This is a genomic window from Pseudomonas sp. MWU13-2862 (assembly GCF_023242495.1).
GTDB classification, from domain to species: Bacteria; Pseudomonadota; Gammaproteobacteria; order Pseudomonadales; family Pseudomonadaceae; genus Aquipseudomonas; species Aquipseudomonas gingeri_D.
Map to the genome: position 1 here is coordinate 1 of NZ_JALMEZ010000018.1, position 113,148 is coordinate 113,148.

109 protein-coding genes, 1 tRNA gene and 2 pseudogenes are annotated in these 113,148 nt (G+C 59.4%); 37 read left to right on the forward strand and 75 right to left on the reverse strand.

Annotated elements, in window-relative coordinates; translation table 11 throughout:
- Positions 1-299: 299 nt before the first annotated feature.
- The 7 genes from M5C56_RS26950 to M5C56_RS26980 form a co-directional block, all read right to left on the reverse strand.
- Complete coding sequence (locus M5C56_RS26950) at positions 300-1,937, reverse strand: fatty acid--CoA ligase (RefSeq protein ID WP_103499257.1); 1,638 nt, start codon at positions 1,935-1,937, stop codon at positions 300-302.
- Between the two features lie 24 nt (positions 1,938-1,961).
- The gene (locus M5C56_RS26955; RefSeq protein WP_103499256.1) at positions 1,962-3,740 is read right to left on the reverse strand and encodes an acyl-CoA dehydrogenase C-terminal domain-containing protein; all 1,779 of its coding nucleotides are present in this window, start codon (positions 3,738-3,740) and stop codon (positions 1,962-1,964) included.
- Between the two features lie 7 nt (positions 3,741-3,747).
- Positions 3,748-6,285 (reverse strand): MMPL family transporter, encoded by a 2,538-nt coding sequence (locus M5C56_RS26960; RefSeq protein ID WP_103499255.1) that lies wholly within the window; start codon positions 6,283-6,285, stop codon positions 3,748-3,750.
- Between the two features lie 31 nt (positions 6,286-6,316).
- Complete coding sequence (locus M5C56_RS26965) at positions 6,317-7,390, reverse strand: YCF48-related protein (protein WP_103499254.1); 1,074 nt, start codon at positions 7,388-7,390, stop codon at positions 6,317-6,319.
- 141 nt (positions 7,391-7,531) lie between these two features.
- A complete protein-coding gene (locus M5C56_RS26970; RefSeq protein WP_103499253.1) occupies positions 7,532-8,890 on the reverse strand; it encodes a DUF1329 domain-containing protein in 1,359 nt (452 codons plus the stop codon).
- Positions 8,891-8,931: 41 nt separating this feature from the next.
- Complete coding sequence (locus tag M5C56_RS26975; protein WP_103499252.1) at positions 8,932-10,914, reverse strand: DUF1302 domain-containing protein; 1,983 nt, start codon at positions 10,912-10,914, stop codon at positions 8,932-8,934.
- 129 nt (positions 10,915-11,043) lie between these two features.
- The gene (locus M5C56_RS26980; protein ID WP_103499251.1) at positions 11,044-11,610 is read right to left on the reverse strand and encodes an alpha/beta hydrolase; all 567 of its coding nucleotides are present in this window, start codon (positions 11,608-11,610) and stop codon (positions 11,044-11,046) included.
- A gap of 354 nt (positions 11,611-11,964) precedes the next feature.
- On the opposite strand from M5C56_RS26980, the gene M5C56_RS26985 reads away from it, so the two are divergent.
- Complete coding sequence (locus M5C56_RS26985; RefSeq protein ID WP_103499250.1) at positions 11,965-13,011, forward strand: AraC family transcriptional regulator; 1,047 nt, start codon at positions 11,965-11,967, stop codon at positions 13,009-13,011.
- 135 nt (positions 13,012-13,146) lie between these two features.
- Here the strand turns inward: M5C56_RS26985 and M5C56_RS26990 are convergent, their stop codons facing one another.
- The 10 genes and pseudogenes from M5C56_RS26990 to M5C56_RS27035 all read right to left on the reverse strand — a co-directional run bounded on the left by M5C56_RS26990 (position 13,147) and on the right by M5C56_RS27035 (position 20,586).
- Positions 13,147-14,157, reverse strand: a complete 1,011-nt coding sequence (locus tag M5C56_RS26990) for a putative sulfate exporter family transporter (protein ID WP_103499249.1) — start codon at positions 14,155-14,157, stop codon at positions 13,147-13,149.
- Entirely contained in the window at positions 14,154-14,480 is a 327-nt protein-coding gene (locus M5C56_RS26995) for a Rieske 2Fe-2S domain-containing protein (protein WP_103499248.1), read from the reverse strand. The genes M5C56_RS26990 and M5C56_RS26995 overlap by 4 nt, the downstream gene beginning before the upstream one ends.
- Positions 14,477-15,142 carry a DsbA family oxidoreductase gene (locus M5C56_RS27000; protein ID WP_103499247.1) on the reverse strand — a complete coding sequence of 222 codons (666 nt, stop codon included), beginning with the start codon at positions 15,140-15,142 and terminating at the stop codon, positions 14,477-14,479. Before M5C56_RS27000 ends, M5C56_RS26995 begins: the two co-directional genes overlap by 4 nt.
- The gene (locus M5C56_RS27005; protein ID WP_103499246.1) at positions 15,139-16,467 is read right to left on the reverse strand and encodes an MFS transporter; all 1,329 of its coding nucleotides are present in this window, start codon (positions 16,465-16,467) and stop codon (positions 15,139-15,141) included. The genes M5C56_RS27000 and M5C56_RS27005 overlap by 4 nt, the downstream gene beginning before the upstream one ends.
- Before the next feature lie 93 nt (positions 16,468-16,560).
- Positions 16,561-17,613: a 3-keto-5-aminohexanoate cleavage protein gene (locus M5C56_RS27010; protein WP_103499245.1), complete on the reverse strand. Its 1,053-nt coding sequence runs from the start codon at positions 17,611-17,613 to the stop codon at positions 16,561-16,563.
- A gap of 86 nt (positions 17,614-17,699) precedes the next feature.
- Positions 17,700-18,548, reverse strand: a complete 849-nt coding sequence (locus M5C56_RS27015) for a TauD/TfdA family dioxygenase (RefSeq protein ID WP_103499244.1) — start codon at positions 18,546-18,548, stop codon at positions 17,700-17,702.
- A gap of 14 nt (positions 18,549-18,562) precedes the next feature.
- Positions 18,563-19,543, reverse strand: coding sequence for a quinone oxidoreductase (locus M5C56_RS27020; RefSeq protein WP_103499243.1), 981 nt, complete (start codon positions 19,541-19,543; stop codon positions 18,563-18,565).
- Positions 19,544-19,705: 162 nt separating this feature from the next.
- Positions 19,706-19,891: pseudogene (locus M5C56_RS27025) on the reverse strand (Sir2 family NAD-dependent protein deacetylase); the annotation flags it as partial.
- Positions 19,849-20,259 carry a fosfomycin resistance glutathione transferase gene (fos, locus tag M5C56_RS27030; RefSeq protein ID WP_103499242.1) on the reverse strand — a complete coding sequence of 137 codons (411 nt, stop codon included), beginning with the start codon at positions 20,257-20,259 and terminating at the stop codon, positions 19,849-19,851. The pseudogene M5C56_RS27025 and the gene fos, both read right to left, overlap by 43 nt.
- Positions 20,260-20,361: 102 nt before the next feature.
- Complete coding sequence (locus M5C56_RS27035) at positions 20,362-20,586, reverse strand: type II toxin-antitoxin system ParD family antitoxin (protein WP_103499259.1); 225 nt, start codon at positions 20,584-20,586, stop codon at positions 20,362-20,364.
- 460 nt (positions 20,587-21,046) lie between these two features.
- Between M5C56_RS27035 and M5C56_RS27040 the strand changes: the two genes are divergently transcribed.
- Together M5C56_RS27040 and M5C56_RS27045 are read left to right on the forward strand one after the other, a co-directional pair.
- A complete protein-coding gene (locus tag M5C56_RS27040) occupies positions 21,047-21,337 on the forward strand; it encodes a type II toxin-antitoxin system ParD family antitoxin (protein ID WP_103499258.1) in 291 nt (96 codons plus the stop codon).
- A gap of 2 nt (positions 21,338-21,339) precedes the next feature.
- Entirely contained in the window at positions 21,340-21,708 is a 369-nt protein-coding gene (locus M5C56_RS27045) for a type II toxin-antitoxin system RelE/ParE family toxin (protein WP_103499240.1), read from the forward strand.
- A gap of 268 nt (positions 21,709-21,976) precedes the next feature.
- Here M5C56_RS27045 and M5C56_RS27050 read toward each other — a convergent pair whose 3' ends face one another.
- Genes M5C56_RS27050 through M5C56_RS27065 form a run of 4 tightly spaced genes read right to left on the reverse strand, consistent with a single transcriptional unit; the run spans position 21,977 to position 23,778 of the window.
- Positions 21,977-22,132 (reverse strand): hypothetical protein, encoded by a 156-nt coding sequence (locus tag M5C56_RS27050; RefSeq protein ID WP_247263388.1) that lies wholly within the window; start codon positions 22,130-22,132, stop codon positions 21,977-21,979.
- On the reverse strand, positions 22,122-22,385 hold the full coding sequence (locus M5C56_RS27055; RefSeq protein WP_103499239.1) for a hypothetical protein: 264 nt from the start codon (positions 22,383-22,385) through the stop codon (positions 22,122-22,124). Before M5C56_RS27055 ends, M5C56_RS27050 begins: the two co-directional genes overlap by 11 nt.
- A gap of 2 nt (positions 22,386-22,387) precedes the next feature.
- On the reverse strand, positions 22,388-22,960 hold the full coding sequence (locus tag M5C56_RS27060) for a DUF3158 family protein (RefSeq protein WP_247263387.1): 573 nt from the start codon (positions 22,958-22,960) through the stop codon (positions 22,388-22,390).
- Positions 22,957-23,778, reverse strand: a complete 822-nt coding sequence (locus M5C56_RS27065; protein ID WP_103499606.1) for a PFL_4669 family integrating conjugative element protein — start codon at positions 23,776-23,778, stop codon at positions 22,957-22,959. Before M5C56_RS27065 ends, M5C56_RS27060 begins: the two co-directional genes overlap by 4 nt.
- Between M5C56_RS27065 and M5C56_RS27070 the strand changes: the two genes are divergently transcribed.
- A complete protein-coding gene (locus M5C56_RS27070) occupies positions 23,777-23,956 on the forward strand; it encodes a hypothetical protein (RefSeq protein ID WP_103499607.1) in 180 nt (59 codons plus the stop codon). The two genes, M5C56_RS27065 and M5C56_RS27070, sit on opposite strands and share 2 nt — an antisense overlap.
- 375 nt (positions 23,957-24,331) lie before the next feature.
- Here the strand turns inward: M5C56_RS27070 and M5C56_RS27075 are convergent, their stop codons facing one another.
- The 3 genes from M5C56_RS27075 to M5C56_RS27085 form a co-directional block, all read right to left on the reverse strand.
- Positions 24,332-24,541 (reverse strand): hypothetical protein, encoded by a 210-nt coding sequence (locus M5C56_RS27075; RefSeq protein ID WP_247263386.1) that lies wholly within the window; start codon positions 24,539-24,541, stop codon positions 24,332-24,334.
- Positions 24,542-25,087: 546 nt separating this feature from the next.
- Positions 25,088-25,450, reverse strand: coding sequence for a hypothetical protein (locus tag M5C56_RS27080; protein WP_103499609.1), 363 nt, complete (start codon positions 25,448-25,450; stop codon positions 25,088-25,090).
- 693 nt (positions 25,451-26,143) lie between these two features.
- The gene (locus tag M5C56_RS27085) at positions 26,144-26,557 is read right to left on the reverse strand and encodes a hypothetical protein (protein ID WP_103494063.1); all 414 of its coding nucleotides are present in this window, start codon (positions 26,555-26,557) and stop codon (positions 26,144-26,146) included.
- Between the two features lie 743 nt (positions 26,558-27,300).
- On the opposite strand from M5C56_RS27085, the gene M5C56_RS27090 reads away from it, so the two are divergent.
- Positions 27,301-30,309, forward strand: coding sequence for a DUF726 domain-containing protein (locus tag M5C56_RS27090; protein WP_103494064.1), 3,009 nt, complete (start codon positions 27,301-27,303; stop codon positions 30,307-30,309).
- The gene (locus tag M5C56_RS27095) at positions 30,309-32,012 is read left to right on the forward strand and encodes a LeoA/HP0731 family dynamin-like GTPase (protein WP_103494065.1); all 1,704 of its coding nucleotides are present in this window, start codon (positions 30,309-30,311) and stop codon (positions 32,010-32,012) included. The genes M5C56_RS27090 and M5C56_RS27095 overlap by 1 nt, the downstream gene beginning before the upstream one ends.
- Before the next feature lie 608 nt (positions 32,013-32,620).
- Here M5C56_RS27095 and M5C56_RS27100 read toward each other — a convergent pair.
- From M5C56_RS27100 to M5C56_RS27120, 5 genes are all read right to left on the reverse strand, one after another.
- Positions 32,621-33,103 (reverse strand): hypothetical protein, encoded by a 483-nt coding sequence (locus M5C56_RS27100; protein ID WP_103494067.1) that lies wholly within the window; start codon positions 33,101-33,103, stop codon positions 32,621-32,623.
- A 394-nt stretch (positions 33,104-33,497) separates the two neighbouring features.
- A complete protein-coding gene (locus tag M5C56_RS27105) occupies positions 33,498-33,683 on the reverse strand; it encodes a hypothetical protein (RefSeq protein ID WP_103494068.1) in 186 nt (61 codons plus the stop codon).
- Between the two features lie 637 nt (positions 33,684-34,320).
- Positions 34,321-34,551, reverse strand: a complete 231-nt coding sequence (locus tag M5C56_RS27110) for a hypothetical protein (protein WP_103494069.1) — start codon at positions 34,549-34,551, stop codon at positions 34,321-34,323.
- A gap of 51 nt (positions 34,552-34,602) precedes the next feature.
- Positions 34,603-39,726, reverse strand: a complete 5,124-nt coding sequence (locus M5C56_RS27115; protein WP_103494070.1) for a RecQ family ATP-dependent DNA helicase — start codon at positions 39,724-39,726, stop codon at positions 34,603-34,605.
- A gap of 348 nt (positions 39,727-40,074) precedes the next feature.
- Positions 40,075-40,497 carry a hypothetical protein gene (locus tag M5C56_RS27120; RefSeq protein ID WP_247263385.1) on the reverse strand — a complete coding sequence of 141 codons (423 nt, stop codon included), beginning with the start codon at positions 40,495-40,497 and terminating at the stop codon, positions 40,075-40,077.
- A gap of 549 nt (positions 40,498-41,046) precedes the next feature.
- Here M5C56_RS27120 and M5C56_RS27125 point away from each other — a divergent pair.
- Both M5C56_RS27125 and M5C56_RS27130 read left to right on the forward strand, forming a co-directional pair.
- Complete coding sequence (locus tag M5C56_RS27125) at positions 41,047-42,366, forward strand: AAA family ATPase (RefSeq protein ID WP_103496472.1); 1,320 nt, start codon at positions 41,047-41,049, stop codon at positions 42,364-42,366.
- Positions 42,366-43,247, forward strand: a complete 882-nt coding sequence (locus M5C56_RS27130) for a hypothetical protein (protein ID WP_103496471.1) — start codon at positions 42,366-42,368, stop codon at positions 43,245-43,247. Before M5C56_RS27125 ends, M5C56_RS27130 begins: the two co-directional genes overlap by 1 nt.
- 150 nt (positions 43,248-43,397) lie before the next feature.
- Here the strand turns inward: M5C56_RS27130 and M5C56_RS27135 are convergent, their stop codons facing one another.
- The 13 genes from M5C56_RS27135 to thrS all read right to left on the reverse strand — a co-directional run bounded on the left by M5C56_RS27135 (position 43,398) and on the right by thrS (position 53,787).
- Entirely contained in the window at positions 43,398-43,736 is a 339-nt protein-coding gene (locus M5C56_RS27135) for a hypothetical protein (RefSeq protein ID WP_247263384.1), read from the reverse strand.
- Positions 43,697-44,014, reverse strand: a complete 318-nt coding sequence (locus tag M5C56_RS27140; protein WP_103496469.1) for a hypothetical protein — start codon at positions 44,012-44,014, stop codon at positions 43,697-43,699. Before M5C56_RS27140 ends, M5C56_RS27135 begins: the two co-directional genes overlap by 40 nt.
- A 271-nt stretch (positions 44,015-44,285) precedes the next feature.
- Complete coding sequence (locus tag M5C56_RS27145; protein ID WP_103496468.1) at positions 44,286-45,098, reverse strand: hypothetical protein; 813 nt, start codon at positions 45,096-45,098, stop codon at positions 44,286-44,288.
- Positions 45,099-45,520: 422 nt separating this feature from the next.
- Positions 45,521-46,165 (reverse strand): amidase, encoded by a 645-nt coding sequence (locus M5C56_RS27150; protein ID WP_103496473.1) that lies wholly within the window; start codon positions 46,163-46,165, stop codon positions 45,521-45,523.
- Positions 46,166-46,319: 154 nt separating this feature from the next.
- Positions 46,320-46,396, reverse strand: a tRNA-Pro gene (locus M5C56_RS27155).
- 91 nt (positions 46,397-46,487) lie between these two features.
- Positions 46,488-46,844: a MerR family transcriptional regulator gene (locus M5C56_RS27160; protein WP_017128239.1), complete on the reverse strand. Its 357-nt coding sequence runs from the start codon at positions 46,842-46,844 to the stop codon at positions 46,488-46,490.
- Positions 46,825-47,127, reverse strand: coding sequence for an integration host factor subunit alpha (gene ihfA / locus M5C56_RS27165; RefSeq protein ID WP_002553164.1), 303 nt, complete (start codon positions 47,125-47,127; stop codon positions 46,825-46,827). The genes M5C56_RS27160 and ihfA overlap by 20 nt, the downstream gene beginning before the upstream one ends.
- A 3-nt stretch (positions 47,128-47,130) precedes the next feature.
- On the reverse strand, positions 47,131-49,512 hold the full coding sequence (gene pheT / locus M5C56_RS27170) for a phenylalanine--tRNA ligase subunit beta (RefSeq protein WP_103496467.1): 2,382 nt from the start codon (positions 49,510-49,512) through the stop codon (positions 47,131-47,133).
- A gap of 35 nt (positions 49,513-49,547) precedes the next feature.
- Positions 49,548-50,564 carry a phenylalanine--tRNA ligase subunit alpha gene (pheS, locus tag M5C56_RS27175; protein WP_103496466.1) on the reverse strand — a complete coding sequence of 339 codons (1,017 nt, stop codon included), beginning with the start codon at positions 50,562-50,564 and terminating at the stop codon, positions 49,548-49,550.
- A gap of 110 nt (positions 50,565-50,674) precedes the next feature.
- A complete protein-coding gene (gene rplT, locus M5C56_RS27180) occupies positions 50,675-51,031 on the reverse strand; it encodes a 50S ribosomal protein L20 (RefSeq protein ID WP_100940175.1) in 357 nt (118 codons plus the stop codon).
- A 27-nt stretch (positions 51,032-51,058) separates the two neighbouring features.
- The gene (rpmI, locus tag M5C56_RS27185; protein WP_002553160.1) at positions 51,059-51,253 is read right to left on the reverse strand and encodes a 50S ribosomal protein L35; all 195 of its coding nucleotides are present in this window, start codon (positions 51,251-51,253) and stop codon (positions 51,059-51,061) included.
- Between the two features lie 60 nt (positions 51,254-51,313).
- Complete coding sequence (gene infC / locus M5C56_RS27190; RefSeq protein ID WP_177103717.1) at positions 51,314-51,865, reverse strand: translation initiation factor IF-3; 552 nt, start codon at positions 51,863-51,865, stop codon at positions 51,314-51,316.
- Positions 51,865-53,787, reverse strand: a complete 1,923-nt coding sequence (gene thrS / locus M5C56_RS27195; protein ID WP_103496465.1) for a threonine--tRNA ligase — start codon at positions 53,785-53,787, stop codon at positions 51,865-51,867. The genes infC and thrS overlap by 1 nt, the downstream gene beginning before the upstream one ends.
- Positions 53,788-54,162: 375 nt before the next feature.
- Here thrS and M5C56_RS27200 point away from each other — a divergent pair, with 375 nt between their 5' ends.
- Both M5C56_RS27200 and M5C56_RS27205 read left to right on the forward strand, forming a co-directional pair.
- A complete protein-coding gene (locus tag M5C56_RS27200; protein ID WP_103496464.1) occupies positions 54,163-54,462 on the forward strand; it encodes a hypothetical protein in 300 nt (99 codons plus the stop codon).
- Positions 54,463-54,755: 293 nt separating this feature from the next.
- Positions 54,756-54,968 (forward strand): cold-shock protein, encoded by a 213-nt coding sequence (locus M5C56_RS27205; RefSeq protein ID WP_003179963.1) that lies wholly within the window; start codon positions 54,756-54,758, stop codon positions 54,966-54,968.
- Between the two features lie 71 nt (positions 54,969-55,039).
- Here M5C56_RS27205 and M5C56_RS27210 read toward each other — a convergent pair whose 3' ends face one another.
- The 9 genes from M5C56_RS27210 to M5C56_RS27250 form a co-directional block, all read right to left on the reverse strand.
- A complete protein-coding gene (locus tag M5C56_RS27210) occupies positions 55,040-55,366 on the reverse strand; it encodes an I78 family peptidase inhibitor (protein ID WP_103496463.1) in 327 nt (108 codons plus the stop codon).
- Between the two features lie 171 nt (positions 55,367-55,537).
- Entirely contained in the window at positions 55,538-55,843 is a 306-nt protein-coding gene (locus tag M5C56_RS27215; protein WP_103496462.1) for a hypothetical protein, read from the reverse strand.
- Between the two features lie 4 nt (positions 55,844-55,847).
- Complete coding sequence (locus M5C56_RS27220) at positions 55,848-56,876, reverse strand: nucleoside hydrolase (protein WP_103496461.1); 1,029 nt, start codon at positions 56,874-56,876, stop codon at positions 55,848-55,850.
- 28 nt (positions 56,877-56,904) lie between these two features.
- The gene (gene rbsD, locus M5C56_RS27225; protein ID WP_103496460.1) at positions 56,905-57,309 is read right to left on the reverse strand and encodes a D-ribose pyranase; all 405 of its coding nucleotides are present in this window, start codon (positions 57,307-57,309) and stop codon (positions 56,905-56,907) included.
- Complete coding sequence (gene rbsK / locus M5C56_RS27230) at positions 57,306-58,226, reverse strand: ribokinase (protein ID WP_103496459.1); 921 nt, start codon at positions 58,224-58,226, stop codon at positions 57,306-57,308. Before rbsK ends, rbsD begins: the two co-directional genes overlap by 4 nt.
- Positions 58,227-58,249: 23 nt before the next feature.
- Entirely contained in the window at positions 58,250-59,269 is a 1,020-nt protein-coding gene (locus M5C56_RS27235) for a LacI family DNA-binding transcriptional regulator (protein WP_103496458.1), read from the reverse strand.
- A 3-nt stretch (positions 59,270-59,272) separates the two neighbouring features.
- Positions 59,273-60,250, reverse strand: a complete 978-nt coding sequence (locus M5C56_RS27240) for an ABC transporter permease (RefSeq protein ID WP_103496457.1) — start codon at positions 60,248-60,250, stop codon at positions 59,273-59,275.
- Positions 60,247-61,800, reverse strand: a complete 1,554-nt coding sequence (locus tag M5C56_RS27245; RefSeq protein ID WP_103496456.1) for a sugar ABC transporter ATP-binding protein — start codon at positions 61,798-61,800, stop codon at positions 60,247-60,249. Before M5C56_RS27245 ends, M5C56_RS27240 begins: the two co-directional genes overlap by 4 nt.
- 55 nt (positions 61,801-61,855) lie before the next feature.
- Positions 61,856-62,815 (reverse strand): sugar ABC transporter substrate-binding protein, encoded by a 960-nt coding sequence (locus tag M5C56_RS27250; protein WP_103496455.1) that lies wholly within the window; start codon positions 62,813-62,815, stop codon positions 61,856-61,858.
- Between the two features lie 358 nt (positions 62,816-63,173).
- Between M5C56_RS27250 and M5C56_RS27255 the strand changes: the two genes are divergently transcribed.
- Together M5C56_RS27255 and M5C56_RS27260 are read left to right on the forward strand one after the other, a co-directional pair.
- Positions 63,174-63,452 carry a DUF1654 domain-containing protein gene (locus M5C56_RS27255; protein WP_100940163.1) on the forward strand — a complete coding sequence of 93 codons (279 nt, stop codon included), beginning with the start codon at positions 63,174-63,176 and terminating at the stop codon, positions 63,450-63,452.
- A 4-nt stretch (positions 63,453-63,456) separates the two neighbouring features.
- Entirely contained in the window at positions 63,457-64,146 is a 690-nt protein-coding gene (locus tag M5C56_RS27260; RefSeq protein WP_103496454.1) for an endonuclease I family protein, read from the forward strand.
- A gap of 3 nt (positions 64,147-64,149) precedes the next feature.
- Here the strand turns inward: M5C56_RS27260 and M5C56_RS27265 are convergent, their stop codons facing one another.
- Positions 64,150-64,533, reverse strand: coding sequence for a hypothetical protein (locus tag M5C56_RS27265; RefSeq protein ID WP_247263383.1), 384 nt, complete (start codon positions 64,531-64,533; stop codon positions 64,150-64,152).
- Positions 64,534-64,783: 250 nt separating this feature from the next.
- Between M5C56_RS27265 and csrA the strand changes: the two genes are divergently transcribed.
- Positions 64,784-64,975, forward strand: coding sequence for a carbon storage regulator CsrA (gene csrA / locus M5C56_RS27270; protein ID WP_100940160.1), 192 nt, complete (start codon positions 64,784-64,786; stop codon positions 64,973-64,975).
- 90 nt (positions 64,976-65,065) lie between these two features.
- On the opposite strand, the gene bkdR is transcribed toward csrA, so the two are convergent.
- Positions 65,066-65,554: a Bkd operon transcriptional regulator BkdR gene (gene bkdR / locus M5C56_RS27275; protein ID WP_103496452.1), complete on the reverse strand. Its 489-nt coding sequence runs from the start codon at positions 65,552-65,554 to the stop codon at positions 65,066-65,068.
- 195 nt (positions 65,555-65,749) lie between these two features.
- On the opposite strand from bkdR, the gene M5C56_RS27280 reads away from it, so the two are divergent.
- Genes M5C56_RS27280 through lpdA form a run of 4 tightly spaced genes read left to right on the forward strand, consistent with a single transcriptional unit; the run spans position 65,750 to position 70,722 of the window.
- Entirely contained in the window at positions 65,750-66,985 is a 1,236-nt protein-coding gene (locus M5C56_RS27280; protein WP_103496451.1) for a 3-methyl-2-oxobutanoate dehydrogenase (2-methylpropanoyl-transferring) subunit alpha, read from the forward strand.
- 3 nt (positions 66,986-66,988) lie between these two features.
- Complete coding sequence (locus tag M5C56_RS27285; protein ID WP_100940157.1) at positions 66,989-68,044, forward strand: alpha-ketoacid dehydrogenase subunit beta; 1,056 nt, start codon at positions 66,989-66,991, stop codon at positions 68,042-68,044.
- Positions 68,045-69,331 (forward strand): dihydrolipoamide acetyltransferase family protein, encoded by a 1,287-nt coding sequence (locus M5C56_RS27290; RefSeq protein WP_247263382.1) that lies wholly within the window; start codon positions 68,045-68,047, stop codon positions 69,329-69,331. It abuts the gene before it with no gap.
- A 2-nt stretch (positions 69,332-69,333) separates the two neighbouring features.
- Positions 69,334-70,722, forward strand: coding sequence for a dihydrolipoyl dehydrogenase (lpdA, locus tag M5C56_RS27295; protein ID WP_103495562.1), 1,389 nt, complete (start codon positions 69,334-69,336; stop codon positions 70,720-70,722).
- 151 nt (positions 70,723-70,873) lie between these two features.
- Here lpdA and M5C56_RS27300 read toward each other — a convergent pair whose 3' ends face one another.
- Positions 70,874-71,659, reverse strand: a complete 786-nt coding sequence (locus M5C56_RS27300; protein ID WP_103495563.1) for a class II aldolase/adducin family protein — start codon at positions 71,657-71,659, stop codon at positions 70,874-70,876.
- 72 nt (positions 71,660-71,731) lie between these two features.
- The gene (locus M5C56_RS27305; RefSeq protein ID WP_103495564.1) at positions 71,732-72,775 is read right to left on the reverse strand and encodes an ABC transporter substrate-binding protein; all 1,044 of its coding nucleotides are present in this window, start codon (positions 72,773-72,775) and stop codon (positions 71,732-71,734) included.
- Positions 72,776-72,983: 208 nt separating this feature from the next.
- Here M5C56_RS27305 and M5C56_RS27310 point away from each other — a divergent pair, with 208 nt between their 5' ends.
- The 5 genes from M5C56_RS27310 to M5C56_RS27330 all read left to right on the forward strand — a co-directional run bounded on the left by M5C56_RS27310 (position 72,984) and on the right by M5C56_RS27330 (position 79,728).
- Positions 72,984-74,945 carry an FAD-dependent oxidoreductase gene (locus M5C56_RS27310; RefSeq protein ID WP_103495565.1) on the forward strand — a complete coding sequence of 654 codons (1,962 nt, stop codon included), beginning with the start codon at positions 72,984-72,986 and terminating at the stop codon, positions 74,943-74,945.
- A gap of 65 nt (positions 74,946-75,010) precedes the next feature.
- A complete protein-coding gene (locus M5C56_RS27315; protein ID WP_103495566.1) occupies positions 75,011-75,607 on the forward strand; it encodes a cupin domain-containing protein in 597 nt (198 codons plus the stop codon).
- A gap of 17 nt (positions 75,608-75,624) precedes the next feature.
- Positions 75,625-76,725, forward strand: a complete 1,101-nt coding sequence (locus M5C56_RS27320; RefSeq protein WP_103495567.1) for a DNA alkylation repair protein — start codon at positions 75,625-75,627, stop codon at positions 76,723-76,725.
- A gap of 71 nt (positions 76,726-76,796) precedes the next feature.
- Complete coding sequence (locus M5C56_RS27325; protein ID WP_103495568.1) at positions 76,797-78,173, forward strand: uracil-xanthine permease family protein; 1,377 nt, start codon at positions 76,797-76,799, stop codon at positions 78,171-78,173.
- A 202-nt stretch (positions 78,174-78,375) separates the two neighbouring features.
- Positions 78,376-79,728, forward strand: a complete 1,353-nt coding sequence (locus M5C56_RS27330; RefSeq protein ID WP_103495569.1) for an OprD family outer membrane porin — start codon at positions 78,376-78,378, stop codon at positions 79,726-79,728.
- A 186-nt stretch (positions 79,729-79,914) separates the two neighbouring features.
- Here the strand turns inward: M5C56_RS27330 and M5C56_RS27335 are convergent, their stop codons facing one another.
- Both M5C56_RS27335 and M5C56_RS27340 read right to left on the reverse strand, forming a co-directional pair.
- Positions 79,915-80,130 carry a DUF2790 domain-containing protein gene (locus M5C56_RS27335; RefSeq protein WP_103495570.1) on the reverse strand — a complete coding sequence of 72 codons (216 nt, stop codon included), beginning with the start codon at positions 80,128-80,130 and terminating at the stop codon, positions 79,915-79,917.
- A 207-nt stretch (positions 80,131-80,337) separates the two neighbouring features.
- On the reverse strand, positions 80,338-80,757 hold the full coding sequence (locus tag M5C56_RS27340; protein ID WP_247263381.1) for a hypothetical protein: 420 nt from the start codon (positions 80,755-80,757) through the stop codon (positions 80,338-80,340).
- Positions 80,758-80,928: 171 nt separating this feature from the next.
- Between M5C56_RS27340 and M5C56_RS27345 the strand changes: the two genes are divergently transcribed.
- The 3 genes from M5C56_RS27345 (at position 80,929) to M5C56_RS27355 (ending at position 83,802) form a co-directional block, all read left to right on the forward strand.
- Positions 80,929-81,204, forward strand: a complete 276-nt coding sequence (locus tag M5C56_RS27345) for a hypothetical protein (RefSeq protein ID WP_247263380.1) — start codon at positions 80,929-80,931, stop codon at positions 81,202-81,204.
- An 89-nt stretch (positions 81,205-81,293) separates the two neighbouring features.
- Positions 81,294-83,153, forward strand: coding sequence for a DAHL domain-containing protein (locus tag M5C56_RS27350; RefSeq protein WP_103495572.1), 1,860 nt, complete (start codon positions 81,294-81,296; stop codon positions 83,151-83,153).
- A 70-nt stretch (positions 83,154-83,223) separates the two neighbouring features.
- Positions 83,224-83,802 (forward strand): DUF4337 domain-containing protein, encoded by a 579-nt coding sequence (locus M5C56_RS27355; RefSeq protein ID WP_103495573.1) that lies wholly within the window; start codon positions 83,224-83,226, stop codon positions 83,800-83,802.
- Positions 83,803-83,871: 69 nt separating this feature from the next.
- On the opposite strand, the gene M5C56_RS27360 is transcribed toward M5C56_RS27355, so the two are convergent.
- From M5C56_RS27360 to M5C56_RS27395, 8 genes are all read right to left on the reverse strand, one after another.
- Positions 83,872-84,183, reverse strand: a complete 312-nt coding sequence (locus M5C56_RS27360) for a hypothetical protein (RefSeq protein ID WP_103495574.1) — start codon at positions 84,181-84,183, stop codon at positions 83,872-83,874.
- A 333-nt stretch (positions 84,184-84,516) separates the two neighbouring features.
- On the reverse strand, positions 84,517-85,839 hold the full coding sequence (locus M5C56_RS27365) for a nitrate/sulfonate/bicarbonate ABC transporter ATP-binding protein (RefSeq protein WP_103495575.1): 1,323 nt from the start codon (positions 85,837-85,839) through the stop codon (positions 84,517-84,519).
- Positions 85,840-85,853: 14 nt separating this feature from the next.
- Entirely contained in the window at positions 85,854-87,596 is a 1,743-nt protein-coding gene (locus tag M5C56_RS27370; protein ID WP_247263379.1) for an ABC transporter permease subunit, read from the reverse strand.
- 352 nt (positions 87,597-87,948) lie between these two features.
- Positions 87,949-88,713: an ABC transporter permease gene (locus tag M5C56_RS27375; protein WP_103499682.1), complete on the reverse strand. Its 765-nt coding sequence runs from the start codon at positions 88,711-88,713 to the stop codon at positions 87,949-87,951.
- Positions 88,713-89,912: an ABC transporter substrate-binding protein gene (locus tag M5C56_RS27380; protein WP_103499681.1), complete on the reverse strand. Its 1,200-nt coding sequence runs from the start codon at positions 89,910-89,912 to the stop codon at positions 88,713-88,715. The genes M5C56_RS27375 and M5C56_RS27380 overlap by 1 nt, the downstream gene beginning before the upstream one ends.
- Positions 89,899-90,720, reverse strand: coding sequence for an ABC transporter ATP-binding protein (locus tag M5C56_RS27385; protein ID WP_103499680.1), 822 nt, complete (start codon positions 90,718-90,720; stop codon positions 89,899-89,901). The genes M5C56_RS27380 and M5C56_RS27385 overlap by 14 nt, the downstream gene beginning before the upstream one ends.
- On the reverse strand, positions 90,717-91,787 hold the full coding sequence (locus tag M5C56_RS27390) for an acyl-CoA dehydrogenase family protein (protein WP_103499679.1): 1,071 nt from the start codon (positions 91,785-91,787) through the stop codon (positions 90,717-90,719). Before M5C56_RS27390 ends, M5C56_RS27385 begins: the two co-directional genes overlap by 4 nt.
- Positions 91,788-91,836: 49 nt before the next feature.
- Entirely contained in the window at positions 91,837-92,397 is a 561-nt protein-coding gene (locus M5C56_RS27395; protein WP_103499678.1) for a carboxymuconolactone decarboxylase family protein, read from the reverse strand.
- Positions 92,398-92,502: 105 nt separating this feature from the next.
- Here M5C56_RS27395 and M5C56_RS27400 point away from each other — a divergent pair, with 105 nt between their 5' ends.
- Positions 92,503-93,414, forward strand: coding sequence for an AraC family transcriptional regulator (locus M5C56_RS27400; protein WP_103499677.1), 912 nt, complete (start codon positions 92,503-92,505; stop codon positions 93,412-93,414).
- A gap of 56 nt (positions 93,415-93,470) precedes the next feature.
- Here the strand turns inward: M5C56_RS27400 and M5C56_RS27405 are convergent, their stop codons facing one another.
- Together M5C56_RS27405 and M5C56_RS27410 are read right to left on the reverse strand one after the other, a co-directional pair.
- A complete protein-coding gene (locus tag M5C56_RS27405) occupies positions 93,471-93,803 on the reverse strand; it encodes a hypothetical protein (RefSeq protein ID WP_247263378.1) in 333 nt (110 codons plus the stop codon).
- 354 nt (positions 93,804-94,157) lie between these two features.
- Positions 94,158-95,645 carry a hypothetical protein gene (locus M5C56_RS27410; protein WP_103495293.1) on the reverse strand — a complete coding sequence of 496 codons (1,488 nt, stop codon included), beginning with the start codon at positions 95,643-95,645 and terminating at the stop codon, positions 94,158-94,160.
- A 224-nt stretch (positions 95,646-95,869) separates the two neighbouring features.
- Between M5C56_RS27410 and M5C56_RS27415 the strand changes: the two genes are divergently transcribed.
- Positions 95,870-96,574 carry a cyclase family protein gene (locus tag M5C56_RS27415; RefSeq protein WP_103495271.1) on the forward strand — a complete coding sequence of 235 codons (705 nt, stop codon included), beginning with the start codon at positions 95,870-95,872 and terminating at the stop codon, positions 96,572-96,574.
- Between the two features lie 29 nt (positions 96,575-96,603).
- Here M5C56_RS27415 and M5C56_RS27420 read toward each other — a convergent pair whose 3' ends face one another.
- Positions 96,604-97,569 (reverse strand): NAD-dependent epimerase/dehydratase family protein, encoded by a 966-nt coding sequence (locus M5C56_RS27420; protein WP_103495272.1) that lies wholly within the window; start codon positions 97,567-97,569, stop codon positions 96,604-96,606.
- A gap of 95 nt (positions 97,570-97,664) precedes the next feature.
- Here M5C56_RS27420 and M5C56_RS27425 point away from each other — a divergent pair, with 95 nt between their 5' ends.
- Positions 97,665-98,567: a LysR family transcriptional regulator gene (locus tag M5C56_RS27425; RefSeq protein ID WP_103495273.1), complete on the forward strand. Its 903-nt coding sequence runs from the start codon at positions 97,665-97,667 to the stop codon at positions 98,565-98,567.
- A gap of 37 nt (positions 98,568-98,604) precedes the next feature.
- On the opposite strand, the gene dmeF is transcribed toward M5C56_RS27425, so the two are convergent.
- Positions 98,605-99,540: a CDF family Co(II)/Ni(II) efflux transporter DmeF gene (gene dmeF, locus M5C56_RS27430; RefSeq protein WP_103495274.1), complete on the reverse strand. Its 936-nt coding sequence runs from the start codon at positions 99,538-99,540 to the stop codon at positions 98,605-98,607.
- Positions 99,541-99,613: 73 nt separating this feature from the next.
- Between dmeF and M5C56_RS27435 the strand changes: the two genes are divergently transcribed.
- Positions 99,614-99,889 (forward strand): metal/formaldehyde-sensitive transcriptional repressor, encoded by a 276-nt coding sequence (locus tag M5C56_RS27435; protein WP_103495275.1) that lies wholly within the window; start codon positions 99,614-99,616, stop codon positions 99,887-99,889.
- Between the two features lie 105 nt (positions 99,890-99,994).
- Here the strand turns inward: M5C56_RS27435 and M5C56_RS27440 are convergent, their stop codons facing one another.
- The 3 genes from M5C56_RS27440 to M5C56_RS27450 all read right to left on the reverse strand — a co-directional run bounded on the left by M5C56_RS27440 (position 99,995) and on the right by M5C56_RS27450 (position 102,489).
- Positions 99,995-100,489 (reverse strand): hypothetical protein, encoded by a 495-nt coding sequence (locus M5C56_RS27440; RefSeq protein WP_103495276.1) that lies wholly within the window; start codon positions 100,487-100,489, stop codon positions 99,995-99,997.
- 1 nt (position 100,490) lies between these two features.
- Positions 100,491-101,504: a GlxA family transcriptional regulator gene (locus M5C56_RS27445; protein ID WP_247263377.1), complete on the reverse strand. Its 1,014-nt coding sequence runs from the start codon at positions 101,502-101,504 to the stop codon at positions 100,491-100,493.
- Between the two features lie 70 nt (positions 101,505-101,574).
- Positions 101,575-102,489, reverse strand: coding sequence for a LysR family transcriptional regulator (locus M5C56_RS27450; protein ID WP_103495278.1), 915 nt, complete (start codon positions 102,487-102,489; stop codon positions 101,575-101,577).
- 144 nt (positions 102,490-102,633) lie between these two features.
- Between M5C56_RS27450 and M5C56_RS27455 the strand changes: the two genes are divergently transcribed.
- The 3 genes from M5C56_RS27455 (at position 102,634) to M5C56_RS27465 (ending at position 105,421) form a co-directional block, all read left to right on the forward strand.
- Positions 102,634-103,509: an aldo/keto reductase family oxidoreductase gene (locus M5C56_RS27455; protein ID WP_103495279.1), complete on the forward strand. Its 876-nt coding sequence runs from the start codon at positions 102,634-102,636 to the stop codon at positions 103,507-103,509.
- Between the two features lie 143 nt (positions 103,510-103,652).
- Entirely contained in the window at positions 103,653-103,892 is a 240-nt protein-coding gene (locus M5C56_RS27460; RefSeq protein WP_100940111.1) for a hypothetical protein, read from the forward strand.
- Positions 103,893-104,029: 137 nt separating this feature from the next.
- Positions 104,030-105,421, forward strand: coding sequence for a glycerophosphodiester phosphodiesterase family protein (locus M5C56_RS27465; RefSeq protein WP_103495280.1), 1,392 nt, complete (start codon positions 104,030-104,032; stop codon positions 105,419-105,421).
- Between the two features lie 133 nt (positions 105,422-105,554).
- Here M5C56_RS27465 and M5C56_RS27470 read toward each other — a convergent pair whose 3' ends face one another.
- The 3 genes from M5C56_RS27470 to M5C56_RS27480 form a co-directional block, all read right to left on the reverse strand.
- Entirely contained in the window at positions 105,555-106,106 is a 552-nt protein-coding gene (locus M5C56_RS27470) for a cytochrome b (protein WP_103495281.1), read from the reverse strand.
- A gap of 146 nt (positions 106,107-106,252) precedes the next feature.
- Complete coding sequence (locus M5C56_RS27475) at positions 106,253-107,596, reverse strand: ATP-binding protein (RefSeq protein WP_103495282.1); 1,344 nt, start codon at positions 107,594-107,596, stop codon at positions 106,253-106,255.
- On the reverse strand, positions 107,593-108,252 hold the full coding sequence (locus tag M5C56_RS27480) for a response regulator transcription factor (protein WP_103495283.1): 660 nt from the start codon (positions 108,250-108,252) through the stop codon (positions 107,593-107,595). Before M5C56_RS27480 ends, M5C56_RS27475 begins: the two co-directional genes overlap by 4 nt.
- A 197-nt stretch (positions 108,253-108,449) precedes the next feature.
- Between M5C56_RS27480 and M5C56_RS27485 the strand changes: the two genes are divergently transcribed.
- From M5C56_RS27485 to M5C56_RS27505, 5 genes and pseudogenes are all read left to right on the forward strand, one after another.
- A complete protein-coding gene (locus M5C56_RS27485) occupies positions 108,450-108,920 on the forward strand; it encodes a DUF2271 domain-containing protein (RefSeq protein WP_103495284.1) in 471 nt (156 codons plus the stop codon).
- Positions 108,921-108,945: 25 nt separating this feature from the next.
- Positions 108,946-111,126, forward strand: coding sequence for a PepSY domain-containing protein (locus tag M5C56_RS27490; protein WP_103495285.1), 2,181 nt, complete (start codon positions 108,946-108,948; stop codon positions 111,124-111,126).
- Positions 111,116-112,111 (forward strand): FAD:protein FMN transferase, encoded by a 996-nt coding sequence (locus M5C56_RS27495; RefSeq protein ID WP_103495286.1) that lies wholly within the window; start codon positions 111,116-111,118, stop codon positions 112,109-112,111. The genes M5C56_RS27490 and M5C56_RS27495 overlap by 11 nt, the downstream gene beginning before the upstream one ends.
- 54 nt (positions 112,112-112,165) lie before the next feature.
- Positions 112,166-112,624, forward strand: coding sequence for a hypothetical protein (locus M5C56_RS27500; protein ID WP_103495287.1), 459 nt, complete (start codon positions 112,166-112,168; stop codon positions 112,622-112,624).
- A 4-nt stretch (positions 112,625-112,628) separates the two neighbouring features.
- Positions 112,629-112,721, forward strand: a pseudogene (locus M5C56_RS27505) (RidA family protein); the annotation flags it as partial.
- Positions 112,722-113,148: the final 427 nt, after the last annotated feature.

A 113,148-nucleotide genomic window follows, 5' to 3' on the forward strand; every position in this document is an offset into this window, starting at 1 on the left:
TATTTATTTGTGTCAGAAGAGCCGGTCAAAAGCGTTTGAATCGTATAAATGGTCTCAGATCGGTGAGGGCGTTTTGGAACAAGCTATCCCTGCTCGCTATCAGTATGACCTGGTTATCGAGCCCCCCACCGACGACAAAAACCTATGGAGCCGATATTCGTGAGTACAGGGACGGTTGGCGTGGGTGAAGGGCAAACGCCGTTACGGTAGCGCGTAAGGCACGAAAGCCTTGGTCACCGCTACCGTGCCGAACACATTGACTTCGAATGGGCGACGCCCCTCTGCCTTCGATGCGCCCTTCAGCTCAACTCACTTTCCCGGATGCGCTTCTTGTCGATCTTCCCGACGCTGGTCCTCGGAATCTCGGTGACAAACTTGAACTGCTTGGGAATCGCCCACTTATTGATCCGCCCCTGCAGGACAAACGCTTGCAAGTGCATCACCAGCGTCTTGTGGTCGAGATACTGCCCAGGCTCGCACACCACCAGCGCCATCGGCCGTTCGCCCCACTGTTCATCCACAATGCCCACCACCGCGACCGACCTGACCGCCGCATGCTCGCTGATCAGGCTCTCCAGCTCCAGGGAACTGATCCACTCCCCTCCCGTCTTGATGACGTCCTTGATCCGATCCTTGATTTCCACCCCGCCCAAGGCGTCGATAGAGGCCATGTCACCGGTGTGCATCCAGCCATTGCGCCACAACTCGGCGCCCTTTTCCGGTTCCTTCCAGTAACCTTGGGTCAACCAGGGCGCGCGCACCACGATCTCACCCAAGGACTCACCGTCATGAGCGACGTCATTGCCTCTGGCATCGATGATTTTCAGATCGACCATCGGCACCGGTGTCCCGGTCTTGATGCGCAGGGCCAACTGGGTGTGCATGGGTAATGCCAGCGCCTCTTCACGCAGGTAAGTCGTGCACAGCAACGGACAGGTTTCCGACATGCCATAACCACTGTGCACCTCAATCCCCCTGGCGCTTGCTTCGCTGGCAAGGCCCAGGGTCAGGGCACTGCCCCCCAGGAGCATTTTCCAGCCATCCAGGCGGGTCCTGGCCGCTTCCTCGCAGCCCAGGATCATTTGCAGAATGGTCGGCACACAATGGGAAAAGGTGACGTTCTCCTCACGATACAGCCGGACCAGGCTGTTGGGTTCGTAACGGCCGGGGTACACCTGCTTGAGCCCCATCAGGGTGGCGACATACGGCACACCCCAGGCATGCACGTGAAACATCGGCGTGATGGGCATGTACACATCATCGCAACGTAGCAGCGGTAGACTGGAGCCCAGCGTTCCCGCCGCATTCAAGGTGTGCAACACCAGTTGGCGGTGAGTGAAATAGACCCCCTTCGGCTGCCCGGTCGTGCCTGTGGTGTAGAACAGGGTGGCCACCGAGTTTTCGTCAAAGTCAGGGAAGTCGTACTGGTCCGTTGCCTGGGACAACAGCTGCTCATATTCACCCAGCACCGGCAGAGCCGTCTCGGCTGCCGTGTCGTCAGTGAGCTGCAGGTAACCTTTGACCGTACCCAGTTGCCCGTGGATCGGCTCGATCAAGGGCAGAAAATCATCATGCACCAGCACCAGGTCATCCTCGGCGTGGTTCATGGTATAGAGCACCTGATCCGGAGAAAGACGAATGTTCACGGTATGCAGCACCGCGCCGATCATCGGCACGGCAAAGAAACACTCCAGGTAGCGATGGCTGTCCCAATCGAGCAGAGCCACCGTGTCCCCGGCCTTGACCCCGGCAGCCGTCAAGGCATTGGCCAGTCGGCGGATACGCTGGTTGAGCGTCTGGTAGCTGTAGCGCAGTTTGTCGGCATAGACGATCTCCCGCCCAGGCTCGTAGCGAACCCCTGACAGCAGCAATCGCTTGATCAACAAGGGATAGGTATAAGCGCCTTGGGCCGGAGGAATGATTTTTGTCGCCATCATGGTTGAGGTTCCTTTTCCTTTCGATCAGAAGTGCGTTGCGTCCAGCTCGTACAGGCATTCGCTACCGGCCCTGAGCGAAGCGCTCAACGAGTGGATGCGTGGCAGCAGGCGGGCAAAGTAGAAACGTGCGGTGCCCAGTTTGCTGACGTAGAAGTCCTCCTCCGCCTGCTTGCCCTTGGCCGCTCGGGCCATCAGCGCCCACATGTAGGCATAAGCGGTGTAGCCGAACACCTGCAGGTACTCGACCGAGGCGGCACCGATTTCGTTGGGCGTGTTCGTTGCCCGATCCAGCAACCACTCCGTCAGCTCGTCGAGGGTGTCCACGGCGGCGTTCAAAGGCTTGCAGAACTCGCCGAGTCCAGCGCCGGCGTTGGCGGTGAAATGGCGGATTTCAGCGGCGAACAAACGGTAGAGCGCCCCGCCGCTACCGACGATCTTGCGCCCGGCCAGGTCCAGTGACTGGATACCGTTGGTGCCTTCGTAGATCTGCGTGATGCGGACATCGCGAACCAATTGCTCCTGCCCCCATTCGCGGATGTAACCGTGGCCGCCGAAGATCTGCTGGCCATGCAACGTGGTCTCCAGCCCCATGTCGGTGAGAAACGCCTTGGCCACCGGGGTCAGCAACGACACCAGCTCCTGGGCGCGAGAGCGGGTTGCCGGGTCCTCGCTGTACTTGGCGGTATCGAGTTGCAGGGCCACATAGCTGGAAAATGCCCGCCCCCCTTCATTGAAGGCCTTCATGGTCAACAGCATGCGCCGCACATCCGGATGCACGATGATTGGATCGGCGGCCTTGTCGATGGCCTGCGGGCCACTTGGTGCGCGGCTCTGGATGCGCTCTCGGGCATATTCGACAGCGTTCTGGTACGAGCGCTCGCCCAACGCCAGCCCCTGAATCCCCACCCCCAGGCGTTCGTAGTTCATCATGGTGAACATCGCCGCCAGGCCCTTGTTCGGCGCATCGACGATCCAGCCGGCGGCCCCATCAAAGTTCATCACGCAGGTCGCGGACGCCTTGATACCCATCTTGTGCTCAATGGAACCGCAGGACAGGGCGTTTCGCTCGCCCAGCGAACCGTCGGCATTCACTAACACTTTGGGCACCAGGAACAGTGAAATGCCCTTGGGGCCAGCAGGTGCATCCGGCAGCCTGGCCAGCACCAGGTGAATGATGTTTTCAGCCAGATCGTGCTCGCCGCCGGTGATGAAGATCTTGCTGCCGCTGATCCTGTAGCTCCCATCAGCCGAAGGCTCGGCCCGGGTTCGAATCAGGCCCAGATCGGTGCCGGCATGCGCTTCGGTCAGGCACATCGAGCCGGTCCAGACGCCGGCGTACAGGTTCGGCAGGTAACGCTCCTTGAGCGCCTGGCTGGCATGAACATTGATCGACAGGCAGGCACCGGCGGTCAGCATCGGGTATAGACCGAAAGACAGGCTGGCTGAATTGACCATCTCCTCGACCTGGGCCGAAATGGCCTTGGGCATGCCCATGCCGCCGAACTGCGGGTCGCCGCCCACGCCCACCCAACCGCCTTCGGCGAACGCCCGGTACGCCGCGACGAAACCGTCCGGGACGGTCACTTTGCCGCGGCTCCATGTGCAGCCTTGTTCGTCGCCACTGCGGTCCAGCGGCGCAATCACTTCGGCACTGAGCTTGCCGGCCTCTTCGAGGATCGCGACGGCCGTCGCTTCATCGATCACCTCGGCCAGGCCTGGCAGCCGGGCCCATAGCGTGGGCGCCTCGAAGACCTCGTTGAGGACAAAGCGCATATCGCGCAAAGGGGCTCTGTAATCAGACATCGTTGGCTTACTCCGCAATGGCCCGGGCGTGATCCCGGCCTGGATGTTGGCTTGGCGCGGTTTCACCGGTGTGCCCCGCAGGGGCGGCCTCCGGCACGGGATGACGATCAAGCGACTCCCCCCGCAACAGGAAATACGACAGGGCAGGAATCAGAATCAGGGCGCCGAGCATGTTCCACAGGAACATGAAGGTCAGCAGGATGCCCATGTCCGCCTGGAACTTGATCGGCGACCAGGCCCAGCACACCACGCCGGCCGCGAGGGTAATACCCACCAGGCCTACCACTCGGCCGGTAAACGCCACGGCGTTGCGGTAGGCCAGCGCCAGCGGCAGGCCCTGGCGCTGGTAGTGCAACTGCACACTGAGCAGGTACAACGCGTAATCGACACCGATCCCCACCCCCAGCGCAATCACTGGCAGGGTCGCCACCTTCACACCAATGCCCATGACCACCATCAACGCCTCGCAGAGGATCGAGGTCAGCACCAGTGGTAACAGCGCCACCAACGTGGCGCGCCAACTGCGGAAGGTCAGCAGGCAGAACAGCGTCACCGCCGTGTAAACGTAGAGCAACATGGTGCGATTGGCCTCGCGTACCACGATGTTGGTAGCGGCTTCGATACCGGCGGTTCCGGCCGCCAGCAGGAACTGGCGATCCGGGCTGCTGTTGTCCTTGGCAAATTTGTCGGCGATGCCAACCACCGCATCCAGGGTCTGGGCCTTGTGATCCTTGAGAAAGGCAATCACCGGCATCAGCGAGCAATCGGTATTGAACAGTTCCGGGGAGTTGACCGAGGCTTGCTGCGCGGCGTAGTTCAGGACGTCCTGGTTACGCTGGATACTGTTGAGCTTGGGGTTGCCCTCATAGGTTCCAGCCGTGATCTGGCGCACGGCGTTAACCAGCGAAGCCGTTGCCTGCACCCCCGGATACTGCTGCAGCTCCCAGGCCAGGCGGTCGGCGAGGATCAGCGTCTTGTAGCTCAGGCAACCTTCGGCGGGTGTCTTGATCATCACCGCGAACAGGTCGCTGGACAGCGCGTAGTGATGGGTGATGTAGGCGTTGTCACGGTTATAGCGAGAATCGACACGCAACTCCGGCGCCCCACTTTCAAGGTCGCCGACCTTCAGGTGCAGGCTGATCAGGAAGCCGCTGATGCCCATCAGAAGAGCGATCAGGACGGCGCCCCTGGCCCATTTGACCGTGGTGAAACGGTCGAGCCAATCCCACAGTTTGCCAAAGCCCCGATGGCTGTCCGCGCGGTTGTCGATTTTCAGGGCGCGCTCTGCCGCCTTGGCGCCCACACCGACATAGGACAGCGCCACCGGCATCAGTAACAGTGAAGTAAAGATCAGCACCGCCACACCGATGCTGGCGGTGATGGCCAAGTCCTTGATCACCGGTATGTCGATCACCATCAGCACGGCGAAGCCCACGGCGTCGGCCAGCAACGCGGTGACACCGGCAATGAACAGCCGGCGAAAGGTGTAGCGTGCGGCGATCAGCCGGTGGGTGCCACGGGCGATGTCCTGCATGATGCCATTCATCTTCTGCGCCGCGTGGGATACCCCGATAGCGAAGATCAGAAACGGCACCAGCACCGAGTACGGATCGATGGCATAGCCCAGCCAGGCGACGATGCCCAGTTGCCAGATCACCGCGACCAACGAGCAGCCGACCACCAGCAAGGTGCTGCGCACGCAACGGGTGTAGAGGAAAATGATGGCCAGCGAGGTGACCACGGCCAAGCCAAAGAACATCATCACCTGAATCAGACCATCGATCAGGTCACCCATCAGTTTGGCGAAACCGATCACCCGGACTTTGTACGGACCCTTGCCCTCTTCTCCGGCCTTGCGCGCGGCACTGTCGCCGGCGAATTCGATCTTGTCGCGCAGCTGTTCTTCGAGCATCTGCGAGAACGCTTGGTAGTTGATCGGCCGGCCGCCGGCTACCGCCTTGTCCAGCAACGGGACCACCAGCATGCTCGACTTGAAGTCACTGGCCACCAGACTGCCGACAAGTCCGGCGCGAGAGATATTCTGGCGCAACTGTTCGATCTGCTCGGGCTTGCCCTCATAGGTATCGGGCATCACCGGCCCACCCTGGAAACCGTCTTCGGTGACTTCGGTCCAGCGCACCGCCGGACTCCACAAGGATTTCATCCAGGCGCGGTCGACGCCTTCGGCGAGGAACAGTTGGTCATTGACTTGCTTGAGCACGTCCAGGTAAGCGGGGTCGAAAATGTCACCCCGGGTGTTCTCGATCACCACCCGCACCGAGTTGCCCAGGCCGCGCAGCGACTGGCGGTTCTCCAGGAAGTTCTGGATATACGGCTGGCTGCGAGGAATCATGTTCTCGAAGCTGGGACGCAGTTCCAGGCGCGTTGCGCCCATGTAGCCCAGCACCACCGTGGCCAGGGCCATCAGCAGCATGAACAACGGGCGATGATTGAACACCAGCCGTTCCAGGCGATTGCCGGAACGGCGGTCGAAGTCACGCACGTCTCGGATCACCGGCATGGTGTCTTGCTTGATAGTGCCCATGTCTGGGTTCTCGCTCTAAGGGTTCGAGGTCTTATTCTTCGGGCAATGCCTGGACACCACGGTTGCCCACCACCACCAGGACACCATTGACCGCCTGGACGGCGCCGGCCACCGGTAGCGGCACGGGCTCGCGCACCAGGCGCATGTCCGCGCCGCTCCCCTGGCTGAGCAACATCTGCCCGCCCTGGGTGAACAAGCGGTAACGACCACTGGCGTCGACAATGCCGGCGGTGATGCTGATGTGCAGGCCGCTGTCCAGCGGGATCCAACTGAGGCCGCCATCGGTGCTGCGCCACACGTTGCCGCGCAAGCCGTAGGCGAGCACTTCGCCAGGTTTGCCGAGCACACCGAAAAAACTGCCCTGATAGGGCGTCGGCACCGCGGCAAAGCGCTGACGGGTGTCATCCCACTTGAGCAACAGGCCCTGTTCCCCGGCGATATACAGCCCGTCGCCGGTGGACGCGATGGCGTTGAGGTGAAAGCCCTGGGGGTTGTCGGTGCGATCCTGGAACGGGGTCCAGGTCTGGCCACCGTCCTCGGTACGCAGGATCAGGTTGAACACACCGACCACATAGCCGAGGTTGTCGTTGGCGAACCAGACGTCGAGCAAGGGTTTGTCCGCGCCCTGCTCCACCAGCCGCTGGCCCTCGATGGCCAGCAACGGCCATTGTGGGTTACCCGGTTCGGCACGGGCCAATGCCCCATAGTGCTCGACCAGCAAGGCACCGATCTGGCGACCGTCCAGTTGCTTGTGCCAGGTCGCGCCGGCGTCGCTGCTGTGCAAGACCACGCCGTCGTTGCCCACCGCCCAGCCCTGCCGTGCAGACGGGAAGTTCACCGCGCTGAGATCGGCGCTCACCGGCACTGCGGCTTGCTGCCAGTGTTTGCCGGAATCGTCGGAATAGAGAATGTGGCCACGCTGCCCGACCGTAACCAAGCGCAGACCGGCGCGCGCCACGCCCAACAACGGGCTGCTGAGCGCCAGAGGGCTGGCTCGGGCCGGCAGATCCAGCACATCAATGTAGGCGCCCGCCTGGGCCAGGCCCTGCAACAGCACAAACACGGCGCCCAGGGCCAATTGCAGGTATTTTTTATACGAACACATACCGCGTCCTCTTCGAAAAGCTGCGCAGGAACACACAACCGTGCAGTCCGACGTTCAAACTTCGCCGCCCAGACGAACAACCACGCACCAGCCCACTGCCTTGTCAGCAGTGGCCCGGAAGGACGTGTTGTCGTCGTGCGCTTAGCGAATGCCGCTACCGGCCAGCGACTCCGGCGACCACTGCGCCTTGGAGAGCGGCTCGATGTACTTGATACCGCCGTAGGGCCCTACCACACCGTTGATGTTGTAGGAGCCGCCGACCAGGTCATAGATCATGAAGGGCGTGGAGTCCGGGATCTGCTTGTCATAGCTTTGGCTGAGGAACGCAAAGGAGCCACGGTACAACTGACCGCGGGCGTCGTACTCGTCGGAAGCCAGAGCGGTCCAGCTGTCTTCATCCAGGTAGAAGCGACGCTTCTGGTAGATGTGCCGAGCGCCGGCCTTGAGGGTGCCCTCCACCACCCAGACCCGGTGCTTTTCCCAGCGCACATAGTCGGGGGCCAGGTGATTGGCGGTGGTCAGTGACTTGGGGTCCTGGGCGTAGGTCAGCTTGTAGGTGTTGTAGGGCACGATCATTTCCTGCTTGCCCACCAGCTTCCAGTCGTAACGATCCAATGCACCGTTGAACACAAAGACATCGTCATAGGTGCCCGCACCAGCGGTGCCAGGGTTAGGCGTGTCGTAGGCCAGATCCGGCGCCAGCTTGACCCGGCGCTGGCCTGGCAGGTACTGCCAGCCGCGGCGTGGCTGTTGCAACGGGTTGGCGGCGTCCTTGAGCATCACGGCCTCGCCGGCCCGGCGTGCGGGCCCGGTGTAAGACAGCTTCATCTGGTAATACACGTCGGTGCTGCCGATCGGCTTCTCCAGGTTTTCGTAGATCGGATAGGAGATGAACGCTTGCCCGGTGATGGCCAGGCTCGCAACGCCGGCGGAATCGACGTTCCAGGAGTCGTACTTGGAGCTGATGCTGACCCCCTGATAACGCAGCAGGAAGTTCCACATGGCCTCATTGCCCGTCTGTGGAATCGGAAACGGCACGCCGGGCAGCACGTTATCGATGGCCAACCCACCTTCCAGGGACTTGGCCCCAGTGGCATTTTTCACACCGTTATCCAGCACGGCCTTGGGTAGCGTGACGGTACGGTGGGTCGGATAGACATTGATATGGAAGGTCGGGAAACGCTTGGCCAGTTCGGCGCTGGTCGCCGTGAGTTCACCCTTGTACTGATCGACATTCTTGCCATCAATCACCAGCAGCGGCTTTTCATCGGCAAAGGGATCCGGACGCATACTGTCACCGGTCTTGAAACTGGCCGGCGGGGTACTCAGGCCGCCCGAATAGGCGGGTATGGAGCCGTCGGCATTCGCGGCTTTTTCAGCGCCGACCAAGGTCAGGCTGCTGCCCAGTTTGGCGGCCTCCTGAGCCGAAACAGCGGCCTGTGCCTGAGCGGCGACGGCCATGGCCAGTGAAACGGCCAGCAATGTACGCACGAATTTCATCTTGTTGTTCTCCTGCCAGCGTGACTGGGGCCATACGTGAATCAAAAGGTGGTTTTCATCGTCAGATACACGGCGCCACGGTCCGCGGTGGTTGCGCCGCCTCCGGAAAAGGCCGAGTAACCGCCGGCATAACAGGCGTAGTTCTGGTTGCCGCTGAAGGCGTTCGGTGTCGAGCCGTTACCGCTACCGGCAGCGGCCGCGCCGCTACTCACGCCACTGACGTCGCACTTGTCGGTCTTGCCAAAGGAGTCCACGTACTTGAGGTCGACAAAGTATTTGTTGTACACGACGGCACCGAAACCGACGGCATAGTTGCCAGTGTCCTTGGCTCCTCCACCGGACACCGGCGACACACCGGCGATGCCGGCGTTGATGGACAACGGCATGTTCAAGTCGACACCGGGTAACACCTGATACCAGGTCGGGGTGAAGTTGACGGCGATGCCCCAGTTGTCCCGGGTCGGCGCATCGATACCGCGATAGCTGGCCTGGCCCTTGTAGAGCGCCGCATTCTTGCTATCGAGTTTGAGCAGGTTGCTGTAGTACAGCTCGGAGAGCAGGGTCGCCGAATCGAACAGCGACGTTTTGGGCAGGGTCATCAGACCGTTGAGCGTCCAGTGCAACGTGTCACCGGTGGCGCTCATACTGTCGCCGTTGCTCGGTGTGTCATAGATCACCCCCGTCGCGGCCGTGCGCGCCGGCAGCAGGCCCAGGCCAGCCCCCAGACCATTGGGACTGGTGGAGCTGACAATCGCCGGGATACTGGCCAGAGGCATGTTGTGACGGATGCTCAGGTCCGAGCCCACGCTCACACCGTCTATCTCCTTGGACAGGCTCAGGCCGAAGATATGGATGTCGTCGGCATAGGCCAGTTGATAGGTGCTGGTGCTCAACGAGTTGAGAACGTTGACGACCGGGCTCGGCGACGGCCCTTTCGAGGTGATGCCGCGAGCATCGAGCCAGGCCTGGGGCAGGATGTCCGAGGTCTTGCGATAGTAGAGACCCAGCGTACCGTCCAGCCACTTAGGCGACCACTTGGCCATTACCCCCCAGTCGCCCATGTTGCTCGGCGTCAAGTCAGTCCCGCGACGCACATTGGTCAGTCCGTTACACGGCGCCAGGCCGCAGTTCGTCGGGGTGCCCACCGGAGCGTTGGTGTTGCCCAGCAGGAACGACTGCGCACCGGACCCGACCAGATCGGAACCGCCATAGAAAGTCCCGGCTTCCGGCAGGCGGGCGGCATCCCAGTGGAGGAAATACTGGGCGCCGACCGTCAACTCGGGATTGACGGTGAACGACATCGACAGCTGGTTACGCGGAACGAACAGCTCCTTGGCTTCGGTACCGGGCGAGGCCGCCAGCTTCGCCAGGTCCAGACCCGACTGGCCATAGCTCATCGAATGCACCGGGTTGAGCACCGTCTCGCCCCAGAACACGTTGTGCTGACCCGCTTTAACACTCAGCAGGGACTCTTCGCCCACGTCAGTGCTATAGAACACGAAGGCATCCAGGATTTCGCCGGAAGGACCGGTGTAGTAACGCTGGGCGTAGTTGCTAAGGTTCGAACTGCCATTGCCGACGCCCTTGACCCCCGTAGGCCGTGGATCGTTGGCCACCAGGCCGGACGTTGAGCCATTGCCGTTGACGAACGGATTGGCAGTGGAGCCGACATTTTCATAGGCCCGGTCATACCAACTGGCGGTACTGACACGAAAGCCCATGCTGTTCTTGTAGACCACGTCCATCTCGGTCAACAGGTCGACACGATCGGTGACCGTGCTCCCGGCCTTGCGGAAGTTGTAGTCGCCATCGTTGTTGTTCGGCGTGCCCAACATACGCTTGTCGGCGTTTTCGGTGCGCACCCCGTAGTTGTATTTGACCGTGTTATCCAGGCGCGCGCTCCAGTCCGGGTTACCCGTGTCCAGCTCCATCGCCTGGGCCGTCGGCAGGGCCGTGGCCAGAATGGCCGAGGCCAGCAAGGTGTACCGCGAGGGTGCGAACCCGAGACGCTTGTTGTTATGCATTGCGTTGTCTCCGCCATTTTGTAGTTGTTTTAAGCGCAGCCGCCCTCACGCAACCCCTTGTGCCAGAGGCCAACGTTTTTCAGGAATGAGGGCAAATGCCGGTTGGCGTGGGGCCAGCCGGCGCCTGAATTAGCGATCCAGCTCCAGGACCAGGGCTTCGGCCTGCGGCCAGGGGCCAAAACCTGCCGCTGGATTGAGATGACCCACCGCGCCGAAGTTGCGCAGTTCGGCGCCCCAGCCCGCGGCCAGGCCGGTGACGGCCGAGAGGCTGGCCAGGTGATCGTTGCTGCTGGCGGCGACGATCGCCGGGAACGGCAACGGGCCTTGGGGTAGAGGATTCCAACCCTGGCGACGCAGGGTTTCAGAGCAAGGGTAGCCTTGCGGCCAGTCGGCATCGAGATCCGGTGGCGCGACCAGCAAGGCGCCCTTGATCGGGCGGGTGTACTGAGCCGCCCAGTGGGCAACCATCAACACGCCGGCGCTGTGGGCCACCAGGATCACCGGCCCGTCGATCTGCTCCAGTTCGTGCTGGATCGCCCGCACACGCGCCGCGCAGTCGAGCTTGTCGGTTTCCAGCGGCGGCACACTGCGCACCTTGCAGAGCCTGGCGGCCAGCAGCGTTTGCCAATGCTCGGCCACGTGCTCGCGCAGGCCCGGTACGATCAGAACGGTTGCGGCAGTTAGCAGTCTGTCCACTTCAACACCTTCGCTTTCTCGATGACTCGACTGGCTCTATCGCCAGAGGCTTTTTGTAGGACTGACATTAAAGAGCGCCCACCCCTGCCGCTTTTCATTGGACGTCAGGCACTTTTCTTTTGATGACAGATTTCCCGGCGCGGGCGTGCCGCGACCACCGGTCTCAAGACCCGGCGAGCGGGTCGCGGGTTGCCGTAATCATTGAGTGAAGGGCTCGGGCTCCCGTCAGTCGCGGTGATCCGGGACTGAAGGGGGTGCGTTTCATCAACTTTGTTACAACTGTTCAAGTTCCGACGCGCTGGATATAGTCGACAGGCTCGTTTCCATCGCCACCGGCCCAGGAAAGACCTCTGCATGCCAAAGCTTGTTCGCGCCGCCGTCTTGACCAACTACCTGGAGGTCACCCAATACCTGGGCTTCAACCCGCGCGATGTGCTGGCCGGCGTCGGCCTGAGCAAGGCCCAGTTGCAAGCGCCCGAACAGCGTATCGCCATCGATGCCGCCGTGCGCCTGCTGGAAGACTCGGCCGCCGCCAGCGGCTGCCAGAACTTCGGCCTGAGCATGGCGGAATCGCGCCAGCTCTCGGACTTTGGTGTGGTGAGCCTGCTGCTCAGCCACCAACGCACGCTGCGTGAGGCCCTGCAGGTGGTGGTGCATTACCGGCACTTGATGAACGATTCGCTGGCCATCTTTATTGAAGAGGCCGGCAAGATGGTGATCATTCGCGAGGAGGTGGTCACCGAATCGCCGATGCCCTCCCGGCAAGCCATCGAGCTGGCCATCGGCGTGATGTTCCGTCTATGTGCCGCGGTGCTCGGCACCCACTGGCGCCCCTACAGCGTCAACTTCACCCACCAGCCCCCCGATGACCTGCACCTGCATCGTCGTCTGTTCGGCTGCACCCTGGAATTTGGCAGCGAGTTCAATGGCATTGTCTGTTCCAATGCCAGCCTCGACATGACCAATCCCCATGCCGATCCGGCCATGGCCCGTTATGCGCAAAGCTACCTCGACTCGCTGCTCGGCCACGAAGGCCCGTCGATGCTGTTCGAAGTGCGCAAGGCGATCTACCTGTTGTTGCCGATGGGCCGCGCCACCATCGAGCAGATCGCCCAGACCCAGGGCATGAACGTAAGGACCCTGCAACGTCGCCTGAAGGACGACGGCTGCGCCTTCAACGACCTGATCAACGACGTACGCCGCGACCTGGTGCTGCGCTACCTGGATAACCCGAACTACTCGCTGGGACGGATCGCCGACATGCTCGGTTATTCCATGGCGAGCTCCTTCACTCGCTGGTTCATCACCCAGTTCGGCATGCCACCCGCCGCCTGGCGCAGCACGCAAAAGCAGGCTGGCGGCAAACTCTCGAGCGACTCCACGCCGCCCAGAGCCTCCTGAACGCGAGGCAAAAAAAACGGCGACTGCTGGTACAGTCGCCGCGAAAGAACCGGTGTGTGTGACACCGGTCGAGCACCCTGCGACGACGAGGTATCAACGCAGTGCCGCCTGGCCAGCAAGCACCTACAGCCGCGCTTAAAAGCCCCAGTGCAGCAATAGCAGCACCAGCACAGCCAGGAATACCGTCTCTCCCACCATCAACAGAATGGGCTTGATGCCGACAGCGGCCAGTTCCTTGAGCTGAGTTTTCATCCCCAGGGCGCTGATGGACACCACCAGGCTCCAGCGCGACAGCTCATTGACCGCGCCCTGCACCACCGGAACTACCCAGCCAGTACTGTTGAGACAGGCCAGCAGCACAAAACCGACAGCGAACCACGGAAGCAGCGGTGGGCGCTTGCCCGTCGGGTCGGCGCCCTGCATGCGGGTGACCATCGCCCCAGCGACGATCACCGGCACCAGCATGGCCACCCGCATCAGCTTGACCACCGTCGCCGTATCGCCGGTCTCGGTCGACATGCTGTAACCCGCACCGACCACCTGAGCCACATCGTGGATGGTCGCGCCAAGGAACACGCCGGCCAGTTTCGGTGACAGCGACAGCCAATTGGCGATCATCGGGTAGAGGATCATCGCCGTGGTGGACAATGCCGATACCCCGATCACGGTGAACAGCGTGGCACGCTCCTTCTGCGGATGATTGGGCAGCGCCGCCGCCAGGGCCAGCGCCGCCGACGCACCACAGATCGCGGTGGCGCCTCCCGTGAGCAGGCCGAACAAGCGCTGAAAGCCCAGTGCCTTAGCCGCCACCACCGAGACGCCAATCGTCACCACCACCAGAATCACCACCAGGGCCACGGGCTTCCAGCCCAGCGCGGCAATCTGTTCAAGAGTGATACGCATGCCCAGCAGCGCGACCCCCATGCGTAACACGGTGCGTGCGGTGAACTCGATACCGGCCTTACAGGCCCCCTCACCGGCCAGGAAATTCAGCGCCATGCCCAGCAGCAGGGCAAACAACATCACCGGTGCTCCGTAATGCTCGGACAAGAACGACGCCGCCGCCGCAACGATCAGGCTGATCACAAGACCGGGCACCAACTCACGCGTTCGGCTATGCATACGGGTAAAAGCGATGGCGCTCATGGCGCGGTCTCCTCGGAAACGATGACGATAAATGCCTGGCCTTCAATGACTTCGACCGGGTAGTGGGCGACTTTGAGCAGGGTCGAATTAAGCAGGTAGCCACTACGCAGATCGAAGCGCAGGCCATGGGCGCAGCACTGAATCACCCGGCCCTCAAGGCGTCCGCCGCACAGCGAGGCACCCTGATGGGGGCAACTGTCATCGATGGCGAACAGCTCACCGTCGATGTTGAACAGCGCCAGACTTTTCTCCTCAAATTCCACCAGCGCACGACCACCCACCTGCGGGAGTTTTCCGGCAGGCACCGGGACACGCCTGCTCATAGGGTTTGCCACGCGCGCCGGTTTTCCTGAAGGGCTTCGCCCATGACACCCACCAGCACCTCGGCAGGCTGGGCACCGACCGTCGTCAGGCAACCATTGAACTGAAAACTGGGCACACCGCTGGACGCCGCCGCGTCATTGCCTGAAAAGGGACTGGCGTCCCCTTTCAGACAGTCCGCCAATTCGTCCATGTCGTAACCACACGCTTGACCGATGGCGAGCAAGGTCTGCGGGCAACCCAGGTCCTCGCCAAACCGGAAATAGGCGGCGAACAGACGCTCCAGCAACGCGTCGCGTCGAACGCTATCGCCCAGCACGCTGGCACGCGCCAGCAAGCGATGGGCATCGGCGGTATTGGGCATGATGGCGATGCGACTCAGGTCAATGGCCGCCCCCACCGCCATCGCGGCCCGTTGCACCTGGAGCTGACGCAGACTCACCGCTTCGTCACTGCCCAGGCGCTGGCGATAAAACTCGGCGAAGGGTTCGCCCTGCACCGGCAGGTGTGGCAATAACTGCACCCCATGCCACTGCGTGGTGATTTCCACCCCCGGTTGCTGGAGGTGCAACAGGTCCTGCGCACGATCCAGTTGACGTTTGCCGATCAGGCACCAGGGGCAGATGAAATCGAAAAACACATCAATACGTAAATGACTACTCACACCTTCACCCCTGATGTCGCTTCACTTTCCAAATCGTCGGCACGCTCGCCGGCCAGCCGGGCGATATCCTTGTGGTAATGGCACTTGGCATAAAAAAACACCGCCGCCGCCGCGATGCTCACCAGGGGCACCCACTGGAACGCGGCATGTAAGCCGATCACATCAGACAGCTTGCCGGTGATGAACGGCCCGGGCGCCAACCCCAGCAGGTTGTTGGCCAAGGTCAGCGTGGCAAAGGCCGTTCCATGGACCGAATAGTGGGTCAGGTTGGCGACCATCGCCCCGGCCGGGCCCGTGGTACCGGCGGCCATCAGCATGCCCAGGCAGATCAACAGCAGTTGCGCAGGCCCCGCCGACAAGGCGAACGCCGCTGACAGCAGCAGGCAACTGCCCAGGCAGTAAGCAATGGCCAGGGCCACCTTGCGCTCCGGACAGTGGCGACACAGGCGGTCGCTGAGCATGCCGCACAGAATCATCCCTGCGCCGCTGCACAGCACGATGATCGCCGCGACGCCACCGGCCTTGTCCGTGGCCATGGCGTAATACCGATTGAGGTAGCTGGGCATCCACACAATCACAGTGCCGCCGACGAACAGTTGCAGGCCGCTGCCGATATAGGCCGCGATCACCGAGCGGCTGGAACACAGCGTGCTCAGCGGACGCTTGACCGCCGCCGCGGCCTTGTTCACGGCCAGGCTCGCGCGTTGCGGGGCAATGCGCGCTTCGCGGACGATGATCGGGTAAAGCACCGCCAGCAGCAGGCCGAACAACGCCATGCCGGCGAACGACCAGCGCCAGCCCAGCTTGGCTGCGATGGCCCCGCCCAGGGCCATGCCCAATACCGAACCGAACATGCCACCCGCCATGAAGGCACTGGCCAGGGTTGCCCGCAGATGCTTGGGAAACACCGAAATCACCACGGCGATGCCAACGCTGCCGTAGGCCGCCTCGCCGACACCCACCATGAAGCGGGCGATAAACATCTGCGGGTAATCCTGGGCCAAGCCACAGCCCAGGGTCGCCAGGCTCCACAGCAAGGCCATCAGCGCCAGACTCTTGACCCGACCGAAGCGATCCGCCAGCAGCGAGAGAGGGAATGTCAGCAGGCCGACCATCAGGGCGACAACGCCACTGAGCAGGCCGAGCTGACCATCGCTCAGGGCCCACTCCCCCTTGAGCAGGGGGAACACCGCGTTCAGGACCTGGCGCGACATGTAATCGGAAATCAACAAGCCGAACGTCAGTGCAAAAACGATCCAGGCATAGGTGCGCGTAACGCCGACGCCACTGCAGTCGTCATCGGCGGCGATTGGGTGAAAGGCCATGCAGCCTCCTCGAAACTCGGTTTTATTTGTTGTTATCGAGCGTGTTGCAAGGCACTGAACGGAAGGCCCTCGGCCTCCCGTCCAGGCTGCCGGTCAGCCGCGTTGCGGTACACCCTTTTGTCCAGCCTTGCGGTTGGGCGCCATACCGTTGGCCAACAGGGTTTCTTCGATACTCTGGTACTGCACACCGATACGGTAGATCTCACGGGCTTGTTTGCCCGTGGCGATGTCACGCCCCAGTTCATGGGCGATGCGCACGGTCTGCTGGATCTGCTGCACCGAGCTGAAGCGCTGGCCGTGGTGATCGATGATGGTGTCTTCAATGCCCACTCGCGGGTGCATGCCCATGGCCATTGCCATGGTGTTGAACGGCAGCACGTTCTTGAGCAGCGATTCGGAGGTCAAGGTGCAGCCGTCCGGCGCGCGGTGGACAAAGTTGAAGAAGTTGAACGGATTAGGCCCGTCGAAACCACCGCCAATGCCGATCCAGGTCAGGTTCAACGGCCCCATGTAGGCGCCCTTGCGCACCAGACGCTCAAGCGTCTCCATGGCATGCATGCCGGTCAGTTGAAAATGCGGCTGCACACCCGCCGCCATCAGTCGACGCAGGTGCTCCGCGACCCAGGCCGGCCCCGCAGGCACGGTCATCTCGCTGTAGGCCGCCTGATAGGCCGGGTTGGCCAGGGAGGTGCCTTCCAGGTATTCCGGATACAGCAGCTCCATGATGTTCATCTGGGTGGTGTTGATGGCCACCGTGACCTGGTCCGGTTTCGGCGTCAGCTCGGCCAGCATATGACGGGTATCATCAGACAGCCACTTGGCGGCTTCACCATCGCTTTCGGGCGCGAAGGAAATCGAACCGCCGACCTGGATGATCATGTCCGGTACGGCTTCGCGCACGCCGGCGATCAATTCGTTGAACTTGGACAGGCGCTTGGAACCCTTGCCGTCCAGCTCGCGCACATGCAGGTGCAAGACCGTGGCGCCAGCTTCATAACAATCGACCGCCTTCTGCACTTGCTCATCCATGGTCAGCGGGATGTCTTCGGGAAAGTCTTCCGGCATCCACTCCGGGCCATAGGGGGCCACGGTGATGACCACCTTTTCCATGTTTTCCGGGTGCAGGGAATCGTCGAAGAATTGCATGAGTTACTCCTATTATTATGATTGTCCGCCTGCCCGGGGTCATACCGGGCAGGCGTGTCTGCGAGTGCGAATGCAGCGGCGGTCGATCAGAACGTCTTGTCGCCGATAATCCCGGCACGCTCCATCTTGCGATGGCACGGCGGGTAATCCATGACGGCGTAGTGCTGGGTACTGCGGTTGTCCCAGATGGCGATGCTGTTGGGTGTCCAGCGCCAGCGCACCTGATACTCGGGGATATAGGCCTGGCTGATCAGGTAACGCAGCAACTCGCCGGCCCCTGGATTGGCGTCCTGGCCGAAGCGCACCCGCTCAGGGGTGTGGTAGTTGCTGAAGTGGGTGGTAAAGGCGTTGACGAACAACACCTTTTCGCCGGTTTCCGGATGGGTGCGGACCACCGGGTGCTCGGCATCCGGGTACATCGCCTTGAGCGCCAGGCGTTTTTCGATCGGCATGGCCGCGCCGAAGCTGGCTTCGATGCTGTGGCGGGCACGCAGGTCGGCAATCTTCGCCTTCACGTCATCCGGCAAGCGGGCATAGGCCTCCACCATGTTGGCCCACATGGTGTCACCGCCGACCGGCGGACACTCCACACACCGCAGCACACAGCCCATTGGTGGGGCCTCGCGCCAGGTGGCGTCGGTGTGCCAGGCGTTCTCGTAGCGGTCGCTTGGCTGATCCGGGCTCTTGTAGATGCGTACCAGCCCCGGATGATCCGGGTCGCTGCCGGCCACCGGATGATCCTCCAGCTCGCCGAAGCGACGGGCGAAGGCCACATGCTCGGCACGCGTGATGTTCTGGTCACGCAGGAACACCACCCGATGCTTGAGCAACTGGGCACGAATCTCGGCAAACAGCCCCTCGTCATGCAAAGCATCGGCGAGGTTGACACCGATCAGCTGCGCACCGATGTTGCAGGTCAATTGTTCGACTTTCATGGAAGGCGGCCCCCCTAGATGACGAAGATCGATGAACCAGTGGTCTTGCGTGACTCCAGGTCACGATGGGCCTGTACGGCATCCTGCAAAGCATAGTGCTGGTTGATCTCTATCTTGATTCGACCGCTGCCAACGTGGTCGAACAGCTCGCCAGCCAGAGCGGCTTTTTCCGCCGGGTCGGCGATGTAGTCTGCCAGCGCCGGGCGGGTCAGGAACAGCGAGCCCTTCATCGCCAGCAGTACCGGATCGAAGGCCGGGATCGGACCGGATGCCGTGCCGACGCAAACCATCAGGCCGCGACGCTTGAGCGAATCCAGGGAGCCCATGAACGTGTTCTTGCCGACACTGTCGAACACCACGTTGACCCCGACGCCGCCGGTCAATTCACGAACGCGCGGGGCGACGTCTTCATGGCTGTAGTTGATGACATGATCGCAACCATGGGCCCGGGCGACTTCCGCCTTGGCCTCGGTGGACACGGTGCCGATCACGGTCAGGCCAAGCAGCTTGGCCCACTGTGAAACGATCAGGCCCACACCACCGGCGGCGGCATGCAGCAAAATACTGTCGCCGGCCTTGAAGTCGTAGATACGACGCATCAGGTACGACGCCGTCAGGCCGCGCATGGTCATGGCCGCAGCCGTCTCGAAACTGATGGTTTCCGGTAGCTTGATCAGCGGCGCAGCCGAGATCAGTCGTTCGGTGCTGTAGGCCCCCAGGGTGTTGAGAAAACCGGTGTAGGTAACGCGATCCCCCACCTGCACATGGGTGACGCCCTCACCGACGGCCTGCACGACACCCGAAGCTTCAACCCCTATACCGTTGGGCATCGGGATCGGGTAGGTGCCGTTGCGAAAGTAGGTGTCGGCATAGTTCAGACCGACCGCCACATGACGAAGACGAACCTGGCCTGGACCAGGTTCGCCCACTTCGACGTCCTCATAACGAAGGACTTCGGGACCTCCGGTTTCGTGGAAGCGTATGGCTTTGGCCATGTTTTCTTATTCTCCAGTCTGCAATATTGGCGTGCTGCGTCGATTTACGCTGATTGGACTGTAGGACTCCGGCATGCGCACCGCTTCTCATCAGACGACAATGGCTTTTCATTTCATGACAATTTTAGCGGGCAGGTATGCGCTATTCGCAGGGCAGCATGTGAAGGGAGGGTCATTGCGGAACACTTGAGCAGTAGCCAGTACAGCGGGGTCGAAGTTCTCCCACAGACCGGTCAAGGCATCGCGAAATGTCGGGATGCCACTTTCAGCGGAAATGCCTGCGTCGGAAAATGGGCCAGCAGCGGTCAGTCGAAAAACTCCATACCCTCGTAAGGTCGGAGCCGACATTGATCAAGTCGAGAAGTAAGGCTGCCCACGTGCACCTCTAGCCGATGACCATCAGGGTCTGAAAAATAAAATGAGTCACCTTCGCTCGAATTACTTTTCCACTCAACGACGTTAAGTGCTCGCAGGTGCGCGGTTACTTTTTTGAAATCTTCCTGTTCGACCGAAAGCGCGTAATGCGTGTAATCCATATTCTTTTCTGTCTCCCTGCTCTCATCCAGAGACAGACATAGCCAGAGATCGCCCAGAGAAAGATACGCCCCCGCCACCCAGCGTGCGGTCAATCGAAAACCAGGTAAGGACTCATAGAACTCGACGCTCCGAGAGAGGTTCGCAACCGCCAACGTGAGATGATTCAGACCAGTCAACATGAGCCATTATCCAGAAGAAATCTCGGGGGGCACTGAGGATATCAACATCCTTGATTGACTACGTCACATGGATTTCAACCGGTTGCAGCGCACGCCTAGATATCACCAATATCTGGCACGTAGGGACTCGAAGTAATCGCCATCCACAGGAGCAGTGGGAGCCGATTCGGCCCCAGCCAGCAGCAGGCCACGCAAGTGCTGCCGATCCTGATCCTTGCGAATCAGCTCCCGGACATATTCGTTACCGGTGCAGCAACCTCGCTGGCTCACTTGAGCATCGGCAAAGGACTTGAGGGCATCCAGTAGGGAGACGCTCGTGGTGTTCATGGCTTTGTCCATCTTTGCCAAAATCCCCCATTGCCGTACCTCGCCAGTGCAGAAGGATCGCGCGGCCATCCAAGGAGACCTCACTGGAATGGGTGCCATATCCAAAAGGCAATCATGCCGAAGAATAGAGGAATCTCAAGATACAAAGGCGCCTTGCTCCATCGTTTGAGCCCCTGCGGTATCGCGTCAAGTTCTTGCTGGGTGACGAGTCTGCGCCAGATGAACACTCTGGGAAACATGATAACAATGCCGATCAGACCGACAGGAATGGCCTTTGAGGTCCGCTCCCTGCCCTCCATCCATGATCAGGCAGGGCCATTTTCCGTTTTCCATCCATCACCCTGACAAATCTTGCAAGAGGCCCTCCAGCATGAATTCCAGACTCAAACTAGGCATGAGCCAATGCGATGGCATAATATGCCAACATCCGCAGCAGCGTTATTTGTTCCTGGAGCACAACATGGCTACGCGAAATGTCGTTCTCACTGATCACATGGACCAGGTCATCAACGACCTGGTTGTCTCCGGCCGATACCAGAACGCCAGCGAAGTCATGCGCGAAGGGCTTCGTCTGCTGGAGCAGCGTGAAGCTGAAGAACTGGCCAAGCTCGATGCTTTGCGTCATGCCACTTCAGCAGGACTGATGGACCTGGAGCGGGGTCGTTTCATCGAGATTGGCGGTGACCAGTTGGGAGAGCTTCTGGCTGACATCGGCGAACGAGCTGCCCTCACCCCTACCAAGAACCGTTGAGCATGGGGAAGTACCGTCTCTCTCATACGGCCCTCAGTGATATCGAGGATGTTCTAAGGTACTCCCACATACAGTTTGGCTCACATGCCAGGGTCAGGTACCAAGCGCTTATACGCGCAGCAATCGAAGACCTTGCGGAAACGCCAAACAGGGTGGGTAGCAACCCTAGAGATGAACTTTCAGTGGGACTGAGAAGCTTTCATCTGACCTATGTGCGCAACCAAGCTGCAACGGCCACTGGCACCGTACAGAGGCCGCGGCATATCGTTTTCTATAGATTGGCGGATGACCAGATCATTGAGATCGTTCGGATACTGCATGACGCAATGGAAGTCAGGCAGCACCTTACGCTGGAATTGAAGGGTAGTTAGCGGCGCATAGCCATGAAATACCAGCTCAGATCCCCCTATTCACCTTACAGGCCTGCGCGGGAAAGGCTTCCCCGCCGGAGCAAGTGTCCCTGCACGTTCCTGCGCATGTACCTGGAGGTTCAATCCCTTCTGCGCCTGCTACACACCAGAAGATAGGTCAGAGCCACGATACAGCCATCCCCGTCGAAGCCTTCACCAACACCGATTGAAAACTGACCACCCTACCAGGCATCAGGCTCTGTTCTTGGAGAAAGCCTTCAGGACCTCCTCACGCGAGGGTACCTGGGCAGCGGCAAGTGGCGTAGGTGCGACCATAGGCCTTCTCCAGCACGGACTTCCAACCCTTGGCGAACTGATCTTCCGTTTGAAAGGGCTTCGAGAAGGGTTGGCCGTCGATCACGACCGTGAAGCGCTCATTGAGCATGGAAGCACTCTCCTTGTACGAAGCTAGCCAGCGTTTTATCCGCGGCAGAATCGCGCTCAGTGCCCTTGCACCAAACCTCAACACCGGCCCTGTACGCACTTCGACTCTCGTACTCGCCATCGTTTTTCAAAATCAGATTGTCGAAATACACATTCAGCCGAAGCAGCCGGCAAAGCTCATTGTTACCGCTGGAGATCTCCTTGAACTCATGCTTGGTGCCGACGTTGCTCTCCCCCCAAAGACTGCTCGCCATGGTCAGTTCCCCTCCCGGTGATGACTGCCGTCTTGACCCATTCGCTGACGGTAAACCTCATCCGCAGCTTCCACCTTGCAAGCACATAGGAACGCCTGGCGACTGATGCTATGGGTCAGGCTGATCTGCATGTTGATCACGATCCGCTGAAGCTCCAGCGCATAGAGATCGGGCACCAGGTTGATGGGCGTGCGCTCATTGCGGATCAACTCCACCCATAAATCGACGCCCATCTTGCTGCGGTCTACTCGACTCCAACGCAGGAACACCGTGCCCGCCCCAGTGGACTGTCTCGTCAATCGAACGGGCAACAAGGTGAACGGATAACGCCCCGCTTGAGCCAGTACCCCCTGAATGGCCAACTCGACCAGACTGTCCGTCAGTTGACTGCACGCATGCCCGAACTCAACCAGCTCCCCCTTACCCTTAAAAGGCTTTAAAAGCCCTTTAAGGAAGGCTGTGTGTTCCAATGCCTGGAAGGCAGTGTGTTGCAGTGGCTGGAAGGCAATGTGTTTTGCACCATCCCCCGGTGCTGCCGAGTGATCACCAACAAAAGCATCTCCTGAAATACTCATGGCATCACCCTACCAGGCGCTAGGGGTCCATCACTTTTCGCAACCAAACCAGCCCCCAAAAACACCTGGCTCGCCCCCGCATCGTCCCCAACCTCAGCCTCGTCCTCGATCTCGTCTTCAACGACCTCTGGCGGCCTTTCATCGCTCACCCGACACCGAATAATCTGAGGCGCATATTCAGAACGCCGCGTGCCCACCAGCACATCCGCCGGCAACTCCCCAAGCCGCTCCTGGGCTTCACGCGCCACGGCATTGTTGGCGATGAAATCTTCACGCATCGCTCCGGAGAGCCTCGCCTGTTGAGCCAAGCTGAACAGGCTGCGCAACACACGACCACCGGCGTTGATCCAGCGCTCCATGTCCCTACGCCCCATCAATGCGGTGTGGTACGCCAACAGCAAGCGAAGGACGATGTTGTCGTAGTCGATCAGCCGGTACACGGCCAAGAAACCCAACAGGGTATTGATGCTCAGTGGCATCGTGACGGGGTGAACATTGAGGTTGTCACCCACTCGAGCCGACGTGGGCTGCCGCCCCATCAGCTCATTCAGTTGATCCCACATCAGCGCCAACGCCGCCCTCGATTGCTCCAGCTTCTCGCGGATACGGATCATCCAGTAATCGGCATAAGGGTCATCCTGCTCGGCCGCGCGCTTGATCTTGTTCATCAACCTGACAAAACCGTAGAGGCCGATGATGCCCTTCTTCCCTTCACCTGCCGGTCTGCCTTTCCAAATGCGGACCGCGTGGTGAGTGTGAAGCGTCAGCTCCATGGCACTTCGCAATGGACCGAGATTGAGTGGGAATGGATTGGCCATGAAAGGCTCCTGGTACATTGAAGTCGAGACATCAGTGTTATCAGGAACGGGCGAGGCGTCAGTCGAAAAACAGGTTTACGTTGGATTCGTTTTAGCGGGCGAAGGTCGAGAAAAAAAGCTGAAAAAAGGGATGGAGCCAGCGAACCACCTGCTGCCCCTACTGAAAACCTGCTTTTGATTATCCGACCTACAGCGAGCACCCAATTGATTCGCTGCACCGGTCAATTGAGGCACTCGAAGAAGCTGGGATAAACGCGAACTTCGCGCCCAAGCAGCTCAATCCCCCAAGAGGCCGCGGCCCAGTTTTTTTTCAATCGGAAGCTGCGTAAGAGCTCTATAAGGCTTAGCTAGCCTGGCCCAACACCAGACTCTTTTCGCTCCTGCGCCAGTCTCGATGTCGCTTGCAGGCAAGCAGCCGTCGATTGCGACACGCTCTGGCATTTTGCTACCGACTGCTTAGCAACTGCCCTACACTCAGATCAGCTGACGGATCAGCACCCTCTGGAAATAGCCCGGCCCAGTGCCGGGCTTTTCGCATCACCCCCTCGAACTGTCAGTGGCAGGCGACCAGCCAGATATGAGCCGAAAACAGTCCTCGAAAGCCTTTTACGTATTGTTGAAACGCGCTGGAGATACTCCAGAGGCGCAGGATGGCGTCGCGCAAAAAATGGTAGAGCTGGCCAAGGAAATCCCGGGAAAAATGACTCCGAGGAATATTGCCAATGTCGCGCTGAGCCAAAGCCTCAACGCGAACCTCGTCCATAAATGGATTCGAGTGTAAACGCCGAAAACCATGGCGCTGCAACCTGCTTCATTCCCCTGCCCTTGCAACCTATCGGGGCAAGGTTGGAAGCCACGTCGTCGACTATCTGCCTCGAAACCCCACACTCGCGCGGCACCGTCAAAGTGAACTGGCCGACCGAAAGCACTGCTGCCTACGCGACCTTTCTGCGAGACCTGTTGCGATGATCCGCATCGACTCCATCTGGCTCACCACCGAGCAGATGGGCATGCGCGCCGGCACCGACACCGCGCTGGCGCGGGTGGTGTCGGTGGTGGATAGCGACACCACTCACTCTGGCACAGCGATACGATTATGGGCGGGGGGCGTCCATCCCATTGCTTACGGCGCTGGAACAGTCGCTGCCGTTGCCTCGTCAAGGCACCGCAGCAGAGGCGGACGCTGCGGTTGCTTTCCTAATGACCAATAGGTTTATGAACGGCGCCCCCTTGAATATCGACGGCGGCGCCAGACTGGTCTGAGCGGCCCAATCGCCACCTGTGCCAGTTCGATCAAACGAGCGGTTGTCTACGGTGATGCGTGATGGTGTGAGGTCGACCCTTCAAGCAGCGCATCCACCACAGCCTTCGCCATCTCTACAGAGTGAAGCATGCCCCAGAACAGAGACCGTTCCACCGGATTCGTATGCAGGCTGATTTCGTCTCCATTCAGTTCGGCGACTGCGAGCAATTTCGAAACATAGGTCAGCGCGTCCTGGGCTTGGACACCTGGCTGGATGGCAAAAATCGTAGGTTTGAAAGGGTCATCGTAATCGATGGTTTTATAGAGGGTCAGACCGAGGGTATCGAGCAAGCGGGCCGCATCCGGCCGGGTTGGTTTCACAGAACCGTTGGAAACGGGAGGCGGATCGGGGGTGATTTTTTTAACCATGGTAAATCTCCTGGCTCAGTTTGAGAGATCACCACACTCGCTGCGAAACAAGGGTGGCGAACTGTACGCAGGTTCGCAGACCGGTGAGCTAGGACAACCGGCAGGCATAAGCCTCCTGCGCACAGCCCGCCATAACGCGGACATAAAAAAACCGCTGAAGCGGCGCTGTGCGCTAGCTCATCTACCGGGCTGCGAAACCCGTATCGCTGAATTTGCAGCGACCACAGAAATGTAGACCCAGCAGCGAGCGCACACAACATTCTCCCACGACTAAAACACGTAGGAAATATTAGTTTTTCTGGAAGGCCATTTCTCGTCATTACCAGGCGCTGGCGAGCTACGGACGAGTAAGGGAAACCACCCACCAATCCGTCCGAAAACGATGGCATCAACCGGAGTAAAGGGCCCCCCATTCCTGAGCAGTCCGATGACGCCCCTGCAACGGGCTGGCTCCTTGAAGAATACGCCACAGACATTGAGGTGCTCGTAAAAACGGGCGCGCTGGCCGACTGGATGAGGACAGCTTGGGCCGGTTGATGGCCGTACATCAGAAAGCCGAACGGCTCAGGGTCGGTCACAGCACCAGGACGAGGTGCTCGGGGCTCGCGGCATAACCGACGGGAGTAGCGGGCCAACGCCGAGAGCATCTCTGAAACCCGCTCAATGAGCGAGTATTGGGATGTAGCCAAGTGACTACCGATTCTGCCTCAAGGTGATCAGTTCCATACACCTATTCGCCACCTCTGGAATGGCTGCTGCCACCTGGGATAGCACCTGACACATCTGGTGCCCATCTAAAAACGGGAAGACTTCAAGGTTGAGTGCAATTTGCACCTTACGTGCATTACTACCTTCAACAAGCCAGCGCTCAACGGTTCGAGTCATCGCTGCGCCATTGTCTTCTGTCTGCCAGGCCAGCAAGTCAAAAAGTCTGGCCACCAAAAGAAACGGAACCGATTCGGGTATATCGTTGAACAAACGATCAGCCAAATCTGACTCACCAAACTCGGTGACGACTGCTCGTGCTGCCTCGAAGGCCTCTGTGTATTCAGGCTCATGACTCTCTACTGCAATCACATCCAGCGCTTTCACAACAACCTGATGCATAGCAATTCCATGCTTTGTGCCGAGATGTTGATGCTACCAGCCTCAGCGTTACCTGTTGAACAAGCAGCACCAACGTGAGCCCCATGCTCACTGCTCGAGCACCTGGTAGTCCTCAGTACCGAACCGCATCGGAACCTGATCGTCTTACCCCGAAAAGAATGACTCAGCGCAAAAAAATCGGTGCTCGCAACAGGCTCACGCGACCAGTTGGGTAGATTGAGATCACAGGTTCCGAGTCATCTCAGAGGCAAGTGTCACCTCCAATGTAAAACCGCCCCCTTGACTCGACGCTGGATATGCAGATGGTCAGAGCCATGCATAGACAGCTAGCCCGGGTCGATTTTTTTCAACAGAATCGGCCAAAAACAGACGCTTACGGCAAAGCCTTCTCGCCCCCTTACGAACCAAAGCCGTTCCACCACCAGCCCCGAAGCACGCTGACTAGCCACACTCAGTCAAGGCGGCTTCTAGAGCGAGAAGCACGACGCAACATCAAATTGATATGTCAAACACCAAAGATCTGCTTGGCCGTGGGTGAGCGCCGCGCCGACGCGATTGCCCCAATTCTATTAGCTGGCAAAAAGCCACTTCCCAGGATAGGCTTGAGCACTCCGACGAAGTTCACCCCCTACCAGTGAAGGTGGAACATTGCCAGCAGTAAAGGATCCGCTGCTCCAGAGATTGTCTCGGACTGTGCACACCAAGGACGGGCGATGGCTGCCTCAGTGACTTCAGGGGATCGCATGAGCAAATATTTCACGTTCCGCAGCCTGCCGGACCAAGCCCATGCAACCGAAGCCAACGTATTCGTGCATGGTTACAGCGCCGGACATAACGCCGTTGACCGGCAATCAATGATCGAGCGTGTCCCCGACTCCCTCGACCACTTCACCAATATTTTCGCGTTCTGGCCCTCGAGCCACATCGCTCGCCTCAACAACACATCACTCCAACTGGTCAGCGCCTCAGTCCGCACGCACTGGGCAGTAGGCGTCGCCAGCCTAGCCAGCGACCGAGCGATACATTATTCGCGGATCCGCTCACGCGCTGAGGAGATGGGCAAGGTGTTGCTCGACCAGTTGGGCAAATATCTGTGCGATTACCACCCGCACGTTGACACCATCAATTTGATCGGCCATTCGCTTGGCGCACGATTGGTGGTCAGCAGCCTCAGAAGCGGCACCAGCGAGCAGGCTCGGCGCCTTGCCATAAACGATGTACTGCTGATGGCAGCGGCCGTCAGGGTCGATGCTGACGAGGCGAGACAACTGCGCAGCCGGCTGCGCGGTCGACTGATCAACGCCTACTCCAGTTCAGACTGGACGCTACTGATGAACATGGACGAGTCGTGCCTGGGGCGCAACGAAGTTGAACACTTCGAGAATATTCAGATCGCCGATTTCGGTCACTGCGATTACTGGAAAAAGCTGCCCGAGGTGCTAGCCAGCACACAGTTCAAGGTATCGCCCCCAACAACGCAAGCGATGACCTCCCTTGCCGCTCCCGACGCTGCGCCCCCATCACTCTTGCAGCCACTGGACAGGAAGACCATGAAGCTAGAACTCAAAACACCAGGTGACATATATCAGCGGATAAACGATGAGCTGGTGCGCATCGTCAACTCGCTAACAAGCCCTTCAAACGATCCCAATCTGAACCAGGCACAAAACGAGGCACGTACGCTGCTGCTTGAGTACCAGACGCAGTTGAGGACACAACTCTCCGAACTGCAGAGTAATGCAGAATGGAACACCTTCACCATCGCATTCTACGGCGAGACTGGTGCGGGTAAATCGACCATCATCGAGACACTGCGCATACTCCTGAAAGAACGCGGGAAGCAAGCCAGCCAGCAAGCGTTCCGCGACCTACAGATCCGACACGGCCTGAGCGAGGAGCAGTTGCGGCAACTTCAGGAGTCCTTGGAGCAGACCGAGCAACAACTTAGCGAACGGGTTCATGAACTGAACATAACCCTCGAACATCACGACCGGCTGAACAACGATGCGGTGGAGAACATCAGCCGCCTGCAGTCATTTATCACCCAACGCAAGAAGACTGCCTCGCTCTGGCAGAAGTTGCTTGACCTGTTCCGCAAGGTACCGGAAGAAACCGAACTGACCCATGCCGAACAGCACCTGCCAGCGGTGATCGCCGCCCGGGAAGAGGCAACCAGCCCGTTACTCGCCCGGAAAGCCGAGATCGAACGATACAAGATCGATTTAGCGCAACAGTTACAGTCGCGCGAAGACCGCTTGGCGGAACTGCATGCTTTGGCCGATGGAGAGATCATCGGCGACGGCCGTACCGACTTCACCCGCAAGACCCAGCGCTACGACTTCGAGCTCGACGGGCAGCCCTTCGCGCTGCTGGACGTGCCGGGCATCGAAGGTAACGAGGGATTGATTCGTAGCGAGATTGAGAAGGCAGTGCAGACCGCCCACGCAGTGTTCTACGTCACTAACCAGGCCGCCCCCCCCCAGACGGGCGAGGACCAGCGCAAGGGGACGCTCGAGAAAATCAAAGCGCACCTGGGATCGCAGACCGAGGTGTGGACGATATTCAACAAGAAAATCACCAATCCCAAATACTCCCTGACCAACCGCTCGCTAACTTCCGATGATGAGAACGCCAGCCTCAATGGGCTGGAGGAAAAAATGCGCGAGCAACTCGGTGAGCATTATCGCGAAGTATTTCCCCTCACCGCACTGCCCGCGTTTCTTGCCTCCACGGACCACTTCGCACCGCGCTCGCCGAACGCCAATCGCCGCAATAAGATACTCGCCGACTTTGACGTCCAAGAGCTGCTAGAAAAGTCCCGTTTCCATAGTTTCCTACAACTACTCAGCGGCCAGTTGCTCAACGGCGCCAAGGCCAAGATCACTCGCGCCAACTTTCACAAAGCCAACGATGCGCTCGGCCAGACGGTCGGTACGGTCACGCACATCCAGGGCAACTTCATCAAGCTCTCGCAAAAGCTAAGCCTGGACGGCCAGAGCGCCCAGACCCAGTTGAGCGGCAGCTTCAATGCACTCAAACAGCGCCTAGCGGCCCATGGCGAAACACTGATCGACCAATTCGCCAGTGATGTGCGCAACACCCTGTATGGACGGATCAACGACGATATCAGTAACGATGAGTTCAAAGACCAGCTCAAGGATACCCTGGAAGCCCGACAGGAGAGACTGAGCCAGCAACTGCCCAAGGTCATGGGCAAAGAAGTCGAGCATTTCCAGCAGGATGCCGAAGACATCCTCAAGCGCTTCGAGGAACAAGCACGCGAACTGACGAACCTCTACGCCAAGCTCAACAACACCCAGCTCAACGGCAACTTCAATCTCAAACTCAACCTCGACAACGGCCTGAAGGTTAGCAACCTGCTCGCGATACTGGCAGGGGGGGCCTTGCTTTGGTGGAACCCAGCCGGGTGGTTCATAATCGCCATAGGCATATCTGGCCTGCTGCTCGGGACCTACAAAGCAGTGCGAGGCTTCTTTAGTACCGACTATAGGAAGGCACAGCAGCGCAAGGCCACCGACGACAATCTGCGAACTATCACCGCTCAGTTACGCGAATCGCTGCATGACGGCCTCAAGGAAGCACTACCCGAGATGCAACAGAAGATCGACCTGCTCGAACAGGCGCTCGAAGCACCCGGCCTGCAGTCCGCCGCTCTGGTACAACTGCTCGACCATTCGGCCAGACAACTCAACGCCCTCTCCCGTCAAATCGATCACGCAGGAAGCCTGTAATGGAAAAGACCCTGGATGCCTTTAAAAGCCGGCAATCGCAGTCACTCGCACTGCTCGACAAACTGCTGAACTTCCTCGACCAAGGCGAACAAGCTGGTGTTCCCATCGACCCGGCGCTAAACGACAAGCTGCGCACTGCCATCGACAGCGTCGCTGGAGATAAACTCAAGGTGGCGCTGATCGGCGGCTTCTCCGAAGGTAAGACCTCGATAGCCGCTGCCTGGATGGAACGGCTGGACACCGCCAGCATGAAGATTAGTCACCAGGAATCCTCCAACGAGGTGAAACTCTACGAAGTCGACGAAGATTTCGTGCTGATCGACACCCCCGGATTATTCGGCTTCAAGGAGCAGTTCAACACCGACACCCAGGCCTATGAAAAATACAAGGACACCACGAAAAAGTATGTCAGCGAGGCTCATCTCGTGCTCTATGTGATGAACTCGACCAACCCCATCAAGGAAAGCCACAAGGAAGATCTGCAGTGGCTGTTCCGTACCCTTGACCTTTTGCCACGCACGATCTTCGTGCTTAGCCGATTCGACGAAGTAGCCGACGTGGAAGATGAGGAGGACTACCGTGTCAATCTCAAGGTCAAGCGTGAAAACGTGAGTGGCCGCCTGCGCGAAATGGCGGGGCTGAGCGAGCAGGAAGTTGCCGAACTGTCGATTGTCGCCGTGGCCGCTAACCCGTTCGACCTGGGCGTACAGCACTGGCTGGCTAACCTCGAGCAATTCAAGGCTCTATCGCACATCGACACCCTGCAATCAGCCACCTCGCACAAGATCCAGCAGAGCGGTGGTAGCGCCGCATTGGCCAACGAGATGCGGAGCAGTGTGATACGCGACGTACTGAGTAAACAGTTACCGATTGCCATCGAAAACGACGAGAAGGTCACCCAGGAAGTCGTCAAGCTCAGCGACCTCAACGCCCGCCTGAAGCGACAAATGAGCACAACCGAGCGGCAAATCGAGGACGTGCGCATAGCCTTGCGTGACTTCGCCACACGCTATTTCGCCGATCTGATCCTGCAGGCCAAGGGTAGTAGCCTGGAAACTTTCAACGACTTCTTCGAGCGAGAGATCGGCGCAGAAGGCGTTATCTTGGCAACCCGCCTGCAGAACGAATTCAGCCGCCAGACCCAGTCCATCACCCTAGAAGTGAAGAAAATGCAGCTCGGTTTCGATACCGAGGTCGATCATTTCAACACCACACTCACGGCATTGGGCAAGCAAGGTGTCAATCATCTGCTCAAGGGCAACCTGATCAACAACACCACGGTACTGGCCGCCCGTGACGGTATCGTCACCGTAGCCAAAACCGTAGGTATGGATCTGGGCAAACTGCTGAAATTCAAACCTTGGGGCGCGGTGAACTTTGCCAGGGGCGCCAATGGCGTGCTGGCCGTCATCGGAGTGGCCTTCGAGGCCTGGGATAGCTGGGAGCAGTACAAGCGCGAAGAAGCATTCCGCAAAGCCATCGCAGAAATGGTCGATAACTTCGAGCGACAACGCAAGGAGCTACTGGATCTTGTCAATGCAGAGCAATTCAAGGAACAGTTCTTTGGCGACTATCTGGTGTTGAAGAATAGTGTGCTAACGCTTGAACATAGCCTGGCTGAAAGCCATGCGCGGCAACGGAGATTCCAGGATTGGCGCAACACGGCCGAGGCGATCGAGGCTGAGTTCGGCGAGCAGGATTGATGGAACGCTGATATGACCTTCCAGGGTATCTGGAGTTCGTGCAGGGACTCTCAGACGGCCCCAGATCAGTTGCGCCCTGGAAGGCCTCTCACAACAGGCGAAACAGACAAAAAACTGTCCTAGCGAAAAGGGTGCAGTGCGATCACCATCCAATGAATGGTTTAACCATCTGTCTGCGGTTCCAGGCTATCTGGGCTGCCAAGAGGTCTTCGTCCTCAATTTCCGATACATCATCAGAACTCCAAAGAACTTCGAACCAATTACGGGCAGAACAGGCGTCTTTAGAGTCACGAGTGTGAACGCCTACTTCCATCCACTGCGCCTGAGTGCCTTCTACCAATCCCAGACCATTGGTGGACATGTTAGCCGAGTCGATCAACACCTGTTTTCGCCCGACAATCATCTTCGCGTGATGACCGACCGGAATGCTGAATCCGGAGCTTAAGGTTCCCCTCCTCTATCTGCTTCAAAAATACTTAATTATTCTTGGGCTTGTTCCTCCCGCCATAAGGCTGCAGACAATTCACATGGGATGCCTTGACTTCAACGAGAGCAACACTTCAGCCCCGCCCCACCCTATTTATAAAAAACCAGGGCACTCACCTTCATCACAATGCGGCATCAATAATATTGGTAAGCTCATCATTTTCGGCCACTTCGGCAAGCATGTTCACCCTCTCAACTGCCACCATTACAACAAGAGCAAGAACAAACATAACAAAATAGATTGGAGACGATGGTAAAAATGGGATAACAGACCTTTCACTCATTGTCGTAAATCCCAAAATAGAAACAAGACCCGTGACAATCACATGAAAATCACTGCGACCTTTATACAAGGAGCTAATATTTTTTAGCGTCGCCTTATAAATTTTTGCTTCTTCCTTGCTAATCACGCCGCTATCAAAACCCTGCTTAAGCTTCTGAACACCTAGCATCACCATTTTCTCTTGCTCCGCTGTAATGTACGCGGAGTATTTTTTACTTTTCGTCAGGCGCCAATAGAGCCCACGAAAAGTGACTATATTATTTTGAACAAAACCTGTCCTTTCAACCAAGCACTGCTGCTTAAAATTCTCGAAATAGCTCATCAAATGCCCCTATATACTTTAATTGAAAATTCATGCATAGCGCACTCCTACGCAACCCATGAACCTTGAAACCTAGGTTTTTTCGCCAAGACCATGCAGCACACCCATGCACCGCTCAAGTCATTGCGAGGCGTGCTCAAAATTTTCACGCTGCTCCTTCAGATCGTAAGCCCACTTCACTCCGTGGAAAAATTACTTCTTAAACGCTGCACACTCAGCAGAGAATCACTCAAGCAATCAGACGGCGCACCGCCCTCGCCGCACAATACAGATAGAGTCATGTCATGCCACTTACCTTTTGAAAAATGTAAATATTCAAACCTCGCGCCTGGCTGCCTGCCTTCTACATACCGAGTTTTGAAATACTGGAGTTCTCGCCCATACCATTGATGCTCTAAATGACCTTCACGCTCCCGGCGCTCCGAAAGCTCAACAATTTTTTAGGAGTAGCGCTCGTATCTAACGCCTGGGCCTCGAAGAGAGTCCAAAGAAGGGTAAAAACCTCAATAGCCTTCAGCTCCTCAACTGAGAGTTCAGCCAAACCAGGAGCGAAGCGCTCTAATCCGTTCAATTTGTGCATACCCCATCCCTGGAATGGTCACCAGCACTGATACCTGCAATATGGCACAACGCCATACCTGCAAACCATCCCCTCTCGCACCTATTGGCTTATGACAGGTGGAGCCGCGTCTCATCATCTCCCGGCACCAGCCCCACTCAAGAGTCACCTAGATACTCGCTTCACGCAAAGCTCCCTGCCAAATCATCCGTTGATTTGGTTCAGCACACCCCTCTCTTTCGAGACATCTGACGATTGACAAGCTGTAAACAGATCATCCTTGAGCTCACTTAGCTGCCAGAGGCTCAGCGACAGCTCCTTCAATCACTGACCGAGCATTCGACTACACAGATCTCCAAGCTCAATCAGCACCCCTTACCCTTAAAGGCCTTTTAGGGAAGGCTGTGTGTTCCGATGCACGGAAGGCAATCTGTTGCAGCAGCTGGAAGGCTTCGTGTTTGGAGCTCGAACCTGAAGTTATCGGACCAGCACCAGCGGTCAGGGCGTCAATGCCATCAGAAACAGCACAATCGTCAGTCAAGAAACAGGATCTCGACAATTGGTTTGAACCAGCGAGGGTGATAGAACCGAACGTACAATATCGGCAACCGCGGTAGCACAGGAGACTCTGCGTTTGGCACAACTGCCCTTACCCGCGTTACGGAGCAAAATCTCCCAGCCGAGCCCGTGCGCTCGGAATGACTTCCTCCAGCAACTCAAGCGGCACGTCCTGCACAAACAAGGTCACTTCGAACTTGAGTGTCTGATCATTTCTAAACACCTCAAAGACCATATCGCTCCCTTGCCAGCATTCAATTGCCAGGCCGTCGTGCCCTGGAGTGATGCTCGATGCAATTTCAAAACGATATTCAACACCATCAATAACCATGCAGATGTCTCCGTTTCGAATGACCGATTATGCACATACCACTAATCACCTCTAACCTCTCAATCTCGGCACAACGACCTCCCACCGCTCGCATTTATTCATCCCCCTATACTGCTCTTCACTATCATCTGAAAACCGCACCGTGATGGCGGCAACGTCACATTGATCAAGACCGCCTTGTGTTTGAAACGACTTGGCAGTCCGCCCTACCACGGTGCCCTGAGCATCCAACAGTTGATAGCGATCCCCCTCTTTTTTCAACGTAAGCGGATCCCCCTCACGAAGATTCCCAATCGCCAAATGTATTGGGCTACGCAATGCATAACGCCCAGCAAATCCAATGTCGATATCTTTCAGTGTGAGCTGCTGAAAACGCATCTCCAACTCGGCAATTGGCTTGCCGTAAAACTCTCGCTGATCGATCACTCTTGCCAGACTACGGCTGAAAGGATTTCCGTCACCGAACTCACACAGCGTCAGCGTTTGCTCTGCACGCGTCATGCCCACATAGTAGAGCCGTCGCTCATCTGACAGACCATCGGGCTGAACGCTCCACCCGCCGTCCAGCAGTACAACATGACGGAACTCCAGCCCTTTTGCCGAATGCACAGTTCCGAGATAGAGCCCCTCCTTGGGCTGTTGGCGCAACTCACGAGCATAGTCGTACAGCCAATCGACCAGGGCACCACTACCCAGTTGGCAGTCTCCCAGCTCTCCTTGCATTTGCTCAAAAGCCGTCTGGAAAAAACTCGTCCACTCAGCATCATCCTGCAGATTGCTGCTCGACAAGTGCTGCCATGCATCCGCTGCGCACAGGGAGCCTTCAATACCTCGCAGATGGTCGATTACCAGCACGAAACTACGCTGCCGAGTAATTGGCAATGCCGCTTCCTTGTCCGCCGCCAAGAAATAGGGAATATCGTGCTGCTCGCACCAGGCCTGAATCGGCCACAGATAGCGGTGAGTCCGAGCCAGAATCGCACAGCCATTCCAGCCGCCTTGTTCAAGCGCTAACAACCGCCCCAACTCTGCCATGGCGGCCTGGGCCTGCAAATTACCCTGCTCGCGGTCGCGAGGATCGATCAGCACACGTAGCACCCGACCGTTTCGCTGCTCATCCAATTCCTCCCATACCCCGCCGGCAGGTAATTCCTGCCGTGCCCAATTGATACGGATGGGGTTGGCCTCTTTCAGACGCTCAAGATTCTGGCCGATGAGCTGGTTGGCAGCCTCAATGATCCGCGAAGAAGAACGGTAGTTATCGACCAGGAAACTGGTCGACGCAGAATAGTCCTCGCGGAAACGCTCGATATAACGGTTATTGGTGTCGCGCCAGGCATAGATGTTCTGGTCGTCATCCCCCACCGCCATGATGCACAACCGGCCATCCTCTTCCGTGTGACGTCCGGCAAGGGCACTCACCAACCGATATTGAAGACTGTCGATGTCCTGGTATTCGTCTACCAGGATGTAACGGTACCCGCGCAGCAACTGCTCACGCAGGTCGTCTTCCCCTTCCACATTGCGCTTACCCTCCAGCAGCTCCACAGCCTCGCTCAGCACCCGCTTGAGTGTTGGCTCGTCGACCGTGTCGCCTCGCCCAAAGCGGGTGCCGGTCAATCGCATGGCCATGCTGTGATAGGTCAGAACGCTGACTCCGTAGGCGTCAGCCCCGACCAGAGCCAACAACCGTTTGCGGATCTCGTTCGCCGCATGACGGTTGAAGGTCAGTGCCACGATACTGGTCGCCGGCACTCGCCGTACCCGCAACAGGTAGGCAATGCGGTGCACGATCACGCGAGTCTTGCCGGAGCCCGGGCCGGCCAGCACCAGCCGATTGATGTCGTCATCGTCGGCGACGATCAGTTTCTGGGTGGTGTTCAACGACTCGATGATGGACTTCCACGACTCCTCACTGGTCGCCAGCTTGAGCACGTCCTCCCTTCCGACGAAATGGCGCTTGATAAATGCCTGCTTGGAATCGGTGAAATAATCCAGGACCAGACGCAACGCCTCAGCCATTTCCTGCAACGCCACTTCGGCATACTCACGCATCACATGGACCTGGATGCGCTTCTCGCGATAATGCTCGTCGAGCCGCAGGTAGTCTTCCTTGAGGAAGGTCTTGCGCTTGTCCTCCTTCTTGACCTCGATGGTCATGGCCCTGCGCATGACAGTCATGCCGTGATTGAGGGTCAAGATGTCCTGCCGGTGCAGGTAGAGCAGGACATGCTCGATGACTTTCCGACGCCTGATCATTGGAATCGAGTGCGACAGTTCGAGGTCAAACTCGATCACCTTGAGCAACTCGCCGAAACTCGTTTCGACCAGCAGATCCGCACCACGTAATCCCGTGGGTAGCTTACCGATCAAGAGCTCCAGGAATTTGCTGGCCAATACGCGCCGGACCTCACCAAAGCGAACGATCTTCTCCCAGGAATGGCCACCCTTTATGCGCAGCTTCAAGTAGTCACGATTGAGCTGCCTGATCTCGAAACTGCTGCGCTGCTGACCATCGGCATCATGGTCCTGGGCAAGACTGCGTAACAGTCGCAACACGTGCAGAGGAAGTAGCTCCTCCAGCGCGGTGGCGGCCTTGAGCTCGGCGGTCAACGGTGGCAGGTTCAGATCTTGCCAACCGCCCTGATCGGCATCCGGGGCTTGCTCACGCAGGCACCGGAACAGGGCCTGTTCCAACTGCAGGGAGTTTTGCAAACGCTGGTTAGAAGCCCCCGCCACCCCATAGCGCAAGTACAAGGTGATCTGCGAATCGTTGATCAGCAGCCCCATTTTCTCCAGTTGCTTGAGTGCGCTGGCAACCTCCTCCGACTCCAGACCGGTCAACTGCATCAGTTGATCGGTGTTCACTTGCTCATCCGCTCCCGCTGCGTAGAGGTAGCGCAGAATGGTCCGGAACTCCCCCTGTCTCCGCTGTGATAGAGGTTCCTTCAGCAAACGCTTCTCGGCCTCCTCCTCGCTCACATCCAGGCGCGCCGGGAAAACCTGCGTGTGGTTCTCCTCCCGTTTGAGGTAATCGCCGCGTTCCAGCCAGGCGACCGCCGTCACGACCTTGGTTTCGGCATCACGCTCATCCGCGGAGAAGCTGGTTTCAACGTCATCGTCCAACAGGATTTCACCCGCCGTGATGACCAGATTGCCGCCTTTACGTCGATTACTCTCGATACGCAGCTTGCGCAGGATCTGCTGAATATCTCGAATGCTGAGCTTCGAGCGCTCACTCATCCCAAACTGGGTCTCGATATCCTGCGGGTCGTACAACAACACACAGCGTGCGTCAGCCTGATCTCGCCCGGCCCTGCCCGCCTCCTGCAGATAGTTCTCCAGCGACCCCGGAATGTCAGCATGTACAACGAGACGGATATCGGGCTTGTCCACGCCCATACCAAAGGCGTTGGTGGCGACGATGATCCTCAATCGCCCGGCCTTGAAGTCGTCCTGGATATCCGTTTTGGTATTGGGATCAATACCGGCATGAAAGTGCCTGCAAGACCACCCTTGCCCGATCAGAAAGTCCGAAAGCTCCTCAGCATTTTTGCGACTGGAAACAAAGACGACCGCACCGCCCTCCTGTCGGTCCAGATGATCATGCAACAAACTGTCCGTGCGAACCCATTTCTCCGCCCGAGGGCAAGGCAACACGTCGAAGTTCAAGTTCGTCCGCTCATGCCCGCCAGGAAAAACCTTGAACTCGATGCCCAGGCTGTCCTGGAAGTGGCTCTGGATGTCAGCTAACACATCCGGCTTGGCTGTGGCGGTAAAACAGCCTATCTGCGCCAGCCGGCCAGCACCGGTATATTCCCGGATGAATCGGGACACATAGAGATAGTCGGGCCGGAAATCACTCCCCCACTTCGACAGGCAGTGCGCCTCGTCGAAAATCCAGGCACCAATCTGACGCTGGCCGATCGCTCTTCGGAAAGCCTTGTTACGGAACTGCTCGGGCGACACCAGCAGAATGCCGACATCGCCCATCAGAACCTTCTCCAGCACATCAGCACGCTCCGGCATACTCAGCAGGCCATTCAGCGCCGCAGCGCACTGAACGTTGAACTTCAGCAGCCCATCCACCTGGTCTTTCATCAGCGACTGCAACGGCGAAACAATAACGGTCAGGCTGCCGTTACGATGGAAACGATTTAACGCCGGCAACTGATAACACAGCGATTTGCCACCTGCCGTCGCCAGAATGGCCAGCACATGCTGACCCCGCATCCCCGCCAGCACGATGTCGTGCTGCAAGCTCATTCCAGGCTTCTCGTAACGAAAACGGGGAAAATCGAAGTAGCGTTTGAGCTCATGGAGCGGATCATGGGTCGTCTGACAGTACTGACAATCCTCCCGCTCACATGGCACGTCACGCAGCTCAGAGAGCAGTCGATCAACCTGCGGAAACTGATGGCGAACCCAGGGCGCCAACACCGAGTTGCCACCGGACACCCGGAGCCAGGCCAGCGCATAAGCCAACGACCAATGCAGCTCCGCTCGCTGAAGATCCTCACCGAGCAGTTGCTCAAGCCGTGTGCGGCATACCTTCAAGTCTCGCTGCAGCGCCGGATCCGTTTCTTGCAGGAGTTGCGGAAGGAGCGCCTCAAGCTCAGAGATCGACACCGGGGCTTGTCCAGTCAGGGAGGCGAAGAACGCCCCCAGATCATCCTCGAGGCTAGGAGCCAACAACGTCTGATAGCAGAGCAGTTCCTGCCGGTTGACCTCATTCAAATGCGTGAAAGCCTGGCGCTGATCCTGAAAAAGAACCAGCGTCGAACGGCAGTCGGATAGCGGTGAATTGAGGCTTTCGCGGGTCAGTTTGTAATCCTTGATCAACCGATGATAAGGATTCTGTGGAAACGCTAACGGAGACAGACGCAGCGTGTCGATGACCGGAAGCGCATGCAGTGCCAGCTCCGGCGCATGGCTACGCAAAATCGGCAAGTCATGCCCAATGACGTTATGCCCCAGCACGAAGCTTGCCCCGGCAGACAGCGTATCCAACTGCCGTAGAGCCGGAATGGGGCTACCGGATATGCGGAGCTCCAGCTCTTCCCCGATATCAGGACGAAGGCCACCCAGCATAGTGAGACGAGCAGGCTTATCGCCCTTCGGCGGCACGGCTTCAAGGTCGAAGATCAGCCCTTGGAGCTGAGTAAAAAGCGACATCCCGGGCAATCCTTGCATCAAGAGTTATGTCATTTTGATGGCAAATCATCACCCGGCAAGACCGTTAAGTCCACCTCAGTGCGACATTAGTCCTACAGGCTTACCGGATCATTGACAAAGGACTTGAGGACTTCTGGTAAGGAGATATCCATAGCGCCATTCATGACGCTCATGGCTTTGTGTGCTTTTGACAAAACTTGCCAAAGCACTCGCCAACAGCCCAGCCTCGCCAGTACTAAGGAAATATCGGATTACGATGCCGACTACGACGTTATGCGCCAGCACCATGGGCTGTTGCAGTGACACCCCGCCAGCAAACGTAGCGGGGCTGTTTTCTCAGAACCTCAATCAATCCGACGGCTGTTGATCAGTTGAATACGTCCCTTCAAGCAGCGCATCCACCACCGCCCGCGCTACTTCCACCGAATGCAGCATGCCCCAGAACAACGCCCGCTCGACGGGGTTGGTATGCAGGCTGATTTCGTCGCCATTGAGCTCCGCCGTTTCGAGCAGGTTCGAAACGTAGGTCAGTGCATCCTGAGCACTCACACCAGGCTGGATGGCAAACAGCGTGGGCTTGTACGGTGCTTCGGGAATGACAGGCTTGGAGCAAGTGAATGCCAAGGTATCGAGCAAACGGGGCGTGCCTGCCGGAACCGACTCGGGGTCGCTGGATGGGGTATCAGAGTGTTTACGCAGGTACATCGCCCTGTCGGCAGTGCTGAGCGCTTTGTGAACCGGCGGCGGATCGGGGGTTATCTTCTTGGTCATGGAGAGTCTCCTACTTAGGCAAGGGATTCATCCACTCTTGCTGCGACACAAGGGTGGCGAACTGCACGCAGGTTCGCAGACCGGTAAGTAGGAACCGGCAGGGCTAAGCCTCCTGCGCACAGCTCGCCATAACGCGAACACCAAAAAGCCGCTTTCGCGGCGCTGTGCGCCTACTTACGACCGGGCTGCGAAACCCGCATCGCTGAATTTGCAGCGACAGTCGAACTGTAGCCCTGGCGTTCGGCGCACACCATATTCTCCCATGCCTGAAACGCGTGGGAAATATGAGATTTTTTGGCGGGCAATTTCGCTTCAGGCACTGCTGAGCTGCGCCTGAAGCGACGAGGGAAAATAAATCAGTCAGCTTTTCGGGTCGAAAGGCGCACAAAGGTGTCGATAGGATGGCCTTTTGATAGTATATTTTACTGATCCTGCGAACCTAGCCCTGTTTTCGACTAGGTCTCAGTAGGAGTTACCTTTAGGGGCAGTTGAAATGCTCATGAAAGTTTAAATAATTACTTGTCGCAACAATAATGATAGGGAAATCAAATGCACATAACAAAACTAGTAATTGAAAAACTTTTTGGCCGATTTGATTACGCAATAGATATAAACAACCCACAGAATGGCATTACAATCTTAACAGCCCCAAATGGATATGGCAAATCAACAATACTGAAAATCCTCCAGTCCTTTGCCTCGGGAGACTATTATTATTTCATCAGAGAAAAATTTGACAGTATAACTATTTTTTTTGACTCTGCCCCCTCAGTCAAAATATCTCAAGAAGAAGGAGACATTAGAGGGCAGCAAGTAACATTTTCGTGCGGGTTAATGACTACAAAAATTAAGGACCCATTTGAAGAAAATGGTGATGATCGGACTTTTTTCATTGATCGTGCGTTACCTTTTTTGACAAGAACTGGCCCACGATCTTGGCGACACGACAGATCCGGCGAGCACTTGGATAGAATAGACATACTTTCACGTTACGGAGACCATCCGGCGCTTAGGCGAAAATTCAGGAAAGAAGAATGGCTTGAGAACATCAGAAAATCTCTCAAAGTTTTCTCCATCCCCACAAACCGTTTGAAGGTTGCAGATCCAGATGGAGGCGACGGTGACTCTAGTGCATTGATGGTTGCATCAATTGCTAAAGATATTGCCGGTCGCATTCAAGCGGCAATCCGCCACCAATTTGAAGCTGGTAGGCTTAGAGAGACTAGCTTTCCGACGAGACTTATTGACTCCCTATCAAAATCCCACATCCCTGCAAGGGAATCAATTGCCGAATCAATCGACGCGGTTCAAGATTTCGAGAACCGCTTTGCCCGCCTAGGCTTGTTGCCCCACACAGGAACTACTCAACAATTAAGCATTCATGCGCAATTGACTGAGCCATCTACACTAGTCGTTTTAAAGACTTATCTAGACGATATCAGGGATAAATTCTCACTTTTAAACTCGCTAGCGGATAAGCTAGACGTTTTTACCAGCTCGATAAATGAACTTTTTACATTTACGTCTGCGGAAACCTCTGCCGACGAAGGAATTATCATTCGAAGCTCAGACGGAAATAAAGACAAGCTTCAGCTCAATGTACTTTCATCCGGCGAACAGCACCTGATTGTGCTTATTGGGAAGCTTGTATTTAACACCGAACCTGGATCTCTGATATTAATTGATGAGCCAGAAATTTCTTTCCATCCAGAGTGGCAAGAAAAATTCCTGAACATCATTGAAGACATTCGAAAGGTTACAAAATTTACAGCTCTTGTCGCCACTCACTCGCCCATAATGATAGGAGACAGGTGGGAAACTGCTATCGAACTCGCAGAGCTTTATCGTCACGGCGGAGGGGATATTTAATGGCCAGTACGCTAAAAAAATATCAAACCAACCCCAAAAACCTGCTAGAAACAGCCATAGCCTTTTATCGGTCTAAGAAAATCAAAACTGCCGTGGTTGAGGGGACTTGTGATCGACGGTTCCTACAGCAGTGGACCAAATTTGATGCCCCCATAAGATTCGACGGTTTTGACGGCAAGGACCTCGTCTTGAAGGCATATGACGGAGCTCAAACCGGAGCCTTTTTAAAGCATGATTTTCTTTACTTCTTCTCTGATATCGATTTCGACGAGATCACAGGAGAAAATATAGTCGAGCATCCGAAATATATAAATAATGCATATTGCAGCACGACAAAAAAAGTCGAATATAATGATCTAGAGATATTTCTTATTAACACCGCCGCCCTGGAAAAGGTGCTAGTAAATCATGACATTGAAGCCTCTGAGGCCAATGTTATTAGAGACAGACTTGAATCCACTTCAAGATTAGCTGGTTCATTCCGCGCAGCCGATATTTTGGTCACAAAGAAAAATGGGTTACGTAGAAGCATTTTAAATGGCCTAGAGCCATCTGCCTATTTTAATTCAAAAACGATCACTCTTGATAGAGATGCTCTTTTAGATCAGATGCCACGCTGGGCAAACCATCCAAACTATCTGGATGAATTGATCGATGAAGCCGACACTATGGCTTCGTCCGCGGTTTCTCCTTGGTCTCTAAGTAGAGGGCATGACGTAACGGAGTTTTTAGCCTTGCACTTGACTGCAAGGACAAAATATCAAATAGCACGCGAGAGACTTGAACTTATGCTTAGGCTCGCCTGTGAGCTTGATGAATACAAGAACAGCCCTATGGGAAGGAAACTTTTAGCGAGCAAGGAGGATTGCTTCCTTAAATAGCCACATATAAAAATGGCCATTTTAGGCCCGAACTTTATGAGTTTTTGTATATTAAACCTTCTGATCATCAAGACATTATCAGGGATGATCAGAAGGCTACTTATCAACAGCGAACCTAGAACATAAATCACGTTGCAGTCGCGTAGAAAACTAATCAACCGAGACTAAAAACTTCCGAACTCTATCTGATGCCATTTCTAAGGCCATATTTACAACCCGCCCCTTCACTCTTAGGACCAAATCCTCGCCATGAATCGAATATTTTTTCCTAAGAGACTCAGCTATTTTCATGGCCCGAAAACCATAATGGCCAATCAAGTTCGCGAGCGCATCCTCAATATCAGGAGGATCCGCACTGAAATCCAACTTCATTCTGACCATCTCAGAACCGAGTTTAAATTCATTATCTAACCAGGCAATCTGAGCAGCAATTCCTTGATCAATTCTCCCTAGCTCCGGTGGCTGAATTTCACTCTGAGGCTTTTGCATGACGGGTAGTTGTTGCTTCCCCAAGCATGCGCTTTGTAGTCGTCCATTTCCTCAGTGTAACTCCAATAAGCCCTAGCACAGTTCATATCCAGAAGATCAAGCTTTGTTATCAAATGGACCGCATCAATTTTGGCGTTCCTCATCTCTTCCCGCTTTTTTGTGTGGGAGTCCCTAATCCACTGAAATACTCCCCCTACTAGCGCTGCCGTGGTGCCGCTTCCAAGCGCAATCTTTATGACATCCCAAGTCTCGATAACTGTGGTTATTGGCTCAACCATGAACTAAGCAATCCTTTTCATTACGTAGATAACAGCCGCTATGGCGCTCAGGTCCTTCCTATCAAGATACCGTTCGGGACGGATTTGCTTTTTTGCACCAACCTTTCTCTATGACCGACCTTGCCTCGATGCTCTCACATCACATATGCAGCTCAAGAGTCTCAAAAATCGCCTTGTCCAAGGAGAAGCCTCACTCACCTTGCTCATCTCGAAGAAAGGGGATGTATTTATTTACTCTAAACAAATACGTCCTCTTTCCTCTTATTTTCTCCTAAGGAGCCTTTTTATTCATATGGCCAATGACTCTGTCCATCAAGTCCTTGAGAGGCTGAACACGCGCCGCAAGCGCTTCTTTTTCCTGCTTATGCCAGCCGATAAAAACACCTTCGAGGCGGCACTTCCATCTAAATGAGCCATCAAAATTAACGTCCGCCAAAACTTCAAACACCGGACCTCCACTTGTTCCGCTGAAGCTTGGAGGATTTGCGGATTTCATCTTTGTATCAATTACTCGTTTCTTATCAAAGCGAAAGCCAATAGGGTTTGCGATGTGGGATTTAGCGGTAGGCTTTTCAATACGATCAGTGAAGCTCGTTCCATGAGTAACGATTTGGGTCTGGTTGAGTCGTGGATTTAATCCGTTTTTTGACCCCGGATATCCCACTGTGACCCAGAGCCCAATTGGGGAGTACTGACTCTCAAGGTCGTCAAGAGGAACGGCTTTCAGTCGGTCAATCCCAGACTTGATAAACCAAGCCTCGTGCAGAGGCGCGATGGCGATATCGTCCACAAAACATCTAACAAAAGGCATACCATTCAGCAATGCGCCCTTCCCATTGATATTCACGCCGAACTGACGTTTTGGGTCCTGGTCTTCGAAGACATGAGCAGCTGTGACCAGAAAATAAATCCCTCGGCGAACCGCGAAGAAACTAGAGCCTATTAGATCAGCTGCGCCGGTGACTTTGCCGCTCTTACTGATCTGCTCAATGAAGAGCGGAGCCGTGCATTGTCCCCATTTTTTGATCACGTCATCAACATGCTCCAAAAAATTGTCTTCTCTAAAAGGCAGGTAAATTGACATGGCTTTCCTTTTTCAGAATTTTCGTTGGTTACATGGCAAGAACACGAGGGACCTCAGCCAGAGGTGAACGCGAAGAACTGTATAAATATACAGCCTAATCGTTTGACTATTCAATGGGTCACGACGGTTATTGTTGCGGGGAGGGAAGCGCCACTGCTGTAACCCAAACCAGCGGACTAGCCTTTCGATCTTGGTCTTGACGGGGCAAATGCTGCCCTCATTCTTGAGAGCTGCCAATGAGTGCTCAAGCGAACATCAGTTTCCCTGCAGCCACCAAGCCTCTCACGTGCACCGACTGTAGTGGTCTAATGCTTCCGGACACCCATTTAGGCGAGAATGCTCGCCAGGTAGAAGTGGCTGATGGCCAAACAACGCCGTTCCTTTTCCGCTGCTCAGTTTTTCTCACATCTAGAGCAGCATGCTCATCGAACCGAACACTTTTGCCCAGACGGCGCCTTAGGCTGAAGCATACTGGGAAGCGAGAAACCCTGCTTACCAAAGCTCACCAACTCATACCCCACAAAAGGGCATTTCACCTGAGTTGTGCCGTCGTTGGAAGTGACGCTATTGATACCGAGGTAGACCTCATAGTTCTTACCCTTTTCAAAGGTAAAAACACCTGCCTGCTCCGAACACTGCATATAGCTACTGCCGTAGCTACCCGCCTGCAGCGTCTGTAGCACCAGCACAAATGGCTTGCCCGCAGGCACCCGGTACTCGGCCACCATTTCCGAATAGTTGCCTTCAGCCATTCTCGTCGCGCCCAGGTAGTCACTCAGCTTCGGCGCAAAACGCGCAGGCATATCCAACCGCGGTGGTACCACGGGTGACTGCGGATAATTGATTGCCGGCAGATGATCACCATAGAAGCGCCCCGCCTTGGCCAAGCCCTGCTCATTCCCCACACAACCGTCGTACACGCCGCCCCGCACCTCACCATTGGTGATCACGCGAAGTTGGGCAGTGTCAGTACCTGGGGCGGGCTCTAAATAAGGTACCCAGGGCCGAGCGCCGCAGGCAGTGAGCAGCATCAGGCTGGCATACAGCGGAACTTGCTTCAGGAACATGAGATTGCCCCCTCGCATACGACAGAGACGGCATGAAGCTGCGCCAGACAAGCAATGTGCATAGATCCCTCTATAGGTGTTTCAGGTGGGCGGGCTTTAAAAGTGACGCGCATAAAAAAGCCCAACCTCTGAAGATTGGGCTTTTTCAAAAATATGGTCGGGACGGAGTGATTCGAACACTCGACCCCTAGCACCCCATGCTAGTGCGCTACCGGACTGCGCTACGCCCCGACTAGGCGTGAAACTGGGTTTTGCTTCTTGTGGAAGCGAGGAGAAATATACCGCAAGCTTTTGAAATGTCAAAGTATTTTAAAACCTTGAATCACTTCTTCAGCACCACCAGCACATCCTCAAGCTCCGAGATCATCTGGCGGATCAGTTGCTTGTACTGGGTGCTGTCATCCTTGGCCTCATCGCCGGAGAGACGCAGACGCGCCCCGCCGATGGTGAACCCCTGGTCGTACAGCAACGCGCGAATCTGCCGGATCATCAGCACGTCATGGCGCTGATAATACCGGCGATTGCCACCACGCTTGGCGGGGTTGAGTTGAGGAAACTCCTGTTCCCAGTAACGCAGCACGTGCGGTTTTACCGCACACAGCTCACTGACTTCACCAATGGTGAAGTAGCGTTTGCCTGGGATCGGCGGAAGCTCGTCGTTATGACTTGGTTCCAGCATAGGCCTCAACTCGGGCTTTCAACTTCTGCCCTGGACGAAAGGTGACCACACGGCGAGCCGTGATCGGGATTTCTTCTCCCGTTTTTGGATTGCGGCCAGGCCGCTGGCGTTTATCCCGCAAGTCAAAATTGCCGAAACCCGACAGTTTGACCTGCTCGTTGTCTTCGAGAGCGTGTCTGATTTCTTCAAAAAACAGTTCGACCAATTCCTTGGCCTCCCGTTTGTTCAGACCCAGCTCCTCGTAGAGACGTTCCGCCATTTCAGCTTTCGTCAGAGCCCCCATACGTCACTTCCTTAACGTGGCGTTCAACCTGGTTTCGAGCGAGGTGAGGATATTTTGCGTCGTGGAATTCACCTCATCGTCATTAAGAGTGCGCGATGGATGCTGCCAGGTCAAGCCAACTGCAAGGCTTTTTCTATGCGGATCAATGCCTTTACCCTCATAGACGTCAAAGAGCCTGAGCTCTGTGAGCCATTCGCCTGCATTTTCACGGATTACGTCCAGCACGGCACTGGAGGCCACGCCTTTGTCCGCCAGCAACGCCAGGTCACGACGCACTTCAGGAAAGCGCGACAGCTCGCTGAATTTAGGCATTTTTCCCAACGCCACTTCAGCCAATACCAGCTCGAAAACGAAGACCGGACGGTCGAGACCGAGGGTTTTCGACAATTCGGGGTGGATTGCGCCGATGAAACCGACCAGACGCCCTTCCCGCTCGATGCGCGCGGTCTGACCCGGGTGCAATGCAGGGTGTTTGCCCGGCACGAAGGTGAACGAATCCAGCGCACCGGCAAAGCCCAGCAGCGCTTCCACGTCAGCCTTGACGTCGAAGAAGTCGACAGTGTCGCGACCCTGTGCCCAGCCTTCCGGCAGACGGCTGCCGCACACCACGCCAGCCAGCATCGGCTCTTGCTTCAGGCCTTCCAGCTGACCGACAAAACGCAGGCCGCTTTCGAACAGACGCACGCGATCCTGCTGACGGTTCAGGTTGTGCTGCAACGCCTTGACCAGACCTGGCCACAGGGACGAGCGCATGGCCGCCATGTCGTTGGAGATCGGGTTGGCCAACAGCAACGGCTCGACGCCCGGGTTGAACAGTTCGAACTGTTTCGGATCGATGAAGCTGTAGGTGATCGCTTCCTGGTAACCACGGGCCACCAGCAGGCGACGCAGCTCAGGCAGGTCGCTACGGGCTTCAGCCTTGGCTTGTGGCGCCAGGCGGGCTTGTGGGTAACGAACCGGCAGGCGGTTGTAGCCGTACAGGCGCGCCAGTTCTTCGATCAGGTCGACTTCCAGGCTGATATCGAAGCGATGGCTTGGTACTTCTACCTGCCACTGCCCTGCTCCGCTGGCGACAATGCCCAGGCCCAGGCCGGACAACAGGCGCTCGACCTGCGGTGCGTCCATTTCCATGCCCAGCATCTGGGTGATGCGTTCGGCACGCAGGGTCACCGGAGCAATGGAAGGCAGGTGCGCTTCGCTGACGGTTTCGATGATCGGGCCGGCTTCGCCACCGGTGATTTCCAGCAGCAGGCCAGTGGCGCGCTCCATGGCTTCACGGGCCAGTTGCCAGTCCACGCCACGCTCGTAGCGGTGCGAGGCATCGGTGTGCAGGCCATAGGAACGGGCCTTGCCAGCGACGGCGATCTGATCGAAGAACGCGCTTTCAAGGAAGATGTCACGGGTGGTCGCGGTGTTGACGCCGCTGTGCTCGCCCCCCATCACGCCGGCAATCGCCAGGGCACGGGTATGGTCGGCAATCACCAGGGTATCGCTACGCAGGGTGACTTCCTGACCGTCGAGCAGCACCAGCTTCTCGCCCTCTTCAGCCATGCGCACGCGGATGCCGCCATTGATCTCGGAGAGATCGAAAGCGTGCAGCGGCTGGCCCAGCTCGATCATCACGTAGTTGGTGATGTCGACGGCGGCGTCGATGCTGCGTACGTCGGAACGACGCAGGCGCTCAACCATCCACAGTGGCGTCGGCTTCGACAGGTCGACGTTACGGATCACACGGCCCAGGTAACGCGGGCAGGCTGCCGGCGCCAGGACTTCGATCGAACGGACTTCGTCGTGTACAGCAGGTACAGCCGGCACTACCGGACGGACGACCGGAGCGGCATACAGCGCGCCAACTTCACGGGCCAGACCGGCCAGGGACAGGCAGTCGCCACGGTTCGGGGTCAGGTCGACCTCGATGCTGGCATCGTCCAGGCTCAGGTAGACACGAATGTCTTCGCCGACCGGCGCATCGGCCGCCAGCTCCATCAGGCCGTCATTGCCTTCACCGACCTGCAGCTCGGCTTGCGAGCAGAGCATGCCGTTGGACTCGACACCGCGCAGCTTAGCCTTCTTGATCTTGAAGTCGCCGGGCAGTTCAGCACCGATCATCGCGAACGGGATCTTCAAGCCCGGGCGCACATTCGGCGCGCCGCAGACAACCTGGAAGGTCTCCGAACCATTGCTGACCTGGCACACACGCAGCTTGTCGGCATCCGGGTGCTGTTCGGTGCTGAGGACTTCACCGACAACCACACCACTGAACGCACCGGCGGCCGGCGTGACGCTATCGACCTCAAGACCGGCCATGGACAGACGAGCGACCAGCTCGTCGCGGCTCACTTGCGGGCTTACCCAGCCACGCAGCCATTGTTCACTGAATTTCATCCTGCTCTCCTAATAGATTCGTTACGGGTCGCGACCTAGCGAAATTGCGCGAGGAACCGCAAGTCGTTGTCGAAGAACAGGCGCAAGTCGTTCACGCCGTAACGCAGCATGGCCAGGCGTTCAACGCCCATGCCGAAGGCAAAGCCCTGGAACTCTTCCGGGTCGATCCCGGACATGCGCAGCACGTTCGGGTGAACCATGCCGCAGCCCATGACTTCCAGCCAGCCGGTCTGCTTGCAGACGCGGCAGCCTTTACCGCTGCACATCACGCATTCCATGTCGACTTCAGCGGACGGCTCGGTGAACGGGAAGTAGGAAGGACGGAAACGCACCGCCAGTTCCTTCTCGAAGAACACCCGCAGGAACTCTTCGATGGTGCCTTTCAGGTCGGCGAAGTTGATGTCGCGATCAACCAGCAGGCCTTCGACCTGGTGGAACATCGGCGAGTGGGTGATATCCGAGTCGCTACGGTACACACGGCCTGGACAGACGATGCGGATCGGCGGCTTTTTCGATTCCATGGTGCGGACCTGTACCGGCGAGGTATGGGTGCGCAGCAACATGTTGGCATTGAAATAGAAGGTGTCATGCATCGACCGGGCCGGGTGATGGCCTGGGATGTTGAGCGCTTCGAAGTTGTGGTAATCGTCTTCCACCTCGGGACCTTCGGCGATGCCGTAGCCGATGTGGGTGAAAAATTGTTCGACACGTTCCAGAGTCCGGGTAACCGGATGCAAACCACCGGAAGTCTGGCCGCGGCCAGGCAGGGTCACGTCAATGGACTCGGCCGCGAGCTTGGTGGCCAGGTCGGCCTCCTCGAACGACGCCTTGCGCGCATTGAGAACCTCTGTGACACGCTCCTTGGCGACGTTGATCAGCGCACCGACTTGCGGACGCTCTTCTGCTGGCAAGCTGCCCAGGGTCTTCATCACCTGAGTCAATTCACCTTTCTTGCCAAGGTACTGAACCCGGATTTGCTCCAGGGCATTGATATCTTCAGCGCTTTGCACAGCCTCGAGAGCTTGAGAGACCAGCGCGTCCAGGTTTTCCATGTACAGACTCCAGATACGAAATAGGGGAAGAGCTTAAAGGCTCTTCCCCTATTTATGACGTTTGACACCGAGCCCCGCAAAAACGAAACCCGGTGATTGTCGGGGGGTACTTAAGCCAAGGTGGCTTTAGCTTTCTCGACAATCGCAGCAAACACCGCTTTTTCGTTCACAGCCAGATCAGCCAGAACCTTACGGTCGATTTCGATCGACGCTTTTTTCAGGCCAGCGATGAAACGGCTGTAGGACAGACCGTTGATACGCGCACCAGCGTTGATACGAGCGATCCACAGAGCGCGGAACTGACGTTTTTTCTGACGACGGTCGCGGTAGGCGTATTGGCCTGCCTTGATGACCGCTTGCTTGGCAACACGGAATACGCGCGAGCGAGCGCCGTAGTAGCCTTTTGCAAGTTTCAGAATCTTTTTGTGACGCTTACGGGCAATGACGCCACGCTTTACACGAGCCATGAGTTACTTCCTCTATTCAACCAAAAATTAACGAAGGCGCAGCATGCGCTCGACTTTTGCCACGTCAGACGGATGCAGCAAGCTGCTACCGCGCAGTTGACGCTTACGCTTGGTCGACATTTTGGTCAGGATGTGGCTCTTGAAAGCGTGCTTGTGCTTGATGCCGTTAGCAGTTTTCAGAAACCGCTTGGCAGCACCACTTTTAGTTTTCATCTTTGGCATGTTCGGATACTCCGCATTCAGTTGATAAACATAACCGCAAGGCCTGCCGTGCCCTGGTGGTTACTTCTTCTTTTTCGGGGCGATGACCATAATAAGCTGGCGTCCTTCCATCTTAGGATGCTGTTCGACCGAACCGTACTCGAGCAGGTCACCTTCAACCCGCTTGAGGAGTTCCATCCCCAGCTCCTGGTGGGCCATCTCACGACCGCGGAATCTCAAGGAAACCTTGGCCCTGTCCCCATCACTCAGGAAACGTACCAGGTTGCGCAGTTTTACCTGGTAATCCCCTTCCTCCGTCCCTGGACGAAACTTGATTTCTTTAACCTGCACTTGCTTCTGGTTTTTCTTCGCAGCAGCAATTTGCTTTTTCTTTTCGAAAATCGACTTGCCGTAGTCCATCACCCGGCAGACGGGTGGCACTGCATCGGCGGAAATCTCCACCAGATCCAGTTTGGCTTCTTCGGCAATCCGAAGCGCTTCATCAATCGAGACGATGCCAATCTGCTCGCCATCAGCGCCAATTAACCGAACCTCGCGTGCCGAGATATTCTCGTTGATCGGGGCCTTCGGTGCAGCTCGTTTATCTTGTCTCATTTCACGCTTAATAGTAATTACTCCGAATCTGGGCGACCACGCCGGGAAACCGCTTGCGCGAGGAACTCGGCGAACTGGGCGACGGGCATCGAGCCCAGGTCAGCACCTTCACGAGTACGCACAGCGACAGTCTGCATCTCGACTTCCCGATCTCCGATAACCAAAAGATAGGGAACCTTGAGCAAAGTATGCTCGCGGATTTTAAAGCCGATCTTTTCATTTCTCAAGTCGGACTTGGCACGAAATCCGCTTTCGGCCAGAGTTTTTTCGACTTCGAGGGCAAAATCAGCCTGCTTGTCCGTGATATTCATGATCACGGCCTGGGTTGGCGCCAGCCAAGCAGGGAACGCACCCTCGTAGTGTTCGATCAGAATCCCGACGAAACGCTCGAAGGAGCCGAGAATCGCCCGGTGCAGCATGACCGGGTGCTTACGGCTGTTGTCTTCGGACACGTATTCGGCGCCCAAACGGATCGGCAGGTTGAAATCGAGCTGCAGGGTACCACACTGCCACACACGACCGAGACAGTCCTTGAGCGAAAATTCGATTTTCGGACCGTAGAAGGCGCCTTCGCCCGGCTGCAGGTCGTACGGCAGGCCGGCGCTGTCGAGCGCGGCAGCCAGTGCGCTTTCGGCGCGATCCCACAGTTCGTCGGAACCCACGCGCTTTTCAGGGCGGGTGGACAGCTTCATTTCGATGTCTTTGAAGCCGAAGTCGGCGTAGACATCCATGGTCAGCTTGATGAACGCCGCGGATTCAGCCTGCATCTGCTCTTCGGTGCAGAAGATGTGGGCGTCGTCCTGGGTGAAAGCCCGCACGCGCATGATGCCGTGCAGCGCACCCGATGGCTCGTTACGGTGGCAGGCACCGAACTCGGCCAGGCGCATCGGCAGCTCGCGGTAGCTCTTCAGGCCCTGGTTGAACACCTGCACGTGGCACGGGCAGTTCATCGGCTTGATGGCGTAGTCGCGGCTTTCCGACTGGGTGGTGAACATGTTTTCGGCGTAGTTGGCCCAGTGCCCGGATTTCTCCCACAGGGAGCGATCGACCACTTGCGGGGTCTTGATCTCCAGGTAGCCGTTGTCACGCTGCACCTTGCGCATGTACTGCTCGAGCACCTGGTACAGGGTCCAGCCGTTCGGGTGCCAGAACACCATGCCCGGCGCTTCTTCCTGGGTATGGAACAGACCCAGGCGCTTGCCGATCTTGCGATGGTCGCGTTTTTCCGCTTCTTCGATGCGCAGGACGTAAGCAGCCAGTTGCTTCTTGTCGGCCCAGGCCGTGCCATAGACGCGCTGCAGTTGCTCGTTCTTGGCATCACCACGCCAGTAGGCGCCGGACAGCTTGGTCAGTTTGAAGGATTTCAGGAAGCGGGTGTTCGGCACGTGCGGACCACGGCACATGTCGACGTATTCTTCGTGATAGTACAGACCCATGGCCTGTTCATTCGGCATGTCTTCGACCAGGCGCAGCTTGTAGTCTTCGCCGCGCTGGGTGAACACGTCGATGACTTCGGCGCGCGGCGTGACCTTCTTGATCACGTCGTAGTCTTTTTCGATCAGCAACTGCATGCGCTGCTCGATCGCGGCCAGGTCGTCCGGGGTGAACGGACGCTCGTAGGCGATATCGTAGTAAAAGCCTTCATCGATGACCGGACCGATGACCATTTTCGCCGTCGGGTACAGCTGCTTGACCGCATGGCCAACCAGGTGCGCGCAAGAGTGGCGAATGATCTCCAGCCCCTCTTCGTCCTTGGGCGTGATGATTTGCAGGGTCGCGTCGCTGTCGATCAGGTCGCAGGCGTCGACCAGCTTGCCGTTGACCTTGCCGGCCACGGTGGCCTTGGCCAGGCCGGCGCCAATGGAAGCGGCGACCTCGGCTACGGAAACCGGATGATCGAACGAACGTTGACTGCCGTCGGGAAGAGTAATAGTGGGCATGGCGCCTCCTCTCCTAGTGGTGACCCCTACCAAAGGTCACGTGGGTTGGGATGAGCAGCCAGTACGCGATTCGTCCAGCCGTTTAATGAAAAACGCCTGCCGCACAGTGGCAGGAGCCGTAAGGCCAACCGGAAGCGAACCAGAGTGACTGGAGTTCAAAAAAAGGGTTGATGGCTCGGTATCGAGCGCGAGACACGACTGCAATACCAAAAATAACCAAGTCTGGGATGCTAGCACAGATGAACGGTCATCGCCTCGTTCACAAACTGCTAAAGTCGCGGGGTTTTGTGTCAGGGCTGAACTTGCTCCACGCTCTCACCCTCAAATACCTAGAATGCAGCACCGTATCCACCCGTCTCCAAGGAGTACCCGAACATGCGTCTGATCCACCTTTTCGCCTTTGCCGCCCCGCTCGCCCTGCTGTTGCCACTGAGCGCGCAGGCCGCCTGGCCGGCCGGCGCCAAAGCCAGCTACATGAAAGACTGTGTTGGCGCGGCCAGCCAGAGCGTCAACCCGACCGTGGCCAAGCAGCACTGCACCTGCGGCGCCGATGTCATCGAGAAAAAATTCACCTCCGAGGAAATCACTCAGTTGATGAACTCCAAGACCATGCCGCCGGAGGAGCTGCGCAACCGCGCCTTGAAAGAAATCGCCGTCTGCAAGGTGCAGAAGTAACCCGCAGCCACGGGGCTTTTGGGCCTCAAACCGGGTGAAAAACAGCGGAAAAAGTGATTTTTATCAATATTTACGCAGCTTTTATGGGTTTTTTTAGGGGCTGTCGTTTTCAGTGAAAGCCTTTAAAACCGGGGCCTCCAGCCAATAAAACGGCTAAACAAAGGGCAACGGATGGGCAATCCGTTGCTGGGGGGGGCTCCCAAGTCGAACATTTCGACTATGATAGCCCAGTGTGCCCAGTTGGCCTGAGCAGCACAGTACTACTGAAAATATATGTTTCTTGGAGATACACCATGTCTAATCGCCAAACCGGCACCGTAAAATGGTTCAACGATGAAAAAGGCTTCGGCTTCATCACTCCTCAAGGTGGCGGTGACGACCTGTTCGTACACTTCAAAGCTATCGAAAGCGACGGTTTCAAAAGCCTGAAAGAAGGCCAGACCGTTTCCTTCGTGGCTGAGAAAGGCCAAAAGGGTATGCAAGCTGCACAGGTTCGTCCGGAGTAAGTTTCCGCGAACTGAAAAAACCCCGTCCATGCGACGGGGTTTTTTATGGGCGCTACAAAAGCCCGGCAGCCTTAACCGCAGTTGGCGCGAATGATTTTGCCGCTGCTGTCGGTGTTGAGATTCAGACGGTCCGAACGGTACTCCAGGGTCACCATGTCGTTAGGGCCGAGGACCCGTGCGCTCTGCGCGCCGCTACGGGTACGAGCCTGTTGCAGCAGCGCGGCCGTGGCCGTCTGGCCGATGGTGAAATCAGCGCCTTTGGCTTCACAACGATCGTAAGTGATCTGGGCGCCCGAGTCCTTGGCAGACTCTTTAGCCGCGGATGACTCGGAGGTGGAGCAACCCGCCAGTACCGACAGGGCGAACAGCGTCCCCAGGGATGCAAGCTTCCAAGGCATGAAGCCTCCTTCAAATAAAATAAGTAGAGTGCGTGCGACCGCGATTTGCACCATTGGTTGCACGCAAGGTGTCAGATCATCCGATTCCGACAGCCGCCGCTGACAAGTCTGCCTGAGCTGTCGGACGACTTCTGCGGGGAATCGTGACTGAATATGAACGAGCGCTGCCGCTCAGTAGATATCGATGTAATCGAAGGGCGGGTTGGGCCAGTTCTGCTTCAAGGCATTGTACACCTGCATGACCCAGACCTCGTCGGCGGCCGCGACCTTGCCGACGTAGCCGGAGCCCGCCGCCCAGGTTTCCAGGCGGAACAGCAGGTCGTCGATCTGCGCACCGCCGACAACCCCCGAGGAGATATAGGCCATACCCGAGCGCGTTACGCGCAGCTGGGTATGCACCTCGTCACTGGCCGCCGCGAGCATCTGGCGCACGGCGTCCTGGGTCAGGTTGTCAGGGTTGTTCAGATCGATTTGCATGTAGTCACTTAAGGCGTGCCAGACGCTCTGTCAGCAAGTTGAAGAAGCCTTGGGCATCGCCATTCTCGACCCAGAACACGTTCTTGGGCTGTTTCAGGCCGTCGTACCAGTCGACGATGGTCTGGCCGAAGGTCGGGCCTTCACGGCTGTCGATCACCAGGTTGACCTGACGTCCGCTGAACAGCTCGGGTTTGAGCAGGTAGGCGATAACGGTGGCGTCGTGTACCGGGCCGCCAGGAATACCGTAGTGTTCCATGTCGCCCTTGACGTATTCGTTGAGGATATCACTGACCACCTTGCTGGCGTTGTTGTTCAGTGCCGCGATCTGCTTCAGGCGCTCGTCGCTGGTGAGGATCTTGTGGGTCACGTCCAGCGGCAGGTAGGTCAGCTTGACGCCGCTCTTGAGTACCACTTCGGCGGCCTGGGGATCGGCGAACATATTGAATTCGGCGACCGGGGTGATATTGCCGCCGTTGAAGTGCGCACCGCCCATGACCACCACTTCCTTGATGCCCTGGGTGATCTCGGGGTCCTGGATCAAGGCCAGGGCCAGGTTGGTTTCTGGCCCGAGCATGGCCAGGGTGATGCTGTGGGGCTTGGCCGCGCGCAGGGTCTCGATCAGGTAGTTGACCGCGTTGCCCTTGGCCAGGGGCGCCTTGGGTTCATGCACGGCAACCCCGGAGATGCCTTCCTTGCCGTGGATATTCTCGGCATAGATCGGCGTGCGCATCAGCGGCTTGGGCGCACCGGCGTAGACCGGCACGTCTTCGCGCCCTGCCCACTCGCGGGCCAGGCGGGCATTACGCGAGGTCTTGTCCAGGCGCACGTTGCCGGCCACGGTGGTCAGCGCACGGATATGCAGCTCTTCCGGCGAGGCCAGGGCGAACAGCAGTGCCACCACATCATCGGCCCCCGGGTCGGTGTCGATGATCAGGTCGATCTTTTCCGCCGCCTGGGCGCCTGTAGCCGTGAGAAAGGACAAAATCAGCAGACTCCGAAACCAGCGTTGCAAGATCTGAGCATAGCGTTGCATAGCGCACTCCTTGTGCGAGAAAGAACAGTTAGAACGTAACGCCGGCCACCAGCACGACATTGCAGTAAGGCTGGCATTCACCGGTGCGGATCACAGCCCTGGCCTTGCGGTTGAGCACTTTGAATTCTTCATGGCTGAGCAACCGGCGCTGCCCCATGGCGCCCTCGGCGTTCAGCGCGTCGAGGTGTTCCAGCGCCGGTGGACGCTTGAGCAGGATTTCCTCGGCCAGCACATGGCTCTCCACCTGCATTTCGCTGAGTATCGTGCGCAGGGTGCTGACGAAATCGGGGATGCCGTGGGTCAGGGCCAGGTCGATCAGTTCCACACCCGGCGGGACCGGCAGGCCGGCGTCACCGATCACCACCATGTCGCCGTGGCCAAGGGAAGCGATCAGGCGCGACAGGGCAATATTGAGCAAAGGTGTTTTTTTCATGGCGATTTGAAACCTTGTACGTCGGACAAGTGGGGAATGGACGGCTGGGCGCCGGCACGGGTGACCGAGAGCGCCGCCGCGACCTGGCCGAAGCGAATGGCCTCGGCCTCGCTTTGCCCTTGGGCCAGCGCCGCCGCGAAGCCGCCGACAAAGGTGTCGCCGGCCGCCGTGGTATCGAGGGCCTTGACCTTCGGCGCCGGGAAATGCGCAAAGCCCTGGCCGTCGGCGAACAACGAACCCTGGGCACCGAGGGTGACAATCACCTTCCCTGCCCCGGCGGCCATCAGTTGGGTCGCGGCCGCCTGGGCACTCGCCAGGGAGTCCACCGGCAAGCCGCTCAGGGCCGAAGCCTCGCTTTCATTGGGAATCAGGTAGTCGATGGACGCGTACCAATCGGCCGGCAGCGGCGCGCTGGCCGGCGCCGGATTGAGGATCACGATCTTGCCCAGTTCGCGCCCACGCTTGAGCGTGTAGCCGACAGTCTCCATCGGCACTTCCAGCTGGCAGATGATCACATCCGCCTCCTGCAGCACCGCGTCAAACCCCTTGAGCACCTCGGGGGAGAGACAACCGTTGCCCCCGGCGACAATCACAATGGCGTTCTGGCTGTTGTCATCGACAACGATCAGCGCGACGCCACTGGACACACCCTGTGCTACGGTAACGGCCTGACAGTCGATCCCCTCCGCCAACAACGCATCGCGCAGTTGCGGACCATAGGCATCGTCACCCACGCAGCCGATCATCGACACCGTGGCCCCCAACCGCGCGGCCGCCACGGCCTGGTTCGCGCCCTTGCCGCCGGACACCGTGGCGAACGACTGGCCCACCAGGGTCTCCCCGGCCCGCGGCAAGCGCTCGGCACGGGTGACCAGGTCCATATTGAGGCTGCCCACCACCACTACTTTTGCTTGCATACATCAGTACCCATCAATTCGATTCAGCGGTATTGCGCAAACACACCCGGCACCGCGGCCGTCGATTCGCGCAGGACAATACTGGGTGTCACGATCCGCCGGTCAACCGCCAGTAGCGGCGTGGCGATCCGGTTCAAGAGCATTTCGGCCGCCGTTTCCCCCAGTTGGAGAATCGACTGGCCGACCGTGGTCAGCGCCGGGTAGACATAACGGCTCATCTGGATATCGTCGAAACCGATCACCGACAGCTCGCTGGGCACGCGGATATTGCGTTCCGCCGCCGCGCGCAATACACCGATGCCGAGCATGTCGTTGCCGGCGAAGATCGCGCTGGGCCGGTCCTGCTCCAGGAGCACGGCCGCCGCCTGATAACCGCCGGTGCTGGTGAAATCGCTTTCCACCACCCAGCGCTCGGGCACTTGCACGGACGCCTGTTCGAGCGCGCGCCGATAACCGGCCAGACGCATCTGCGCCACGCTGGTATCGGCCGGGCCACCGATAAAGGCAATCGCCCGATGCCCCAGTTCCAGCAGATGCCGGGTCGCGAGATAAGCGCCCTCTTCGTGGTCGATACGCACCAGATCGGCTTCGACCCCGGCAATGCCCCGGTCGACAATGACCATGGGCGTGCGCACCGCCGCCAAGCCGCCGGCAAAGCTGTCATCGCCGCCGGTGGAGGTGACGATCAAACCGTCGACCCGTTTCTCCAGCAGCACCCGCAGGTAGCTGCGCTGCTTGTCCGGGTCGTCATCGGAGTTGCAGAGGATCACGCAGTAGTTGTTGCGCTCGCAGTAATCCTCGATGCCCCGCGCCAGCTCGGCGAAGTACGGGTTGAGACTGTTGGGCACCAGCAGGCCGATGGTCGCGGTGGTCTTGGCTTTCAACGAGCGCGCCACGGCGCTGGGCACATAGTCGAGCTGGGCAATCGCCGCTTCGACCTTGAGCCGCACCTGCTCGCTCACCGGCCGCGTCTTGTTCAGCACATGGGACACCGTGGTGTAGGAGATCCCGGCCAACGCGGCCACATCCTTGATGGTAGCCATGCCTCAGGTCCGCCGACGGGCGCGTTGGCTGCGGTAGGTATCGAGTACCACCGCGATCACGATCACCGCACCGGTGATGATGCGTTTGGTCGGCTCGGTGGCGCCGATCTGCGCCAGCCCCGCCGCCAGCACCGAGATGATCAGTACGCCGAAGAAGGTGCTGATCACCGAACCACGGCCGCCCATCAGGCTGGTGCCGCCGATCACCACGGCGGCGATCACTTGCAGCTCCAGGCCGGAACCGGCATTCGGGTCCGCCGCTTCCAGGCGCGAGATCTGGAACAGCGCGGCGACACCGGCGAGCAGGCCCATCAGGCTGAACACCAGGATCTTGTAGGGCTTGGGATTGATCCCCGCCAGGCGCACGGCTTCCTCGTTGGTGCCGATGCCGATCAGGTAACGGCCGAACACGGTCCGCGTCAGCACCAGCTGGGCAACGACAATCACCAGCAAGGCAATGATGAACGACGGCGAAATACCAAAGGCCACCGGATTCGACAGCCAGGCGAACGAGTCGCCGATATAGGCGGTGCGCGAGCCGGTCATCTGGTAAGCCAGGCCCCGGGCCATTTCCAGCACACCGAGGGACACGATAAACGACGGAATGCGCCAGGCCACGGTGATCGATCCGGTCACGGTACCGGCCAGCGCCGCGCAGCCCATGCCCAGCACGGAAGCCGGCAACACGCCCCAGCCCCAACCGAGGATCGCCACGCTGACCGCCGAAGCCGCCAGGGCCAGGACCGAGCCCACCGACAGGTCGATGCCGCCGATGATCAGCACGAAGGTCATGCCCACCGCCAGCACCATCAGGTCGGGAATCTGGTTGGCCAGGGTGCTGAAGGTGTCATAGGAGAGGAAATGACTGCTCAGGCTGGAAAACAGGATGATCATGGCGAGCAACGCGCCCGCCAGGCCCAGGTAGGTGCCCAGGCCATAGAAGTGACGCGAGGTCTTGCCGGCAGAAGGTGCAGTTTTCATAGGGTATTCCTGGGCGCCGCTTCGTTGAGCAACGCATCACGTTTTTGGTAGCCGGCGAACGCGGCGGCAAGCAACTCATCCTGGGTCCAGCTCTCACGCTCGAAGGTCTCGATCAGGCGTCCGGCCGAGAGCACGCCGATGCGGTCGCAGATCAGCATCAGCTCGCGCAGGTCGCTGGACACCACCACCAGGGCCTTGCCCTGGCGGGTCAGTTCGCCCAACAAGGCGTAGATATCGAACTTGGCACCGACGTCGATCCCGCGGGTCGGTTCATCGAACAGCAGCACCGCGCAGTCGCGCTCCAGCCAACGGCCGATCACCACCTTCTGCTGGTTGCCGCCGGACAGCTCGGACACCAGTTGGTCCGGGCTGGAACTGCGAATGCGCATGGCATCGATCTGACGCCGTGCCAGTGCCGTCTCGTCACGGCCGTTGACCACGCCACCGCTGGAAATCGCCGGCATATTGCCCAGGGCGATATTGGCGCTGATGGATTGCGTCAGCAGCAACCCCTCACCCTTGCGGTCTTCAGTGATCAAAGCGATGCCATGACGCACCGCGTCGACCGGCGAACGAATGTCCGCGACCTGCGCCGAGGCGCCCAGGCCCACCGTGCCGCTGTCGGCGATATCCGCGCCGTAGATCAGCCGCAGCAGCTCGGTACGACCGGCACCGATCAGGCCGGAAATGCCGAAGATCTCACCGGCGCGCACTTCGAAGGAAACGTCGATCACCTTGTCCGCACGGCTCAGGCCCTTGACGGTCAGGGCCGGCGCGCCAATCTTGCGCACGCCCATGTCCATATGTTCGCCCAGCTCGCGGCCGACCATCAGGTTGACCAGTTGCTCGCTGTTGTAATTGGCCATCGGCTCGACGCAGACCAGGTTGCCGTCGCGCAAGACCGCTATGCGCTGGGCGACCCGGGCCAGTTCTTCGAGCCGGTGGGAGATATAGATGATCGCCACGCCACGGGCTTGCAGGCGGGTGATCTGGTCGAACAGCATCTCGACTTCGCGGGCCGTGAGCATCGCGGTCGGCTCGTCGAGAATCAGCACATGGCAATCGCCGATCAGGTTGCGGGCAATTTCCACCATCTGCTGGTGACCGATGCCCAACTCGCCCACCAGGGTGTCCGGGTCGATGGCGTCCAGGCCGACCTGGGCCATGGCTTCAATGGCGGCGCTGCGCAACTGCTTGCGGCTGATCCAGCCACCGTGGCTGGGCAGGTTGTCGAGAAACAGGTTTTCCGCCACGGACAACGTCGGCAGCAGATTGAGTTCCTGCATGACCATGCGGATACCCAGCTCTTCAGCCTGGGTCCGGCTGCCCGGGGTATAGGCGCGACCGTTGAACAGCATCTGCCCGGTGGTCGGTGTGACCAGCCCGCCGATGATCTTCGACAGCGTGCTTTTGCCGGCACCGTTTTCACCGGTCAGCGCCAACACTTCGCCGCGCAGCAACGTCAGGTCGATATTGCTGAGGACAGGTTGCGCATAGGTCTTGCCGATACCGCTGACCGACAGGACAGCGTTCGGAGCGGAAGATGACATAGGGAGTCTCCATGCGCCCGCTCAGGACGAGCGGGCACGTTGAACGGCGAGAGGTTTACTTCTTCAGTACCAGCTCGACCGGGGTTTCGATCACGCCGTCCTTGCTGTCGACTTTTTCGCCCTTGATGATTTTCAGTGCGGTTTCGATGCCGAACACCGCCTGGCGGGCAGCGAACTGGTCGGCGGTGGCGAGCACACGACCGTCCTGGAGCATCGGTTTGATGGCGTTGATATTGTCATAACCCACCACTTGCACCTTGCCGGCCTTGCCCGCCGAACGGACGGCGGAGACCGCGCCCAGGGCCATGCTGTCGTTGCCGGCCAGCAGCGCCTTGAGGTTCGGGTATTCGTTGAGCATCGCCGAGGCCACCGCGTTGCCCTTGTCGATTTCCCAATCGCCGGACTGCACGGAGACGATCTTCATATCCCCGGCTTTCATCGCATCGGTGAAACCGGCGGTACGCATCTGGGCGTTGGTGGTGGTGGACACCCCTTCGATGATGCCGACTTCGTCACCGGCTTTCAGTTGCTTGGCCAGGTACTCGCCGACCAGGCGCGCGCCCTTGCGGTTGTCAGGCCCTACGAACGGGACTTCGATGCCCTTGCTTTTCAGCACGCCAGCGTCGAGCTGGTTGTCGATATTGATGACGACGATCCCGGCATCCTTGGCTTTCTTGATCACCGAGACCATGGCCTTGGAGTCGGCCGGGGCGATCACGATGGCGTTGACCTTGGAGACGATCATCTGGTTGACGATGTCGATCTGCGCAGTGGTGTCGGTTTCGTTCTTGATGCCGTTGGAGATCAGGTCGAAATCGGCGGTGTGGGCTTTCTGGTAATCCTTGGCGCCGTCTTCCATGGTGCGGAAGAACTCGTTGGCGAGGGATTTCATCACCAGGCCGACTTTGGGTTTGGCGGCGGCGTCGGCAGCAAAGGCCTGGGACAGCGGCAGGGTAGCGGAGGCGGCAGCCAGTACGGCGACAGCAAGAAGGCGTCCAGCGAATGGCAACTTCATGGGTTTACTCCGGATCTTATGATTGTTGTGAGCAACGCCAGGAGCGTGACGGGAAATGCGTGTGCACAGCCCTGGAAACGGTTCGCGCAAACGTTTGCGTAATCCAACTATGGGAATATTGCGAGGATTTGTCAACGGTCTGTCACAGCATAGTCGCCCGTCTTACAAACAACGCATCCTCGACGGGGTCGGGCGAGGATTTCCCTGGCGGCGGCCCCCAGCCCCCGCCGTCATACTGCGCATCCCACTGTAAAACCTAATAATTTCTTGATTGGCGTGCACCAAATCGCAAAAAGCGTTGTCAGAAGCACCTCATCATTCCCTGACAGTTGCGAAATGGCTTACAGTTAAATACTGTATGCACGTACAGCTAATTAAGGATTGTTCCGTGGCCAACTCAACTTCCGCCTCCGCAACCCCCAGCACCTACGAACGCATGGGCCTGCGCGTCCAGAAAATCATCAACTCGCCGAACGCGCAAAAAGCCAAGGCCGCCCTGCTCTTTCGGCTGCCGGACGAACCGGTGGACGAATGGGAGCAACTGCTCGAGGAAATTGCCGAGAACGACAACGTCACGCTGGCCTACCGCGACGACGGTGGCGTGCAGATTTTCTGGGTTGTGCCGAAGGAAGACTGAACCAATGATTGTCCGCTTTATCGCTTTGCTGTGTTTTTTCTGTGTTTTACCGGCCCAGGCCGAGGCGCCCCGCACCTTTGCCGAAGCCAAGAAGGTCGCCTGGAAGCTCTACGCGCGGCAGTCCACGGAGTTTTATTGTGGCTGCAAGTACAATGGCAACCGGGTCGATCTCGCGGCCTGCGGGTATGTGCCGCGCAAGAATGCCAAGCGGGCTGAACGCATCGAGTGGGAGCATATTGTCCCGGCCTGGCAGATCGGCCATCAGCGCCAGTGCTGGCAACAGGGCGGACGCAAGAACTGCAGCCAGAACGACGCGACCTACAAGAAGGCCGAGGCCGACCTGCACAACCTGGTGCCGAGCATCGGCGAGGTCAACGGCGACCGCAGCAACTTCAGCTTCGGCTGGTTGCCGGTGCAGAAGGGCCAGTACGGTTCCTGCCTGACCCAGGTCGACTTCAAGGCCAAGAAGGTCATGCCACGCCCGTCGATTCGCGGGATGATCGCGCGGACCTATTTCTACATGAGCAAGCAGTACGGCCTGCGCCTGTCGAGGCAGGACCGTCAGCTGTACGAGGCCTGGAACAAGACCTATCCGGTCCAGGCCTGGGAACGCCAGCGCAACCAGAGCGTGGCCTGCGTCATGGGCCATGGCAACGGCTTTGTCGGGCCGGTGAACCTCAAGGCCTGTGGCTAAGGCTCAGTAGCCCGGCGCCGGCGCAGCGGTATTGGGTGCTGAGCTGTCGGCGGGCGCCTTGTGCTCCACCACCTCGGAATCCATGTTCTGCTTGTCGGCCAGTTGCGCCTTTTTCTGCTCGGCAATTTCCTTGCTCGCGAACGGCCCGGCAATGACCTTGCCGTCATCGAGGATCTTGAACGGATAACCATGCTCGATCAGCCAGGCCGTCCAGTCAGTGAGGGCCTTGGTCTTGTCATCCTTGATCAACAGATCCCAACCGCCGACCACCGGCGGCGCCGCCACGACCACCGGCGAAGCCACTTTCGTCGGCTCGACCTTGTTTCCCGAGCCATCACCACAACCGCCCAGCACCACGAGTGCCATCATCACTGCTATTCTGCGCACAAAGCGTCTCCCGTAATGATCAGTTAATGTGATTTTATCACCTTGCAGCCTGTCTTAACCTCGTTCCACTGGCTGTGGCGGTCTTATCAGGCTGAATTACCGACGATTTTCCGACTCTGGGGAATTAAATAGAATGAAATGACGTCTGTAATGAGCCACCCGTTCGAATGCACTTAGCGGTATTCTGTGTGTAAGACCTAAGCCAGGAATGCCTGAGAAAGGCACCTTAGTAACATTCAAGGAGAAAGACATGCTGATACTCACCCGCAAAGTCGGTGAAAGCATCAACATCGGTGACAACATCACGATCACGATTCTGGGCGTTAGCGGCCAGCAAGTCCGGGTGGGCATCAACGCTCCCAAAGACGTTGCCGTGCACCGTGAAGAGATTTACCAGCGCATCCAGGCCGGCCTGTCTGCCGGAGACAAAGAACCAAAGTAACAAGCCCGCTCCCTCGTCAGCCCTGCCATTGGCCGCGGCTGACGAAAGCTCCCCCCTCTCCTCGCTACTGGCTCAACCTCCCCCGTTTTCTCAACTGCCCAGGATCAGACCGCCCGCCGGCAACGGCAGCGCCGTCTTGTAGCGCACCTGCTTGAGGGCAAAACTGGAGCGGATGTTCGCCACTCCCGGCACCTTGGTCAGAAAATCCATCATGAAGCGCTCCAGCGCCTGGATCGTCGGCACCAGCACGCGGATCAGATAGTCCGGGTCCCCGGCCATCAGGTAGCACTCCATCACTTCCGGCCGATCGGCAATCGCCGCCTCGAAATGCTGCAACGCCTCTTCCACCTGTTTTTCCAGGCTGACATGGATAAACACGTTGACGTGCAGGCCGAGCAATTCCGGATCGAGCAAGGTCACCTGCTCGCGAATCAGCCCCAGTTCCTCCATGGCCTTGACCCGGTTGAAGCAGGGCGTGGGCGACAGGTTGACCGAACGGGCGAGGTCGGCGTTGGTGATGCGGGCATTCTCCTGAAGGCTGTTGAGAATCCCGATATCGGTGCGATCCAGTTTGCGCATGAGATAAAAACACCTGCTTTTTATGGTTATGCAGATTTTTTATCTGCAAATCGTCTTGAGCGCAACGAAACAGAGAGAAATATTCTCCCACGACCGGCCTATGATTGTTGTAGGACAAGATTTCCCTTACCCAGGGGATGACTGCCAGCTCGCGCGCCCACTACAAGAAATTCACAAGATAGAGCGTAGAAAGCCATGAACCCAGCGTACGCACCGCTGCGCCTGCACGTTCCTGAACCCTCAGGCCGTCCGGGTTGCAAGACCGACTTCAGTTACCTGCGCCTGACCGATGCCGGCCAGGTCCGCAAACCCCCTATCGACGTCGAACCCGCCGACACCGCCGATTTGGCCAAAGGCCTGATCCGCGTGCTCGACGACCAGGGCCAGGCCCTTGGCCCCTGGGCCGAAGGCGTGCCGGTGGCGATCCTGCGCCAGGGCATGCGCGCCATGCTCAAGACCCGGATCTTCGACACGCGCATGGTGGTTGCCCAGCGCCAGAAAAAAATGTCGTTCTACATGCAGAGCCTCGGCGAGGAAGCCATCGGCAGCGCCCAGGCCCTGGCTTTGAACCTCGACGACATGTGCTTCCCCACCTACCGCCAGCAGAGCATCCTGATGGCCCGGGACGTACCGCTGGTGGACATGATCTGCCAGCTGCTGTCCAACGAGCGAGATCCGCTCAAGGGCCGGCAACTGCCGATCATGTACTCGGTGCGTGACCATGGTTTCTTCACCATTTCCGGCAACCTGGCCACCCAGTTCGTCCAGGCCGTCGGCTGGGGCATGGCGTCGGCGATCAAGGGCGATACCAAGATTGCTTCCGCCTGGATCGGCGACGGCGCCACCGCCGAGTCGGACTTCCACACCGCCCTGACCTTCGCCCACGTCTACCGCGCCCCGGTAATCCTCAACGTGGTCAACAACCAGTGGGCGATCTCCACCTTCCAGGCCATCGCCGGCGGTGAGGCCACCACCTTCGCCGGGCGTGGCGTGGGCTGCGGCATCGCTTCGCTGCGGGTCGACGGCAACGACTTCATCGCCGTCTACGCCGCTTCCGTCTGGGCCGCCGAACGGGCCCGGCGCAATCTCGGGCCGACCCTGATCGAGTGGGTCACCTACCGCGCCGGCCCACACTCCACCTCCGACGATCCGTCCAAGTACCGTCCCGCCGACGACTGGAGCCACTTCCCCCTGGGCGACCCGATCCTGCGCCTCAAGCAGCATCTGATTGCCATCGGCCAATGGTCCGAGGAAGAACACGCCGCCGTCAGCGCCGAACTGGAAGCCGAGATCATTGCCGCGCAGAAGGAAGCCGAACGCTTCGGCACCCTGGCCGGCGGGCAGATGCCCAGCGCCGCGACCATCTTCGAGGACGTCTACAAGGACATGCCCGAGCACTTGCGCCGGCAGCGTCAGGAATTGGGGTTATAAGCCATGAACGATCACAGCAAACTGCAAACGGAGAACGCCGTGGCCACCAGCACCATGACCATGATCCAGGCCCTGCGCTCGGCCATGGATGTGATGCTCGAGCGCGACGACAACGTGGTGGTGTTCGGCCAGGACGTGGGCTACTTCGGTGGCGTGTTCCGCTGCACCGAAGGCCTGCAGGGCAAGTACGGCACCTCGCGGGTGTTTGACGCGCCGATCTCGGAAAGCGGCATTGTCGGCGTCGCCGTCGGCATGGGCGCCTATGGCCTGCGCCCGGTGGCGGAAATCCAGTTCGCCGACTATTTCTACCCGGCCTCCGACCAGATCGTCTCGGAAGCGGCGCGGATACGCTACCGCTCCGCTGGCGAGTTCACCGTGCCGATGACCTTGCGCATGCCCTGCGGCGGCGGCATCTATGGCGGCCAGACCCACAGCCAGAGCCCGGAAGCGATGTTCACCCAGGTCTGCGGCCTGCGCACGGTGATGCCGTCCAACCCCTATGACGCCAAGGGCCTGCTGATCGCCGCTATCGAGAACGATGACCCGGTGATCTTTCTTGAGCCCAAGCGCCTGTACAACGGTCCGTTCGACGGCCACCACGAGCGTCCGGTAACACCGTGGTCCAAACACCCGGCCAGCGCCGTGCCCGAGGGCTACTACACCGTGCCGCTGGACTGCGCGGCGATTGTCCGTCCTGGCAGCGAAGTGACCATTCTCACCTACGGCACCACCGTCTATGTGGCCCAGGCCGCCGCCGAGGAAACCGGGGTCGACGCCGAAGTCATCGACCTGCGCAGCCTCTGGCCGCTGGACCTGGAAACCATCGTCAATTCCGTGAAGAAAACCCGTCGTTGTGTCGTCGTCCACGAAGCCACCCGCACCTGCGGCTTCGGTGCCGAGCTGATCGCCCTGGTCCAGGAGCATTGCTTCCATTACCTGGAAGCGCCGATCGAGCGCGTCACCGGCTGGGACACGCCTTACCCCCACGCACAGGAATGGGCTTATTTCCCAGGCCCGGTGCGGGTCGGTGCGGCCTTGAAACGGGTCATGGAGGTCTGAATGGGTACTCATATCATCAAGATGCCGGACATTGGCGAAGGCATCGCAGAAGTCGAACTGTCCCAGTGGCACGTGCAGGTCGGTGACCTGGTGGTCGAAGACCAGGTGCTGGCGGATGTCATGACCGACAAGGCCATGGTCGATATTCCCTCGCCGGTCCACGGCAAGGTCATTGCCCTGGGCGGCGTGCCCGGTGAAGTCATGGCGGTCGGCAGCGTGCTGATCAGCATTGAAGTGGAAGGCGCCGGTAATCTGCGCGAAGGCACCGAAGCGCCTGCGCCGAAAGCAGCACCTGTGGCCATCGTGGAAAAGCCGGTTGCCGAAGCTGAAGCGCCGAGCAAGCCCGTCGCCAAACCGGCGCCAACCAGCGCCGCAGCGCCTCGCCCGGCCCCGGTGGCCCGTGCCGCCGATGAACGTCCGCTGGCCTCCCCGGCCGTGCGCAAACGCGCCTGGGATGCCGGAATCGAATTGCGTTTTGTCCACGGCAGCGGCCCGGCCGGGCGCATCCTGCACGACGACCTCGACGCTTACCTGGCTCAATCCGAGCAACCGGCCCCGGCCCCGGCCGTTGCCAGCTATGCCAGGCGCACCGACGAACAGCAGATCCCGGTGATCGGCCTGCGCCGCAAGATCGCCCAGCGCATGCAGGACGCCAAGCGTCGCGCCGCCCACTTCAGCTATGTCGAGGAAGTGGATGTCACCGCCCTCGAAGAGCTGCGCGTCCACCTGAATCACAAGTACGGCGACAGCCGCGGCAAGCTGACCCTGCTGCCGTTCCTGGTGCGGGCGATGGTCGTGGCCCTGCGGGACTTCCCGCAGATCAACGTACGTTATGACGACGAAGCCCAGGTCATCACCCGCCATGGCGCGGTGCATGTCGGGGTCGCCGCGCAGACCGACGGCGGCCTGATGGTGCCGGTGGTGCGCCACGCCGAGAGCCTCAACCTGTGGGGCACCTCGGACGAGATCAACCGCCTGGCCCAGGCGGCCCGGAGCGGCAAGGCCAGTCGCGATGAAATGTCCGGTTCGACCATCACCCTGACCAGCCTCGGGGCGTTGGGCGGGATTGTCAGCACACCGGTGCTGAACCTGCCGGAAGTGGCCATTGTCGGGGTCAACCGCATTGTCGAGCGGCCCGTGGTCATCAAGGGCCAGATCGTCATCCGCAAGATGATGAACCTGTCCAGCTCCTTCGATCACCGGGTGGTCGACGGCATGGACGCGGCCCAATTCATCCAGGCCATTCGCGGCTTGCTCGAACAACCCGCCAGCCTGTTTGTGGAGTGATCATGCAACAGACCCAAAACACCACCCTGTTGATCATCGGCGGCGGCCCCGGCGGTTATGTCGCGGCCATTCGTGCCGGCCAGCTGGGCATTCCCACCGTGCTGGTGGAAGGCCAGGCGCTGGGCGGCACCTGCCTGAACGTCGGCTGCATTCCATCCAAGGCGCTGATCCATGTCGCCGAGCAGTTCCATACCACCCAGCGCTACAGTGGCGACACTTCGCCGCTGGGGATCAAGGTGTCGGCACCGACCCTGGATATCGGCAAGAGCGTCGAATGGAAGGACGGGATTGTCGACCGCCTGACCAGCGGCGTCGCGGCATTGCTGAAGAAGAATGGCGTCAAGGTGATCCATGGCTGGGCCAAAGTGATCGACGGCAAGCATGTCGAGGTCGATGGCTTGCGTATCCAGTGTGAACACCTGCTGCTGGCCAGCGGTTCGCAGACGGTGAACCTGCCGATGCTGCCGATTGGCGGGGCGATTATTTCGTCTACCGAAGCGCTGGCTCCGACTGCGATTCCCAAGCGCCTGACCGTGGTCGGCGCCGGCTATATCGGCCTGGAGCTGGGGATTGCCTACCGCAAGCTGGGGGCCGAGGTGACGGTCGTGGAAGCTCGCGACCGCATCCTGCCGACCTATGACCGCGAACTGACCCAGCCGGTGGCCGAGTCGATCAAGGCCCTGGGTATTACCGTGCATCTGGGGCATAGCGTCGAAGGTTTCGATGCGACGTCAAACACCCTGTCGGTGCGCGATCCCCAAGGGGAAACCCTGCAACTGGTGACCGACCAGGTGCTGGTAGCCGTGGGACGCAAGCCGCGTACCCAGGGCTGGAATCTTGAAGCCCTGGCACTGGAGATGAACGGTGCGGCAATCAAGATCGACAACCGTTGCCAGACCAGCATGCGCAATGTCTGGGCCATCGGCGACCTGACCGGCGAACCGATGCTCGCACACCGGGCCATGGCCCAGGGCGAGATGGTCGCCGAGGTGATTGCCGGCCAGCATCGCGAGTTCAATCCGACGGCGATTGCTGCGGTGTGCTTTACCGATCCGGAGTTGGTGGTGGTCGGTAAGACGCCGGATGAAGCCAAGGCCGCCGGGCTGGATTGCCTGGTGTCGAGCTTCCCGTTTGCGGCCAATGGACGGGCCATGACCCTGGAATCGAAAAGCGGTTTCGTACGGGTGGTGGCGCGGCGTGACAATCATCTGATTGTCGGCTGGCAGGCGGTGGGTGCCGGGGTTTCGGAACTGGCGGCGGCGTTCGGGCAATCCCTGGAAATGGGGGCCTGCCTGGAAGATATCGCCGGGACCATCCATGCCCATCCGACCTTGGGTGAAGCGGTGCAGGAAGCGGCGCTGCGGGCGCTGGGGCATGCGTTGCACCTCTAAACACCGCTGATCCATGGGCTGAACACGGACACTGTGGGAGCGGAGCTTGCCCGCGAATCTCGAGAACACGCGGAGTATCAGATACACCGCGTTATCGTTCTTCGCGGGCAAGCTCCGCTCCCACAAAAACGAGTCCAACATTCCCTAAGTGTTAATCCCGATACCCCGGCGCTACCCGATCCAGCAACCGCAACATCGCCGCCCACGCCAACCCCATGGCATCCGGGTCGCTCAACTGCCCCTCCTCCAGCGGCCGGCCCGGGTCATTGAACTGTCGCTCGGTATGGGCGCACACCGCGTCCGACGGCAACACCAACTCCCCACACGCCTGGGCCGCAATCTGGATCTCGCAGGCCTTCTCCAGGTAGTACATGCGGAAGAACGCCTGGGCCACGCTCTCGCCCACCGTCAGCAAACCATGGTTGCGCAACAGCATCACCGACTTGTCCCCCAGGTCCTGCACCAGCCGCGCCTGCTCATCCAGATCCAGCGCCACGCCTTCATAGTCGTGGTAAGCCGTGCGCCCGAAGAACTCCATGGAAATCTGGTTCACCGGCAACAACCCGCACTTGAGCGCCGCCACCGCGCAACCCGCGCGGGTATGAGTGTGCAACACACACTGCGCATCCTCGCGCGCACCATGAATCGCACTGTGAATCACAAACCCGGCCGGGTTCACCGGATACGGCGAGTCCTCCACCGCCCGCCCATCCAAGCCAATTTTCACCAGGCTCGACGCAGTGATTTCCTCGAACATCAGCCCATAGGGGTTGATCAGGAAATGATGATCAGGCCCCGGCAAGCGCAGGGAGATATGGGTGAAGATCAGGTCGGTCATGCGAAAGTGCGCGATCAACCGGTAACAGGCCGCCAGTTGCTCGCGCAATTGACGCTCGATGGCCGCCGGTGCGGCAGCCGTGTGCAGAAGGTCGTTCAAGCGGATCACTCCCTCAGGCAGAATGGATCGAATCAGGCAGCCGGCACGCTCAAAGGCGCCCGGCTGCCTACTTTACTTGCTTGCCCAGGCATTGAAACGTTCTTCAAGCTCCTCGCCGTGATCGTTCCAGAATGCCACGTTCATCGACAACGCGCCCTTGAGGTTCTGCGGCGCCGTCGGCACCCACTTCGCCAGGCTCGGATCCAGCCGCGCGGCCGCCTCGGTATTGGTCGGGCCGTAGGGAATCTGCCGCACATAGTTGACCTGGGCATCGGCCTGGTTGGCAAAAGCAATAAAACGCTTGGCCTGGTCGACGTGTTTCGAGCCCTTGATGATCGCCCAGTAATCCATGCCATACAGGCTCTGCGGCCAGACCAGCGCCAGATGGCTGCCCTGCTGCGCGGCGGCGGCCACGCGACCGCTGTAGGTCGAAGTCATGACCACATCGCCGGCCATCAGCCACTGCGCAGGCTGGGCGCCCGCCTCCCACCACTGGATGTAGGGCTTGAGCTGGTCGAGCTTGGCAAAGGCCCGGTCGACACCTTTCGGCGTGCTCAATACCGTATACACGTCCTCGGCCTTCACCCCATCCGCCATCAGCGCGAATTCCAGGTTGTACACCGCACGCTTGCGCAGGCCGCGCTTGCCGGGAAAGGTCTTCACATCCCAGAAATCGGCCCAGGAAGTCGGCGGCCGCGCCACCTTGTCGGTGTCGTAGGCGATGGCGACACTCCAGACCAACGCCGCCGAGCCGCACTCCTGGGCGGCGTCGGGGATCAACTGGTCGGCATGGCCGATCTGCTTCCAATCGAGGCGTTCATACATGCCCTCGTCACACCCGCGCATCAAATCCGGTCCTTCGATCTGCACCACATCCCAGTCCACGCTGCCGGTGTCGACCATGACCTTGATCTTGGCCATTTCACCGTTGTATTCGCTCTGGATCAGCTTGCTGCCGTCCTTGGTGCTGAAAGGCTGGAAGAACGCCGTGTCCTGGGCTTTCTGCCCGGCGCCACCATAGCCGACCACCACCATGTCCTGGCCGGCCTGGACACTGCCCATGGCCAGCGTCAGGAGCAAGGGATAAAAACCGTACTTGCGGGTGTTCGATTTCATCGATGAGTCCTCGTGCGGTATCGCCCGGGTCCGAAGCACCTGGCGATCCATTTTTTTGTTGTATGAGGTACGCCCGGTCAGCAGGCGTGATTTGAAGCTAACTCAAGGCAAAGTAAAAAAACAAGTTGATTTTTTACTATAGGTAAATTTTCATGGAACAATAATAACAACCGCCCGCGTTCGATCCCGGGCCGCCTGGAGCCTTGCCATGTCGACGTCGCCGCACGCCTTTCATCATTTGTTCGAACCCTTGCAGCTGCGTGGCAAGCGCCTGAAGAACCGCATCATGTCCAGCGGACACGACACCTCCATGCCCACCGACAACCTGGTCAACGAACAGTTGATCGCCTATCACCGGGCCCGCGCCGAGGGCGGTGTCGGCCTGATCGTGTTGCAGGTGGCGGGGGTTCACGACAGTGCGCGTTATACCTCCCATGTGCTGATGGCCACCGACGATGCCTGCATCGACGGCTATCGGCGGCTGGCCGAGACCTGTCATGCCCACGGCACCCTGGTGCTGTCGCAGATCTTCCATCCGGGCCGGGAAATCATGGAGTCCAGCGACGGCCTGCTGGCGGTCGCCTACTCGGCGTCCTGCGTGCCCAACGAGCGCTTCCGGGTCATGCCGCGTGCGCTGGACCAGGCGATGATCGACGAGATCGTCGCGGGCTATGGAGCGGCGGCGCGGCGCTTGCACCAGGCCGGGATCGACGGCGTGGAAGTGGTCGCCAGCCACGGTTACCTGCCAGCGCAGTTCATCAACCCACGGGTCAATCGCCGCACCGACGGCTACAACGGTGAGCTGGAACAGCGCCTGCGTTTCCTTCGGGAAGTGATCGCCGCCGTGCGCGCGGCCACTGACGAGCAGTTCATCATCGGCCTGCGGATTTCCGCCGACGAGCGCGATGCCGAAGGCCTGACCGAGGACGAGTCCCTGGCCGCCGTGGTGCAACTGCAAGGCGAACTGGACTATGTGCATATCGTCGCCGGGACCTCGGCGTCCCTCGGTGGCGCGATCCATATCGTCCCGCCGATGGCCATCGAAGCCGCCTATCTGGCGAAGGAAGCCGGCACCTTCAAGGCCAGTCTGTCGATTCCGCTGTTCGTCACCGGGCGGATCAACCAGCCCCAGGAGGCCGAGTTGATCCTGTCCCGTGGCCAGGCCGATGTCTGCGGCATGACCCGGGCGCTGATCTGCGACCCGCAGATGCCGAACAAGACCGATAGCGGCCATAGCGAAGATATTCGCGCCTGTATTGCCTGCAACCAGGCCTGTATCGGGCATTTCCACAAGGGCCTGCCGATCAGTTGTATCCAGCACCCGGAAACCGGGCGCGAATTGCAGTACGGGCAGTTGATTGCTACGGCCAAGCGCAAGCGCGTGATGATTGCCGGTGGCGGCCCGGCCGGGATGAAAGCCGCGGCCGTGGCGGCGCAGCGTGGACATGAGGTGACGCTGTACGAAGCCAGCTCGCAGTTGGGCGGCCAGGTGTTGCTGGCGCAATTGCTGCCACGCCGTAGCGAGTTCGGCGGCGCCAGCACCAACCTGCAACGGGAAATGGAACTGGCCGGGGTGCGGGTGGTGCGCAATACCCGGGTCGACCGGGCGCTGGTGGAACGCGAGCAGCCGGATCTGGTGATTGTCGCCACCGGTGCCGAACCTTACTGGCCGGCCTTTGAGCGCGGAGGTGAATTGCAGGTGGTGGATGCCTGGCAGGTGCTGCGTGACGAGGTGAAGATCGGCCGTTCGGTGGTGGTGGTCGACTGGCGTTGCGACTGGATCGGGCCGGGGATTGCCGAGCGTCTGGTGCGGGCCGGACATCAGGTGCGACTGGCGGTCAACGGCACCCATTGCGGCGAGAGCCTGCCGCTGTATGTACGCGATCAACTGGCCGGCGAGCTGCATCGCCTGGGCATTCCCATCACGCCGTATGCCCGGCTCTATGGCTGCGACGACAGCACTGTGTACCTGCAACATACCGCCAGCGGCGAGCCGATGTTGTTCGAAGAGGTCGACACCCTGGTGCTGTGCCAGGGGCATCAACCGGTCGATACCCTGGGTGATGAATTGCAGGGCTTGGTGGAGTTCCGCCGGATCGGCGACTGCCTGGCGCCGCGCACGGTGGAGGAAGCGATCTATGAAGGGCTGAAGGTCGCCTGGGAGATCTGACAGTCACATCCTCAGCACTCGCCAAGTGCCTTATACTGCGGCCCTTTCAAGGATTGGAGCAGGCCATGAGCAACGCCCCAACGCCCGCCGGTGACAGCGCCGCCGCGGGCCCGCAGTTTCTCGGCACGCGCATTCGCGGCCTGCGCAAACGGCGTGGCATGACCCTGACCGAACTGGCGAACCAGGCCGAACTCACCGCCGGCTATATCAGCCAGCTGGAGCGCAACCTCGCCTACCCGTCGATCCCGGCCCTGTTCAATATCGCCCGCAGCCTGGGCGTGACCATCCAGTGGTTCTTCGCCAGCGAAGCCATCACCGCCCCCGAAGACAACGGCTACGTGGTGCGCAAGAACAGCCGCCTGAGCGTGCACTACGAAGACGGCATCGTCGACCAACTGCTGACCCCGCAACCCAACCGCCAGTTGGAAATGCTCCATTCGCGCTTCCCCCCGGGCACCTACAGCCAGCAAAGCTACAGCCATGAAGGCGAGGAAGCCGGCTACCTGCTGTCCGGGATTTTCGAGCTGTGGGTCGGCGATCGCCATTTCCAGCTGGTCGAGGGCGACAGTTTCAGCTTCTCCAGCCAGGAACCGCACCGCTATGGCAACCCCGGCGAGGTCGACGCCGTGGTCATCTGGGTCATCACTCCGCCGACGTTCTAACCCGACAAGGTCCCGCCATGAGCACCGAACAAGCCGCCCCGGCGCTGAAGGAAATCTTCAACAGCGAACGCCTGCTGCATATCGCCCACGAAATGCGCGCGGTGTACCCCGACTTCGACAGCGCCGGCTTTATCAGCCGCACCCACCAGGGCCTGGACGAGCTGTCGATCATGCAGCGCCTGGCCCGGGTCAGCGAAAGCCTGCACGCGGTGCTGCCCCTGAGCTACAAGCAATCCCTCAAGCTGCTGCGCCAGCTCGCCCCGCGCCTGAACAGCGCCTTTGTCAGCATGTGCCTGCCGCACTATGTGGCGAGCTACGGGGCCAAGGATTTCGAACTGTCGATGGACGCGCTGAAGTACTTCACCGCCTTCGGCTCCTCGGAGTTCGCCATACGGCATTTTCTGCTCAACGATTTCGAACGCACCCTGGCGGTGATGAAAACCTGGTCCCGGGACCCCGACGAACATGTTCGCCGTCTTGCCAGCGAAGGCTCGCGACCGCGCCTGCCATGGTCCTTCCGGCTGGCCCGGATCCAGGCCGACCCAAGCCTTGCCGCCGACATACTCGACACGCTCAAGGCCGACGACAGCCTGTACGTGTGCAAATCGGTGGCCAACCACCTCAACGACATCACCAAGGAACATCCCGACTGGGTGCTCGAATTGATCGAAGGCTGGTCGCTGGACGACCCGCGCACCGCCTGGATCGCCCGTCACGCCCTGCGCAGCCTGATCAAACAGGGCAACCCGCGCGCACTCACGCTGATGGGCGCCGGTGCCAAGGCCCAGGTCGAGGTGCTGGACTTGAAGGTCGAGCCCGCCGTGATCCGCCTCGGCGACAGCGTCATCCTCTCCTTCACCCTGGCCTCTACCGCAACCGCCAGCCAGAAGCTGGTGATCGACTACGCTATCGACTACGTGAAGGCCTCGGGCGCCACCTCGAGCAAGGTTTTCAAGCTCAAGACCCTGCACCTGGCCGCCGGCGCCAGTGAAACCCTGAACCGCCGCCAGCACATCCGCGAACTGACCACCCGCAAGCACTACAGCGGCCACCACGCCGTGCATTTGCTGGTCAATGGCGAGCGCCTGGGCAGCAGTGGTTTCGATATTCTCGAATAAGCCCCACCGAAGCTGGGCGCCCCGCGCCAAGCCCAGTAGAATCGCGACCTCATTTTTTCCAGGGCCCCGCCATGACCGCTCACCAGACTCCGCCCGCCGCCGAGCCCCAGGCCAGCGAACTGATCCTCGGCCTCGAGGACCGCCCCCGCCTGCTGATCGGCCTTCTGGCAGCGCTGCAACATCTGCTGGCGATCATTGTGCCCATCGTCACCCCCGGCCTGCTGATCTGCCAGGCCCTGGGGGTGTCGGCGCGGGACACCAACCTGATCGTCTCGATGTCCCTGGTGATCTCCGGCATCGCCACCTTCGTCCAGTGCCGCCGCTTCGGCCCCTTCGGCGCCGGGCTGCTGATCGTCCAGGGCACCAGCTTCAACTTCGTCGGCCCGCTGATTGCCGGCGGCGCGCTGATGGTCAAGCAAGGCACACCGGTGGAAGCGGTGATGGCGGCGATCTTCGGCGTGGTCATCGCCGGTTCCTTTGTCGAGATGGGCATCTCGCGCATCCTGCCCTTCGTCAAACGCATGATCACCCCGCTGGTGACCGGCATCGTCGTGCTGATGATCGGCCTGACCCTGATCAAGGTCGGCCTGATCAGCATGGGTGGTGGTTTCAGCGCCATGGCCAACGGCACCTTCGCCAATGGCGAGAACCTGCTGCTGTCCGGCGTGGTGCTGGCGATCATCGTGGTCCTCAACCGTATCCCGCTGGTGTGGATGCGCAGCTGCGCCATCGTTATCGCCCTGGCGGTCGGCTATGCCCTAGCCGGCTACCTGGGTCGGCTGAACTTCACCGGCATGCACGAGGCCGCGCTGTTCCAGATCCCCACGCCGCTGCATTTCGGCCTGGATTTCTCCTGGTCGCTGTTTATCCCGATGCTGGTGATCTACCTGGTGACGTCCCTGGAAGCCATCGGTGACGTCACCGCCACCAGCAAGGTGTCGCGCCAGCCGGTGGAAGGCCCGCTGTGGATGCAACGGATCAAGGGCGGCGTGCTGGTCAACGGCGCCAACTCTTTGCTCGCGGGGCTGTTCAACACCTTTCCCAGCTCGATCTTCGCCCAGAACAACGGGGTGATTCAGCTGACCGGCATCGCCAGCCGGCATATCGGCAAATGGATCGCCCTGATGCTCGTGCTGCTCGGCCTGTTCCCCTCGGTGGCCGGGGCGATCCAGGCGGTGCCCGAGCCGGTGCTCGGTGGCGCGGCCATGGTGATGTTCGGCGCGGTGGCGGCCTCGGGCATCAATATCCTCGCCAGCATCCACCTGGACCGCCGCGCGCTGCTGATCATCGCCGTGTCCCTGGCCCTGGGCCTTGGCGTCTCCCAGGTACCGGAATTCCTCGCCCATATGCCGGCGGCGTTGCGTAATGTGCTGGAGTCCGGGGTGGCCACCGGTGGCATCTGTGCGCTGCTGCTGAACTGGTTCCTGCCAGAAGCACAAAAAGCCTGATCAGCGAAACCGGCGGCGGTCTTGAAAGCCGCCGTCTTGAGCCTTCCAGCCAGAAAAAAACCTGACCGAAATCAGGCTCTTATTAAACTAAAGTTCATGTCCTGCAAGGGGCTTTTGACTCGGAACTGTCACATACCGACCCTTTAATTGTTTCAAGAGTTTGCTGCTCTTATTTCAATTCTGTGACTAGGATCCGAACCCAATGAACAAGCTGTTGAGCCCCTTAGTGGGCGCCGCCCTGGCGAGTGTCACGATCTACGCCCATGCGGATTTCATCGATGACAGTCACGCCGACGTGACCCTCCTTAACCGTTACCTGAACCAGGATGGTCAAGGCGTCAGTGGCAGCACGGCCAAGGCCAAGAGCTATCATGATTGGGGCCAGGGCTTCCAGTTCGACTTCAAGTCCGGCTACACCGACGGCACCATCGGCCTGGGCCTGGACCTGCAGGCGTTCTACGGCCTGAAGCTCGACTCCGGCGGCGACCTGGACGACAAGACCCACCAGGGCCGCTACCCCGGCAGTATGTTCCCGCTGGACAACGGCAAGTCCGTCGACCAGTTCGGCGTGATCAGCCCGACGTTCAAAGCACGTTTCCTCAAGGATGAACTGCGCATCGGTACCCTGTACCAGAACAACCCGATGCTGGCCAACACCGACGGCCGTCTGTACCACCAGACCAACACCGGTGCGCAACTGGTGTCCAAGGACCTGGACAACTTCACCTTCACCGTCGGCGATATCACCCAGACCAAGATCCGCAACGAAACCGGCGACACCGGCATGATCACCGCCGGCGGCACCAAGAAAAGCGATCGCTTCCTCTACGGCGGTGCCGACTACGCCGGTATCCCGGGCACCACCCTGAGCGCCTGGTACTCGAACCTGTCGGACTACTACCAACAGGCCTTCCTCGGTGCCAAGCGTCATGACGCCCTGCCCGTCGGCGCCATCGACAGCGACTTCCGCGCCTACCGCAGCCTGGGCACCGGCGGCAACGCCGATGGCGACAGCCAGTACTCGGCCGCCGGCTACTACGGCAACGGCCTGACCAAGGGCCGGATCAACCAGTCGACCGTCAGCCTGATGGAAAGCTACAGCCTGTCCGGCCACACCGTCGGCCTCGGCGTGCAGAAGAACAGCGGCAACAGCGACTTCCCGTACCTGGACTCCGGCCTGAACAGCGGTGCCGAACTCCAGGGCCCGGGTTCGGGCGCCGACAGCCCGGCACTGACCAATATGCAATTGAACAAATTCCAGCACGCGGGTGAGCGCAGCTGGCTGGCGCAGTACAAATATGACTTCGCCCAGTTGGGTGTGAATGGCCTGGTGTTCGCCACCACCTACGTCCATGGCGACCAGATCCGTACACCGGCCGATCCGAATGCCAAGGAATGGGAACGCGATATCTCCCTGGCCTACAACGTCCCTACCGGCCAGCTGAAAGGCCTCGGCGTGCGCTGGCAGAATGCCCATGCCAGCCCGGACATCACCGGCCAGACGATCCAGGACGAAAACCGCTTCTACGTGAGTTATGTGATCCCGATCTGGTAAGAAACCGTGGGGCTTGGAAAACCCTGATGCCGCTCAATCAGGGCCGAACACGGTCCTTGTAGGAGCAGAGCTTGCTCGCGAAGAGGCCCTTGAGGCCGCCAATAGCTTCGCGGGCAAGCTTCGCTCCCACATCAGGTGATATGACGTTTTCAATAATCCAGACTGCTTATCAACCGACTCGATCCATCAATCCCCGGAACAACCGCTGCCCCAGGTCTTGTACTTGTACTCCTTGATCTCCCCGGTCGGCGTCTTGTAGGTCATCTTCGCGTCGACGATGCCGCAGGCATAAGGATCGGAATCCACGCTGATAACTTGCGCGATGTCTTTTCTATCCAGGGCAAAGGTTTGGGCACTGAAAAGCACGACCGCAACGGTCAAGCACTTGGTATAGATATTCATGATCACTGACTCGATATGAGAAATAGGGAATAACCCGCCGCGCTGGGCAGACTGCACCTGCGCAGGCTCTCAATCGACCATTATCTATGGATTAAGGAATTGGCAGAGCTTATTAACTAATAGTTTATAAACGCCTTAACACTTAGCTAATTGAATTCTATCTAGCCCCCGCCACGGCTTCCGCCCGCCGGAAAGATGACGAAACATTCATGAAACATGGTTTTCTCTAACGGGCAGTGCTGATCTCACCGAGCAACGGCGGGCTGTACCACACTCCTTTTCAGCAAAATCCAAATTTCTTCTTGATGCTACCCTCAGCCGTGTTCGGAGTGCGGCTGGCCGGGACCGAAGGGGGGAATCGCCTATTTCTTCATTCGGCAGCTCTGGATACTCCTTATCGACAACAAGTTGATTTGTGAAATGCTTTTCACCCAACGCCTCATTAAAGGCTGACGCCAAGTCGCGCACGGGCTGAGCGTGTGCCTGAGAAGTAAATCCTCCGACAAAGCAGACCGTAACACCCCATAAAAATGACACAAGTACTTTTCGCCCATACAACACAAGCCCAACCGCAACACCATCAGCCACAACGTCATCCTTTACCAGGTCATTGAACACCCCGTTCATATCAATCTCCTCGAAAACCCATGTGTCACACTTAAAACCGTTTTCATAAATCAGCCTGCCCCAAACCCTCAGGCTGCCTACTGCCAGAGATGACAGTAGGCGTTCCCTTGATTAAGGCTCAGTCTTTTCCCATAGGTATGGAGCCTGGCGATTCATCATGAGGATACGTTCATGAAACTGAATAAACCGTCCATCACCGGCGTCTTCAATATTGTCATTTTTTGTCTGGCCCTCTCCGGGCTCAGCGCTGCGGCCCAGGCGGCCTTGCTGGATGAAGGCAGCGCCGGCGGCAACAGTTGCACGCCCGCCTCGGTCAGCGGAACTGATCGTGCCGATCACCCCGCGGGTGATCACCGACAACAGCGAGGCCCGCCAGATCACCGACGAATACCGTCAGCAGTTGCAGTTGATGAAACCCCTGGAGCCCCCGCCCATGCAAAGAAATGACACTTTTCCAGCACTTGCAGACCCAGCGGCACTACACTTTGCGAAAAGAGCCCGAAGCCGCCACGTCAACCGGACACAGGAAGTACGCAATGATGCGATGGAGCCGATACAGAAGTGCGGCGCTGGTCACCCTGTTTGCCATTCTGGTCAGCCTCCTGGCGTTCCTGCTGATCAAGGCCTTTTCCCGGGAAACCTCCACCTATTTCGAGTCCCGCGACCTGCTCCGCCAGCTCAAGCAGCTGGATGCCAGGCTCGACGCGAAGATTCTCAAGACCCGCATCAGCGACGAATACAATTACAACCTGCTGGCCATCCCCATCGCCGATTCCAGCCGACGCTGGGACCAGTTGGTCGCGCAGAACAGCTCCCTGGACAACTCCAGCATCTGGCAGGCGCGCAAGAAGGCCTACCTCGACGCCACGGCGGAAAAGAACAAGCTGATCGAGCAGTTCCAGGCCCACAACACCGCCTTGCGCGATGACCTGGAAACCCTGTCGGCGATCGAAGACACCGTCCAGACCGACCTGGAACCCTTCAGCGCCGAACACCCGGTGGAAACCCTGAGCGTGCTCTACAGCGCCTCGAAGCTGACCTTGAGCGCCCTGGAATATGCGCAGCACGTGTCCAATGGCAAAGCCGACAAGATCGAACGGCAGATCCAGCACCTGGCGGCACAAAAGACCAGCCTGCCGGCGGCCCTGGGCCCGTCCATCGACAAGCTGATCGCCCAGGCCAATGTGGTGGTCAGCGAACAACCCCAGGTCAATGACCTGCTGGACCGCATCGGCTTTATCCCGGTGGCCGCCAGCCTCGACGGCATCAACGAACTGTTGAATGAAATCCAGCGCCGCGCCGAGCTCCAGGACCGCCAGTACCTGATCTATCTCAGCGTGTGCGCGGCGCTGATGGCCGTGCTGGTGTTCTACCTGATCATTCGCCAGTTGCGCAGCTATGCGCTGATCAACCAGATGAACAGCGCCTTGCAGCTGTCCAACGACCGCCTCGAACAGCGTGTCGAAGAACGCACCCGCGAACTCAAGGAAGCCCAGAGCGAGCTGATGGACGCCGCGCGCACGGCCGGCATGGCGGAAATCGCGACCAACGTCCTGCATAACGTCGGCAACGTGCTCAACAGCGTGAACATCTCCGCCGATCTGGTGACCCGCAAGATCCGCTCCAGCAAGGCCCAGGGACTGACCAAGGCGGTACAGTTGATGAACGAGCACGCCGACGACCTGGGGGACTTTGTCAGCCGTGACGAAAAAGGCAAGCTGCTGCCCGCCTACCTCAACCAGCTGGCCGCGGCCGTCGCCACCGAGCAGACCGAGATCATCCAGGAACTGGCGCAACTGAGTAAAAGCGTCGACCACATCAAGGAAATCGTCGCCACCCAGCAATCCTATGCCGGCGCGGCCAAGCTGCTGGAAGCGGTGAACATCACCGACCTGTTCGAAGATGCCCTGCGCATGAACTCGGGGGCCCTGAACCGGCACAAGGTCACGGTGCTCAAGGACTACCACCCGGTCCCGACCTTTCTCGGCGACAAGCACCGGCTGCTGCTGATCCTGATCAACCTGATCAGCAACGCCAAGTACGCGGTGTCGGACCTGACCAACCGCGACCGGGACATCACCCTGGGCGTGCGGGTGGTCGACGGCAAGACCCTGCGCATCAGCGTCAAGGATGAAGGCGAAGGCATTGCGCCGGAAAACCTCGCGCGGATCTTCACCCATGGTTTCACCACCCGCAAGGACGGTCACGGCTTCGGTTTGCACAGCTGCGCCCTGGCGGCGCTCGAGATGGACGGCCGCCTCTACGTGCACAGTGACGGCCCGGGCAGGGGCGCCCTGTTCACCCTGGATATCCCCCTGCAAACCATCCATATGCAAGACGAGCATCCTGCGGCGAACGCCTCCCCCGCCTCGGTATATTCGAATATTCATCAATGAGAGAGAGCCATCCGCCAGCACTCGCTTTACACTTTGTCCCCGCCCTTCTTCACCCAAAGATCCGTCCCTGATGACCGAAAACTTCGAAGTCCCAAGCCCTCACGAAAAACACGTCGAACACACCACCGAACACGCCCATGCCCGTGGAGACAGCTTTGCCAGCCGGATCGCGGTGATGACCGCGATCATGGCCACGATTGGCGCCATGCTCAGCTACCAGGCGGGCTCCACGGAAAGCGAAGCGGCGATGGACAAGAACAACGCCGCGATCCTCAAGACCGAAGCCGCCAACCAGTGGAACTACTACCAGGCCAAGTCCAGCCGGCAGAACCTCTCGGAGATGGCCAGCCATATCCCGGGCCTGGACGCCGCGCATTACACCGCCGAGGTCGAGCGCTACAAGAAGGAAAAGGAAGTCGTGCGGCAGAATGCCGAAGGCCTGGAAGCCAAGAGTCGCGAGTGGGATGACAAATCCGAGCAGGTCCTGCACCAGCACCATCGCTGGGCCCAGGCGATGACGGCGATCCAGATTGCCATTTCGCTGGCGGCGATCACCTTGCTGACCCGCAAGGAATGGCTCAAGCGCCTGGCCTACACCGCGGCGGGTGTCAGCGTGGTGCTCGGCGGCCTGGCCGCGTTGCATATCTGAAACGATAACGCCCGACCTCAGTCAACCCGGTACCGGCCGGGCTGACTGATGGAACCCTGTGACCGCAGCTTACGCCTTGGTGCTGATGGTTTCGCCGATCGGCTGACCGCTGCCGTTGGAAACGGCTTTCGGTGCCGCAGTGGCCGTGGCGGTGTGATGCTGGTGCTTTTGCACCAACTTCTGCGCTACGCGGTCGCCATGACTGGCTTCCTGTGCGGTTTGTGCCGCGGTTTCGGTCGCTTCCTTCAAGGCGTCGGCGACGATGCTGGCGGTGGTGGTGGCGGTAGTGGAAGTTTTCTGTGCAGGTGTCGGGGTCGTCTGGGACTGACCGGCAATACGCACAGAGACTGGGTTTGCAGCTGGAATTGCGCCGATGGACATCGGACTCTCCTTAAGTTGGGATCAGCAGACGTGCCCGGCCATGACTTGGACTGGAGCACGGTTCACTACTTACTGTCTCGACCCTTCAAACTGGCCCGCCTGCGAAACAACCGGAGGCAAGGGAGAGATTGATCCTCGGCATGTACCCGATCCGTTACGGTCAGGTGAAAACTTCGGATATCCCGGATCTGCGAGGGGTTCGCAGTCAGGTACAAACAGGCCTGCACACCGCGGAACCTGTGGGAGCCGGCTTGCCAGCGATGGCGTCCGAATGGACAGCGCAAGGCTCAAGGGCCTCATCGCTGCAAGCCAGCTCCTACAGGGGTTGCGTTATCAGATCTCGCCTTCCACGTCTTCCAGGCTGAAGGTTTCGGTGGTGTCGTTGTAGGAGAAGATCTCGGCGTAGCGGCCCCAGCTGATCACGCTTTCCAGGGTCTGCTCGACGAAGTCTTCGCTGAGGGAGTCTTCCAGTTCCTGTTCGAAACGCACCCGCGGCGCCCAGTGCCCGTTACGCTCCTGCAACACCTGGCGAATCCGCGCCGCCAGGGGCACGGTGCGCAGCAGATGCTCGGCAAACATCACCTTGCGTTCCTGGGTACCGTCTTCGGCAAAACGCTTGCCCGCATCGGTGAGCTTGATATCGGCCCCGCGCAGCTCGGCAAAACCCAGGTGCTCGAGCATCTCGGCCACCGGAAACAGGTCATCGACTTCCAGCAGCAAGCGCTCGGCGACGTTCGGCAAACCGGCATGGCCATGGTACGGCTCGGCCGCAAGGGCTTCGATCAGACCGGCCATCAGGTTGGTCGGCACTTCCGGCAGGCGGCTGCCCAGTTGCAGCTCAGCCTTGCCGGTGCGTTCGTCGGCACTGCGACGGTTGGTCATCAGCGCGTAGATATCGTCGACCATCTTGCGGAAGATCGGATCCAGACGGTTGCGCGGGTGGGCGAACGGCACCTTGATCTGCGCCACGACGCGCCCCGGGTTGGACGACAGCACCAGGATGCGGTCGCACATCAGCACCGCTTCCTCGATGTTGTGGGTCACGATCAGGATCGACTTGATCGGCAGTTGGCCGCCGCTCCACAACTCCAGCAGGTCGGTCCGCAGGTTCTCCGCGGTGAGCACGTCGAGGGCGGAAAACGGCTCGTCCATCAGCAGCAGGGTCGGGTTGACCACCAGGCCGCGGGCAAAACCCACGCGCTGGCGCATGCCACCGGACAGCTCGCGCGGATAGGCGTTCTCGAAACCGTCGAGACCGATCAGGTCGATGGCCGCCAGTGCGCGCTTGCGCGCTTCCTTGGGCTCGACCTGCAAGGCCTGCAAGCCGGCTTCAACGTTTTCCAGCACGGTCAGCCAGGGAAACAGGGCGAAGGTCTGGAACACCATCGCCACGCCCTTGGCCGGGCCGTCCAGGGCTTCGCCGTTGTAGAGCACTTCGCCGGAAGTCGGCTGGATCAGGCCGGCAATGATCCGCAGCAAGGTCGACTTGCCGGAGCCCGAGCGCCCCAGCAACCCGACGACTTCGCCTTCGTGCAGGTGCAGGTCGACTTCGCTGAGTACCTGACGCTCATCCTTGCCGTTGCCAAAGCCCTTGCTCACATTGGTGAGCGAGTAGATTTCGCGGGCGCTGCTGGTGTATTCGATATGACTGTTCATAAGAGCGGCTCGGATTAATTCAGACGAAGTTTGTTTTCGGCGATGGCGTACATCGGCCGCCAGAGCAGACGGTTGAAGGCCACCACAAAGACCGACATGACCACGACGCCCAGGGTGATTTTCGGAAAGTCGCCGGCGGCCGTGGTCTGGGCGATATAAGCCCCCAGGCCGTGGGCCACGACCTTGTCCTGGCCCCAGGAAACGAACTCGGAAACGATACTGGCGTTCCACGCGCCACCGGAAGCGGTGATCGCACCGGTCACGTAATACGGGAAGATCCCCGGCAACATGACCTTGCGCCACCACTGCCAGCCACGGATATGGAAGTTCGCGGCGGCTTCACGGAAGTCGTTGGGGAAGGCGCTGGCGCCGGCAATCACGTTGAACAGGATGTACCACTGGGTCCCGAGCACGATCAGCGGGCTCAGCCAGATATCCGGGTTCAGGTTGTAGTGCAGGATCACGATGACGAACACCGGGAACAGCAGGTTCGCCGGGAACGCCGCGAGGAACTGCGCCAAGGGTTGGATCTTCTCGGCCAGGTGCGGACGCAGGCCGATCATCACCCCCAGCGGCACCCAGATCACCGAAGCCACGGCGATCAGCAAGGTCACCCGGACCAGGGTGATTGCCCCCAGGCCAATGACTTCGCCGACATCGGCGAGGGTCACTTCACTGCTGACATACATAGCAATGTGGTACAGCGCATAGGCCGCGAGCAAGGTGATGAACACACCCCAGACCCAATCAACCACCCGCGACGTCGAGGGGTTGGGTGCGCTGGCCCGGGACTTGACCCGGGGCAGGCTCAGGCGCAGATGGCCGATCCGGGTAAAGAAACGTGAAATCGGCCGGATCAGACGCTGGATGACCCGGGTCCGCTGGATCAGGTTGAGCACCCAGGATTCCGGCGCGCCGCCCTGGGCCGCGGTGTCTTCCATACGGAACTTGTCCGCCCAGGCCACCAGCGGACGGAACAGGAACTGGTCGTAGACCAGGATCACCACCACCATCGCCAGGATCACATAACCCACGGCGGTGAGGTCACGCTGTTCGATAGCGGTGGCCAGGTAGGAACCGATGCCCGGCAGGGTGATGGTCTTGTCGCCGACGGTAATCGCCTCCGACGCCACCACGAAGAACCAGCCGCCGGACATGCTCATCATCATGTTCCAGATCAGCCCGGGCATGGCGAACGGCACGTCGAGCTTCCAGAACTTCTGCCAGCCGGACAGCTGCAGGCTCTCGGAGACTTCCGTCAGGTCCCGCGGCAGCATGCGCAGCGACTGGTAGAAGCTGAACGTCATGTTCCAGGCCTGGCTGGTGAAGATCGCAAAGATCGCCGCGCACTCGGCGCCCAGCACCCGTCCCGGAAACAGCAGGAGAAAGAAGGTCACGGTGAACGAGATATAACCCAGCACCGGCACCGACTGGAGGATATCCAGCACCGGCACCAGCAGTTTCTCGGCGCGTTTGCTCTTGGCCGCCAGGGTCCCGTAGAGAAAGGTGAAGATCAACGCCGCGACCATCGCCGCGAGCATGCGCAGGGTGGTGCGTATGGCATATTCCGGCAGGTTGCCCGGATCGAGGGAGATCACCTGGCTCTGCAAGGTCGAGATCGGTGCCCAGGTTTCCCGCGCGCCGATCGAGAAAAACAGCAGGAAACCCACCACCAGCGGCAGCGCGATCAGGTCCCAGCGATTGGGCAGCAAGCGCCGGGTACTGGCCGGGATGTAATGGCGTAATACTTTATTCATCGTCAATGATTCCAGCAGCGTTCTGAAATACAGGCCCACGAACTCCAGGGTACAAACGCACAAAGCGCTGCGGTGCCGGCAGTCTAAGCACAGCACATTCTGGAGAAGTGGTTGGAAAATCGTCGAAGCAAGGCCACGTACTGAACGCTACAGACTGGATACCGGGGCGACGGCTGCGCACCGGCGGTATCCCTTTGTAAATCCCGCTACGTGGCCTACCGAGAATGGGCAGGGTCCAAGTTCGAATCTCCTGGGGGTGGCGGTTGAAACGTGGGGGGTATGGCTCAGGGCGGAAGTATACATTTCAAAATGTTACAGATATGTATATTCCGCATAATTTGTCAGGTTAGCGTCAGGAATGCGCCCAACGCCGATGCAGGCCGCGCGCCAGGGCATCGAGCATAAAACCCAGCACGCCGATCAACAGCACCATGGCCATCAGTTCCGAATAGGCCAGGCGGTCACGGGTATCGAGGATAAAGTAGCCGAGCCCGGCGCTGACCCCGAGCATTTCGCAGGGCACCAGCACGATCCAGAGAATCCCGATGGACAGCCGCACGCCGGTCAGCACATGGCCGAGCACACCAGGCAGGATGACCTGGCGCAGGGTTTCCCAGCGGGTCGCGCTGAGGCTGCGGCTCAGTTGCAGCCAGCGCGGGTCGAGCTGGCGCACCCCGGCCACGGTATTGAGCAGGATCGGCCAGACAGCGGCAAAGGCCAGCAGGAAATAGATCGGCTGGTCACCGACCCCCATCAGCATCACCACCACCGGCATCCAGGACAACGGCGAGATCATCCGCAGAAACTGGAACGCCGGGGTGGTCGCCGCCTCCAGGTGCCGATAGCTGCCGATCAGCAGCCCCAGCGGCACGCCGACCAACAGGGCCAGCAACAGCCCGATCAGAATGCGCTTGAGGCTGACCAGCACGTTTTCATAGAGCTCGGCACGGCCCAGCAGCTCCACCAGGCTGGTCAGTGTCGCTTCGGGCGAGAAGCGCGCCGACAGCCCGTCAGGGCTGCCGAACAGGTGCACGCCCAGCCACCAGAACAGCAGCAGGCAGAACAATCCCGCCAGGCCCAACCCCCAATGCAGGAGCGATGAGGAAGACTTGCCGATCAAATGCCGAACTCCTCGCTGCGTTCAAAGCTGTCCGGCAAACCGAAGGCCTTGAGCCCGCCCACCGCCGCCAGGCTGTTGCGTACGAAGCGGTCGTCCACCAGATCACGGGCGGTCTGCTGCGGATCGAGGCCGGCGAGGAAACCCTTGTCGCCTTCGATCAGGGTGTTCTTCAGGCGCTTGACCAGTTCCTCGGTGTAGCTGGGGAACGGGTATGGCTGGAAATCGATGCGCTGCTCGTCCCAGTTGCCGTGCTGGATCGCCCCGCTGGCCAGGTAGGCGTCACGATCGGCGGCACTGGGCACCAACACCCGATTGAGCACCTGGGTGGTGTGGGGGGTGTAGCGATTGGTGCCGTCCTTGGACAGCAATTTAGCCGCCTCGGCGCGATTGTCGCGGGTCCAGAGCTGAGCCTTGACGATGGCGTTGACCACCTTCTGCGACCACTCGGGTCGGTTGTTCAGGTCCTGCTCGTGCATAAACACCACGCAGCAGGCGTGATTGCGCCAGAGATCGCCGGTGAAGCGCTGTACCCGGCCGACCTTCAGTTCCTCGGCCAGGGCATTGAACGGCTCGGCGACGATATAGCCGGCAATGCGCTTGCTCGCCAGGGCCGGCGGCATATCCGAGGGCGGCAGCACCACCAGGTTGACCTCGTTGGCGGCCAGCACGCTGCTGGTGGGCTTGCTCACCGGTTGCAGGCCGTTGTCGCGCAGCAGTTGCTGGACCACCACGTTGTGGATCGAGTACCAGAACGGAATCGCCACCGACTGCCCGCCCAGTTGTTTGACCTCGGTGATACCCGGCCCCACGGTCAGGCCCGAACCGCCGACATGGTTCCAGGCCACCACCTTGGCCGGCACCTTGCTGCCGTAGCGCGCCCAGACGGTCATCGGCGACAACAGGTGGATCACGTTGACCTGCCCGGAAATAAACGCCTCGATCACCTGGGCCCAACTGCGCAGCAGCACCGGGCGCTCGGCCTGGATGCCTTCGGCCTCGAACAGGCCGTTGTTATGGGCCACCAGCAACGGCGTGGCATCGGTGATCGGCAGGTAGCCGATGCGCACCGGCGCATTGGGCTCCGACGCGGCACGGGCCTGCAGGCTGTTGAGCAGCGGCAAGGCACCGCCGGCGGTCAGCAAGGCGCTGAGTTTGAGGAAGTCACGACGTGTATGGGTGAAGTCATCCAGGCACATGAGCCATCTCCGACGTTTCGAGCAAAGAGTGAGGGGGTGAGGTGCGGCTGGCCCGCCGAAGGGTCTTGAGAATCTCGATACGCAGGGTGCCCAGTTCCTCCACCAGCTCGGCACGCGGCTGAGGCAGGTCGATACGCCACTCGCCGAGGGTCCGCGCCGGGCTGTGGCCCAGTAGCAGGATCCGCTCGGAGAGCAGCAGGGCTTCATCAATGTCGTGGGTGATCAACACCGCCGCCGTGTTGTGCTCGGCGATCACCTTGAGCAGCAGTTGTTGCATATCGGCGCGGGTCACCTCATCCAGGGCGCCGAAAGGCTCGTCGAGAAACAAGACCTGCGGCTGGCGGGCCAGACAGCGGGCCAACGCCGTGCGCTGGGCCATGCCGCCGGACAACTGCGCCGGGTACTGGCCTCGGGCGTGTTGCAGGCCGACGGCGGCAATCGCGTGGTCGATCCGCGCCTCGCGCTCCTGGGCATCCAGGTGCGGCTGGCGAGCGAAATCGAGGCCGAAGGCGACATTCTTTTCCAGGCTCAACCAGGGCAGCAGGCTGGGGTCCTGAAAGGCCACCGCCACCCGCGGGTGCGGGCCGTCCAGGGGGTCGCCGAGGAAATGCACGCGGCCTGCGTGAGCCGTCTGCAAACCGGCCAGGACCCGCAACAGGCTGGATTTACCGACGCCGCTGGGGCCGAGGATCGACACCACCTCGCCGGCTTGCAGTTGCAGGTCGAAACCTTCCAGCACCGTTTGCCAGCCCTGTTCGCGGGGGTAACCGAGGCTGATCTGCCGGGCCTCCAGCAACGGCCCGCTCATGCCGCGGTATCCCGGGCCTGGCGTTGCAGCTCGGCGCGCAATTGCACCAGGCTCGGGGTGACGATAGGTACAAACGCCGACTCGCGCCAACGCCGGGCGAAGCCACTGCCGTATTCATTCAGATAGGCCTTGCCGCCGCTGGCCTGCAACTCCAGTTGCACCGCCTGGGCAACCGACTCGGCCAGGCTGATGCGGATCTGGAACAAGGCGCTCGGCTGGGTCAGGAAGCGCCCGTCGTGCAGACCGTTCTTGAGTTCCTCCACCGTTTGCTCAAGAGCGTGGCGCTGTTCCAGCAAGGGTTCGCGCAGAATCGAGCGGGTGTCTTGCAGATGGCCGTCCACTTCCTTCAGCGCCTGGCGCGCCAGGCCGATGGCCATGCCGCATTGCAGGCCGAGGAAAGCCGGGCGCACCGCCGGCAGAAAGACCCGGGCATCGTCGTGGAGCAACCAGTCGCGGCTGACTTCCACCCGCTTGAAGTCCAGGGCGGCGGTATTGCTCGACTGCAGGCCCATCAGTTGCAAGTCGTCCGAGCGTTGCAGACCACTCAGGGCATCCGGAATCGCCAGCACGAAGGGTGTGCCGCCCTCCTCTCGTTCGATGGCGGCCGCCACCACAAAACCGCTTTTGCGCAGATTGGTCACCCAGTGCAGACGGCCATCCAGGCACCAGCCATCGCCTTGATCGCGGGCCCGCAGTTGCAGCGACTCGATGCCCGAGAGGAACTTCATGGCATTCGACAGTCCGGTGGCGCCGGCCAGTTCACCGCTGAGCAACGACGGCAGCAGATGCTCGCGCAATGCCGTGTTGGGACTGTGCAGCAGGTACTCGATAAAAGCCCGTTGGCCCCAGAACACAAAGGCCGCCGCCAGGGAATGGCTGGCCACCTGGGCGATGCTTTCCACCGCATCGGCCGCCGTGCCGCCGCTGCCGCCCTGGGCCTCTGGAACACCGATGCGCAGCACCTTGGCCGTCGCCAATCGGGAAATCACATCCTGTGGGTCGCACTGCCCCAGATCCAGAGCCTGGGCTTGTACGTCGAGCCATTGACTCAGTGCCGGATTGAGCATGTCGTTTTCTCCTTGAAGACAACGTCGAATAATAGCCGACGCCGATGAATCATTGATCTGTCGACTGCCAACGATATTTCGCCAGCTCAGGATTGAGCGGCGTGCGGGCAAAGACATTGGCGAAATTGCACAGTGTGGCCAGGCTTACCCCGAGGATCACTTCCAGGGCGTTGCCCTGGGTGTAGCCGGCGGCGAGGAATTCGCTGAACACCGGGTCGCTGACATTGCCGCGGGTGGCGATCACTTCCCGGGCAAAAGCGGCGAGGACTTCGAGCTTTTCCTGGGGCAGTTCGTCCTGTCCGCGCAAGGCGTCGACCACTTCGGCCGGCAACTTGGCCTTGTTCAGGGCCACCGCCGTGTGCCCGGCAACACAGAAGTCACAGCCGTGAGTGGTGGCGGCCACCAGTTGCACCACTTCGCGCTCGGCCAGGCTCAGCTCGGCCTTGCCATTGAGTGCCGATACCGTAACGTAGGTTTCCAGCGCCGCCGGTGCATTGGCGAGGACGGCGAGCAGGTTGGGGATAAACCCGGAATTCTTCTGGGCGTTTTCCAGGAAAGGCTTGGCCGCTTCGGGAGCGCTTTGCAGTGTATGGAGAGTGACGCGCGACATGGAGTGGACTCCTGCTGTAGGGTGAGTCCGACAAGTCTGTTGGTTATAAGAATTCCTATCCATATTCAAAAGTAGCGATTCCTTGCTTCTGAGTGTTTCCATTAGATGATTTCGTCGAGTCCACTGGTTGATTGGTTATTAGAAAGCCTGGAACTGGATGCGAGCCTGTTCCATGTGGGCCGTTATTGCGGCGGCTGGCACGCCAGCACCCATGGCTTGGCGCGGGCGAGCTTCCACCTGATCGTGCAGGGTCATTGCTGGCTGCATATTGATGGACAGCAAGAAAGCCTGCGGCTGGAGGCCGGGGATGCGGTGTTTTTGCTGCGGGACCTGGATTATCGGTTGTCGAGTGCTCAAAACAGCGTAGAGGCGCAACGCTTGCCGCGCCAGGCGATGACCGGGCTAGACAGCGCTGCGCAGGATGGCGTGGGGCTGGTGTGCGGGTTCTTTCATTTCAAGTCCGGGCTGTCGTCATTGATTATCGACGGGTTGCCGGACTGGATTGTGCTGCGGGCGGGCGATCCGTCGTTGAGCGCCGCGCGGGCGTTGTTCGGGTTGATCCTGGCCGAGTGCGAACGGGCACCGACGCCCTCCTCGGCGCTGCTGGAACGCTTGAGTCATTTGTTGTTTCTGTATGTGCTGCGCCAGCAGGTGGCGGAGAACCGGAGCCTGGGTGGATTGGTGGCACTGGCCCGGCATCCGGGGTTTGCGCCATTGCTGGAGCAGTTGATCGAACGGCCCGGGGAGAATTGGTCGTTGGAGAGCATGGCGGCTTGTACCGGGATGTCGCGTTCGGCGTTTTTCAAGCGCTTCAACGAACTGGCCGGACAGTCACCGGGGCAGGTGCTGCTGGCGTTGCGGATGCGCCATGCCAGTCAGTTGCTGCGGGCCAATAACACCGTGGAACAGGTGTGTGCGGCGGTGGGGTATCAGTCGATTGCGGCGTTTACCCGGGCGTTTGCCAAAGCGCTCGGGGTGCAGCCGGGGGCTTATCGGCGGCAGCATGAGGGGCGATGACGCAGCAGCGAAGAGGACCGTGAGATCGCTAAAAGCTTCGCGGGCAAGCCCTGCTCCTACAGGTTTAGGCCGTACCCCAGATTTGTGTCCGGCGCCGTCCTGTAGGAGCTTGGCTTGTCGGGACGCCGCATCGCAGCGAAGGGGCCGGTGAGGTTATCGGCATGTTCGTAGGCGGTGGCCGCCGCTGACTCGAGAATCGAACTGGCGTCGACCAGGATCTCTTCACGGCTTTCAGGTTCGGCGCTGATTTTGCGGGTTGAATTGGCGCCGCGTCGCTTCGAACTCGCGCCTGGCGGCAAATTGTAATGCGCCAACGCACGGTCGACGATGTGCGGATCGATGGTTTCGACGCGCAGTGACACAGGAGGGTTGGGCGTGATCTTGAACATGTCTGAAACTCCTAACAGAGATAAGGAGCCGACACCTTCTCGCTTGCACACGAATGAGGGTGGCAGCTGTACGCAGGTGTGCAAGACCAGGTCTGTTAGGACACCCGGCAGACCCGAAGGTCTCCCACGCACAGCCACCATAAACAGGCGGACTGCAAAAACGCCCAGGCATGACATGGGCGTTGTGCGTCATAACAGAATTCCGGACTTGCACGTCCGTATCACCGTTTTTGCGGTGACAAGATGCAGACTAGCCACCGGTTCTGCCAGGAGCAACAGGGTAGAAGTTTCTAGGAAATTTCACTCAATGGAAAGCGAGCCGTCTTGCAAGATAGGCACAAGACAACCCAACCCTCACTGCAAACCATAGGAATAAACCCCAGCATCATTGCTGTTGTACCAGTTGCCCTTGGCCCAGATCACGCGGTCTTGCGCCCCTTGAAAACCGAGGATCCCCAGGTAACCGTCAACCGCCAGCCGTTGCCAGGAGTGCCCCCAGTCCTTGGAGTAGAACACCCCGTTCGCGGAAATTTGCGCATCCGACCACCAGTAGAGCCAGCGCGGCGGCCGGTGTTCGCTTGAGGTGTTGATCAGCAGGCTGTTCTGCCCCACCCAGAAATTCTTCTCGCGCAACTGGCTGTCCGACGCCAACGGCGCGAACACACTCGGAAGCTCACCCATCGGCTTCCAGCTCAGCTTGGCGGTATCCAGCTCGGCCACCACATCTTGCCCATGCTCGCCCTGGTCGATCAGGCCCATCACCCGCCCGCTGCCATTCTCCACCAGTGCGTCGATAAACAGCCCCTCCTCGCGCTGCACAGCCCCGACCTGCCACTTCCCTGCTTTGCGCTGCAGTGGTGCCCGGGTCGTGACGTTGATCGCCAGGCTGCCGCTTTCACCGTCGGGATTGCTCCCCCAGAAACGCTGGGATACCCAGATAAACGCCCGTTGCGCATCCAACTGAGTGACATAGGTCTGGATTTCCCCATAAGCACCGGAGTCGCGCCATTCAGTAATGTCAGGCCGCTTGCCCTGGGCATACTCGGTAGACACCAGCAGCGACTCGGCCGCGAATATCGGGGTGCTGCTCGCGCCGCGATCAGCGGAGTAGAACACCCCCGTGGAGATGGCACCTGGCTTGTCTTCGCCGCTCTCGTTGTCGGTTCCGCTCGGGGTGCCCCAGGCCCAGACTTCATCCGGGCCATGAAAATAGGGCTTGAGGTTCCAGGCCAACTGCTCGGCCTTGGGGAACAGGCCTTTGCTCAACCAGGTCCAGCGCTTGCCTTGATCGTCGCTGCGAAAGATCACGGTCTGCCTGATCTCATCGCCGCTCGCGCCCGCGACTTCGGGGCGCTCAAGCCCGGTCAGCAGTAAAACACTGGCCCCATCCGGGCTGGCCACCAGGCAGGCGGCGTCGCTGACATGGGCCACCATTTGAAACTGGCCTTGAGCGTCCAGGCGCGAGATAAAGGAGGTTTCCTTGTCCCGGCCCGAGAGAAGGCCGGAGAAAGCCCCCGAGTCTTCCGGCGCCAGATCCTTATTCTCAACCGGCTTGCCATGGAGTACGGCATCCAGGTCCACCACGTCGGCGGTGGGCTGCAGCTGTTTCGCGTCCCCCTCCAGGCGCCCCACCAGCCAGGTGCCCTGCGGGGTCACCACCACACCGGTGCAGTACTGGGTCATCGCGCGCTGACGGGTGTCCTGCACGGCGCCGACCTGCTGCTTGTCCGGGCTGCTCCCGCCCCACTCCAGCTTGGCGCTGGTAATCACCCACATGTACCAGAGCCCGGCGCCGACCAGCAGCGCGACAAACAGTTTGGTGAACAACTTTGATCGAGGCATGAGGGGATCCGAATCCATGGAAAAGGCTGAGAAGCTTTTCGCATTTCTTTCACCGGGAGTAAATTTTTATTGCTTGCGAACACCGGGCCCCAGTCGAAAAAATGTCAGCGCTGTGACGCCGATTCCATTCATCACACCCGGAAAACGTGCCGCCGCAACGACAGGCCTTGTGGAAACGGGCCGCTATCCTCCACCCTTTCGCCAAGGACCCGGGAGTCAAAGGAATGCAGAGCATCCAGTTTCAAAGAATCATCGATCTGAGCCACGTCATTACGCCGTCCATCCCCCTTTGGCCCCACGACCCTCCCGTTGCCTTCAGTGAGGTGGCCTCACAGGCACAGGACGGTTACTACCTGCGCAGTTTCAGCATGGGCGAACACAGCGCAACCCATATGAATGCGCCCAATAGTTTTCACCCCGATGGCATCGGGATCGATGCCTACACCCCGGAGTCGCTGGTACGACCGGCCGTGGTAATCGATGTGCGGGCGCAGGCACAGGCCAATCCCGACTATGTGATCAGCCCTCAAGATATCGAGCGTTGGGAGCAGGCCCATGGTCGCATCGCCCAGGGCTGTGTCGTGCTCTTCCATACCGGGTGGCAAGCGCTGTGGAACGACCCCAAGCGCTTTTTCAATGAGGATGACCAAGGTGGCCTGCACTTCCCCGGGGTCGGCGCCGATGCGGCAAGGCTGCTGGTCGAAGAGCGTGAGGTCGCCGGGATCGGGATCGACACCCACGGGGTCGATCCTGGTCAGAACACGGCATTTGCCACCAACCACCAAGTCCTGGCGAAAAATGGAATCATTCTGGAGTGCCTGACTCATCTGGATCAATTGCCCGCCACCGGCACCACGCTGGTCATCGGGATCCTGAAACTCAAGGACGGATCCGGCTCCCCCGCCTCCGTGCTGGCCTTTGTGCCCTGATCTTGTCAGGGTTCGAGCGCCTGATCCCCCTACAAACAGCCCACGCCCTTCAGCGTTACTTCCACCGCCTGATCCAGCGGCGTATGCGGCTCGGCCCCCAGCACGCTCAACAGATAGGCATTATTCATCCGTACCGGCGTACGCCACAGGTAACGCATCTCCAGCATTTCCCGAAAGGTGGTCACCAACGGCGAGGCCAGTCCTACCAGCCACCAGGGAAAGCGCCGCAGCCTGGTCTGGCCGCCCGCGCGCTCGACCACGCGGCTGATAGCGGCTGCTATCTGGGTGCCGTCGGCGTCCCAGTAGCCCTCCATATGAAAGGTCGCGAAGGGAGGCAAGTCCCCTCGACGCACCACCAGTTCGACCATGGTCCGCGCCACGTCCGGCAGATAGGCCCACTGATGACCGACGCCCGGATCACTTGGCAGATTGATCACTTTCACTGCCTGCCCGGGCTTGATCATCCCCTGGGAAAACCAACTGTTACCAGCCTGCGGGCCGAAGAAGTCGCCCGACCGCACGACAATCGCTCGAACCCCGTCCCGCGTCGCATCCTGCAAGCGCTGCTCAAGCTCGACGCGAATACGCCCCTTGCGCGTCAACGGACGTTGCACCGCCTGTTCATTCAATTCGGCAAAGGCATCCGGGCCGTAGTTGTAGACCGTGCCCGGCAACACGACGGTCGCCCCTTCAATACGCGCCGCCGCAATCGTATTGTCGATCATCGGCAGCACCTGCTCGGCCCAGTGCCGATAGCCCGGCGGGTTGACCCCATGCACGATCACGCTGCAACCCCGCGCCGCCCGCACCACGTCGTCACGGTTGAGGGCGTCGCCACGCAACCACTGGATACCGTCGCGCTGTTCGGCCGCCGTCGCCAGGCCACGCTTGAGTGCCTGCACCTGCCAGCCGCCATCGCGCAGTTGCCGCGCCACTTCGCCGCCAATGCCACCGCCGGCGCCCAGTACCAAAACCTTGTTGCTCTGTGCTGCCATGTCAATTCTCCAGGAAGGTAACGATGAACAGAGTCTGGGCCTGCCCCTTCAGGAAATAAATTGCCTAGCACAAGCTATCCGCCATACATTTATGCATGGACCAGATCATGAGTTGGGAGCTGTACCGAACCTTGCTTGCCGTGCTGACGGAGGGCTCGCTCTCGGGCGCCGCACGGGCGCTGGGCATTGCCCAACCCACCGTGGGCCGACATATCGCCGCGCTGGAAGCGTCATTCAAGCAACCGCTGTTCACCCGTTCGCAGACCGGCTTGCTACCCACAGAGACCGCCCTGGCGCTGCGCGGCTATGCCGAAGCCATGCAGCACACCGCCGCCGCGCTGGAGCGTGCCGCCACTGGACAGGGTCAGACGGTGAACGGCACGGTGCGGATCTCCGCCAGTGAAATCATTGCCATCGAGGTGCTACCTCCGGCACTGGCACTGCTGCGCCAGGACCATCCGCAACTCAAAATCGAGCTGCTGGCCACCGACAAGATGCATGACCTGCTGCAACGGGAGGCGGATATTGCAGTGCGCATGACCGCGCCGAAACAGGATCAGCTGATCGCCCGGCGTGTCGGCCAGGTGGAACTGGGGCTTTATGCACATGTGGACTATCTGCAACGACACGGCACGCCTAGCACAATGGCCGATCTGTCGAGCCATGCGCTGATCGGCTTCGATGTCACCACGCCCTTTATCCGTGCCGCCAGCAAACAAGTGCCCGGCTGGAATCGCGAGGCCTTCACGCTGCGCACCGACAGCACCCTGGCGCAACTGGCGATGATCCGCGCTGGCTGCGGCATCGGCATCTGCCAGAGCGCCCTGGCGATCCGCACGCCGGCACTGGTGCGGCTGTTGCCGGAGCGGTTCACCTTCCAGCTGGAAACCTGGGTGACCATGCACGAGGACCTGCGCACCAGCCCCCGTTGCAAGGCGACCTTCGATGCGCTGGTGGAGTATCTGCAGGCCCATATCCGTGTGACGGGCCCATCATGAGTTTGCCGGCCTTTACCCGGTGAACAGACGGCCAGCGTCACGCCAGCAGATGAAGCTCAACCGTGACGTGCACCAACTCTTCATGGATCGCCAGTTGCGCCTTGAAGTAGTCCGGCGTGGCCGGCAAGTGCGTCACCAGGCTTAGCACGCAGGCGAACTGCCCCTTGCCGACCCGCCAGACATGCAGGTCGCTGATGCTGGCTGGAATCGGGCTGGCCGCAATGACCTCGCGGATTTCCTCGACCACCGGCGCATCCATTTCCGCGTCCAGCAAGATACGGCTGGTCTGGCGGATCAGCCCATAGGCCCAGCTCGCCACCAGCCCCGCGCCGACAATCCCCATCAGCGGGTCGAGCCACGCCGCGCCCCAGACCTTGCCACCGATCAGCGCCAGGATCGCCAGCACCGAGGTGGCCGCATCGGCCACCACATGCAGGTAGGCGGAACGCAGGTTCAGATCGTGGGCATGTTCATGGCCGTGGTCATGATGATGGTCGTGGTGGTGATCGTGGGCATGGCCGTCCTTGAGCAGCCAGGCGCAGGCCAGGTTGACCATCAAGCCGACGATGCCGATGACAATGGCTTCGTCATAATGAATCGCCGCAGGTGAAATCAGCCGTTCAACCGACTGATACAGCATCAGCCCCGCCACCATCACCAGGAACAACGCACTGGTGTAGCCGCCCAGCACTTCGATCTTCCAGGTGCCGAAGGCAAAACGGTTGTCACTGGACAGGCGCCGGGCAGCGCCATAGGCCAACACCGACAACCCCAGCGCCAACGCATGGGAACTCATGTGCCAGCCGTCGGCGAACAGCGCCATCGAGTTGTAGTACCAGCCGCCGGCGATCTCGGCGACCATCATGATGGCCGTCAGGATCATGGCGCGCCGGGTGTTGGTCTCCGCCAGGGGATTTCCATCGTTGAGGATTTTCGAATGGCAGTTCTGATGAGTAGCATTGGGCGAAGACATTGGGCTACAGTCCTGATGACAAGGTCGAAACATACTATACCCCAGTATAGATAACACACAATGGGACAATTCCATGCCGCATACCATCAAGGATAAAAAGCGCCTGCTGACCCGTGTCAGGCGCATCAAGGGCCAGGCCGAGGCCTTGGAAAACGCGCTGAATATGGAAGTCGAGTGCACCGCCGTGCTGCAACAGATCGCGGCGATCCGTGGCGCGGTCAATGGTTTGATGAACGAGGTGCTGGAAGGTCATATCCGCGAACACCTGGGCGCGGACGATGTCACGCCGGCCCAGCGCCGCGAGGATGTGGATGAAGTGGTGTCGGCGCTGCGCTCGTATTTGAAGTGACTTCGGCGGGCCTGTGAGGGCCGCCCAGGGTGCGTGGGAAAACCAGCACGCAAGCTGGCGGGCTGGTGTTGGCTGGCGGACTACAAGGGTTGGCGCCCGAAGAAACTAGGCATTGCCCCGGCCATCAAACTCGAACCAGAAACTGGCACCGTGACTTTCGGCTCGACCGTGCATGAGTGCGGTCAACAGATCATGATTGAAATGTTCGTGATACGCGCTGCCAAACAGCAGCTTCGTCCGCGGGTTATCCGTCATCAGCGCCAGCAGCAGATACTGTTCCGTCCAATAGATCTGATGATCAATCAGCCATTTCGTCGGCAGGCCAAAGGGCAGAAAGACATCATGCACGTGGACAAAGATCTTCTTGGTGATTTTCGGCAGCAGGCGCAGGTAAATATGCAGGCAATCGCTCCCTGTCTTTACCGTATGCGTGGAATCGATAAACAGGATATCGCCATCTTCCAGCGTGGCGTTCAACCACGCGGCGGTCAGATCCTGGGCCCGCATCGCTTGCAGTTCAAGCGCCCCTTGGCTGGCCAGGGTGGTAATGAACGGCCTTGGAAAGGGTTCGATGCAACGTAATGTGCCTGAACCGCTCACGCTATTTAACCAGGCGCGTTTCCTTGGACGGCCGGTAGCCGAAATACGCGCTGTAGCATTTGCTGAAATGGCTCGGCGAGACAAACCCGCAAGCCACCAGCACATCGACCTGGGACAGCTCGGTGTGCTGCAGCAGCCGACGTGCCTCGGTGATACGCAGCTCCAGGTAATAGCGTTGCGGCGTGGTGCCCAATTGCTCCTTGAACAGGCGTTCGAGTTGCCGGCGGGAACGGCCGGCATAGGCCGCCAGTTGCTCCAGTTCCAGAGGCTCTTCGAGGTTGGCGTCCATCAGCTTGACCACCTCCCGCAGTGGTGCGCTCACGCACACATTCTCCGCCGGTTTGATACGCCGATAGCGCGACTCCTCGAACGCCAGTATGTCCTCGATACCCTCGACCAGGGCTTTATCGTGCAAACCCTTGATCCAGTCCAACGCCATATGGAAAGCCCCCGAGGGGCTGGACGCGGTGAGCCGGTCGCGATCGATGACATAGGCCTCGCTGGTGACATGGGTCGCCTTGGAGATCTCCGCGAGCGCCGGCCGATGTTCGGGATGAATCGCACAACGATAGCCATCAAGCACACCCGCACTGCCCAGGAACCAGGCGCCATTCCATAACCCGGCCAGGCTGACACCCTGGTCTGACGCCGCTCTCAGCAGGCTGATGAGCTCATCGTCGACCTTCAGCTCGGTCCGGTAGCCACCGCAGATGACCAGCAGGTCGAGGCTTTGAATGGCCGCCGAATCGATACGGGCATCGGGGCGAATCACCAGGCCCAGGTCACTGATCACCTCCCCTTCATGCAGACCGAAGGTTCGCGAAGAGAACAACCCTGGACGCAGGAGGTTCGCCGTGACCAGCGTATCCAGGGCCTGGGTGAATGCCGGCAAGGAGAAATGCTCGAGCAACAAAAAGCCTGTCCGGGCCATTTGCGCGGGCGCACCGGGGTTTTCATTCAGATAGCGGAGGTTTTTCCCCTTCATGCCTCCACTGAATTGGCGTCGTTCGATCAAGGTCTGAATCACTCGGTGGTGTTAACCACTCTTGTTGGGTGTGTTGATGAATGCCCGATTGTAATCAGACTCAGGCTCGCGAAGGCAACGCTTGCGACAATTCGTGCAGATAGTCGACAAAAGCACGCAACGGTGCCGGCAAATGACGCCGTCCAGGGTAATACAGGAAGGGGCCGGAAAACGTCGGCCACCAAGGTTCCAGGATGGGTTCGAGCTCGCCGCTGTCCAGTTGCGGTCGCAGCAGGTCTTCAAACAGATGCACCACCCCCAGGCCGGACACGGCAGCGCTGACCGTGAGATCCAAGGCTCCACTGGGCGTCACCAGCAGACGTTCGGGCGGATCAATCTCGATCTGCTCGCCATCGCGCTCGAATTTCCAGGTGGGTTTGTTGCCGCCGGAGAACTGACAGCGCAGACAGGAATGGGTCAACAACTCGCGTGGATGGGCCGGTCGGCCATACAGGTCCAGATATCCGGGCGCCGCCGCCGTGACGAAGCGCTGCACCCTCGGACCGATGGGAATCGCGATCATGTCCTGCTCCAGCCTTTCGTCGTAACGGATGCCGGCATCGCAGCCCACCGAAAGCACGTCGACAAATCCGTCTTCCACCACGACCTTGATGCGGATATCCGGATAACGTCCGAGAAATCCGGCAATGACCTCAGGCAGCACGATACGCGCGGCGCTGGTGGGCACATTGAGCCGCAGCGTACCGGAGGGCTTGTTGCGAAAGCCATTGAGCACATCCAATGACGCTTCCATTTCAGAAAACAGTGGCTCCAGCCGGGTTAACAAGTGTTGCCCGGCTTCGGTCAAAGCCACGCTCCGCGTGGTGCGGTTGAGCAGACGCAGATCCAGCTGCGCCTCAAGACGCTGTACGGCTACGCTCAAGCTGGCGGCGGAAACGCCACCGCTGCGTGCCGCCTCACGAAAACCACCCGCCTGTGCGACAGCGACAAAAGCCGCCATATCGTTAAATTTCATGACAATTGTTCACTAATTTAAACAGCCCGTAAACTTTATGCCTGATTATCAAACAGCGCAATTGGAACTATATTCGGCCCATCGAACCCCGCCGCGGAACGCGCTGCGACTCGCATCGAAACAGACCGATAGAGGAAAACCCATATGAGCACTTCCGCCCTCCCTGCCCATTTCAGCTTCGCGGGTCGCAAGGTCCGGCGAATGGGCTATGGCGCCATGCAACTTGCCGGACCGCAGGTATTCGGGCCACCGAAGGATCGAGCTGCCTGTATCGCCGTATTGCGCGAAGCCATCGCCGCCGGCGTCGACCATATCGACACCTCCGACTTCTATGGCCCGCACGTCACCAATCAGATCATTCACGAAGCGCTGCATCCGTATCCCGACAACCTGACCCTGGTCACCAAGATCGGCGCGCGCCGCAACGACAAGGGCGACTGGCTGGCCGCCCAGAGCCCGCAAGAGTTGCGTAGCGCCGTCGAAGACAATCTGCGCCATCTCGGCCTGGCCTCCCTGGACGTGGTCAATCTGCGTGTCTTTGGCCATGGCCTGACTCAGGACAGCATCGGCCATCTGGTCGAGGCCACGGCGCAGTTACAGCAGGAGGGGCTTATCCGCCATATCGGGCTGAGCAACGTAACCGCCGGGCAGATAAAGGAAGCCCAGGCGATCGCCGATATCGTCTGCGTGCAGAACCAGTACAACCTGGTCCACCGCGAGGACGATGGGTTGATCGACGACTTGGCGGCGCAGGGTATCGCCTATGTGCCGTTCTTCCCCCTGGGCGGGTTCACGCCCATCCAGTCAACGGCGCTGTCGGATATCGCGGCTCGCCTGCAAGCCCAGCCGATGCAAGTGGCGCTGGCCTGGTTGCTGCACCGCTCGCCCAACATCCTGCTGATTCCGGGTACGTCCTCGGTCGCGCACCTGCGCGAAAACCTGAAGGCCGGGCAGTTGCAGCTCACGCCGGACACGCTGGCCGAACTGGATGCGATTGGCGATAAACCGAAAGCAAGTTGATACCAGGCTGATAAACTGTAGAAACGACAAGGCCCCGGATTCCGGGGCTTCTTCATTGAAGCCGCGACACCGTCCAATAATTGGTGCACCGTGTCCCCTACCCCACCAATGCATCACAGACCCACCTTTTATCTGGACGTCACATGACACCCAACGCAGAACATTACAACCCGTCCACCGAATATGCCGACAAGCTGATTTCGCGCATCGGACAAACCCCCTCCTGGATCGCAAAACGCATCGGCGTGACCGACAAGCGCATTCGTTACATCCTCGATGGCGAAAGGACCGTCAAGGGAGAAACCACTCCTATCCAGATGACGTACACCGAGCAGTTTGCCCTTGAGTGCCTGGCCGCTGAGGCTGCGGCCAAGAAGAAATAGAAGTTTATCCGGACGATAAGTGTGCCTACGGCCAGTGGGTGGTTTGCCCGGGAGCGGACCCGATGAGCCATGATTTTGTCATGTGTCCGTGATTACTATTGGTTGATAACCGCTCTTCCCATCTTGAAGGACTGCACATGTACACTCGCCCAGGTCTGCCTCTTGCCCGCTTTATCGCTCTCGGATGCAGCTTGTTAGTGAGTGCTTGTGACGGTACTAACGGGAGTTTACCTGGCGCACAGTCAACCGCATCTGCTTCGCTCAAAACCCTCGACGGTAAGCCACCCTTGATTATCGGGCATCGCGGCCTGCCGGGATTGTATCCGGAAGAAACCCGGGCCTCTTACGAGCAGGCCGCCGATGCTGGCGCAGATTCGCTCGAACTGGATCTGCACATGACCAAGGACTGCGTATTGGTGGCTCGACACAATCCCTGGTTGAGCGACAACACCAACATCAGCGAAGTCGCGAAGACCAACGCCGAAGTTGCACGCCGTAAACGCACCGTTCCAGGCGTATTGGTCAATGTCAAATATCCCGCCACGGCAGAAAATGGTCCGGCACAGTACCTGAGTGACTTGACCAACCCCAACGATCCGAAATCAGTATTGAAATCACTGGTCGTTGATGGCGAAGACCACACCAACGACTGGTCAATCAGCGATTTCACCATGGCCGAACTCAGGCAATGGATAGGCGGTACCACTTACGATGCCCGCGACCAGCGCCCAACCGAACTGAACGGCAAGTTGCCGATCCTGAGTTTTCAGGACGTGATCGACATTGCAAAGGCTAAAAGCGCAGCGACAGGTCGCGTCATTACGGTCTATCCAGAAAGCAAGAATCCGATCTGGAACAATGCCCAAGCCATTGCCAATGGTTGCGGCGTACCGGGCAGTCATCCGTTTGAGAAGGCGTTCCTCAAAACCCTCAACGACAACGACCTCAATCGCAAGGAAGCCCCGGTCTTTGTGCAAAGCTTTGATCCGGGCAGCTTGAAATACCTGCGCTCTATCGGCCTGAAATCCAAAGCCGTTCAGTTGGTCGATGGAAACGGAATAAACTTCCAGACGGGCGAAACCATTTTCATCACTGACAAACCCAATACGTTCGTCAGCGGCCGCCCCTATAGCTGGACCGTAGCAGGTGATCCACGCTCCTTCGGTGCGATGCTGACGCCGGCAGGATTGGCCGAGGTCAAGACCTACGCCGACGGCATTGGTCCATGGAAGCCACAGGCAATGTCGCTCACCGTCGCCGCGGCTCAAGATTCGTCGTCCAACCCCAGCTTGGACAAGGTCGACACCCTCAAGCCAACCCGCCTGATCAGCGACGCCCACAAGGCCAATCTGTTCGTTCATATATTCACCTTCCGCAACGAAGCGAAATACCTGGCAGGTGTCTATAAGGGGGATCCAGCGGCAGAATACCTGGCCTTTTTCCGAGCCGGTGTTGACGGTGTATTTACCGATTTCACGCCTAATGCCTTGGCGGCCCGCAATCTCTATCTTAAAGAAGTAGCGCGTTAAACGATGCAATCCATACCCTGCTGATGGGGGGCTCATCCTTGAGCCCCTTCAAGCCGCAACACTGAGAAGCCTGGGTCAAGACCACAGGTCGTTTCCAGCGTTATCCAGCCCACTCCATTGCATGACTGCAGACTCAGGAATGAAAACGTTTGGGTATCATCCGTACCATCGTGTTATCGCCGACCCAATAATGGTGGAAAAGTCCTGCGCAGGCGTGTAATCCGATCAGCCAGTACCCCGCATTCCCAACCCACTCATGCCAACTTTTGAATTGCTTTGCCATATCAGGATCGAGCGCTATTGGCGAGGGGAGCATAAAGTCAAAGTACGGGATCGGCTTGCCAGCAGCACTGAGCATCAACCAGGCCAGTAGTGGGGTAGCGATCATCAGCCCATACAGCGCCAGATGAGTAATGTGGGCTAACAGCGTTTGCCAGGCAGGTGGCTTGGGCAAGATCGGCGGACTTGCTTTCAAGCGTCCTAACAGGCGCACCCATACCAAGGCGAAAATGGCCATGCCAAACACTGCATGGGTACCAAGAAAGAAACCGCGCAAGGCATCACCACGAGGAATCAACCCCTTGATTTCGATACTGGCATAAACACCGACAAAGAGCGCCAGCATTAGCCAATGCAAAATTATCGATATTTTTGCGTAACGTTGGACGACTGTTTCGTGGGGCATGACATACCTCTTTGCTTTATTGGCACATGGGTGATTTGTTCAAACCACCCCGCTCACATGAATGACGCTTGTCTACCGACTCAAAATCAGAAAAGCAGCGCCATCCTCAAACTTGAGTGCTGGCGATTGAAGCCAAATGGCGGCGCTCAACCGGACAGCGTCGGCGCGAGATGAAATTGGATGGCGACTTCGAAACCATCTGTCCTGCCCGGCGCAGGTGAGGCTAGCGTCATGCTTGCCTTGACCCCATGGACAATGGTCTTTGCGATCGCCAGGCCCAGCCCCGAACCACTGCTCTCGCTACTGCCCCTGACAAAGCGCTCGGTCAGGCGCTGCAACACCGGCTCCGGCACCGCAATCCCAGCATTGACCACCCGCAGTAGCCCCTGGTTGGTGAGACTGACCTCGACCGGCTGATCCGTAGCGCCGTACTTCAACGCGTTCTCGATCAGGTTGCGCAACAGGATGCCGAAGGCGTCCGGATCGATTGCCGCACAAACACTGGCCCGCGCCGGAAGTTGCAAGTTGATCCGCCGACCGCTGTTCTGGTTCCACTCATCAACCACATGGGCCAGCAAGGGAATCAGGTCCTGAGGCGTTTCGGACAGCAGCCCGCCCCCTTCGGCCTTGGCCAGTTGCATAAGCTTTTCCGAGAGCCGGATCAACTCCCGCAAGGAGCTTTCGATCTTGGTCGCACGCACGCGCAACGGACCCTCGGGAGCTTCGTGGCGCAGTCGCTGGGTCTGCGCCAGGGTCGCGGCCAGCGGTGTACGCAGTTCATGGGCACTGTTGGCGGTGAAGCTGCGCTCCGTCTCCAACGCCTTGCGCAAGCGTTCCAGCAGGTGATTGACCGCCTCGGCCAGCGGATCGATTTCAGCCGGCAGGCGTGCCACCTTGATCGGCGACAGATCACCGACGCCACGAACCTCGACGGCCCGGCGATAGGCCAATACGCTGCGCAGGCTGATCCGCACCAACAGCCAGGTACCCAGCAGACTGATGGGAATCAGCGCCAGCAACGGCAACAACAAGGCAAACAGCGCTTCGCGCGCGGCTTCACGACGATGGCTCAGGGGCTCGGCAATCTCGATGAACACCGCTCCATGCCGCGCACTGGCGCCGTACAGGCGGTACTTTTCAGTGGTGGAAAAGCCTTCGCTCGGCGGTTTGCTGAAGATCTCCGGGCTGGCGTCATGGGACTGCATGAGGATTACACCCTCGGCATCGCGCACCCGATAAGCCAGATATTCCTTGTGCATTCTCAAGGTGGGCACGTGTTGTGCCTCGGGCGCCCGGTCACGACTGCCGATCTCCAGCACCGCCAACGGCAGGATGCGTTGCGCGGTTTCTTCCAACGCACTGTCGAACGCTTCGTTCAGCTCATGCTGCACCACCAGCCAGGCGCCGACAGTGCCCCCCAACCACAGCAAGGTCAGGCCCAGGGTCAGGCCCAGGCCCAAGCGTTTCTGCAGGCTTGCGGACGGCTTCATTCGCAGATCAACCGGTAACCCATGCCACGCACGGTTTCAATCATCTCCCGGCCGAGCTTTTTACGCAGGCGGCTGATATAGACCTCGATGGTATTGCTCTCGATTTCGGCGCCGAAGGCATACAGCCGCTCCTCAAGCTGTGACTTGGACAGCAGCGCCGTGGGACGTTGGACAAACGCCTCGAACAGCGCCCACTCACGGGCCGTGAGGTCCACGATCAGGCCGCCGCGCTGCACCGTGCGGGCACTCATATCGACCTGCAGATCGCCGAGTCTGATCTGCGGGTTGGGATTGCCGCTGTACCGTCGGGCCACGGCGGCAACCCGGGCCGAGAGTTCAAACAGATCGAACGGCTTGACCAGATAGTCGTCGGCACCGGCATTGAGGCCGGCTATACGTTCGGATATCTGGTCCTGGGCGGTCAGGATGATCACCGGTGTCACATCCCCCGCCGTGCGCTGCTGACGCAGGAAGTCCAGCCCGCGACCGTCCGGCAGCATCAGGTCGAGCAGGATCAGGTCGTAAGGCGTGGTGCGCACGCTACTGCGTGCATGGTCCAGGCACTGCACCCAATCCACGGCGTGGCCGTCGTCGGCGATCTGCTCGCGTACGGCATCCCCCAGTCCTACGGCGTCCTCGACCAGCAAAACCCGCATGCGGCACCTCTCGTGATGGTTGTCGTGGCACACCTTAAACGCCTTTGCTGACGTGAACCTGAAGATTCAGGTGATTGTCAGGAATGCGCGCCAGGGTATGCCACGCAGACCTCCTCCGGCAGCTGTTTCCAAGGGTTCAGGTTGCTGTCAGCCGGCAGGTCCAGACTCTTGCCACACCGTTCAAACAGGATACCGTCATGAAGACCCTCATCGCCGCAACCTGCCTCGTCGGCGCCCTCGCCCTGCCGGAGTTGGCACAGGCCCGTGAAGTGACCCTGACCACCCAGCTCAAGGACTACAGCGGTAGCGACGCCTATCTGGCGATCTACCTCACCGACGGCAACGGCCAGTACCAGAAAACCCTCTGGGTCGCCGGCCGCAAGGCCAAGTATTACCGGCATCTGAGCGACTGGGCGCGGGGGAGCGGCCAAAGACCCGCCGAATTTGATGGGATCAGCGGCGCCAGCGTCGGCAGCGGCGACACCCTCAAGGTCAGCGTCGAGCTGGCGGACACGTTGATCGATGCCGGGTTCCAGATCCGTATCGACAGCGCCGTGGAGAACCAACGCGAAGGCCGTGCCGACGTCAGCGTGCCCCTGACCGCCAAAGGGGCGGGCAAGACAACCCTCGGTAATACCTACGTCAAGTCCTTTACCTACGACCTGTAACACCTGCTGTTTCCGGAGGCTGAACATGCTTCGCCAATTCCACTCACTGCCCGGCCTGATCGCTGCATTGCTGGTTATGCTCCTGGCCATCAGTGGCGCGCTGCTGTCCATTGACCCGGCCGTCGAGCGCCTGCACAGCGTTCCGAGTGCCACCGGGCAGGTCACTGTCGGGCAATTGGCCGGGCGCGTTGCCGAGCATTTCCAAGGCGTGGAGCAGATCCGCCGCACCGCGTCCGGAACGGTAATCGTCTACTACAACCAGAACGATCAGGCCGCGATGGAAACGGTCGATCCATTGACCGGCCAAGGCCTCGCGCCCTATGCACCGTCGTCCTTTTCGCGCTGGGTGAAAGACCTGCATCGCTCACTGTTCCTCGGCACACCGGGCCATGCCATATCCGGCGCAGGCGCGTTATTCATGCTGATGCTGTCGGTGTCCGGCGCGCTATTGCTGGCGCGGCGCCTGGGTGGCTGGCGCAATCTGCTGCGTCCGCTGCGGGGCACGTTCAGCCAGCGCTGGCATTCGGAAGTCGGACGCCTGGCCCTGCTCGGCCTGCTGCTGTCGGCACTGAGCGGGCTATACATGTCCGCCGGCACCCTGGGACTGATCGCCGACGGCAGCCAGGATGAACCGCCCTTCCCCAGTGGGATCAATGTTGCTCCGGCATTACCCGTGGCGAGTCTGCGGGCCTTGCAAACCACCGACCTGAATGATCTGCGCGAGCTGGCTTACCCCAGCCCCGACAACCCACAGGACCTGTTTTCCCTGCGCACGGCACAGGGCGACGGCTACGTGAATCCGGCCAGCGGCGAGTGGCTGTCCTATCAGCCCCATGACGCGATGCTCAGGATTTACGAATGGATTTACCAGTTGCACACGGGCGAAGGCCTCTGGTGGCTGGGCCTGCCACTCGGTGCCTGTGCGCTCTGCGTTCCCTTGATGAGCGTGACCGGCGTCCTGCTGTGGTGGCGCCGCCGCCAGGCCGGTCCGGAGCTGAGCCACAACAGCGACGCGCAATCAGCCGAGAGCGTGATTCTGGTCGGCAGCGAAAACAACAGCACCTGGGGCTTTGCCGAGGCTCTACATCGAGCCTTGCACCAGGCCGGCCATCAGGTACACAGCACCTCGATGAATGAATGGACTGGCCAATACCCTGGCGCCAAGCGTCTGTTCATTCTCACCGCGACCCATGGCGACGGCGATGCACCCGCCTCCGCTTCACAGTTCCTGGCGCGGCTTCGTGAGACCGGCCTCAACCCCGGCCAGCCCTTTGCCGTGCTGGGCTTTGGTGATCGACAGTTTGCCCGGTTCTGCCAGTTTGCCCATCAGATCCAGAACGCGATGCTGCAAGCCGGCGGCTCGGCGTTGCTGGCACTGGAAACCATCAACCGCCAATCCTCCCAAGAGTTTGCCCGCTGGGGATACGCACTGGGAGGAGTACTGGGACAGGACCTGACACTGACTCACACGCCCGAGCGCCCGCGCACCCAGGCACTGCGATTGACGGGGCGCATCGTCTACGGCGAACAAGTGAATGCGCCAACCCAGATACTGCGTTTCAAGGCGGTCGGCGAGTTACCGAGTTTCCAGGCCGGTGACCTGGTAGGGATCCTCCCCCCGGGCAGCCCGGTACCTCGCGTCTACTCGCTGGCCAGTCGTTCGGAGGATGGCGTGCTGGAAATCTGCGTCCGTAAACATGAAGACGGCCTGTGCTCGGGGTTTCTGCATGATCTGGACATCGGTGCGCAGATCGACGTCTTTATCCAGCCCAACCCGCAATTCCGTCCGGCATCCGGCAGCCAGCCGGTGATCCTGATCGGGGCCGGGACCGGTATCGGTCCCCTGGCCGGCTTTATCCGTAACAACAAGGACCGTAACGCGATGCACCTGTATTGGGGTGGACGCCACCCGGCCTCGGACTTTCTCTACGAACCGGAGCTCAAGCGCTATCTGGCTGACCGACGCCTCACGGCCTTGCGCGCGGCTTTTTCCCAAACCCAGGAGCGCAGCTACGTGCAGGACCGACTGATCAACGATGCGCTGTCCCTGCGCCGGCTGATTGAAAAAGGCGCCCAGGTATTGGTGTGTGGCCGTCGCGAAATGGCCAGGGCGGTGATGCAGGCGCTGGATGAAGTACTCGCGCCTCTCGACCTCAGCGTGATGACCCTGAAAGCCCAAGGACGCTACCGTGAAGATGTCTACTGAGCTGCAACGCTACAGTTTGAGTGGCGAAACCATGGGGACCCGCTACACCGCCTTGTTCTACGCCGAGGCAGGGATCGATACCGATGCCATTGGCCAGGACCTGGCGCACGCCGTGGGCCGGGTGGACCAGCAGATGTCGACCTGGAAGGCCGACTCCGACCTCAATCGCCTCAATGCCGCCCCCGAACAGGAATGGGTGCCGGTACCCAGGGAGATGATCGGGGTGTTGTCCGCGGCGCTGCGAATCAACCAGCAATCCAATGGCGCCTTTGACATCGCCGTTGGTGATCGGGTGCAGGCCTGGGGATTCGGCCCCGGCGAACAGACGGTCACACAACCGCTGTCCGCGACCAGCCCGCCACCGGCCCGCCTGTCGGCCAGCGCGGCCCTGGTGGTCGATACACGACGCAATCAGGTGCGCAAGCGCGCCGCGCTCAACCTTGATTTGAACGGTATCGCCAAGGGTTTCGGCGTGGATGAACTGGCCCGCAGCCTGGAAGACGTTGGTATCACACAGTACCTGGTGGGTATCGACGGCGAAATGCGCGCCCGTGGCGCCAAACCCGACGGCAGGGCCTGGGCCGTGGCCCTGGAAAAACCCAACCGAGGCGTACGTGAAGTGATGGGGGTGATGGAGCTCAGCGACGCCGCCATTGCAACCTCCGGCGACTACCGACGGTGGGTCGATGTGGCCGGTCGATCCTACGCCCACACCATGGACCCGGCGACCGGCGCACCGCTGAGCAACAACCTCGCGGCCGTCACCGTAGTGGCGCCAACCGGCCTGCTCGCCGACGCCTGGGCCACGGCCCTGATGGTGCTGGGCGAAAACGAAGGTCCACGCCTGGCTCAGGAGCGCGGCATGGATGCCTTGTTCGTGTTACGCGACGGGCAGGACTTCAAGCAGATATACGTTTCTGCTGGAAAAGTCGCCTTCTTTTCGACCTCACCTGCGTCAAGCCTTTCCAATGAGCCAGGACATTAATAAGGCGCCGACTGAGCGGCATAATGCGGTTCCAATCATCCAAGGAGCCGGGCCATGTTGTTTTCTGCCTATACCGAAGAATCCCTCAGCGGAATCGGTCATGTCGTCCAGGACATCGAGCAAGTCAACAGACACACCGATGGGTTGCGAAACCGTCTTTCCGGCCTTTTCGAATTAACGGCGAGCCGGTTTGGCGTGAGTTTTTCCATTCCCTCGGGGAGCTACTTCCAGATTGAAGGCCACTTTGGCCTGGTCAGGGCCAACCTGGTCTATGCAAATGAGGGGAGCGGGACATTCGCTCGCGTGGTGCTGCGCAAACACACGCTGGATGAGCAGGGAAAAGAGGCATGGCCAGAAATCTGGGCGTTCAGGATTCTGAAGGATGGCGATATTTTGATGAGCGATGCTGGCCCGGTCCTCTACAACTCATGGAATACACCAGACGGGCAGAGAGACGTCGCCACTCAGCCTCTGATTGAATCAATCGTCTTGTCTGCCATGAAGCCTCGGTAAGCCGGCAGGTTGCACCTTCGAGGATGTTCAGGACGTGACGGTTTTCATGGTAGAGCCGCGGAAGATCTTCGAAGAGGTGTGGGAAATGGTCCCGGAGTAGAGCACCTGCCCTTATTGCACTCTTTCAGAAAATTAGCGAGCCTAATCAATGATAAAGGCGCGTCACGCCTTACACCTGACGCGCCTTTACAAACGCACTAAAACTAGTGACCGTAAGAAGTCGTACCAATATAAGTTTTTGCGGCGGTCGTGTTATTAACGTGCCTTACTCGGTACGTACCCAGCGCTCCCAAATACGAAGCGGTAGTACCGGTATTACCTGCAACCTGCACCCAACTCCCCCCAGTCTGCTTGTCAATATACAACTGCGGGGCACTCCCTGCACCAGAGGCTGTGATAGTAGAGGCTATATTAGCCTTGGCACAGGTCGAGCCAATCGTGAATGGGCCATAAACAATCACTGTCCCATTGGCAGGAATAGTTCCAGTGTAGGTATCCTTAATTGTCAAGCAGGCCGATGCTTG

Bases quoted from the DNA above. Each gene is read 5' to 3' on its own strand.
- M5C56_RS26950 (WP_103499257.1), bottom strand. From the start codon at position 1,937: ATGATGGCGACAAAAATCATTCCTCCGGCCCAAGGCGCTTATACCTAT.
- M5C56_RS26955 (WP_103499256.1), bottom strand. From the start codon at position 3,740: ATGTCTGATTACAGAGCCCCTTTGCGCGATATGCGCTTTGTCCTCAAC.
- M5C56_RS26960 (WP_103499255.1), bottom strand. From the start codon at position 6,285: ATGGGCACTATCAAGCAAGACACCATGCCGGTGATCCGAGACGTGCGT.
- M5C56_RS26965 (WP_103499254.1), bottom strand. From the start codon at position 7,390: ATGTGTTCGTATAAAAAATACCTGCAATTGGCCCTGGGCGCCGTGTTT.
- M5C56_RS26970 (WP_103499253.1), bottom strand. From the start codon at position 8,890: ATGAAATTCGTGCGTACATTGCTGGCCGTTTCACTGGCCATGGCCGTC.
- M5C56_RS26975 (WP_103499252.1), bottom strand. From the start codon at position 10,914: ATGCATAACAACAAGCGTCTCGGGTTCGCACCCTCGCGGTACACCTTG.
- M5C56_RS26985 (WP_103499250.1), top strand. From the start codon at position 11,965: ATGCCAAAGCTTGTTCGCGCCGCCGTCTTGACCAACTACCTGGAGGTC.
- M5C56_RS26990 (WP_103499249.1), bottom strand. From the start codon at position 14,157: ATGAGCGCCATCGCTTTTACCCGTATGCATAGCCGAACGCGTGAGTTG.
- M5C56_RS26995 (WP_103499248.1), bottom strand. From the start codon at position 14,480: ATGAGCAGGCGTGTCCCGGTGCCTGCCGGAAAACTCCCGCAGGTGGGT.
- M5C56_RS27005 (WP_103499246.1), bottom strand. From the start codon at position 16,467: ATGGCCTTTCACCCAATCGCCGCCGATGACGACTGCAGTGGCGTCGGC.
- M5C56_RS27010 (WP_103499245.1), bottom strand. From the start codon at position 17,613: ATGCAATTCTTCGACGATTCCCTGCACCCGGAAAACATGGAAAAGGTG.
- M5C56_RS27015 (WP_103499244.1), bottom strand. From the start codon at position 18,548: ATGAAAGTCGAACAATTGACCTGCAACATCGGTGCGCAGCTGATCGGT.
- M5C56_RS27020 (WP_103499243.1), bottom strand. From the start codon at position 19,543: ATGGCCAAAGCCATACGCTTCCACGAAACCGGAGGTCCCGAAGTCCTT.
- fos (WP_103499242.1), bottom strand. From the start codon at position 20,259: ATGTTGACTGGTCTGAATCATCTCACGTTGGCGGTTGCGAACCTCTCT.
- M5C56_RS27035 (WP_103499259.1), bottom strand. From the start codon at position 20,586: ATGAACACCACGAGCGTCTCCCTACTGGATGCCCTCAAGTCCTTTGCC.
- M5C56_RS27040 (WP_103499258.1), top strand. From the start codon at position 21,047: ATGGCTACGCGAAATGTCGTTCTCACTGATCACATGGACCAGGTCATC.
- M5C56_RS27045 (WP_103499240.1), top strand. From the start codon at position 21,340: ATGGGGAAGTACCGTCTCTCTCATACGGCCCTCAGTGATATCGAGGAT.
- M5C56_RS27050 (WP_247263388.1), bottom strand. From the start codon at position 22,132: ATGCTCAATGAGCGCTTCACGGTCGTGATCGACGGCCAACCCTTCTCG.
- M5C56_RS27055 (WP_103499239.1), bottom strand. From the start codon at position 22,385: ATGGCGAGCAGTCTTTGGGGGGAGAGCAACGTCGGCACCAAGCATGAG.
- M5C56_RS27060 (WP_247263387.1), bottom strand. From the start codon at position 22,960: ATGAGTATTTCAGGAGATGCTTTTGTTGGTGATCACTCGGCAGCACCG.
- M5C56_RS27070 (WP_103499607.1), top strand. From the start codon at position 23,777: ATGAAAGGCTCCTGGTACATTGAAGTCGAGACATCAGTGTTATCAGGA.
- M5C56_RS27065 (WP_103499606.1), bottom strand. From the start codon at position 23,778: ATGGCCAATCCATTCCCACTCAATCTCGGTCCATTGCGAAGTGCCATG.
- M5C56_RS27075 (WP_247263386.1), bottom strand. From the start codon at position 24,541: ATGGACGAGGTTCGCGTTGAGGCTTTGGCTCAGCGCGACATTGGCAAT.
- M5C56_RS27080 (WP_103499609.1), bottom strand. From the start codon at position 25,450: ATGGTTAAAAAAATCACCCCCGATCCGCCTCCCGTTTCCAACGGTTCT.
- M5C56_RS27085 (WP_103494063.1), bottom strand. From the start codon at position 26,557: ATGCATCAGGTTGTTGTGAAAGCGCTGGATGTGATTGCAGTAGAGAGT.
- M5C56_RS27090 (WP_103494064.1), top strand. From the start codon at position 27,301: ATGAGCAAATATTTCACGTTCCGCAGCCTGCCGGACCAAGCCCATGCA.
- M5C56_RS27095 (WP_103494065.1), top strand. From the start codon at position 30,309: ATGGAAAAGACCCTGGATGCCTTTAAAAGCCGGCAATCGCAGTCACTC.
- M5C56_RS27100 (WP_103494067.1), bottom strand. From the start codon at position 33,103: ATGAGCTATTTCGAGAATTTTAAGCAGCAGTGCTTGGTTGAAAGGACA.
- M5C56_RS27105 (WP_103494068.1), bottom strand. From the start codon at position 33,683: ATGCACAAATTGAACGGATTAGAGCGCTTCGCTCCTGGTTTGGCTGAA.
- M5C56_RS27110 (WP_103494069.1), bottom strand. From the start codon at position 34,551: ATGGTTATTGATGGTGTTGAATATCGTTTTGAAATTGCATCGAGCATC.
- M5C56_RS27115 (WP_103494070.1), bottom strand. From the start codon at position 39,726: ATGTCGCTTTTTACTCAGCTCCAAGGGCTGATCTTCGACCTTGAAGCC.
- M5C56_RS27120 (WP_247263385.1), bottom strand. From the start codon at position 40,497: ATGACCAAGAAGATAACCCCCGATCCGCCGCCGGTTCACAAAGCGCTC.
- M5C56_RS27125 (WP_103496472.1), top strand. From the start codon at position 41,047: ATGCACATAACAAAACTAGTAATTGAAAAACTTTTTGGCCGATTTGAT.
- M5C56_RS27130 (WP_103496471.1), top strand. From the start codon at position 42,366: ATGGCCAGTACGCTAAAAAAATATCAAACCAACCCCAAAAACCTGCTA.
- M5C56_RS27135 (WP_247263384.1), bottom strand. From the start codon at position 43,736: ATGCAAAAGCCTCAGAGTGAAATTCAGCCACCGGAGCTAGGGAGAATT.
- M5C56_RS27140 (WP_103496469.1), bottom strand. From the start codon at position 44,014: ATGGTTGAGCCAATAACCACAGTTATCGAGACTTGGGATGTCATAAAG.
- M5C56_RS27145 (WP_103496468.1), bottom strand. From the start codon at position 45,098: ATGTCAATTTACCTGCCTTTTAGAGAAGACAATTTTTTGGAGCATGTT.
- M5C56_RS27150 (WP_103496473.1), bottom strand. From the start codon at position 46,165: ATGTTCCTGAAGCAAGTTCCGCTGTATGCCAGCCTGATGCTGCTCACT.
- M5C56_RS27160 (WP_017128239.1), bottom strand. From the start codon at position 46,844: ATGCTGGAACCAAGTCATAACGACGAGCTTCCGCCGATCCCAGGCAAA.
- ihfA (WP_002553164.1), bottom strand. From the start codon at position 47,127: ATGGGGGCTCTGACGAAAGCTGAAATGGCGGAACGTCTCTACGAGGAG.
- pheT (WP_103496467.1), bottom strand. From the start codon at position 49,512: ATGAAATTCAGTGAACAATGGCTGCGTGGCTGGGTAAGCCCGCAAGTG.
- pheS (WP_103496466.1), bottom strand. From the start codon at position 50,564: ATGGAAAACCTGGACGCGCTGGTCTCTCAAGCTCTCGAGGCTGTGCAA.
- rplT (WP_100940175.1), bottom strand. From the start codon at position 51,031: ATGGCTCGTGTAAAGCGTGGCGTCATTGCCCGTAAGCGTCACAAAAAG.
- rpmI (WP_002553160.1), bottom strand. From the start codon at position 51,253: ATGCCAAAGATGAAAACTAAAAGTGGTGCTGCCAAGCGGTTTCTGAAA.
- thrS (WP_103496465.1), bottom strand. From the start codon at position 53,787: ATGCCCACTATTACTCTTCCCGACGGCAGTCAACGTTCGTTCGATCAT.
- M5C56_RS27200 (WP_103496464.1), top strand. From the start codon at position 54,163: ATGCGTCTGATCCACCTTTTCGCCTTTGCCGCCCCGCTCGCCCTGCTG.
- M5C56_RS27205 (WP_003179963.1), top strand. From the start codon at position 54,756: ATGTCTAATCGCCAAACCGGCACCGTAAAATGGTTCAACGATGAAAAA.
- M5C56_RS27210 (WP_103496463.1), bottom strand. From the start codon at position 55,366: ATGCCTTGGAAGCTTGCATCCCTGGGGACGCTGTTCGCCCTGTCGGTA.
- M5C56_RS27215 (WP_103496462.1), bottom strand. From the start codon at position 55,843: ATGCAAATCGATCTGAACAACCCTGACAACCTGACCCAGGACGCCGTG.
- M5C56_RS27220 (WP_103496461.1), bottom strand. From the start codon at position 56,876: ATGCAACGCTATGCTCAGATCTTGCAACGCTGGTTTCGGAGTCTGCTG.
- rbsD (WP_103496460.1), bottom strand. From the start codon at position 57,309: ATGAAAAAAACACCTTTGCTCAATATTGCCCTGTCGCGCCTGATCGCT.
- rbsK (WP_103496459.1), bottom strand. From the start codon at position 58,226: ATGCAAGCAAAAGTAGTGGTGGTGGGCAGCCTCAATATGGACCTGGTC.
- M5C56_RS27235 (WP_103496458.1), bottom strand. From the start codon at position 59,269: ATGGCTACCATCAAGGATGTGGCCGCGTTGGCCGGGATCTCCTACACC.
- M5C56_RS27240 (WP_103496457.1), bottom strand. From the start codon at position 60,250: ATGAAAACTGCACCTTCTGCCGGCAAGACCTCGCGTCACTTCTATGGC.
- M5C56_RS27245 (WP_103496456.1), bottom strand. From the start codon at position 61,800: ATGTCATCTTCCGCTCCGAACGCTGTCCTGTCGGTCAGCGGTATCGGC.
- M5C56_RS27250 (WP_103496455.1), bottom strand. From the start codon at position 62,815: ATGAAGTTGCCATTCGCTGGACGCCTTCTTGCTGTCGCCGTACTGGCT.
- M5C56_RS27255 (WP_100940163.1), top strand. From the start codon at position 63,174: ATGCACGTACAGCTAATTAAGGATTGTTCCGTGGCCAACTCAACTTCC.
- M5C56_RS27260 (WP_103496454.1), top strand. From the start codon at position 63,457: ATGATTGTCCGCTTTATCGCTTTGCTGTGTTTTTTCTGTGTTTTACCG.
- csrA (WP_100940160.1), top strand. From the start codon at position 64,784: ATGCTGATACTCACCCGCAAAGTCGGTGAAAGCATCAACATCGGTGAC.
- bkdR (WP_103496452.1), bottom strand. From the start codon at position 65,554: ATGCGCAAACTGGATCGCACCGATATCGGGATTCTCAACAGCCTTCAG.
- M5C56_RS27280 (WP_103496451.1), top strand. From the start codon at position 65,750: ATGAACCCAGCGTACGCACCGCTGCGCCTGCACGTTCCTGAACCCTCA.
- M5C56_RS27285 (WP_100940157.1), top strand. From the start codon at position 66,989: ATGAACGATCACAGCAAACTGCAAACGGAGAACGCCGTGGCCACCAGC.
- M5C56_RS27290 (WP_247263382.1), top strand. From the start codon at position 68,045: ATGGGTACTCATATCATCAAGATGCCGGACATTGGCGAAGGCATCGCA.
- lpdA (WP_103495562.1), top strand. From the start codon at position 69,334: ATGCAACAGACCCAAAACACCACCCTGTTGATCATCGGCGGCGGCCCC.
- M5C56_RS27305 (WP_103495564.1), bottom strand. From the start codon at position 72,775: ATGAAATCGAACACCCGCAAGTACGGTTTTTATCCCTTGCTCCTGACG.
- M5C56_RS27310 (WP_103495565.1), top strand. From the start codon at position 72,984: ATGTCGACGTCGCCGCACGCCTTTCATCATTTGTTCGAACCCTTGCAG.
- M5C56_RS27315 (WP_103495566.1), top strand. From the start codon at position 75,011: ATGAGCAACGCCCCAACGCCCGCCGGTGACAGCGCCGCCGCGGGCCCG.
- M5C56_RS27320 (WP_103495567.1), top strand. From the start codon at position 75,625: ATGAGCACCGAACAAGCCGCCCCGGCGCTGAAGGAAATCTTCAACAGC.
- M5C56_RS27325 (WP_103495568.1), top strand. From the start codon at position 76,797: ATGACCGCTCACCAGACTCCGCCCGCCGCCGAGCCCCAGGCCAGCGAA.
- M5C56_RS27330 (WP_103495569.1), top strand. From the start codon at position 78,376: ATGAACAAGCTGTTGAGCCCCTTAGTGGGCGCCGCCCTGGCGAGTGTC.
- M5C56_RS27335 (WP_103495570.1), bottom strand. From the start codon at position 80,130: ATGAATATCTATACCAAGTGCTTGACCGTTGCGGTCGTGCTTTTCAGT.
- M5C56_RS27340 (WP_247263381.1), bottom strand. From the start codon at position 80,757: ATGAACGGGGTGTTCAATGACCTGGTAAAGGATGACGTTGTGGCTGAT.
- M5C56_RS27345 (WP_247263380.1), top strand. From the start codon at position 80,929: ATGAAACTGAATAAACCGTCCATCACCGGCGTCTTCAATATTGTCATT.
- M5C56_RS27350 (WP_103495572.1), top strand. From the start codon at position 81,294: ATGATGCGATGGAGCCGATACAGAAGTGCGGCGCTGGTCACCCTGTTT.
- M5C56_RS27355 (WP_103495573.1), top strand. From the start codon at position 83,224: ATGACCGAAAACTTCGAAGTCCCAAGCCCTCACGAAAAACACGTCGAA.
- M5C56_RS27360 (WP_103495574.1), bottom strand. From the start codon at position 84,183: ATGTCCATCGGCGCAATTCCAGCTGCAAACCCAGTCTCTGTGCGTATT.
- M5C56_RS27365 (WP_103495575.1), bottom strand. From the start codon at position 85,839: ATGAACAGTCATATCGAATACACCAGCAGCGCCCGCGAAATCTACTCG.
- M5C56_RS27370 (WP_247263379.1), bottom strand. From the start codon at position 87,596: ATGAATAAAGTATTACGCCATTACATCCCGGCCAGTACCCGGCGCTTG.
- M5C56_RS27380 (WP_103499681.1), bottom strand. From the start codon at position 89,912: ATGTGCCTGGATGACTTCACCCATACACGTCGTGACTTCCTCAAACTC.
- M5C56_RS27385 (WP_103499680.1), bottom strand. From the start codon at position 90,720: ATGAGCGGGCCGTTGCTGGAGGCCCGGCAGATCAGCCTCGGTTACCCC.
- M5C56_RS27390 (WP_103499679.1), bottom strand. From the start codon at position 91,787: ATGCTCAATCCGGCACTGAGTCAATGGCTCGACGTACAAGCCCAGGCT.
- M5C56_RS27395 (WP_103499678.1), bottom strand. From the start codon at position 92,397: ATGTCGCGCGTCACTCTCCATACACTGCAAAGCGCTCCCGAAGCGGCC.
- M5C56_RS27400 (WP_103499677.1), top strand. From the start codon at position 92,503: ATGATTTCGTCGAGTCCACTGGTTGATTGGTTATTAGAAAGCCTGGAA.
- M5C56_RS27405 (WP_247263378.1), bottom strand. From the start codon at position 93,803: ATGTTCAAGATCACGCCCAACCCTCCTGTGTCACTGCGCGTCGAAACC.
- M5C56_RS27410 (WP_103495293.1), bottom strand. From the start codon at position 95,645: ATGCCTCGATCAAAGTTGTTCACCAAACTGTTTGTCGCGCTGCTGGTC.
- M5C56_RS27415 (WP_103495271.1), top strand. From the start codon at position 95,870: ATGCAGAGCATCCAGTTTCAAAGAATCATCGATCTGAGCCACGTCATT.
- M5C56_RS27420 (WP_103495272.1), bottom strand. From the start codon at position 97,569: ATGGCAGCACAGAGCAACAAGGTTTTGGTACTGGGCGCCGGCGGTGGC.
- M5C56_RS27425 (WP_103495273.1), top strand. From the start codon at position 97,665: ATGGACCAGATCATGAGTTGGGAGCTGTACCGAACCTTGCTTGCCGTG.
- dmeF (WP_103495274.1), bottom strand. From the start codon at position 99,540: ATGTCTTCGCCCAATGCTACTCATCAGAACTGCCATTCGAAAATCCTC.
- M5C56_RS27435 (WP_103495275.1), top strand. From the start codon at position 99,614: ATGCCGCATACCATCAAGGATAAAAAGCGCCTGCTGACCCGTGTCAGG.
- M5C56_RS27450 (WP_103495278.1), bottom strand. From the start codon at position 102,489: ATGAAATTTAACGATATGGCGGCTTTTGTCGCTGTCGCACAGGCGGGT.
- M5C56_RS27455 (WP_103495279.1), top strand. From the start codon at position 102,634: ATGAGCACTTCCGCCCTCCCTGCCCATTTCAGCTTCGCGGGTCGCAAG.
- M5C56_RS27460 (WP_100940111.1), top strand. From the start codon at position 103,653: ATGACACCCAACGCAGAACATTACAACCCGTCCACCGAATATGCCGAC.
- M5C56_RS27465 (WP_103495280.1), top strand. From the start codon at position 104,030: ATGTACACTCGCCCAGGTCTGCCTCTTGCCCGCTTTATCGCTCTCGGA.
- M5C56_RS27470 (WP_103495281.1), bottom strand. From the start codon at position 106,106: ATGCCCCACGAAACAGTCGTCCAACGTTACGCAAAAATATCGATAATT.
- M5C56_RS27475 (WP_103495282.1), bottom strand. From the start codon at position 107,596: ATGAAGCCGTCCGCAAGCCTGCAGAAACGCTTGGGCCTGGGCCTGACC.
- M5C56_RS27480 (WP_103495283.1), bottom strand. From the start codon at position 108,252: ATGCGGGTTTTGCTGGTCGAGGACGCCGTAGGACTGGGGGATGCCGTA.
- M5C56_RS27485 (WP_103495284.1), top strand. From the start codon at position 108,450: ATGAAGACCCTCATCGCCGCAACCTGCCTCGTCGGCGCCCTCGCCCTG.
- M5C56_RS27490 (WP_103495285.1), top strand. From the start codon at position 108,946: ATGCTTCGCCAATTCCACTCACTGCCCGGCCTGATCGCTGCATTGCTG.
- M5C56_RS27495 (WP_103495286.1), top strand. From the start codon at position 111,116: ATGTCTACTGAGCTGCAACGCTACAGTTTGAGTGGCGAAACCATGGGG.
- M5C56_RS27500 (WP_103495287.1), top strand. From the start codon at position 112,166: ATGTTGTTTTCTGCCTATACCGAAGAATCCCTCAGCGGAATCGGTCAT.